Origin of the sequence: Streptomyces geranii (assembly GCF_002954775.1) — a bacterium.
In the GTDB taxonomy this organism is placed as follows: domain Bacteria; phylum Actinomycetota; class Actinomycetes; order Streptomycetales; family Streptomycetaceae; genus Streptomyces; species Streptomyces geranii.
This window is the reverse complement of record NZ_PJME01000026.1, coordinates 56,449-139,089: the sequence shown is the minus strand read 5'-3', so window position 1 is coordinate 139,089 and position 82,641 is coordinate 56,449. Positions and strand designations below refer to the sequence as shown.

75 protein-coding genes (1 of these 75 only partly in view) are annotated in these 82,641 nt (G+C 71.5%); 44 read left to right on the top strand and 31 right to left on the bottom strand.

Features of this window, described 5'->3' with window-relative positions; all coding sequences use genetic code 11:
• Positions 1-184 (top strand): hypothetical protein (locus CW359_RS46725; RefSeq protein ID WP_232838634.1); only part of this gene is annotated, 184 nt, incomplete at its 5' end.
• A 375-nt stretch (positions 185-559) separates the two neighbouring features.
• Here CW359_RS46725 and CW359_RS28210 read toward each other — a convergent pair.
• The 3 genes from CW359_RS28210 to CW359_RS28200 form a co-directional block, all read right to left on the bottom strand.
• Positions 560-1,552 carry an aldo/keto reductase gene (locus tag CW359_RS28210; RefSeq protein WP_105972965.1) on the bottom strand — a complete coding sequence of 331 codons (993 nt, stop codon included), beginning with the start codon at positions 1,550-1,552 and terminating at the stop codon, positions 560-562.
• A gap of 104 nt (positions 1,553-1,656) precedes the next feature.
• Positions 1,657-2,316, bottom strand: coding sequence for a Uma2 family endonuclease (locus tag CW359_RS28205; protein ID WP_408647526.1), 660 nt, complete (start codon positions 2,314-2,316; stop codon positions 1,657-1,659).
• A gap of 88 nt (positions 2,317-2,404) precedes the next feature.
• Complete coding sequence (locus tag CW359_RS28200; RefSeq protein ID WP_105972963.1) at positions 2,405-3,088, bottom strand: GDSL-type esterase/lipase family protein; 684 nt, start codon at positions 3,086-3,088, stop codon at positions 2,405-2,407.
• Between the two features lie 181 nt (positions 3,089-3,269).
• On the opposite strand from CW359_RS28200, the gene CW359_RS28195 reads away from it, so the two are divergent.
• The 7 genes from CW359_RS28195 to CW359_RS28165 all read left to right on the top strand — a co-directional run bounded on the left by CW359_RS28195 (position 3,270) and on the right by CW359_RS28165 (position 10,416).
• Complete coding sequence (locus CW359_RS28195) at positions 3,270-4,250, top strand: WD40 repeat domain-containing protein (RefSeq protein ID WP_105972962.1); 981 nt, start codon at positions 3,270-3,272, stop codon at positions 4,248-4,250.
• A 112-nt stretch (positions 4,251-4,362) separates the two neighbouring features.
• A complete protein-coding gene (locus tag CW359_RS28190) occupies positions 4,363-5,058 on the top strand; it encodes a response regulator transcription factor (RefSeq protein WP_105972961.1) in 696 nt (231 codons plus the stop codon).
• A gap of 35 nt (positions 5,059-5,093) precedes the next feature.
• On the top strand, positions 5,094-6,623 hold the full coding sequence (locus tag CW359_RS28185) for a sensor histidine kinase (protein WP_105972960.1): 1,530 nt from the start codon (positions 5,094-5,096) through the stop codon (positions 6,621-6,623).
• 85 nt (positions 6,624-6,708) lie between these two features.
• A complete protein-coding gene (locus CW359_RS28180) occupies positions 6,709-7,260 on the top strand; it encodes a hypothetical protein (RefSeq protein WP_105972959.1) in 552 nt (183 codons plus the stop codon).
• Positions 7,260-8,489 carry a peptidoglycan-binding protein gene (locus tag CW359_RS28175; RefSeq protein ID WP_232838633.1) on the top strand — a complete coding sequence of 410 codons (1,230 nt, stop codon included), beginning with the start codon at positions 7,260-7,262 and terminating at the stop codon, positions 8,487-8,489. The genes CW359_RS28180 and CW359_RS28175 overlap by 1 nt, the downstream gene beginning before the upstream one ends.
• Positions 8,486-9,187 (top strand): ABC transporter ATP-binding protein, encoded by a 702-nt coding sequence (locus CW359_RS28170; RefSeq protein WP_105972958.1) that lies wholly within the window; start codon positions 8,486-8,488, stop codon positions 9,185-9,187. The genes CW359_RS28175 and CW359_RS28170 overlap by 4 nt, the downstream gene beginning before the upstream one ends.
• Positions 9,184-10,416, top strand: a complete 1,233-nt coding sequence (locus CW359_RS28165) for an ABC transporter permease (protein ID WP_105972957.1) — start codon at positions 9,184-9,186, stop codon at positions 10,414-10,416. Before CW359_RS28170 ends, CW359_RS28165 begins: the two co-directional genes overlap by 4 nt.
• Before the next feature lie 51 nt (positions 10,417-10,467).
• On the opposite strand, the gene CW359_RS28160 is transcribed toward CW359_RS28165, so the two are convergent.
• Positions 10,468-10,899, bottom strand: a complete 432-nt coding sequence (locus CW359_RS28160) for a PPOX class F420-dependent oxidoreductase (protein WP_105972956.1) — start codon at positions 10,897-10,899, stop codon at positions 10,468-10,470.
• Positions 10,900-10,957: 58 nt separating this feature from the next.
• Positions 10,958-11,737, bottom strand: coding sequence for a TetR/AcrR family transcriptional regulator (locus CW359_RS28155; protein ID WP_105972955.1), 780 nt, complete (start codon positions 11,735-11,737; stop codon positions 10,958-10,960).
• Positions 11,738-11,870: 133 nt separating this feature from the next.
• Between CW359_RS28155 and CW359_RS28150 the strand changes: the two genes are divergently transcribed.
• From CW359_RS28150 to CW359_RS28135, 4 genes are all read left to right on the top strand, one after another.
• Positions 11,871-12,842 (top strand): ATP-binding cassette domain-containing protein, encoded by a 972-nt coding sequence (locus CW359_RS28150; protein ID WP_105972954.1) that lies wholly within the window; start codon positions 11,871-11,873, stop codon positions 12,840-12,842.
• A complete protein-coding gene (locus CW359_RS28145) occupies positions 12,839-13,660 on the top strand; it encodes an ABC transporter permease (RefSeq protein WP_105972953.1) in 822 nt (273 codons plus the stop codon). Before CW359_RS28150 ends, CW359_RS28145 begins: the two co-directional genes overlap by 4 nt.
• Before the next feature lie 207 nt (positions 13,661-13,867).
• On the top strand, positions 13,868-15,394 hold the full coding sequence (locus tag CW359_RS28140; protein ID WP_105972952.1) for a cellulase family glycosylhydrolase: 1,527 nt from the start codon (positions 13,868-13,870) through the stop codon (positions 15,392-15,394).
• Positions 15,395-15,558: 164 nt separating this feature from the next.
• Complete coding sequence (locus CW359_RS28135; protein WP_105972951.1) at positions 15,559-17,013, top strand: glycosyltransferase family 39 protein; 1,455 nt, start codon at positions 15,559-15,561, stop codon at positions 17,011-17,013.
• An 85-nt stretch (positions 17,014-17,098) separates the two neighbouring features.
• On the opposite strand, the gene serC is transcribed toward CW359_RS28135, so the two are convergent.
• From serC to CW359_RS28105, 6 genes are all read right to left on the bottom strand, one after another.
• The gene (gene serC / locus CW359_RS28130; RefSeq protein WP_105972950.1) at positions 17,099-18,217 is read right to left on the bottom strand and encodes a phosphoserine transaminase; all 1,119 of its coding nucleotides are present in this window, start codon (positions 18,215-18,217) and stop codon (positions 17,099-17,101) included.
• A gap of 284 nt (positions 18,218-18,501) precedes the next feature.
• Positions 18,502-19,722: a cytochrome P450 gene (locus tag CW359_RS28125; protein ID WP_105972949.1), complete on the bottom strand. Its 1,221-nt coding sequence runs from the start codon at positions 19,720-19,722 to the stop codon at positions 18,502-18,504.
• Positions 19,719-20,402, bottom strand: coding sequence for a GTP-binding protein (locus CW359_RS28120; RefSeq protein WP_198655413.1), 684 nt, complete (start codon positions 20,400-20,402; stop codon positions 19,719-19,721). The genes CW359_RS28125 and CW359_RS28120 overlap by 4 nt, the downstream gene beginning before the upstream one ends.
• Entirely contained in the window at positions 20,383-20,730 is a 348-nt protein-coding gene (locus CW359_RS28115) for a DUF742 domain-containing protein (RefSeq protein WP_105972948.1), read from the bottom strand. Before CW359_RS28115 ends, CW359_RS28120 begins: the two co-directional genes overlap by 20 nt.
• A gap of 185 nt (positions 20,731-20,915) precedes the next feature.
• Positions 20,916-21,362, bottom strand: a complete 447-nt coding sequence (locus CW359_RS28110) for a roadblock/LC7 domain-containing protein (protein ID WP_105972947.1) — start codon at positions 21,360-21,362, stop codon at positions 20,916-20,918.
• Positions 21,362-23,686 (bottom strand): ATP-binding protein, encoded by a 2,325-nt coding sequence (locus CW359_RS28105; protein ID WP_105972946.1) that lies wholly within the window; start codon positions 23,684-23,686, stop codon positions 21,362-21,364. Before CW359_RS28105 ends, CW359_RS28110 begins: the two co-directional genes overlap by 1 nt.
• Before the next feature lie 224 nt (positions 23,687-23,910).
• On the opposite strand from CW359_RS28105, the gene CW359_RS28100 reads away from it, so the two are divergent.
• Entirely contained in the window at positions 23,911-26,760 is a 2,850-nt protein-coding gene (locus CW359_RS28100; RefSeq protein WP_105972945.1) for an FAD-binding and (Fe-S)-binding domain-containing protein, read from the top strand.
• A 242-nt stretch (positions 26,761-27,002) separates the two neighbouring features.
• Positions 27,003-28,070, top strand: a complete 1,068-nt coding sequence (locus tag CW359_RS28095; RefSeq protein ID WP_105972981.1) for an EamA family transporter — start codon at positions 27,003-27,005, stop codon at positions 28,068-28,070.
• An 11-nt stretch (positions 28,071-28,081) separates the two neighbouring features.
• Here CW359_RS28095 and CW359_RS28090 read toward each other — a convergent pair whose 3' ends face one another.
• The 3 genes from CW359_RS28090 to CW359_RS28080 are packed head-to-tail and all read right to left on the bottom strand — an operon-like array spanning position 28,082 to position 30,534.
• Positions 28,082-28,540, bottom strand: coding sequence for a pyridoxamine 5'-phosphate oxidase family protein (locus CW359_RS28090; RefSeq protein WP_105972944.1), 459 nt, complete (start codon positions 28,538-28,540; stop codon positions 28,082-28,084).
• A gap of 48 nt (positions 28,541-28,588) precedes the next feature.
• Positions 28,589-29,203: a carboxymuconolactone decarboxylase family protein gene (locus CW359_RS28085; protein ID WP_105972943.1), complete on the bottom strand. Its 615-nt coding sequence runs from the start codon at positions 29,201-29,203 to the stop codon at positions 28,589-28,591.
• Positions 29,200-30,534, bottom strand: a complete 1,335-nt coding sequence (locus CW359_RS28080) for a hypothetical protein (protein WP_105972942.1) — start codon at positions 30,532-30,534, stop codon at positions 29,200-29,202. The genes CW359_RS28085 and CW359_RS28080 overlap by 4 nt, the downstream gene beginning before the upstream one ends.
• A 175-nt stretch (positions 30,535-30,709) precedes the next feature.
• Between CW359_RS28080 and CW359_RS28075 the strand changes: the two genes are divergently transcribed.
• The 7 genes from CW359_RS28075 (at position 30,710) to CW359_RS28045 (ending at position 38,213) form a co-directional block, all read left to right on the top strand.
• Positions 30,710-31,558: an SDR family NAD(P)-dependent oxidoreductase gene (locus CW359_RS28075; RefSeq protein WP_232838632.1), complete on the top strand. Its 849-nt coding sequence runs from the start codon at positions 30,710-30,712 to the stop codon at positions 31,556-31,558.
• Entirely contained in the window at positions 31,551-32,591 is a 1,041-nt protein-coding gene (locus tag CW359_RS28070; RefSeq protein ID WP_232838631.1) for an amidohydrolase family protein, read from the top strand. Before CW359_RS28075 ends, CW359_RS28070 begins: the two co-directional genes overlap by 8 nt.
• 101 nt (positions 32,592-32,692) lie before the next feature.
• Complete coding sequence (locus tag CW359_RS28065; RefSeq protein ID WP_157968648.1) at positions 32,693-33,694, top strand: ABC transporter substrate-binding protein; 1,002 nt, start codon at positions 32,693-32,695, stop codon at positions 33,692-33,694.
• Positions 33,687-34,466: an ABC transporter permease gene (locus tag CW359_RS28060; protein WP_105972939.1), complete on the top strand. Its 780-nt coding sequence runs from the start codon at positions 33,687-33,689 to the stop codon at positions 34,464-34,466. The genes CW359_RS28065 and CW359_RS28060 overlap by 8 nt, the downstream gene beginning before the upstream one ends.
• 4 nt (positions 34,467-34,470) lie before the next feature.
• Positions 34,471-35,328, top strand: a complete 858-nt coding sequence (locus CW359_RS28055; RefSeq protein ID WP_105972938.1) for an ABC transporter permease — start codon at positions 34,471-34,473, stop codon at positions 35,326-35,328.
• Complete coding sequence (locus CW359_RS28050; RefSeq protein WP_105972937.1) at positions 35,325-36,140, top strand: ABC transporter ATP-binding protein; 816 nt, start codon at positions 35,325-35,327, stop codon at positions 36,138-36,140. The genes CW359_RS28055 and CW359_RS28050 overlap by 4 nt, the downstream gene beginning before the upstream one ends.
• A 117-nt stretch (positions 36,141-36,257) precedes the next feature.
• Positions 36,258-38,213: a hypothetical protein gene (locus tag CW359_RS28045; RefSeq protein ID WP_232838630.1), complete on the top strand. Its 1,956-nt coding sequence runs from the start codon at positions 36,258-36,260 to the stop codon at positions 38,211-38,213.
• 179 nt (positions 38,214-38,392) lie between these two features.
• On the opposite strand, the gene CW359_RS28040 is transcribed toward CW359_RS28045, so the two are convergent.
• Both CW359_RS28040 and CW359_RS28035 read right to left on the bottom strand, forming a co-directional pair.
• Complete coding sequence (locus CW359_RS28040; RefSeq protein WP_105972936.1) at positions 38,393-39,175, bottom strand: SDR family NAD(P)-dependent oxidoreductase; 783 nt, start codon at positions 39,173-39,175, stop codon at positions 38,393-38,395.
• Between the two features lie 35 nt (positions 39,176-39,210).
• Positions 39,211-39,960 carry an SDR family NAD(P)-dependent oxidoreductase gene (locus CW359_RS28035; protein WP_105972935.1) on the bottom strand — a complete coding sequence of 250 codons (750 nt, stop codon included), beginning with the start codon at positions 39,958-39,960 and terminating at the stop codon, positions 39,211-39,213.
• Between the two features lie 150 nt (positions 39,961-40,110).
• Between CW359_RS28035 and CW359_RS28030 the strand changes: the two genes are divergently transcribed.
• From CW359_RS28030 to CW359_RS28010, 5 genes are all read left to right on the top strand, one after another.
• On the top strand, positions 40,111-40,986 hold the full coding sequence (locus CW359_RS28030; RefSeq protein WP_105972934.1) for a fumarylacetoacetate hydrolase family protein: 876 nt from the start codon (positions 40,111-40,113) through the stop codon (positions 40,984-40,986).
• A 4-nt stretch (positions 40,987-40,990) separates the two neighbouring features.
• A complete protein-coding gene (locus tag CW359_RS28025) occupies positions 40,991-41,827 on the top strand; it encodes a fumarylacetoacetate hydrolase family protein (RefSeq protein ID WP_105972933.1) in 837 nt (278 codons plus the stop codon).
• Positions 41,824-43,050: an amidohydrolase family protein gene (locus CW359_RS28020; protein ID WP_105972932.1), complete on the top strand. Its 1,227-nt coding sequence runs from the start codon at positions 41,824-41,826 to the stop codon at positions 43,048-43,050. Before CW359_RS28025 ends, CW359_RS28020 begins: the two co-directional genes overlap by 4 nt.
• On the top strand, positions 43,047-44,579 hold the full coding sequence (locus CW359_RS28015; protein WP_105972931.1) for a carboxylesterase/lipase family protein: 1,533 nt from the start codon (positions 43,047-43,049) through the stop codon (positions 44,577-44,579). Before CW359_RS28020 ends, CW359_RS28015 begins: the two co-directional genes overlap by 4 nt.
• 111 nt (positions 44,580-44,690) lie before the next feature.
• Complete coding sequence (locus CW359_RS28010; protein ID WP_198655412.1) at positions 44,691-45,227, top strand: carboxymuconolactone decarboxylase family protein; 537 nt, start codon at positions 44,691-44,693, stop codon at positions 45,225-45,227.
• On the opposite strand, the gene CW359_RS28005 is transcribed toward CW359_RS28010, so the two are convergent.
• Positions 45,199-46,131 (bottom strand): alpha/beta fold hydrolase, encoded by a 933-nt coding sequence (locus CW359_RS28005; protein WP_157968647.1) that lies wholly within the window; start codon positions 46,129-46,131, stop codon positions 45,199-45,201. The two genes, CW359_RS28010 and CW359_RS28005, sit on opposite strands and share 29 nt — an antisense overlap.
• A 139-nt stretch (positions 46,132-46,270) precedes the next feature.
• Here CW359_RS28005 and CW359_RS28000 point away from each other — a divergent pair, with 139 nt between their 5' ends.
• The gene (locus CW359_RS28000; protein ID WP_105972977.1) at positions 46,271-47,029 is read left to right on the top strand and encodes a GntR family transcriptional regulator; all 759 of its coding nucleotides are present in this window, start codon (positions 46,271-46,273) and stop codon (positions 47,027-47,029) included.
• A gap of 56 nt (positions 47,030-47,085) precedes the next feature.
• Here CW359_RS28000 and CW359_RS27995 read toward each other — a convergent pair whose 3' ends face one another.
• The 4 genes from CW359_RS27995 to CW359_RS27980 all read right to left on the bottom strand — a co-directional run bounded on the left by CW359_RS27995 (position 47,086) and on the right by CW359_RS27980 (position 51,310).
• Complete coding sequence (locus CW359_RS27995; protein WP_105972976.1) at positions 47,086-47,868, bottom strand: SDR family NAD(P)-dependent oxidoreductase; 783 nt, start codon at positions 47,866-47,868, stop codon at positions 47,086-47,088.
• 256 nt (positions 47,869-48,124) lie between these two features.
• Entirely contained in the window at positions 48,125-49,309 is a 1,185-nt protein-coding gene (locus tag CW359_RS27990) for an FG-GAP repeat domain-containing protein (protein WP_157968646.1), read from the bottom strand.
• Positions 49,310-49,423: 114 nt separating this feature from the next.
• Entirely contained in the window at positions 49,424-50,170 is a 747-nt protein-coding gene (locus CW359_RS27985) for a class I SAM-dependent DNA methyltransferase (RefSeq protein ID WP_105972975.1), read from the bottom strand.
• Between the two features lie 48 nt (positions 50,171-50,218).
• The gene (locus CW359_RS27980) at positions 50,219-51,310 is read right to left on the bottom strand and encodes a DUF4037 domain-containing protein (protein ID WP_105972928.1); all 1,092 of its coding nucleotides are present in this window, start codon (positions 51,308-51,310) and stop codon (positions 50,219-50,221) included.
• A gap of 171 nt (positions 51,311-51,481) precedes the next feature.
• Between CW359_RS27980 and CW359_RS27975 the strand changes: the two genes are divergently transcribed.
• The 8 genes from CW359_RS27975 to CW359_RS27940 all read left to right on the top strand — a co-directional run bounded on the left by CW359_RS27975 (position 51,482) and on the right by CW359_RS27940 (position 61,676).
• Positions 51,482-52,288, top strand: coding sequence for a TIGR03084 family metal-binding protein (locus tag CW359_RS27975; RefSeq protein ID WP_105972927.1), 807 nt, complete (start codon positions 51,482-51,484; stop codon positions 52,286-52,288).
• Positions 52,289-52,344: 56 nt separating this feature from the next.
• A complete protein-coding gene (locus CW359_RS27970) occupies positions 52,345-53,976 on the top strand; it encodes an acyclic terpene utilization AtuA family protein (protein ID WP_232838638.1) in 1,632 nt (543 codons plus the stop codon).
• Positions 53,973-55,577: an acyl-CoA carboxylase subunit beta gene (locus tag CW359_RS27965; protein WP_105972925.1), complete on the top strand. Its 1,605-nt coding sequence runs from the start codon at positions 53,973-53,975 to the stop codon at positions 55,575-55,577. Before CW359_RS27970 ends, CW359_RS27965 begins: the two co-directional genes overlap by 4 nt.
• 5 nt (positions 55,578-55,582) lie before the next feature.
• Positions 55,583-57,442: an ATP-binding protein gene (locus tag CW359_RS27960; RefSeq protein WP_105972924.1), complete on the top strand. Its 1,860-nt coding sequence runs from the start codon at positions 55,583-55,585 to the stop codon at positions 57,440-57,442.
• 106 nt (positions 57,443-57,548) lie between these two features.
• On the top strand, positions 57,549-58,718 hold the full coding sequence (locus CW359_RS27955; protein WP_105972923.1) for an acyl-CoA dehydrogenase family protein: 1,170 nt from the start codon (positions 57,549-57,551) through the stop codon (positions 58,716-58,718).
• 38 nt (positions 58,719-58,756) lie between these two features.
• Positions 58,757-60,334 carry a 4-coumarate--CoA ligase family protein gene (locus CW359_RS27950; RefSeq protein ID WP_105972922.1) on the top strand — a complete coding sequence of 526 codons (1,578 nt, stop codon included), beginning with the start codon at positions 58,757-58,759 and terminating at the stop codon, positions 60,332-60,334.
• Complete coding sequence (locus tag CW359_RS27945) at positions 60,331-61,068, top strand: enoyl-CoA hydratase family protein (RefSeq protein ID WP_105972921.1); 738 nt, start codon at positions 60,331-60,333, stop codon at positions 61,066-61,068. The genes CW359_RS27950 and CW359_RS27945 overlap by 4 nt, the downstream gene beginning before the upstream one ends.
• Entirely contained in the window at positions 61,056-61,676 is a 621-nt protein-coding gene (locus CW359_RS27940) for a TetR/AcrR family transcriptional regulator (RefSeq protein WP_105972920.1), read from the top strand. Before CW359_RS27945 ends, CW359_RS27940 begins: the two co-directional genes overlap by 13 nt.
• A gap of 57 nt (positions 61,677-61,733) precedes the next feature.
• On the opposite strand, the gene pdxH is transcribed toward CW359_RS27940, so the two are convergent.
• Positions 61,734-62,363, bottom strand: coding sequence for a pyridoxamine 5'-phosphate oxidase (gene pdxH, locus CW359_RS27935; RefSeq protein ID WP_105972974.1), 630 nt, complete (start codon positions 62,361-62,363; stop codon positions 61,734-61,736).
• A gap of 306 nt (positions 62,364-62,669) precedes the next feature.
• Between pdxH and CW359_RS27930 the strand changes: the two genes are divergently transcribed.
• From CW359_RS27930 to CW359_RS27915, 4 genes are all read left to right on the top strand, one after another.
• Entirely contained in the window at positions 62,670-63,770 is a 1,101-nt protein-coding gene (locus tag CW359_RS27930; protein ID WP_105972919.1) for a citrate synthase 2, read from the top strand.
• 87 nt (positions 63,771-63,857) lie between these two features.
• Positions 63,858-64,337, top strand: a complete 480-nt coding sequence (locus CW359_RS27925; protein WP_105972918.1) for a hypothetical protein — start codon at positions 63,858-63,860, stop codon at positions 64,335-64,337.
• A 140-nt stretch (positions 64,338-64,477) separates the two neighbouring features.
• Complete coding sequence (locus tag CW359_RS47415) at positions 64,478-64,714, top strand: hypothetical protein (RefSeq protein ID WP_332874998.1); 237 nt, start codon at positions 64,478-64,480, stop codon at positions 64,712-64,714.
• 88 nt (positions 64,715-64,802) lie between these two features.
• Positions 64,803-65,411: a lipoprotein gene (locus CW359_RS27915; RefSeq protein WP_105972917.1), complete on the top strand. Its 609-nt coding sequence runs from the start codon at positions 64,803-64,805 to the stop codon at positions 65,409-65,411.
• Positions 65,412-65,880: 469 nt separating this feature from the next.
• Here the strand turns inward: CW359_RS27915 and CW359_RS27910 are convergent, their stop codons facing one another.
• Entirely contained in the window at positions 65,881-66,321 is a 441-nt protein-coding gene (locus CW359_RS27910; protein WP_105972916.1) for a GNAT family N-acetyltransferase, read from the bottom strand.
• A gap of 88 nt (positions 66,322-66,409) precedes the next feature.
• On the opposite strand from CW359_RS27910, the gene CW359_RS27905 reads away from it, so the two are divergent.
• A complete protein-coding gene (locus tag CW359_RS27905; RefSeq protein ID WP_232838629.1) occupies positions 66,410-66,865 on the top strand; it encodes a GNAT family N-acetyltransferase in 456 nt (151 codons plus the stop codon).
• Positions 66,866-67,073: 208 nt separating this feature from the next.
• The gene (locus CW359_RS27900; RefSeq protein WP_105972972.1) at positions 67,074-68,519 is read left to right on the top strand and encodes a PAS domain-containing protein; all 1,446 of its coding nucleotides are present in this window, start codon (positions 67,074-67,076) and stop codon (positions 68,517-68,519) included.
• Positions 68,520-68,548: 29 nt separating this feature from the next.
• Here CW359_RS27900 and CW359_RS27895 read toward each other — a convergent pair whose 3' ends face one another.
• Positions 68,549-69,304 carry an SIS domain-containing protein gene (locus tag CW359_RS27895; RefSeq protein ID WP_105972915.1) on the bottom strand — a complete coding sequence of 252 codons (756 nt, stop codon included), beginning with the start codon at positions 69,302-69,304 and terminating at the stop codon, positions 68,549-68,551.
• Positions 69,305-69,566: 262 nt separating this feature from the next.
• Between CW359_RS27895 and CW359_RS27890 the strand changes: the two genes are divergently transcribed.
• Positions 69,567-70,259: an iron-dependent transcriptional repressor DtxR gene (locus CW359_RS27890; protein ID WP_105972914.1), complete on the top strand. Its 693-nt coding sequence runs from the start codon at positions 69,567-69,569 to the stop codon at positions 70,257-70,259.
• A gap of 565 nt (positions 70,260-70,824) precedes the next feature.
• Entirely contained in the window at positions 70,825-71,685 is an 861-nt protein-coding gene (locus CW359_RS27885; RefSeq protein ID WP_105972913.1) for an alpha/beta fold hydrolase, read from the top strand.
• 73 nt (positions 71,686-71,758) lie between these two features.
• On the opposite strand, the gene CW359_RS27880 is transcribed toward CW359_RS27885, so the two are convergent.
• From CW359_RS27880 to CW359_RS27855, 7 genes are all read right to left on the bottom strand, one after another.
• The gene (locus CW359_RS27880) at positions 71,759-72,424 is read right to left on the bottom strand and encodes a hypothetical protein (RefSeq protein WP_105972912.1); all 666 of its coding nucleotides are present in this window, start codon (positions 72,422-72,424) and stop codon (positions 71,759-71,761) included.
• A complete protein-coding gene (locus CW359_RS45455) occupies positions 72,421-72,585 on the bottom strand; it encodes a hypothetical protein (protein WP_157968645.1) in 165 nt (54 codons plus the stop codon). Before CW359_RS45455 ends, CW359_RS27880 begins: the two co-directional genes overlap by 4 nt.
• Before the next feature lie 27 nt (positions 72,586-72,612).
• Positions 72,613-76,893 carry a CHAT domain-containing protein gene (locus CW359_RS47170; protein ID WP_105972911.1) on the bottom strand — a complete coding sequence of 1,427 codons (4,281 nt, stop codon included), beginning with the start codon at positions 76,891-76,893 and terminating at the stop codon, positions 72,613-72,615.
• Positions 76,894-76,895: 2 nt separating this feature from the next.
• A complete protein-coding gene (locus CW359_RS45970) occupies positions 76,896-77,702 on the bottom strand; it encodes a tetratricopeptide repeat protein (RefSeq protein WP_105972910.1) in 807 nt (268 codons plus the stop codon).
• 169 nt (positions 77,703-77,871) lie between these two features.
• Entirely contained in the window at positions 77,872-79,470 is a 1,599-nt protein-coding gene (locus CW359_RS27865) for a transporter (protein WP_105972909.1), read from the bottom strand.
• The gene (locus CW359_RS27860; RefSeq protein ID WP_105972908.1) at positions 79,467-80,243 is read right to left on the bottom strand and encodes an ABC transporter ATP-binding protein; all 777 of its coding nucleotides are present in this window, start codon (positions 80,241-80,243) and stop codon (positions 79,467-79,469) included. Before CW359_RS27860 ends, CW359_RS27865 begins: the two co-directional genes overlap by 4 nt.
• Positions 80,244-80,364: 121 nt before the next feature.
• Entirely contained in the window at positions 80,365-81,027 is a 663-nt protein-coding gene (locus CW359_RS27855; RefSeq protein WP_105972907.1) for a bifunctional DNA primase/polymerase, read from the bottom strand.
• A gap of 306 nt (positions 81,028-81,333) precedes the next feature.
• Here CW359_RS27855 and CW359_RS27850 point away from each other — a divergent pair, with 306 nt between their 5' ends.
• Positions 81,334-82,641 carry the 5' portion of an NsdA family TPR-like regulatory protein gene (locus tag CW359_RS27850; protein ID WP_105972906.1) on the top strand. It continues 78 nt past the right edge of the window, so 1,308 of the gene's 1,386 nt are visible here — the first part of the coding sequence; its start codon is at positions 81,334-81,336; its stop codon lies off the right edge, out of view.

Below are 82,641 nucleotides of genomic sequence, written 5' to 3'. Positions count from 1 at the left end.
TCGCCCCCGCCGCCCCTACCCGTCCCATCCCGTTCCTGGGGGCTGCGCCCCCAGACCCCCGCTAGTCGCGCTGAACGCGCTCGTCCTCAAACGCCGGACGGGCTGGGTGGGTGGTGGCGGCCAGGTGGGTGGGCGGGAAAGGCTCGGCCTGAACGGCCTCGCCCTCAAGCGCCGGAGGGGCTGAGGTGCCCCGACCTGGGCTGGGTGAGAGGCAGTAAACGGGTGGGTGGGTGGGAAAACTCCGCCTGAACGGCCTCGCCCCCAAGCGCCGGTCGGGCTGAGGTGCCCCGACCTGGGCTGGGTAAGAGGCAGTAAACGGGTGGGTGGGTGGGAAAAACTCCCCCAAGCGTCGCCCGCCCCGGGGCGCCGGACACCCCCCGGCGGGAGACAGCTAGGCTCGGTGGTGTGAATCCGAAGATCCGGAACCGGGTGATGGCCGGTGCACTCGTGCTGATGTTCGTCGTCGTGGCTGTGGCGGCGGCGGTCGGGAAGTGACCTAGGCGCGGTTCCGCGCAAGTTGTCCACCGGCCGCCGCTCGCCCTTTGCAGCTGCCGCCCGGCTACCAGGCGAACGCCTCCGGTGACGGGCCGGGGCCCGGGAAGATCTCGTCCAGCGCGGTCAGCAGTTCCTCGCTCAGCTCCAGCTCGGACGCCCGTACCGCCGACTCCAACTGCTCGGCCGTGCGCGGGCCGACGATCGGGCCGGTCACGCCGGGGCGGGTGAGCAGCCAGGCCAGGGCCGCCTCGCCGGGCTCGATGCCGTGCTTGTCCAGCAGGTCCTCGTACGACTGGACCTGCGCGCGTGCGGTGGGGTCGGCGAGGGTGTCCGCCGCGCGGCCACTCGCGCGTCGGCCGCCCTGGACCTCCTTCTTGATGACGCCGCCGAGCAGGCCGCCGTGCAGCGGTGACCAGGGGATGACCCCTAGGCCGTACTCCTGCGCGGCCGGGATGACCTCCATCTCGGCGCGGCGTTCGGCGAGGTTGTAGAGGCACTGCTCGCTGACGAGGCCGATGGTGCCGCCGCGCCGGGCGGCGGTCTCGTTGGCCTGGGCGATCTTGTAGCCGGGGAAGTTGGACGATCCCGCGTAGAGGATCTTGCCCTGCTGGACCAGGACGTCGACGGCCTGCCAGATCTCGTCGAAGGGGGTCGAGCGGTCGATGTGGTGGAACTGGTAGACGTCGATGTAGTCGGTGCGGAGGCGCTTGAGCGACGCGTCCACCGCGCGGCGGATGTTCAGCGCCGACAACTTGTCGTGGTTGGGCCAGGCGTCGCCTTCGGCGGCCATGTTGCCGTACACCTTGGTGGCGAGGACCACCCGGTCACGGCGGTCGTCGCCCTTGGCGAACCAGTTGCCGATGATCTCTTCCGTACGGCCCTTGTTCTCGCCCCAGCCATAGACGTTGGCGGTGTCGAAGAAGTTGATCCCCGTGTCCAGGGCCGCGTCCATGATCGCGTGGCTGTCGGCCTCGTCGGTCTGGGGGCCGAAGTTCATGGTCCCGAGGACGAGTCGGCTGACCTTGAGTCCTGTGCGTCCGAGCTGCGTGTACTTCATGACTGTTCAGCCAACGTCGTGGAGTGCGCTCTAAGCAAGGGTGGGTTGTGCGGGCGGGGGACTCCGCTCAGGATCCGTGGTCCGTGGGCCGCTTTGTGGCGGTCCTAGTCGCGGGGGAACTCGTCGGTCTTGAGGGTGAGGTCGACGACGGTGTCGCCGAGGTCCACGTCGTCCCCGAAAGCGAGCTTCGTCTCGGTCGCGTACTCGCCGTTCTTCGGGTGGGTGTAGAGGAAGCACCTGCCCTGGTAGGGGTCGGCGATGAGATAGACGGGGACTTCGGCCTCGGCGTACGCGGCCTTCTTGGGGCCGTAGTCGTTCACGGCCGTCTTCTTCGAGATCACCTCGGCGACGAACGCGACGTCCGCGTGGCGCCACAGGCCGTTGTCGCCCTTCTCGGCGCCTTCGGCCATGAGCGTCACGTCGGAGGAGAAGCCGTTGAGGTGGCCCGGGTAGTCGATGCGGACGTCGGACTTCACGCGCTTGCGCGGGTACTTGGTGCGCAGCTGGTCGTAGATGGCTGCGATGATCTCCCAGTGGGTGTCCCGCTGCGGCGACATGAAGATGTTCCCTCCGACGATCTCGACCCTGTATCCGTCGGGGATGGGGCTCTTCTCAAGCCACTCGTACATCATGTCGAGCGTCAGCTTGTCGCTGTTGTCGCTGTTGTCGCTGTTGTCGCTGTTGTCGCTGTTGTCGGCGCTGTCGGCGCTGTCGGCGCTGTCGGCGATGTCGGCCATCTCGATCCTTTCTTCAAGGACGGTCACCGTGGCACTCCTCCCCGGCCGCGCCCCGGACGAACGCAGCCGTGCAGTACAACGATACGCACGGTGACCATGGCATGCCCGGATTCGGTCAGTCCGTTCCGGCCAGGTACGGCTGACCCACATCCCATGCCTGGTACATCGCCCCCGCGAACGCCCCCGCGATCTTGTGCTCGCCGCTCGCGTTCGGGTGTGTCCCGTCGTACGTGTCCTGGTGGATGTCGTACGTGGGCGGGGGTGACGTCAGGAGCAGTGGGGAGCGGGGTTCGTCCAGGTCGGCCGCCGTTTTCGCGAGGAGTTCGTTGAAGCGGACGACCTGGGCGGCGAAGGGCGGGTCCGTCTCCGCGCGGACGTTGGGGATCACCGGGAGGAGGGCGATGGCGATGCGCGGGTTGGAGCTGCGGGCCTCGGCCACGAAGAGGCGGGCGTTCTCCGCCGTCTGGTCGGCGTCCGTGTAGAAGCCCAGGTCGATCAGGCCCAGGGAGACCAGCAGGACGTCCGGCTTGTGGACGCGTACCGCGTCCGCGATCAGTGGGGTCATGTGCTGCCAGCCCTCGCCCCAGCCGGCCAGATGGGCGCGGGGGAACTCCGGGTCGGCGTACTCGTACGAGTCGGAGGCGTTCGTCGCCTTGTCGTACAGCGTCTCGCGCGGGCCCACGATCCGGAACGGGCCGCCGTACGTCTCCCGCAGGTGCTGCCACAGGCGGTAGCGCCAGGTGTGTTCGCCGGCGCTGCCGATGGTCATGGAGTCGCCTACGGGCATCAACCTGAGCATCCGCTCATGATGCGGGATCGCGGGGGATCGGGGGAGGCGTGTGGGGCGGGTGGGGAGTGTGAGCCCGGCCACCCGGGTGTCAGGTGTACGTCAGGTTTGTGGGCATCGGCCCCGCCCGGTGCTTCGTCGTATGCCCCGTCAACCACCGCGTATCGACCGCCGGGATGGCACGCTTGAGGGCATGCGCCGATCGCTCGCCCTCCTTGCCGGGGGCCTACTCGTCGGGGTGCTCGCCGCGCCCGCCTCCGCTGCCGATGGTGACGAGGGTTTCACCATCAAGGACCCGCGGATCACCGAGTCCAGCGGTCTCGCCGCCTCCCGGCTGCACCCGGGCGTCTACTGGACCCACAACGACAGCGACGACGGCGCCTATCTGTACGCCGTCGACAGCGCGACGGGGCGGACCGTCGCCACGATCACCATGAGCGGCGTCGGCACGCCCCGGGACATCGAGGCCATCTCCATCGGGCCCGACAACCAGATCTACGTCGGCGACATCGGCGACAACGACGGTGTGACCTGGGATTATGTCTGGATCTATCGGCTGGCCGAGCCCAAGGTGCTCAAGGACCAGACGATCCGCGCCACGCAGTACGTCGTGAAGTACTCGGACGGCTCGCGCGACGCCGAGTCCCTCGTCGTCCATCCGAAGACCGGGCGCGTCTACATCATCGACAAGCAGGAGGACGGCGGGCATCTGTACGCGGGCCCGGCCCAGCTCTCCTCCTCCGGCACCAACGTCTTCCGGCCCGTCGCCGCCGTCGACATGTGGGCCACCGACGCCGCGTTCTCCCCCGACGGACGGCAGTTGGCCGTACGCGGCTACTTCGGCGGCGTCGCCTACGCCTGGAACGACGGCAAGCTCAAGCGGGAGGGACAGCTCGACGTGCCCCTCCAGGGACAGGGCGAGTCGCTCACCTACAGCCGTGACGGGTCGAAGATCCTGTACGGCAGCGAGGGCGCCGAGAGCGGGGTCGAGGCCGAGGACGCTCCTTCGTACGATGCCTCCGGTAACCCCAAGTCGCCCTCTGGGAGCGGGAGTTCCGCGTCGGACGGGGGTGGTGGGTCCGAGGGGAAGGTCAAGAACGGGGCCATCGCTGTCGCCGTGCTCTTCCTCGGCTACTTCGGGCTCAAGCGGCTTCGGCGGAAGCCGCCGGCTTAGCACGCGGGTTGGGGCGTGGGCCCGCGGGTCGTTTCAGTGGCCCACAGGGAGTTCAAGGGATTCCACAGGGAGTTCTCAGGTTCCTTTGAGGTGGCCCCGGTAGGTCTGGGGGGTGACCAGCCCACCCCGGCTCCTCGTCGTCGACGACGAGCAGAACATCCGCGATCTGCTGTCCGAGACCTTCCGCCTCGTCGGCTTCGACGTCACCGTCGCCGCCGGCGGGGTCGAGGCGCTCAACGCCGTGCTCTCGGCGCCGCCCGACCTCGTCGTCCTCGACGTGATGCTGCCCGACATGGACGGCTACGAGGTCGCCCGTATGCTGCGGCACGACGGGCGGGAGGTGCCCGTACTGTTCCTCACCGCCCGCGACACCGTGCGCGACCGCGTCGAGGGGCTGTCGGCCGGGGGCGACGACTACGTCACCAAGCCGTTCAGCCTCGAAGAGGTCGTGCTGCGCGTGCGGGCCATCCTCCGGCGCACCCGGCGCGGTGAGCCCGCGTCCGATCCCGTACTGCGTTGCGCGGGAGTCGAACTCGACGCCGCCGCCCACGCCGTTCGGCGCGACGGGCGTGAACTGGAGCTGTCGGCAACCGAGTTCCGTATGCTCCGCTATCTGCTGGAGAACGCGGGCCGGGTCGTCAGCAAGGCGCAGATCCTGGAGCGGGTCTGGGGCTACGACTTCGGCGGCGACACCCGGATCGTCGAGAGCTACGTCTACTACCTCCGCAAGAAGATCGACTCGGCCGGGGCCGCGCCCCTCATCCACACCCTGCGCGGGGTCGGTTACGTGCTCCGGGCGCCCAAGTGACCAGGCCCGGGCCCCGGTTGAGGCGCTCGCATCACTTGCGTCAGTGGCGTCAGCTCAGGCACTGGTCCCTGCGCGCTCGGCTCGCCTTCGCCGCCACCGCCCTCGCCGCGCTCGCACTGGTCGCCGCGAACGCCGTCGGACTGGTGCTGCTGCAGAACTACCTCATCGACCGGGTCGACACCAACATCGACGTGGGTGGCGGCGGCCCCGTCGGCGACGGCGCGGCCGAGCAACTGGTCACCGGGCGCGTGGACTTCGCCCGCAGCGAGGAGACCGTCGTCGCCTTCCTCGCGGAACGCTTCGGCGGTGACTTCCGGTTGTACGTCTACGAGGCCGGCGGCGGTCGTACCGGCGTCCCCAGCGACCCCGAGGGCCCGGGCCCGGTGCTGCCGGACCGGGAGGGGCTCGCCGCCCGTACCGACGAGGTGTTCACCGTGCCAGGGGAGTCGGGCGCCGACTGGCGGGTCGCCGTGCGCACGGTGGGCGGCGGCACCCTGCTGGTCACCGCCGTCTCCCTCGCCGACGTGGCCGAGACCACCGAACGCCTGCTGCTCATCGACCTGTTGGTGACCTTCGTCGTCCTCGCCGGGCTCGCGGGCGTCGCCGCGCTCGTCGTACGGGCCGGGCTGCGGCCCCTGACCCGGATGGAGGCCACCGCCGACGCCATCGCCGCTGGGGACTTCAGGCGCCGGGTCGACGGCACCGACCCGCACACCGAACCCGGGCGGCTCGGCGGCGCCATGAACGCCATGCTCGCCCGCCTGGAGCACGAGATCGCCGCCCGCACCGCCTCCGAGAGACGCCTGCGCCGCTTCCTCGCCGACGCCTCCCACGAACTGCGCACCCCGCTCACCTCCATCCGCGGCTTCGCCGAACTCAGCCGGCGCGGCGGCGACCGTACGGACGCGCTGCGCCGGATCGAGGCGGAGGCGGCCCGGATGGGCGTCCTGGTCGAGGACCTGCTGCTGCTCGCCCGGCTCGACGAGCGGCGCGAGCTGGAGCGGCGGCCGGTGGATCTGCTGGAGCTGGCCGCAGACGTCGTACGGGATCTGCACGCCCGTTCGCCGGGGCGTGACGTACGGCTGGTGGGGGCCATGCGGCCCGTGGTGGTGCCCGGGGACACGCTGCGGCTGCGGCAGGTGCTCGGGAACCTGCTCTCCAACGCCGACCGGCACACCCCGCCGGACGCGCGGATCAGCGTGCGGGTCGATGTCGTACGGCCCCTCGACCTCGGGCCGGTCGCGGCTGCCGCCGGGGAGGCGTTGCCGCCTGGGGTGCCCGTCGGGCTCGTCGAGGTGGCCGACAGCGGGGACGGAGTGCCGGCCGCGCATGCCCCGTACGTCTTCGAACGGCTCTACCGGGTCGACGGTGCGCGGGCCCGGGGCAGTGCCGAGACCGCGGGGAGCGGGCTCGGGCTGTCGATCGTGGCGGCGCTCGCGGGGGCGCACGGGGGGCGGGTCGATCTTGCCGCCGGGGAGGGGACGGCGGGGGCCGTGTTTCGGGTGCTGCTGCCGTTGGAGGGGGCCGATGTGCCGGTCCCGGCGCGGATTACCAGCTTGCTTTGAGGTTCGGCGCAGGGTCCCCTGACGCTGCCCGGCCAGCCTTCTCCTCGTCATGGAACAACCCGTGACGTGATGAGAAGAGGCGAGGATGCGCAGGAGGCTGACGCGCCGGATACCGGCCGCGACCGCCGCCGTACTGCTCGCGGCCGGGCTGCTGGCCGGTTGTGGCGGGGGCGGGGACGACGACGGGCCCGGGATCGCTTCGGTGGCCGAGAGCGCGGGCGGTGGTGGCTCGGGCGGGGAGACGGCCGCCGCCTCCGACAAGGACGAGGTCGAGCAGGCGCAGGAGTTCGTGGACTGTCTGCGGGGGGAGGGGCTTGAGGTCGAGGACCCCGATCCGGTGACCGGTGAGCTGAACCTCCGGGCGCTCGCCACCGCCGACACCGACCGGGACAAGCTCATGAGCGCCTTCCAGGCCTGCCAGGACAAGGCGCCGCAGTCCTTGCAGGACCAGGCGTCGCAGGCGCCGGACACCGAGCAGCAGCAGAAGTTCGCGCAGTGCATGCGGGACAACGGCGTCGACATGGCCGACCCCGGACCGGACGGCTTCACCCCGGAGTCGGTGCCCACGGGCGACCCCGACTTCGACACCGCGCTGGACGCCTGCCGCGACCGACTCGGCTTCGGCGGGGGTTCGTAGTGAGTGACCTGATCGAGAACGTCGAGAACGTCGAGAACGTCGAGAACGTCGAGGACATCGAGGACGTCGAGAACACGGTCGCGGTGGCTTCCGACGGGGTGAGCGAGGTAGGTGCCGCCCGAACGGGCGGGCGCCGACGACCCCTTCGGATCGCCCTCACCCTGCTCGCCTCCCTCGGCGTCACCGCCGTCGCCGTGGCCGCCGCGACCGGGGCCTTCGGCGGCGGAGACCCGGACGGTACGTCGTCGGGCGCGGCCTCCGGGCCCGTGAGGACCGCGACCGTCCAGCGCACCGACCTCACCCGCAGCGAGACCCTGGACGGCACCCTCGGCTACGGCGACAGCACCCCCGTACAGGCCGTAGGGCAGGGCGTGTTGACCTGGCTGCCCAGTGCCGGGGACACCGTGAAGCGCGGGCAGACCGTGTACCGGCTGAACGAGCAGGCGGTGCCCCTCCTGTACGGCGCCACCCCGCTCTACCGGACCCTCGACGTCGGCGCCGAGGGCCGGGACGTCCAGGTGCTGGAGAAGAACCTCGCCGCGCTCGGCTACACCGGGTTCACCGTGGACGACACCTACACCGAGGGCACCGCCGACGCCGTACGGGACTGGCAGACGGACCTCGGCCGGGCCGGGACCGGCAGGGTCGGCGCCGGGGACGCGGTCGTCGCACCCGGCGCGCGGCGGGTCGCCGAGGTGCAGGGCACCCTGGGCGGGGTGGTCGGCGGTACGGTCCTCAGCTGGACCGGGACCGTGCGGACGGTGACCGTCGAACTCGACGTCAAGGACGAGGACCTGGTCTCCGGTGACGGTACGAGGGCGACGGTGAAGCTGCCCGACGGACGTACCGTCGAGGCCGAGGTCAGCGAGGTGGGCACGGCCGTCACCTCGGCGGCCACCGGCACCGCCACCGGCGGCCAGTCCTCCGGTACGGCCGCCGCCTCCGACCCCACCCTCCCGGTCACGCTCACTGTCGACGACCAGCAGAAGCTGGGGCGTTACCAGGCCGCCCCCGTCGACGTCGACTTCCGGGCGGAGACCCGCAAGAACGTCCTCGCGGTGCCGGTCGAGGCGCTGGTCGCGCTGCGCGAGGGCGGGTACGCGGTGGAGCGGGTCACGGCCGCCGGGAGCGAGTATCTCGCCGTGGACACCGGGATGTTCGCCGGTGGCATGGTCGAGGTCTCGGGCGCCGGAGTCTCGGCGGGCCTGAAGGTCGGGGTGCCCAAGTGACCTACCCCATCGTGGAGTTGGCGGGCGTGACCAAGTCGTACGGCGAGGTGGCCGCCCTGCGCGGTGCCGGGCTGGTGGTCGAGCGGGGTGAACTCCTCGCCGTCGTCGGCCCGTCGGGCTCCGGCAAGTCGACTCTCCTGAACATCATGGGGACTCTGGACCGGCCGACCGCCGGGACCGTGCGCGTCGACGGCCACGAGGTCGCCCGGCTCAGCGACCGCGAGCTGTCCGCGCTGCGCGCCCGGACCATCGGGTTCGTCTTCCAGCAGTTCCATCTGGCGCCCGGCGTAACGGCGTTGGACTGCGTCGCCGAGGGCCTGCTGTACGGCGGCCGGTCGCGCGCCGAGCGCAGACTGCTCGCCCGGCGGGCGCTGGTCCGGGTCGGCCTCGGGCACCGGCTCGACCACGAGCCGCACCAGCTCTCCGGCGGCGAGAAACAGCGCGTCGCCATCGCCCGCGCGGTCGCCGGAGACCCGCCCCTGCTCCTCGCCGACGAGCCGACCGGCGCCCTCGACTCCCGCTCCGGCGCGGTCGTCATGCGACTGCTGCGGGATCTGCACGAGGCGGGCACGACGGTCGTCGTCATCACCCACGACCGGGACATCGCGGCCTCGCTCCCGCGCGAGGTCCGGGTCAGGGACGGCCACATCGAGTACGACACCCACCAGCGCCCCGAGCTTGAGGGAGTACGGGCATGACCGCCACGGCCCTGGACCCCGTGCGGGTGCCCGCACGGGCACCCCGGCCCGCCCGTCTCCGGCCCGTCGACGTGTTCCGGGTCGCCGGTTCGGGGCTGCACTCGCGCCCGATGCGGGTGTTCCTCTCCGCGCTCGGCATCGCCATCGGCATCGCGGCGATGATCGGCGTCGTCGGCATCTCGACGTCCAGCCAGGAGGAGCTGAACCGCAAGCTCGACGCGCTCGGCACCAACCTGCTGACCGTGCGGCCGGGGCAGTCCTTCGGCGGGGGCGAGGCCCATCTCCCGGACGCCGCCGAGGACATGGTCGGCCGGATCGGGCCCGTCGAGTCCGTCTCGGCGGTCGGGCTGACCGACGCCAAGGTGTACCGCAACGACCGGGTGCCCAGCGAGCGCAGCGGCGGCATCGGCGTCTACGCGGCCCGTACGGCACTGCCCGCGACCGTCGGGGCCGAGGTCGCCGAGGGCCGGTGGCTGAACGCGGCCAACGCCGACTACCCGGCGGTGGTGCTGGGTTCGGCCGCCGCCGACCAACTCGGCGTGCACGACACGGGTGCCGAGGTCCAAGTCTGGCTCGGTGGACGCTGGTTCACGGTCGTGGGAATCCTCGCCTCCAACGAGTTGGTGCCCGCGATGGACTCGGCGGCCCTGGTCGGCTGGCCCGTCGCCGAGGAGCTGCTCGGCTTCGACGGCTACGCGACCACCGTGTACACGCGGGCCGCCGAAACCTCCGTAGCGGATGTCCAGTCGGTGCTGGGTGCCACCGCGAATCCGGAGGACCCGTCGGCGGTCCAGGTCTCCCGGCCCTCCGACGCCATCGCCGCCAAGGAGGCCACCGACGAGACCCTCGCCGGGCTGCTCCTCGGGCTCGGCGCGGTCGCGCTGCTGGTCGGCGGGGTCGGGGTCGCCAACACCATGGTCATCTCGGTCCTGGAGCGCCGCTCCGAGATCGGACTGCGCCGCTCGATGGGCGCGACCAAGGGGCAGATCCGTACGCAGTTCCTGTGCGAGTCGCTGCTGCTGTCGGCGCTGGGCGGGCTCGGCGGGCTGCTGCTCGGCATCGGGGTGACCGGCGGCTACGCCTCCTACCAGGGCTGGCCCGCCGTCGTACCGGCCTGGGCGATGGCCGGCGGGATCGCCGCGACGCTCGTCATCGGCGGCCTCGCGGGCTTCTACCCGGCGGTCCGGGCGGCCCGGCTGCCACCGACGGAGGCGCTGGCGTCGGCGTGACGGCGGTCAGGAGGGTTCCCCGGGCGGACGGCGCCGGGGACCCTCGGCGCGTCAGTCCTCCCGTACCTCTCGTTCGGCCTGTTCCTCCCGTACCCGCAGCTCGTAGTGGAGCGTCGGGGTGCCCATCACGCGGTGGGCCAGGGGGGCCAGGACGCCGTGCGTGACCGGGTACTTGCGGCGCAGCAGGCTCGCCGCGTGCCGGTCCTCGGGGCCGCCGTGGTCCAGCAGGCGGGCGTGGGCGTGGACCTCGGGGCCGGTGGGGGCGCCGCGCGCGGTGCACGGGGCGATCTCCACCGTCGGGTCGTCGCGCAGGCGCCCGGTCTTCCAGGCGTTGGCGGGGGTGCGGAAGTACGCGTGGTCACCCTCGACGACGATGTTCACGGGGGTGCCGACGCCGCTGCCGTCCTTGCGGTGGCTGGTGAGCAGGACGGCCCACTGCTTGACGAAGGGCGCGAGTCCGGGGCTCGGGGGCGTGGTCCTCATGCCTCCATGGAGGCACCGGAAGCACGGTTTGTCACCCTCACCGCTGCTACTGCTACTGCTACTGCTTCCGCGCCTGTCGGTCGACCCAGACCTCCAGGCCGTCCAGGATGCGCTGCAGCCCGAACTCGAAGTGGTCGAAGGCGGGGCCCCACGCGTCGGGGCTCAGGGCGGCGAGGACCGGGTAGCGGCCGGTGGCCATGATCTCCGTGAGGACCGGCAGGTGGGCCTGCCAGAACTCGGCGTCCGTGAGGCCCGTACGGCGCTCGGCCTCCCGCTGGTAGACCTGGGTGCGCGCGGCGCCGACGACGTAACCGTCGATCATGATGACCGCCGACACCAGCTCGGGGTCGGACAGGCCCATCGGCTTGATGCGCGACAGGATCGCCTCCATCCCGTCGAGCGCGCTGGGGCCCAGGATCGGGCGGGACTGGTTGACCTGGAGCAGCCAGGGGTGGCGGCGGTAGAGGTCGAGGGTGGCGTGGGCCATCGCCTCCAGGGTCGCGCGCCAGCCGCCGTCACCGAGGGTGGCCGGGTTGTGGTCGGGGCGCTGGACGCGGTCGAGCATCAGGTCGAGCAGCTCGCCCTTGCCGGGGACGTAGCGGTACAGCGCCATGGTCGCGGTGCCGAGGGCGGTGGCGACGCGGCGCATCGAGACCGCGTCCAGCCCCTCCTCGTCCGCGATCCGGACGGCCGCTTCCACGATCCGGTCGATCGAGAGGCCCGGCTTGGGACCCCGGCTGGGGCGCCGGCCCGTGTCCCACAGCAGCTGGAGGGTGCGGGTGACATCACCGCTGCCACTGGTCTGCGTACCGTCACCGCTGCCGCCGCCGCTCTTCATGCGGTTCAGCTTAATTCCAGGGCCGGGCGCCGAGAATAAAACCGTGTACGCCGTACGCTTAACCGAGTACGGTGTACACAGTTGCCGTCGGCGGTGGTGCCGACGGCCGTTGTCGGTGACGGGCGGAGGGGCTATGACCGGCGGATTCGCGGTACGGGCCGAGGCGTTGGAGAAGCGGTACGGCGAGAAGCGCGCCCTGGACGGGTTCGACCTGGCCGTGCGCGAGGGGACCGTGCACGGGCTGCTCGGGCCGAACGGCGCGGGCAAGACCACGGCGGTGCGCATCCTGTCCACGCTCGTCCGGCTGGACGGCGGGCAGGCGACCGTGGCGGGCCTGGACGTGGCCCGCCAGCCGCGCGAGGTGCGGGCGCGGATCGGCCTGACCGGCCAGTACGCGGCTGTGGACGAGGTGTTGACGGGACGCCAGAACCTGGAGATGTTCGGGCGGTTGTTCCATCTGGGCGGACGGCGGGCCCGGCAGCGGGCCACCGAGTTGCTGGAGCAGTTCGATCTGACCGACGCGGCGGACAAGGGCGTCGACAAGTACAGCGGGGGCATGCGGCGTCGGCTCGACCTGGCCGCCTCGATGATCCTGGCTCCTTCCGTGCTGTTCCTCGACGAGCCGACGACCGGGCTCGATCCGCGCAGCCGGGGTGAGGTCTGGGACTCCGTAAGGGAGTTGGTGGCCGGTGGGACGACGGTGCTGCTGACCACGCAGTATCTGGAGGAGGCCGACAAGCTGGCCTCCCGGATCACCGTGATCGACCAGGGGCGGGCCATCGCGGACGACACCCCGGACGGGCTGAAGAACACGATCGGCGGCGACCGGATCGAGGTCGTCGTGACCGAGCGGGCCGACATCCCGAGGGTGGTGAAGGTGGTCGCCCGGGTCTCGGACGGCGAACCCGAGTCCGACGAGACCGAGTTGAGGGTGCACGCCCCGGTGACCGACCGGGTCTCGGCGCTCACCGAGGTCGCCCGCACCCTCCAGGACGAGGGCATTCCGGTCGAGGACATCGGGCTGCGCAGGCCGAGCCTCGACGACGTGTTCCTGCGGCTGACGGGACACCGTACGGAGAACGAGGAGAAGGGGGCAGCGGCATGAGTGCTGTGGACGTCAGCGGGGTGGAGGGGCGCGGCCGTACCTACTGGCTGCTCTCCGACTGCTGGAACGTGGTCCGGCGCGGCCTGACCCACTACCGGCGCCAACCCATCAGCATCGCCTGGCAGTTGGGCTTCCCGATCCTCTCCGTGCTGCTGTACGGATATGTCTTCGGCAGCGCGATGACGGTCCCGGGCGGCGGGGACTACAAGGACTTCCTGATGCCGGGGATGTTCGCGATGACGATGGCCTTCGGGTTCATCAACACGGCGACCATCGTGGTGTACGACGTGACGAAGGGGGTCATCGACCGCTTCCGCTCGATGCCGATGGCGCCCTCGGCGGTGGTCGCCGGGCGCGGGGTCACCGATCTGGTCGTCGCCTGCGCGGAGTTGGGCATCATGATGCTCACCGCGTTCGCGATGGGCTGGCGCCCGGAGGGCGGGCTCGGCTTCGTGGCCGCGTTCGGGCTGCTGCTGTGGCTGCGGTTCTCGCTGATCTGGATCGGCGTGTGGCTGGGCCTGATCGTGCCCAACCCGGAGGCGGCGGGCGGCCTGTTCGCCGTCGCCTTCCCGCTGACGATGATCTCCAGCATCTTCGTCGCCCCCCAACTCATGCCGGACTGGCTGGGGTTCGTGGCCGCGTGGAACCCGATCTCGTCCACGGCGGCTGCGGCACGCGAACTGTTCGGGACGCCGGTGGGCAGCGGTGACTCGTGGGTGGAGGGGCACGCGCTGCTGATGGCGGGCGTGTGGCCTGCCGTACTGACGCTTGTCTTCCTGCCGTTGGCGGTGCGGCGATTCAAGAAGCTCAGCCGCTGACTTTCGGCTGGGGGTCTGGGGGTTATCCCCCAGGAGGCACAACTTGCCGTTGGCGGTACGGAGGTTCCAGAAGCTGAGTCGGTGAGGCACCGCGTACCGCCGCGCATCTTGACGTGAGCATGGTGTGCCAGTTCTCTGGGAGGTGCGCGGTGCGTGGGAGCGCTCCCAACGAGTCCGGGGCCGCGCCTCCCGAGAGGAACGAGCGACATGTTCCGCTTCCGTACCTTACGAAGAGTGCTGGTGGCCGGCGTCGCCGCGCTGCTGCTGCCGCTGGGGGCCGGGGTCCAGGCCGCCGGTGCGGCGGATGTCCGTGCGGCGGACGCCGGTGCCGGTTACTGGCACACCAGTGGGCGGCAGATCCTGGACGCGGCCGGGCAGCCGGTCCGGATCGCCGGGATCAACTGGTTCGGCTTCGAGACCGGCAACTACGTGGTGCACGGCCTCTGGTCGCGCGACTACAAGAGCATGATCGACCAGATGAAGTCGCTCGGCTACAACACCATCCGGCTGCCGTACAGCGACGACATCTTCAAGTCCTCCACCGTCCCCAACAGCATCGACTTCAGCAGCGGCAAGAACGCCGACCTGCAAGGGCTGAACTCCCTCCAGATCATGGACAAGCTGGTCGCGTACGCCGGTCAGAGCGGCCTCAAGGTCATCCTGGACCGGCACCGGCCTGACGCGGGCGGGCAGTCGGCGCTCTGGTACACGGCGGCGGTGCCCGAGTCGACGTGGATCGCCAACCTCCGGGCGCTGGCGACGCGTTACTCCGGTCAGGACGCGGTCGTAGGCATCGATCTGCACAACGAGCCGCATGATCCGGCCTGTTGGGGCTGCGGCGACACGACGCGGGACTGGCGGCTGGCGGCTCAACGGGCGGGCAACGCTGTCCTCGCCGTGAATCCGCAGCTGCTCGTCTTCGTGGAGGGCGTGCAGACCTTCAACGGGGTCTCCGGCTGGTGGGGCGGCAACCTCATGGGGGTCGCGCAGTACCCGGTCCAACTGGACGTGGCCAACCGGGTGGTGTACTCGGCCCACGACTACGCGACGAGCGTGGCCCAGCAGAGCTGGTTCAGCGACCCGGCCTTCCCCGCGAACATGCCGGGGATCTGGGACAAGTACTGGGGCTACATCTTCAAGCAGAACATCGCGCCGGTGTGGGTCGGGGAGTTCGGTACGACCCTGGCGTCGACGGTGGACCAGCGCTGGCTGGCGGCGCTGGTGGAGTACCTGCGGCCGACGGCGACGTACGGCGCGGACTCCTTCCACTGGACCTTCTGGTCCTGGAACCCCAACTCCGGTGACACGGGCGGGATTCTGAAGGACGACTGGGTGACGGTGGACACCGTGAAGAACGGCTACCTGGCGAGCGTGAAGGCGCCGGGCTTTCCCGGGAGCGGCGGCGGAGGGGGTGGTGGCGGTGGCGGTGGTACGGCGACCTGCGCTGCCACCTATGCCGTGAGCAGTGACTGGGGTGGCGGGTTCAACGCCGAGGTGAAGGTGACCAATTCGGGGACGGTGGCGCTCAAGTCCTGGCAGGTGAAGTGGACCTGGCCCGGTTCACAGACGGTCACGAGCATGTGGAACGCGACGTACACACAGACCGGCGCGACGGTGACGGCTGTGAACGCGGCTCACAACGGGAGTGTGGCGGTGGGTGGTTCGGCGAGTCTCGGGTTCGGGGGAGCGCCGGGGGGTGGGGGTGTGCCGGCGGTGACGTGCACGGCGACATGAGGCGTTGAGGCGCGGGAGTGAGAGGGCCCGAAAAGGGTCGGTTGCCCCGGTTCCGGAACCACCCGGAATCGGGGCACAACCATGTCCGCCGATCCGCCGTCTTCCAGGGCCCCGCACCACCGTCGGGCCCGTCACAACACTCCTCACCCCATGGTCATCACAACATGACATCTCTGTACAACGTCTGGCGCCGCCCTCCTCACCTGTGGGCGGTTCCGGTGCTGTGGACCATCGCCCTTGGCCTCTGGGGGCTCTCCCGGGAGGAGAGTGTGTGGCGGGACGAGGCCGCGACCTGGCAGGTGGCCCAGCGGTCCACCGGGGACATTCTGCGCATGCTGGAGCACGTCGACGTCGTACACGGGCTCTACTACCTGTTCATGCACGGCCTGTTCGAGTGCTTCGGGGCGTCCACGACGACCCTGCGGCTGCCCTCCGTGCTGGCCATGGCGGTGGCCGCCGGGTGTGTCGCGGTCGTCGGGTGCCGACTGGGCGGGCCCTGGACGGGGTTGGGGGGCGGGCTGGCGTTCGGGCTGCTGCCCGCCGTGCAGTTCTACCTCCAGGAGGGCAGGCCGTTCGCGTTCGTCGCCGCCGGGGCCGGCATCGCGACCCTGCTGCTCGTGACCGTGCTCCGGGGGCGCGGCACGCTGCGCCACTGGGTGGCGTACGGCGGTGTGGTTCTCGTGTGCGGGCTGCTCAACTGGCTCTCCCTGCTGATCCTTCCGGCGCATCTGGTGACCCTGTTGTGGGCGCGAGCCGGTCGCGAGGTCCGGATCCGCTGGACGGTGGCCGCGTCGGCGGCGCTGGCCGGCGTGCTGCCGCTGATCCTCTTCAGCCGCCGCCAGTCCGTACAGGTGTCCTGGATACCGCCGTTGACCTGGCACATGCTGATCGGGCCGGCCGTCCTGCTGGCGATCGGCGGGATCGGCGCCCGGCTGGACCGGCGTAGGGCGGGGCGGTTGTCGGTGGCGGCCGTCGGGCTGCCGCTGCTGGCCGTACCGCAGGTCGGTCTGGTCGGACTCTCCCTGGCGCAGCCGCTGTTCGTGGACCGGTACGTCCTGTTCAGCCTGCTCGGGCTCGCGCTGCTGATCGGGGTGATCGTCGATGCGGCGGTACGGGCGACCGCGCGGCGTTCGCCGAGAGCCGCGCCCTGGGTCCTCCCCGCGCTGCTCGCCGTCGCGACGGCGGCGCTGCTGCCGCAGCTGCTGGCCAAGCGGGCGCCGGAGAGCCGGGTGGACGACGTCCTGGCGGCAGCCGCCGAGATACGGGACGTGAAGCGGCCCGGGGACGCCGTCGTCTACATACCGGCGGCACGGCGGGACACCCGGCTGGTCTCCCCCGACGCCTTCACCGGCCTGCGCGACATCGCCCTCGCCCGGAGCCCGGAGGAGTCCGGGACGCTGAAGGGGGTGGAGGCGGGAGCCGCCCGGATCCGGGCCGCGATGCTCGCACAGCGGCGGATCGTGCTGGTCACGGACGCGGCGGGGGTGGCGAGGCCGGTGTCGGCGGAGCGGGACCGGGTGAAGGCGGCGGTGCTGGAGGAGTACTTCACGCCGGTGTCGGACGGGGAGGTCCGCGGGCGGCGGGTGACCGTGTACGAGAGGCTCGCACCGACTCCGTGACCGCTCTGGAGCCCGGCTCCCGTATGCACGACGAGGGGGCACCCGGTGCTGGTCACTGGGTGCCCCCTCGGCCGTACGGGAAAGGTCAGAGCTTCTCGATCACGTAGTCGATGGACTTCGTCAGCGCCTCGATGTCCGCCGGGTCGACCGCCGGGAACATCGCCACGCGGAGCTGGTTGCGGCCGAGCTTGCGGTAGGGCTCGGTGTCGACGATGCCGTTGGCGCGCAGGACCTTGGCGACCGCGGCGGCGTCGACGTCGTCCGTGAAGTCGATCGTGCCGATGACCTGCGAGCGCTTGGCCGGGTCGGTGACGAACGGGTTCGCGTACTTGACGTCCTCCGCCCAGCCGTACAGCGTACGGGCCGAGGTGGCGGTGCGGCGCACGGCCCAGTCCAGGCCGCCCTGGCCGTTGATCCACTCCAGCTGCTCGTTGAGGAGGAACAGGGTGGCGAGGGCCGGGGTGTTGTACGTCTGGTTCTTGCGCGAGTTGTCGATCGCGGTGGGCAGGCTGAAGAACTCCGGGATGTGGCGTCCGCTCGCGTGGATCCGCTCGGCGCGCTCGATCGCGGCCGGGGAGAACGCGGCGAGCCAGAGGCCGCCGTCCGCCGCGAAGGACTTCTGCGGGGCGAAGTAGTAGACGTCCGTCTCGGAGATGTCGACGGGCAGGCCGCCGGCGCCGGACGTGGCGTCCACGAGGACGAGGGAGCCGTCGTCGGCGCCCGGTACGCGCTTGAGGGGGGCGGCGACGCCGGTGGACGTCTCGTTGTGCGTGAAGGCGTAGACGTCGACGCCCGCCTCGGCCGCCGGGTCCGGGTGGGTGCCCGGGTCGGAGGAGATGACCGTCGGGTCGGCGAGCCAGGGAGCGAGCCCCGCGGCCTTCGCGAACTTCGAGCTGAACTCACCGAAGGTGAGGTGCTGCGACTTGTTCTCGATCAGGCCGTGCGTCGCGACGTCCCAGAACGCGGTCGAGCCGCCGTTGCCGAGGATCACCTCGTAGCCGTCGGGGAGCCCGAACAGCGCGGAGATGCCCTCGCGCACCTTGCCGACCAGGTTCTTGACCGGGGCCTGGCGGTGGGAGGTACCGAGGAGGGAGCTACCGGTGGCGGCCAGCGCGTCCAGCGCTTCCGTCCGCACCTTGGAGGGGCCCGCGCCGAAACGTCCGTCGGCGGGCTTGATGTCAGCGGGAATCTGGATCTCAGCCACGGGGGGAGCGTAGCCGTTTCTCGAAACGTGGAGGAAACGTGGTCCGTCCGGTGAGACGCGCTCCGCGGGTTGGGCGGGGTCGGGGGGTGGGCGTCGTGCTGGGGGCTGCCGCCCCCAGACCCCCGTTTCGGCCTGGACGGCCTCGTCCTCGAACGCCGGACGGGCTGAAACCTGCGTCGTCGACAAGCCGGGAGCCCGCCCCGGAACCCTAATCCCGAGCGGTAGCACCCCAGTGCTACGCCGCTCGTACAACCCCGGTGCGACTCGGTCCGGTCCGGCCTGGTCTACCTCGGTACGGTGCCCAGCGGCGGCGTCGGGGTGAAGCGCACCGGCAGTTCCGTGAGCGTCCGCAGCCACGGGGACGGGCGGCGGCTCAACGTCCCGGCCGGGACCGCCAGATCGATGTCGGGGAGGCGGTCCAGCACGACCTCGATGCCGGTGCGGGCGATGACCTCCGCGACCTCCTGCGCCGGGAACGGACACCGGTGCTCCCCGTGCCCGAAGGAGAAGTGGGCGTTGTTGCCGCCGGTGAGAGGGGAGCCCGCGGTGCGGACCTGGGGGTCGGAGTTGGCGCCCTGGAGGCCCAGGAGGAGCAGATCACCCGTACGGATGTGCCGGCCGCCCAGCCGGGTGTCGCGGGACGCCCAGCGGCCCGGCATGGTCTGCACGGGCGCGTCCTCCCACAGCACCTCGTTCATGGCGTCGGCGACGCTGCTGCGCCCGCCGAACAGGGAGGCCGCGAACCGTTCGTCCGTGAGCATCAGGCGCAACGAGTTGCCGATCCAGCCGGCGGTCGGCTCGTTCCCCGCCGCGACCATGATCATCAGGTCGTGCGCGATCTCCTCGTCCGTGAAGCCGTACGGGTTCGCGAGCAGGCGCGAGACCACGTCGTCGGCGGGGCGCATCCTGCGGTCCGTCACCAACTGCCCCATCGACGCGACCAGATGACGCTGTCCTGTCGCTCCGGCCTCCCGCCCGTCGACCATGTCGGTCGCGGCGGCGACCAGGCCGGGCGCCTCCTCGTCGGTGAAGCCGAAGAGCCGGGCCATGACCCGCACCGGCAGCCGCGTCGCGTACTCCTTGACCAGGTCCGCCTCGCCCCGGGCGCAGACGGCGTCGATCAGCTCGTCCGCGAACTGCTCGGTGTACGCCCGCAGTTCGACCGGATCGGCCTCCTCCAGCGCGCTGCCGATCATCGCCGCCCGCTCCCGGTGGCGTTCGCCGACGGTGTAGAGGATCGAGGGCTGGCCACGGCCGATCATCGGCAGGTGCGGCCAGTCCGGCGGAATCCTCTCCCACTGGTTCCACAGCTCCGAGTCCCGGCTGAACAGCACGGGATCACCGGTGACTTGGTGCAGCTCGCGGTAGCCGAGCACCAGCCACGCCGGTACGTCCCCGTCGAGCAGCACCGGTGCCACCGGACCGTGCTCGCCGCGCATCTCCCGGTACAGCCTGTCGGGTTCGGTCCTGAACCGGGGGCCGCTGAGCGGGACATGGGCGCTCACAGGGGCAACTCCTCGTGATGGGCGGGCACTTGACCGTCGTACGGCGGTGATTGTGCGTGTCGGTGGCGGAGTCGCGCGTGTTCCACGAGCGCGATCAGCACCCGCTTGCTCGAACCGCGGGCGCGCGCGTCGCAGTGTACGAGGGGTACGTCGGGATCGAGGTCGAGGGCGTCGCGGATGTCCCGCCCGGCGAAGTCCCGGCCGCCCGGGTCCCGGTCGCCGAAGTCGTTGCGGGCCACGACGAACGGGGTGCCGTTGCGTTCGAGGCGGTCGATGGCGTACCAGGAGTCGTCCAGGCGGCGGGTGTCGACCAGGACGACCGCGCCGAGCGCGCCGGTGAACAGCCGCTCCCAGAGGAACCAGAAGCGTTCCTGGCCCGGTGCGCCGAACAGGTACAGCACATTGCGGGCGTCGAGCGTGATGCGGCCGAAGTCGAAGGCGACGGTCGTCGCGTCCTTGTCGCGCACCGCGCTGACGTCGTCGACGGCCTCGCCGGCCATCGTCATCGTCTCCTCGGTGCTGAGCGGACGTATCTCGCTCACCGACCGCACGAGCGTCGTCTTGCCGACGCCGAAGCCGCCGACGACCACGATCTTCAGCCCGTTGTCGGCGGACGCGCGCAGCGGCGGCCGTGGGGCGGGGTCGCCCGGCGCCGCGGGGTCAGAGGTTGCGGAGTCCAACGAGCACCTGCTCCAGGATGTCGGGGTCGGTGATGGCGGTCCGGCGCGGGTGGCGGGCGCTGACGCGGCCCGCCGCGAGGAGGTCGGCGAGCAGCACCCGGGTGATGCCCACCGGCAGCCGCAGCGTCGCGGCGACCTCCACCACCGCCGTCGGACGCTCGGCCAGCCGCAGGATCGCCGCGTGCTCGGACTGCATCCCCGGCCCCGGAGCGCACTCGGCGACCACCAGCGTCACCAGGTCGAACGGATTGTCGGACGCGGTGCGGCTGCGCCCGCCGGTGAGGGTGTAGAGCCGGTCAGGAGAATCGTCCCTTCCCGGACGGTTCACCGACCTCCCGTTCACCGACCTCCCGTTCACCGACCTCCCGTTCACCGGCCTTCCGTTCACCGGCCTTCCGTTCCCTGGCCACGCGTTCCTCGGCACCCCGTTCCTCGGCTCCCCGTTCACCGCCCTCCCGTTTCCGGTCCCCCCGTTTCCCGGCCCTCTGCCGTCCGGCTGCCCCACCGGTCCGCTCATGCGGTACGGGACCGGGCTGTCCGGGGTTGCGCGCGTAGATGGTCCCCGAGCTGCTCGACGAGTTCGCTCATGTTGTGGCCGACGAGCCCGGCGTCCGCGTCCTCGGCGGTGACGACCGCGAGGTGCGCCCCCTGTCCCGCCTCGACGATGAACAGCACCCCGCCGTAGAACTCCGTCATCGCGGAACGCACCCCTCCGCTGCCGTCCCCGAACTCCATGGACGCGCCGTGCGACAGCGACTGGATCCCGGCGGCGATCGCGGCGAGCTGGTCCGCCTGGTCGACGGTCAGCTCCGGCGTACGGCACAGCTTCAGGCCGTCCCGGGACAGCACGAGCGCGTGCCGGGCACCCGGGGTGCGCTCCAGCAGGCCCTCGATTAGCCAGGCCAGCTTCTCGTCGGCGGTCGTCGGGCCGGGGCCGAGGCCAGTGTCGGTGCCGGTCATCAGGTGAGGTCGCCTTCCGGGTGGGAGGTGGGTGGTGCGGGCTCGGCTTCCGCCGGGGACGGGGCGGCGGGTGCCCCTTCCGGGTACGCGCTGCCCTGGAGGGCCGCCTGGTCCGGCACGACACCCCGCACTGCCTGCCGGAACGTCCCGAAACGCGCCACACGCGCGCGCGTGTCGTCGGGTTCGGGGTCGGGCGGCGCGAGCGGAATGGAGAACCGCGACTCGTCGGCCCGCATCGCCACCCGGGCCCGCTCGGCCTCGGCGAGCGTCTGCCCCCGGCGCCGCTTCGGCAGCACGAGCGAAGGCACGTCCGCGGTGGTGCCCTCCGAGGGCTCGGGCGCGCGGGCGGGGGACTCGTGGGTGGGTACGGGGTCGGGGTCCAGGTCACTGACGGAGGCACGGGAGGCGGCGTAGGACTGCTCGGCGTAGGCCGGGTCCAGGTCCAGGTCTGAGTCCGAGCCCGAGCCCGAGCCCGGGTCTTGGTCCGCGACCGGGTACGTCCGGTCCGGGTAGGCCTGATCCGGATAAGCCCGGCCTTGGTCCTGGTCCTGGTCCGCGTACGCCCGTTCCTCGTACCGCTGGTCCCGGTACGTCTCCGGAGCGGAGGGCACATCCGCGTAGGAGGTCTCCGTGTACGGGCGTTCCGTGTACGTGTCCTGTGCGGAGGCCGTCTCCGCGTAGGAGGTCTCCGGGTACGGCTGCTCCGCGTACGTGTCCCGCGCGGAGGGTGTGTCCGCGTACGACGTCCCCGTGTACGTGTCCCGCGCGGAAGCCGTGTCCACGGCGGAGGCCGCGTCCGCGTACGACGCCTCCCCGTAGGGCCCCTCCGCGTAGGACGTCTCCCCGTAAGACGCCTCCGCGTACGGCCCCTCCGGATACGGCCACTCCGCGTGGGTCTCCTCCGCGTACGACACCCGCGGACGCTGCTCCTCTTCCTCCTGCTGCTGCTCCCTGGAACGCGTCTCCCAGGGCTCACCGGGAGTGGGCACGGGAGCCGGCGGGGCGGAGGGGGCCTCCGATGTCGACGGCGTCGGCGGTGCCGTGCGCACCGGCGGTGTCGGCAGGGGCTCCGCGGGCAGCACGTCCCCGGCCAGGATGTCCTGCGGGATGAGCATCAGGACGCCGGTGCCGCCGCGTGCCGAGGGGCGGAAGGAGACCTTGAGGCCGTACTTGCGGGACAGTCGGCCGACGACCAGCAGCCCGAGACGGGTGCCGGTCAGGCCGCCGAGCCCGAGCCCGAGGGTGTCGGCGCCCCGGCCACCGCCCTTGTCGGCCCTGCCGCCACGTTCACCGCGCTCTCCCCGCTCGCCGTCCTCCCCGGAGACGGCCCGCTCCGCGCGCCGCAACTGCACCTCGCTCATGACGAGGCCGCTGTCCTCGACGGAGACGATGACCCCGGCGGGGACCTCCTCGACGTACACGTGGACCTCGGCGGTCGGCGGCGAGAAGCTCGCGGCGTTGTCGAGGAGTTCGGCGAGCGCGTGCATGACGCCCTCGGCGGCGTGTCCGGCGACGGCGGCGTCGCTGGCGGAGTGCACGCGCACGCGCTGGTACCCGCAGATGCGGCCCATGGCGCCGCGCAGAATCGATTCCATGACGATCGGGCGGGCCCAGCGGCGGCCGGAGCGGGCGCCCGAGAGGACGGCGATCGAGTCGGCGAGACGGCCCGCCTGGGCGGTGCGGTGGTCGAGGTGGAGGAGGTCGGCGACGACGTCGTCGTCCGTGTACCGGTCCTCCATGGCGCGCAGGTCGGCGAGCGTGCTCGTGGCCAGCGCCTGCATACGTCCGGCCGCGTTGGCGGTGGCCGCGAGAGCCGCCGCCCGCTCCTGGCCGGCCCGGCGCAGCTCCTCGGTGAGCCGGGCGTTCTCCTCGGTGAGGAAGGTGATCTCGTACGCCTTGTCCTGCTGGAGCCGGGTGAACTCCTGGGCGGAGGCCTCGGTGAGGCGGGCGCGTTCGCGGGCGAGGTCGTCGGCCACGTGCGCGTGCTCGCGTTCCAGGTCGGCGGCCATCCCGGCGCGTACCTGGTTCAGCTCCTCGGTGAGGCGGGCCCGGTCGTGCAGCAGGCGGCCGGCGTCGTCGGTGACGGTCGTGAGGCGTTCGCGCAGGAGGCGGGAGGTGCCGATGCCGCGCGCCGCCAGGGCGACGGCCGTGCACAGTAGCAGCGTGGCTCCGGCCCCGCCCAGGGCGAGCGGGACGCGCGCCTCGTCCGGGGCCCGGGCCACCGCGCCGGCCACCGCGAGCGCGGCGAGTACGGCGGTGAGCAGCGTGGCGGGCAGGACGGCGCGGCGGGCGGAGCGTTCGCCGGGTTGGCGGGGCGCGGTCATCAAGCGGTCCTCGGTCGGTTCCCGTGCGGTCGGTGTGATCGATCCGCAGGTGATCGATCAGTGAGCGAGAAGTGACTGATGGTGTTCAATTCGCCGTCACTATAGGGGAATTGGTGATCGAAATTGCGGTGTTCGGGTTCGGTCGGCACAAACTGTCCATGCTTCCCGGGTCGCCCTGACCGCATCGGGCGGTCACTGTCAGTGGTGGGATGCATGCTGGGGGCATGACGGATCTTCGGCCGCTGGAGGCGGAACTGCGCGGGACCGTCCGGGGCGAGGTCGATTTCGACGCCACGTCCCGGGCGCTGACCACCATGGACGCGTCGAACTACCGGCGCGTGCCGCTTGGCGTGGTCGCCCCGCGCGACGCGGACGACGTGGCCGCGGTGCTCGCCGTCTGCCGGGCGCACGGCGTGCCGGTGGTCGCGCGCGGCGGAGGCACGTCGATCGCGGGCCAGGCGACGGGAACAGGCGTCGTTCTGGACTTCACCCGGCACATGAACCAACTCCTCTCCCTCAATCACGAGGACCGCACGGCGCTGGTTCAGCCGGGCCTGGTCCTTGATCGCCTCCAGGAGGCCGCCGCCCCGCACGGACTGCGCTTCGGCCCCGACCCGTCGACGCACGGCCGCTGCACGCTCGGCGGCATGATCGGCAACAACTCCTGCGGCCCGCACTCGGTCGCCTGGGGCACGACCGCGGACAGTGTGCGCGAGCTGACGGTGCTCCGCGCGCGCGGCGACCGGCTCCGCCTCGGCCGCGACTGGGCGGGCGCCCCGGAGGGCCTGCGACAGCTGGCGGAGGGCGAGTTGGCCCGGCTGCGCACGGGCTTCCCGCACCTCCCGCGCCGTATCTCGGGGTACGCGCTGGACGCGCTGCTCCCCGAGAAGGGCGCCGACGTCGCCCGCTCCTTCTGCGGCTCCGAGGGCACCCTGGGGATCGTCACGGAGGCGGTCGTCAGCCTGGTCGAGGCCCCCCGCGCGCGTGCGCTGGCCGTGCTGGCGTACGCCGACGAGAGCGCGGCGGCGGAAGCGGCGGCGGGCCTGCTGCCGTACGGCCCGCTGACGGTCGAGGGCATGGCCGCCGACCTGGTCCGCACCGCCACCGACCTGCCCCGGGGCGGGGCCTGGCTGTTCGTGGAGACGGGCGGCGCGGCCGAGGGAGAGGCACGCGCGCGTGCGGAGGCGATCGTGCGCGCGGCGGACGTCATGGACGCCCTCGTGATGTCCGACCCGGCCGGTCAACGCGCCCTGTGGCGCATCCGCGAGGACGCGAGCGGCACAGCGACGCGGATGCCGGACGGCACGGAGGCCTGGCCCGGCTGGGAGGACTGCGCGGTCCCGCCGCCCCGACTGGGCGCGTACCTGCGGGAGTTCAGGGCACTGCTGCGGGCGCACGGCCTCCGGGGCACCCCGTACGGCCATTTCGGCGACGGCTGCATCCATGTACGCATCGACTTCGACCTGCTGACGACCCCCGGGGTGGCCCGCTTCCGCCGCTTCTCGGAGGAGCTGGCGGAGCTGGTGGTGGCGCACGGCGGCTCGCTGTCGGGCGAACACGGCGACGGCCAGGCCCGCGCGGAACTCCTGCCGAAGATGTACGCCCCCGAGGTGATCGCCCTCTTCGAGCGCACGAAGGCCCTCTGGGACCCGGACGACCTCCTGAACCCCGGCATGCTGGTCCGCCCGGCCCGCCTCGACGAGAACCTCCGCTTCGCGGTCCTCCCCCGGCAGCCGGTGGACGTGGCGTTCGGCTACCCGGCGGACGGCGGGAACTTCGCGGCGGCGGTGAGCAGGTGCGTGGGGGTGGCCAAGTGCCGTACGCCCGCGGCGGGTTCGGGAGACTCGGGGGGTACGGACGTGATGTGCCCGTCGTTCCGGGTGACGGGCGAGGAGGAGCACTCCACGCGCGGACGGGCCCGGCTGCTGCACGAGATGCTCGCGGGCGAGGTGATCACGGACGGCTGGCGCTCACAGGAGGTCCACGACGCCCTCGACCTGTGCCTCTCCTGCAAGGGCTGCCGCTCGGACTGCCCGGTCGAGGTCGACATGGCCACGTACAAGGCGGAGTTCCTCCACCACCACTGGGCGGGCCGCCTGCGCCCGGCGGCGCACTACGCGATGGGCTGGCTGCCGGTGTGGCTGGGCGCGGTCGCACGCACGCGTACGGCGCGGCTGGTCAACTCCCTGGCGTCGGTACGGGTGTTGGCGGCACTGGGGAAACGGCTGGGCGGAATCGCGCCGGAGCGGGGGATTCCGGTGCTGGCGGGGGAGACGTTCAGCGGCTGGTGGAGGAAGCGGCTCCGGGCTCGGGGGAAGGCCGGCGGCGACCGGAGGGTGGTGCTGTGGCCGGACACCTTCACGGAACACTTGACGCCGTCGGTGGGGCAGGCGGCGGTACGTGTCCTGGAGGCGGCGGGCCTGGAGGTGGAGCTGCCCCCGACGGGCGGCCGTTCCCGCACCCGGGTCTGCTGCGGCCTGACGTACGTCTCGACGGGCCAACTGGACCGGGCCCGGGCGGTGTTGCGCCGCACGCTGGACACGATGGAACCGGTGCTGGAAGCGGGTACGCCGGTGGTGGTGCTGGAACCGAGCTGCGCGGCGGCCCTGCGCACGGACCTGCCGGAACTGCTGCCCGGGGACCCACGCGCCCGACGGCTGGCGGACGCGGTCCGCACCTTCGCGGAGACCCTGGAACAGCAGGCCCCCGACTGGACCCCGCCCCGCCTGAACCGCCCGACGACCGGCCAGACCCACTGCCACCAGCACGCGGTACTGGGCGACGACCCGGACCGCCGCCTGCGCGAGGCAGCGGGCCTGATGGGCGAACTGACGGGCGGCTGCTGCGGGTTGGCGGGCAACTTCGGCTTCGAGAAGGGCCACTACGAGGTCTCGACGGCCTGCGCGGAGGAACGCCTGCTGCCTGCGGTGCGGGATGCGGGGGAGGGTGCGGTGGTACTGGCGGACGGCTTCTCCTGCCGGACGCAGCTTGAGCAGTTGGCGGGGGTGCGGGGGCGGCATCTGGCGGAGGTGCTGGCGGAGGGATTGAGGGAGGAGGCCGGGGGAGAGGACTGAAGAGGGGACTGAGGAGAGGGCTGCGGAGAGGACTGAGGAGGGGAGTCGGAGCCGGGAGAACCACCCCCGCGCCCGCCGGTCCCGAGGCGGCGGGGTAGCCCGGCCGCCTCCCCTTCCCGCCGATCGTTCGGTGACGTCGGTGTACGTGGGTTCGCATGCGCTTTCTAGTCCACTACTCTGGACGGGAAGGTGCATCGCATTGTACGAAGATCGCGCATAAATCCTGGGAAGGCCGTGTGAAGATGCCCAGCGCTGAGCGTCTGCCCTCGTGGGCTGCCGTCGTCGGACCGGTGGTGTCCGGTTCGGCTCGGCCTGCCGGCGGTCTGCCCGCTGTCGTCGAGCCCGCCCCCGGGGGCTCTCGGGGGCGGCACCGGGGGGCGCGCAAGGGGTGGGGGACCCTCGGGGCCGTCGGGCTCGTGCTGTCCGGCGGGATATCCGTGCAGTTCGGCGGCGCGCTCGCCGTGACCCTGCTGCCCAGGGCCGGCGCCTTCGGGATCGTGACGCTGCGACTCGTGGCCGCCGCCGTGATCATGATGCTCGTCTGCCGCCCCAAGGTGCGCGGATACTCGCGCGGCGACTGGGGAGTGGTCCTCCTCTTCGGCCTCACCATGGCCGCCATGAACGGCCTCTTCTACCAGGCCATCGGCCGCATCCCCCTCGGACCCGCCGTCACCCTGGAGGTGCTCGGCCCCCTCGTCCTGTCCGTCATCGCCTCCCGACGCGCCCTCAACCTCGCCTGGGCCGGGCTCGCCCTCGCCGGTGTCTTCCTGCTCGGTGGGGGCGGCTTCAACACCCTCGATCCCGTAGGGGCCGCCTTCGCGCTCAGCGCCGGTGCCATGTGGGCGGCGTACATCGTCCTGAGTTCCCGTACGGGACGACGGTTCCCCCAGGCCGACGGGCTGGCGCTCGCCATGGTCGTCGCCGCGCTCGCGTTCCTGCCCCTGGGCGTCGTCGAGTCCGGCGGCAGACTGCTCGACCCGACCACCGCGGCACTCGGCGCGGCGGTCGGCGTCCTGTCCTCCGTGCTGCCGTACACCCTCGAACTCCTCGCCCTGCGCCGCCTGCCCGCCTCCACCTTCGCGGTCCTGATGAGCCTCGAACCGGCCGTCGCGGCCGTCGCCGGCTTCCTGATCCTGAACCAGGCACTCTCGGTCCCCGAGTCCCTCGCGATCTCCCTGGTCATCGTGGCGAGCATGGGCGCGGTGCGGACCCAGGTACGCCGGAAGAGGGACCCGGCCGGTACCGACGACGGGTCGGCCGGACCGCCCTCGTTGCCCGCGCCGCGCAGACCACTTGAGCTGGAGGCCTAGGAGCGGCTGCCCTACTCCTCGATGTCCAGCGCCGTCCCGTACAGCAGGCCTACCTTCAGACGGATCACCAGTCTCCGCTCGGCCACCTGCCGCTCCAGGAACGCCTGTTCGTCGTCCAGTCCGGCCGCCGCCGGGACGATCCCCAGCAACTCCCGGCCCACCGCGTCCCCCGGCACCGTCGTGATCCCCGACGCCTCCGCCTCGCCCTCCGCGACGGCGAACGACCAGACATCGCCGCCCGGCACATGCAGCGCCGCACGCGGGTCGCGGCGCAGGTGCCTGACCTTGACCCGGTCCGCCGTGGTGGAGAAGCGGAGGGTTCGGGTGTCCGGGTCCCAGCTGTAGGCCATGGTGGTCAAGTGGGGGTGGCCGCTGCGCTTGTTGGTGGCCAGCGTGCCGAACTGGTGCTTGGCCAGGAGGTCGGAGAGCGCTTCGTCGGACAGGACGCGGGGTGCGGGGCCTTGGGTCATGGATGGGGTAACTGCCCGTCCTGGGCCCCGCATTCCACGGGGACGGCTTCAATCGGCCGGTGCCGGGCTCGGGCTCGGATTCGGTGGCCCTGGCGGTGCCGGTACCGCGAACAGGCGGAGTTGCAGCGCCAGCGTGCCGTAGTAGCCGACGAGCGTGGACAGTTCGAAGAGGGTACGTTCGTCCAGGGCGCCCCGAGCCCGCTCGTACTCCTCGTCGGTCAGCGTGCCGCCCGCGTCGACCAGCGTGCGGGTGAGTTCCCAGGCCGCGTGTTCCAGGGGGTCCGTGAAGCCGGGGTCGGCTCCCTCGCGCAGGGCCAGCAGTTCGGGTTCCGTCAGGCCGACCGCCGCGCCGACCCGTTCGTGGGCGTGACGCTCGAAGGCGCTGTCCCAGGACGCGGCCACCACCAGGATCGCCATCTCCCTTGTGCGGGCCGGTAGTTGTGAGGCGTATCTGATCGCCGCCCCCAGCTCCTGGAGAGCCCTCCCCAGCTCGGGGCTCAGCAGCATCGCGTTGAACGGGCCGTGCAGCCGCCCCTCGGCGTCGGTCAGCGCGAAACTCTGCGGGCCTCTCGCCCGGGGGCCGCCGGTGATCGTCGCGTGCAACTTCCTTTGGGTGTCGGTCAGTTCCACAGGCGCAAGGCGACGAAGGCGGGGGGTGCTCATCGGGAGCCGATCTCCTCGGCCAGGGACGCCAAGTCCTCGTCCGTGGCCAGACGGCCCTCCGCTCTCATCAACTCACGTGCCCTTGCCAGGAGTTCATCGACCTGCGTGGGCGTGAGGTCGTTGGTGCCCAGCTCCGCCATCCGGTCGGCCAGGGTGTAGGGGCCGCTGTCCGGTGTGAAGGGGATCCTGCGTTCGTTGCCCACCAGAGCGGGCTCCAGGCAGTTGTGCAGCAGGGAGTCGATCTCCGTCTCCTGGGTGATGAGGTCCATGCCGCCCCAGCAGAAGGCGTGCGTGCCCGTCACCGGGTGGTTCCAGGCCGTCTCGTATCCCGTCAACCGCTCCGCCGTGCGCGCCAGTTGTGTCAGGGACTCCGTCCGGATCCCCGTGCGTACGCCGTACAGCGCCTCGAAGGCCAGCGCGGTGGCCGCCAGGTCGGCGTTGCCGGGGCCGCCGCAGTAGCCGTTGACCGACAGTTCCACGGCGCCGGCGCCTGCCTGGACCGCGGTCACCGCGCAACCGACCGCCAGGCCGAAGGTGTTGTGCGGATGCAGGCCAACCTCGACCCCGGGGGCCAGTTCACGCGTGCGGCGGACCAGGTGGCCGTACGCCTCCGGGGTCAGTGCGCCCGGGCCGTCGAACAGGGTCAGTTCGGTGGCCCCCGCCCCGGCGAGCACGTTGACCGACTCCGCGTGGCTCTCCTCCGTGGCGTACGACACCATCAGCAGCGGGACGATCACGTCCAGGCCGACCGACCTGGCGTGGGTGACCAGGGCAACCGCCCTCTCCAGTACGGCACTTCGGTCGCGCGGGGTCTCCGGGCGCCGCCACTCCTCGCCCCGCCACGCGGCGGCGTACACCGCGGGCTGGTAGATCAGCGACGTCTCGCCGAAGCCCTGCACCCACACCTGCACGGCGTCGTAACCGGCCGCCGCCGCACGGTCGATGTCCGCCGGGGAGCGCATCAGCGGGCAGACCAGCCGGCAGTCCTCGTTCTCGCCCTTGGCCAGGGCGATCTCGGCCTTCAGGGCGTCGTCGTCGCGTCCGGCCAGTCCGGCGGTGACGACCTCCGGTACGCCCGTTCCTACCAACTGCCTGAGAAACTCCGCCTTTTGCGGCGCCGAGGCCGTGACTCCCGGCAGGGTCTCCATCGAGCGCAGGGTCGCGTCCCGCAGCCGTACCGACTCCGGCGGTGAACCGACCACGTCCGTAAGGCGGTTGAGCGGGCTCACCGACCAGCGGCCGGGCTCGTACGCGCCCGGCGCCCGGCGTGCGGCGAGTTCGGCGCGGAAGCGGGCGACCTCCTCGGGGGTGAACACGGGCGGCTTCTGCATCGGCGTCCCTCCGGGCGCGGGGCTGGTGTGCGCACTCCCTATCCAAGCTCTCTGTCGACACCAATGGCAATACTCCCGCCTGTTCTCGCTCACAGCTCCCTCGATGTTTACTTTCTGTCGACACTTGGCTAAGACTGTCGGCAGGTTCCGAGGCCGACAGACCAGGGAGACTCCTGTGATCCAAGACGCGCCAGACGCCCACCCCGACAGGCCGCGCGGTGCGCCGCCGGGGCGGCTCGCTGGGAAGGTCGCCGTCGTCAGTGGCGCCGGCAGTGTCGGGCCCGGGTGGGGCAACGGCCGGGCCACCGCCGTGATCTTCGCCCGGGAAGGCGCGGCCGTTCACCTGACCGACCGGGACAAGGACGCGCTGGAGGAAACCGCGCGGCAGATCCGCGACGAGGGCGGCAGCGTCCGTACCCAACTGCTCGACGTCACCGAACCCGCAGCCGTCCAGGCCTACTTCGAGGAGTGCGAACGCCTCGCCGGCCGGATCGACATCCTCGTCAACAACGTCGGCGGCTCGCTGCCCGGCGGCGCGGTCGAGCTGAGCCTGGCGGACTGGGACAGCCAGCTGCGCACCAACCTCACCAGCGCGTTCCTCGCCTGCAAGTACGTCATCCCGGCGATGCGGCGCGGCGGCGGAGGGGCCATCGTCAACACCGCGTCCTGCTCCGGGCTGCGCTGGACCGGCGCGGGGCAGGTCGGGTACGCGTCGGCGAAGGCGGCGGTCATCCAGCTGTCCCGGGTCACCGCCGTGCAGTACGGGCCCGAGGGCATCCGCGTGAACACCGTCGTCCCGGGGCAGTTGCACACCCCGATGGTCGAGGCCCGCCTCGCCGGGCAGCGCGCGGGCGGGGACGTGGCGAAGCTGCTCGCCCAGCGGCAGGCCCGTATCCCGCTCGGCTTCATGGGCGACGGCCGCGACACGGCGTACGCGGCACTGTTCCTGGCGTCCGACGAGGCGCGGTTCGTCACCGGTACGGAGATCGTGGTCGACGGCGGAATGACGGCACGCTGTGACTGAGCCGACCGTCCAGCCGCTGTCGGCACTTCAGCACGTGCCCGCCGCCCAGGCCACCGCAAAGCCCGCTGCTCAAGCGGCTGTTCACCCCGCAGCCCAGACCGCAGCCCAGACCGTCGCCGTACAGCCCCAGGTCGCCGTACAGTCCGTCGCCCCGGCCCCCTCGCCCGGCTGCCCGCCCCCGCACCCCTCCCCGCGCACGCCCAAGCTCCGGCTCCCGCCCGGCAGTTGCGACGCCCACTGTCACATCTTCGGTCCGGCCGACGTCTTCCCGTACGCGCCCGACCGCACCTTCACGCCGTACGACGCCCCCAAGGAGCAACTGCACTCCCTGCACAGGCACTTGGGCGTCACCCGGGCAGTCGTCGTGCAGTCCTCCTGTCACGGGTACGACCATCGCGTGCTGCTGGACGCCCTGGCGGGCGGGGGCGGGCGGCTGCGCGGGGTCGCCCTGGTCGGTGAGCGGACCGGCCGCGCCCAGGTCGAGGAGCTGCACCGGGCCGGCGTACGGGCCTTCCGGCTCAACTTCCTTCCCCACCTGCGGACTCCGCCGACCCGAGCCGAGATCGACACCGTCCTCGAACGCGTCGACGGCCTCGGCTGGGCGGCCCAACTCCATGTGCGGGGCGAGGAGATCGCCGTACTGGAGAGCCTCGTACGAGCCCTGCCGGGACGTGTGGTCGTCGATCACATCGGGCGGGTCGATCTCGCCGCCGGTCGCGACGGACCGGCGCTGCGCACTCTGCGCGCGCTGCTCGACACCGGGCAGGTGTGGGTCAAGGTCAGTGGTGTGGACCGGATTTCGCGGCAGGGGCCGCCCTATGCCGACGCCGTCGGACTCGCCGCCTCGCTGGTCGCCCACGCGCCCGAGCGGGTGGTGTGGGGGACCGACTATCCGCACGTCAACATCGTCGGCGACGCGCCCGACGACGGGCTGCTCGTCGACCTCGTTGAGCGGATCGCCCCGGACCCGGCGCACCTCAGACGGCTGCTGATCGACAACCCGGCGGAGCTGTACGACTTTCCAGCTCATTAGTGTCGGCAGATACACAGAATCTTTGAATGTCGGACCCCTTGAACGCAAAAAGTGTCGACAGTACTGTCCCGATTCCTACCTTCGTGAGGAAGAGCCGTTCCATGAAGAGAAACGCAGGGCGTCCCGCCCTCCTCGCCGCCACCGCCACCGCCGTCGTCCTGTCCATGGCCACCGCGTGCGGCGGGGAGGCCGCGACCGCGACCACCGCCGACGGCAAGCCGAAGATCACCGTGCTGCGGTCCAACGGCGCGATCTTCGAACCGCTCTACATCGCCGAGCAGCAGGGGTACTTCGAGGACGCGGGGCTCGACGTCACCATCAAGGCCGGTGCGCAGGACACCTCGCAGAACGCGCCCTCCGTCCTCAACGGCGAGGCCCAGTTCGCGATGACCGACAGCTCCGGCTTCCTCAAGGGCGCCGCCCAGGACATGCCGATCCGCATCGTGACCGGTCTGCAGTCCGCGACGACGAAGACCGACCCCACCGACGGTCTGCTGGTGAAGAAGGACAGCGCGATCACGTCGTTCGCCGATCTCGAAGGCAGGACGGTCGGCATCTCGGCGCTCGGCGGGACCATCCAGTTCATCTGCGAGTACCTCGTGCAGAAGGACGGCGGCGACCCGTCGAAGGTCAAGTTCGTCGCCCTGCCCACGACTTCGCTCACCGACGCGGCCACCTCCGGCAAGACGGACGCGATCTTCTCCTTCGGCCCGTTCTACTTCGCCGCAAAGGACAGCGGCCTGCGCTCGGTCGGCAACGGCATGAACGACCTGCCCGGCATGGTCCAGGGCGTCCTCTTCTCCAGCGAGGAGTACCTGTCCGCGAACGCCGGCACCGCGAAGAAGTTCATCGACGCCGTCGCCAAGGCGATCACCTACGCCAACGCCAACCCCGAGGCGGTCAAGGCGATCGACAAGAAGTACACCCAGGTACCGGCCGAGTTCATCGACGCGCACGACATCAACTTCTACGACAAGAGCCTCGACACGACGGTGATGCGCACGGTGATCACCAAGATGCACGAGTTCGATCTGCTCGACAAGGAGCCGGCGGACGACGCCGTGTACTGGGACCAGGCGCCGACCGTCACCGGCGATGAGTAACCCGATGGGGAGGGTACGGCTCCTGCAACTCGGCGCCCTGGCAGCCGTACTGGCGCTGTGGGCGCTCATCGCGGCGCTGGGCGTGGTGAGTTCGACCGCGCTGCCCGGACCGGCCTCCGTCGCCGCCGAGTTCACCGACCTGGTCGGCGGCGGGACCTTCTGGCAGGCCGTCGGCGACACCCTGCGCGGCGCGGTGACCGGACTGGTCGTCGCCGTCGCCGTCGGCATCCCGGTGGGCCTGGTGACCGGGGTGTACGCGGCGGCCGAGGAGTCCTCACGGCTGCTGACGGAGATCCTGCGGTCCTTCCCGGTGATCGCCCTGCTGCCGGTGTTCCTGCTGGTCCTGGGCTCAACTCCGGGCATGAAGGCGACAGTTGTCTTCATCGCCTGCGTGTTCCCGGTCCTGCTGCAAGCCCAGTACGGCGCCCGCAGCGTGACTCCGGCGGTCCACGAGACCGTACGGTCCTACCGCGTCCCCCGCCTGCTCCGCTTCCGCCGGGTGATCCTGCCCGGCGCGGTCCCGTCGATCATGACGGGACTGCGGCTGGCCGCGACCACCTCCGTGCTGGTGGCGATCGGCGTCGAGGTCCTCACGACCCTGCCGGGCATCGGCCACATGATCATGGAGTCCCAGCAGGCGGGCGTATCGGCACGGGCGTACGCCTACATCCTCACCGCCGGTGCCATCGGCTACGCGATCACCATGCTGGCGCAGCTCGCCGAACACCGGCTGCTGCGCTGGCGACCGCCCACGCACCCCGGAGGGGAGTAGCCGGATGAACCCCACGACCTGGACCTTCTGGCAGCCGCTCCTGCGCCGACTCTGGCTCCCCGCCCTGGTGTTCGCGGTCCTGCTGGTCGCCACGGCGGGCAGCACCAGCTTCTACTTCCCGCCCCTGACCGAGGTCCTCGGCGTGCTGTGGACCGAACTGCTGCACGGCGGACTGGTCGGCGACCTGTGGTTCAGCCTCCGCAACATCGTCCTCGGCCTGGCCCTCGCCACGGTCGTCGGCGTCGGCGCGGGCCTCGTCATCGGCGAGATCCGCACCCTGCGCCTGGCCACCGGCCCCCTGCTCGACTTCGCCCGCGCCACCCCGACCGTCGGCTTCGTGCCCGTCATCATCCTCACCCTGGGCATCGGCTCCGGCCCCAAGGTCTTCCTGATCTTCCTGGGTTCGGTGTGGCCGATCCTCCTCAACACCGTCAGCGGAGTACAGGCGATCGGCCCGGCGGTCCACGAGACCGCACGCGGCTACCGCATCCCCTGGCAACTGCGGCTGCGCCGGGTCACCTTGCCCGGCGCGCTGCCGCAGATCCTGGCCGGCATCCGGGTCGCGCTGTCGATCGCCGTCGTCCTGATGGTGGTCAGCGAGATCTACGGATCACCGGTCGGGCTCGGCAACTTCATCCTGCAGAGCGGGTCCAGCTTCCATGTCGCCGAGACCTGGGCGGGCACGATCCTGATCGGCGTCCTCGGCTACCTGCTGAGCGTGCTGCTCCTGCTCGTCGAACACGCCCTGCTGGGCTGGTACCACCAACGGGCACCACGCGCACGACGAGCGGTGCGCCCGCCAACTCCCCCCGCGCACAAGCCCGCCACGGAACGCGCCACGAGCAACGGAGTCGTCGTATGACACGCGGATCCAGCCTGCACGTCGAGAACGTAGGCATGAGCTTCGGGCGGGGCACACAGGAACACCGGGTGCTGGGCGGACTGTCGCTGCGGGTGGACCCGGGGGAAGTGGTGTGCGTCGTCGGCCCCTCGGGCGCGGGCAAGACGACACTGCTGCGCTGCCTGGCCGGCCTCACCCCGCCCTCCGAAGGGACCGTGCGCTACGGGGAGTTGCCGCTGACGGCCCCGCACGCCGACATCGCGGTCGTCTCGCAGGACTACCGCGGCTCCCTGCTCCCCTGGATGCGGGTGTGGGACAACGTCGCCTTCCCGCTCCAGGGCCGGGGCGTGAAGAAGGCGGTACGGCGGCAGCGGGCGGCCGAGTGCCTGGAGGCGGTCGGGCTGTCGAATGTCGGGGAGAAGTACCCCTGGCAGCTGTCCGGCGGCATGCAGCAGCGGGTCGCCATCGCACGCGGACTGGCCTACGACGCCCCGGTGTTGCTGATGGACGAGCCGTTCGGCTCGGTCGACGCCCAGTCCCGCTTCGACCTGGAGGATCTCACCCTGGAGCTGCGCGGTCGCCTGGGCATCACGGTGGTCGTGGTCACGCACGACATCGACGAGGCCGTCTACCTCGGCGACCGGGTCGTCGTCCTGGGCGGCAGACCCACGGCGGTCCTGGAGACCCTGACGATCCCCCTGGGCACCGACCGCGACCAGCTCACCACCCGCGCGGACCCCCGGTTCACCGAACTGCGTACCCGAGTGCTGTCCCGCATCAGAGGCGAACGCACCCCGGACCAGCCGGACTTGACGGAGTCGGTCGCCCACTAGGCCCACCCCCACCACTAGACCCACCCCCCCCACCTTCCCCCTTCACGCCTTTCTCCCGGCTGACGCCAAGCGTCGCTTCCCCCTGCCCAAAAACCCATCCAATCCTGGGAGTTCACAGTGCTGCGCACCAACATCAGCTACCGGTCCCGCAATCGCGCCCTCCTCGTGGCGGTCGCCGGACTGCTGGCGCCGCCGGTCCTCGCACCGGCCACCGCCCGTGCCGCCGCCGCCGACACGATCACCGTCGCGGCGGGGGAGACCCTGACGCTCACCGAGACCACCACGGCGGGTGCGCTCGTCATCGAGGAGGGCGGTGCCATCGCCGTCCCGGACGGCCACAGCCTCAGCCTCACCGTCAACGGGGTGGAGACCGGCAGCGAGCTGGCCGAACTCACCGACGGCTACGGCGGGGTGGCGACCGCCATCGCGGCAGGCACCTACTCCGGAACGGTCGTCCTGACCGTCGCCGAGGCCACCGACGTCGCCTACGACGACCTCACCTTCCCCTTCCGCCAGGCCCTGTACGTGGACGCCGACGGCGTGGACGAGGCCAAGTCGGTCCCGTCGGCGGTCCTCGGCGGCACCGTCACCGACACGGGCGCGAGCGACATCCGGCTGCTGTCGGACGGCGAGGCGTTCAACGGCGTGTACGTCGCGGGCGGCGGCACCTACACGCTCACGAACCCGCAGGTGGCGTACGTCGGCAACGGCCGCTGCGACTTCGCAGGTTACGGCGCCGCCATCGTCGGCACGGGGGCGGGTACGACCCTCGTCGTGGACGGCGCGACCGTCAGCAACGAGGGCGTGGTCCGTACCGCCGTCATCGCCGACGCCACCGCCAACGTCGTCGTCAAGAACTCCACGCTGCACTGCGCCGACGGCACCGTCCCGGCCGAGTACCCGTCCGCCGGCACCGGTGACACCCGGTACATGATCACCGTCCCGTGGATGCTGGGCCTGTCCGGCAACGTCCGTACGACCAACCTGCTCGGCGCGAGCACCAAGCTGTCCTTCGTCAACTCCTCGATCTCCTCGGAGAAATGGGGTGCCCTCTCGGTCGACGGCGGCAGCTACTGCACGCTCACCGCGATCAACAGCAGCATCGCCAACACGGGCGGCCAGGGCTACGGCTCGTACGCCATCGGCAACGTCACCGAACACTTCCTCGGCTGCGCCTTCGACGTAGGCGACTACGCCCTCATCCACTGGGGCGCCTCGGCCCACTACGGCGACAGCACCGCGGACGCGGTGGCCGACCTGAACGACTCGCTAGAACTCGGCCTCACCAGCGCCGAGTTGAGCGCCCTCCCCGAACGCTCGACGGTCATCAACTCCGGCCGCTTCATGGTCCTCTGGTACGCGGCCGGGTCGGTCACCATCGACGGCGGCACCCAGGTCAACACCGGCGAGACGGCGTTCATGTGCAAGGCGGTCGCGGGCACCGTCACGGCCGACGGCTCCGACGGCGCGACCATCAACCCCGGCAACGGAGTCGTCTTCCAGCTGATGGACTCCGACCGGCCGAGCAGCGTCACGGTCTCCGGCAAGGCATGGAAGACGGAGACGATAGGCACGTACACCGAACCGACCGGCACCCCCACCAAGTCCTCGTCCTGGACGACGACTTCGTCCCAGTCCACCGACGCGAAGGGCACCTTCACGGACATCGCCCTGACCGGCGACTTCTACAACTCGGTCCGGGGTGGCGGCAACGCGAGCATCCAGGGCCAGAACCTGTCCCTGTCCTTCACCCGCTCGACGGTCGAGGGCATCATCTCCGCGTCCACCGCCAAGCACACCGTCTCGACGATCACCTCCACGGAGTACCGCGAGATCAGCGAGGTCACCAACACCCCCGGCGCGGTGGTGAACAACGGCGTCCTGGTCACCCTGGGCTCCGGCACGACCTGGACGGTGACCGGCACGTCGTACCTGAGCGCCCTCACCCTGGCGAGCGGGGCCACCATCCAGGCCCCCACCGGCAAGACGGCAACCCTGACGGTCAACGGCACGACCACCGCCATCACGGCGGGCACCTCCTACACGGGCGCGATCACCCTGACGGTCGCCTGACACCCCAACACAAGGACCGGCCCCCGGAATTGGATGCGAACCGATTCCCGGGGGCCGGAGTTCTTGGGTTTGGAGGAAGGGAGCAACTTCTCAACAGGGCGCAGGGGTACGTACCTAGGGGCGCGGGGAACTGCGCGACCAGCCCCCACCGACCCGCATCCGACCAACTACCCCCACCATCACGCCCCCACCATGTTGTAACCCCCATCAGCAATCAGGAACCCACCCGTAATATGCCGCGCGTCCTCCGTAGCCAAGAACAACGCGGTCCCCGCCAACTCCTCAGGCCCCGGAATCCGCCCCATAGGAGTGGCCGCCCGCAACACCTCCCCCCGCCCACCCTTCCAGTCGTCCCGCCCCAGCGTCGCCGCCGTCTCGATGAACCCCGGCGCGAAGACATTCACCCGCACCCGAGGCGCGAACGCTTGCGCATACGACTTGGTCAGCCCGATGATCCCGTACTTCGCGGCGGCGTACTGCGGCGCACGCGCACTCCCCCGTACGACCACGGTGGAGCCGACGTTCACGATCGAACCGCCCCCCTCCTGCTCCAGCATCCGCGCCCCGAACTCGTGCGTGCACAGCAGCGTGCCCTTGATGTCGACGGCGAGGACGTGGTCGATGGACTCCTCGGTGATGTCCCGCCAGGACATCTGCTCGCGGGCCACGTCACCGACGTTGTTCACGGCCACGTCGAGGCGACCGAAGTGCGCCCAGACCTCGTCGGCGAGGCGCTTGATCTGCTCGTGCTCGGCGATGTCCGCCTGCACGACGAAGGCCTTGCGGCCAAGTTCCGTCACCCGCTGCGCAGTTGCTTCGGCGCCCGCCCGGGAGCTGCGGTAGTGGACCGCGACATCCGCACCCTCCTGCGCGGCCCGGACGGCGATCTCGGCACCGAACCCGGTACCGGCACCGGTGACGAGGACGGTCTGGCCGGCGAAGCGTTCGAGTACGGGGTTCATGCGGGCTCCGTTCACAGAGTTCGGGGGGTTGGCTGTCATACGAGGGTCCGCCCGCCGTCGGCGTACAGCACCTGTCCGGTGACGAACGCCGACTCGTCGGAGGAGAGGAAGAGGACGGGGCCGGTGAGGTCGGCGGGCCGCCCGAGGCGTCCGGCGGGGACGAGGGACTCCAGGGAGGCGCGTACGCCGGGCCGGGCGAGGTAGGCGCGGGTCAGCTCGGTCTCGGTGTAGCCGGGGGCAACCGCGTTGACGGTGACTCCGGTTGGCGCCCACTCGCGTGCCATCACCCGCATCAGCTGGTTGACGCCGCCCTTGGTCGCCGCGTACGGGGAGTGGTCCGCGTGCGCGAGCAGCCCCGAGACGGAGGACAGGTACACGATCCGCCCGTACCCGGCGGGCACCATCACCGCGCCGACGGCCCGGCCCAGCCAGAAGGCGCTGTCGAGGTTGATCGCGGTGATCCGCTCCCACACCTCGTCGGGTGTCTCCAGCACCGGACGCCGGTCGTTGACGCCCACGGCGTGTACGAACACGTCTATCCCGCCGAGGAGTTCGACCGTACGGCCGACAGCGGTCCGGCAGGCGTCCGCCGAGGTGAGGTCGACGGCCAGCCCACTGACGAAACCGGAGGTCTCCTGCTGGAGCCGGTCGAGTTTCGCCTTGTCGATGTCGAGGACGAGCACCGCCGCCCCCGCCGAGGCCAGCGCCCCGGCCACCGCCGCGCCGATACCACCCGCACCGGCGACCAGCGCCCGCGTTCCCGTGAAGTCCCAAGTAGCGCGCATGGTCCGGACGGTAAGCCACGACCCGGATTTGTGTCCACACTTGACGCATCTATTGACGCCAAACAGCGCCATAGGCAGGCTGTCTGTCGACAGTTAAGGCTTGTGATGGTTAACCGTGGTTGACCGTGGTTGAGCGAGGTCGGAGATTCGATGAAGCTGGTGACGTTCGACGAGGGACTGGTGGGACGGCTCGACGGGGAGACGGTCGTGGAGCTGGCGGTGCCCTCGACGCGTGCGTTCTTCGCGCACGAGGGCCAAGTCCGCGAAACCGGGCGGACGTTCGCGCTCGCGGACGTACGGCTGCGGGCCCCGATCGTGCCGAAGAAGTTCTTCCACACGGCCGGCAACTTCCGTGAGCACCACGAGGATCTGGTCCGGGTCGACTGGTCCCACCCGGTCAACAAGGGCATCGTCTTCTTCCAGAACGTCGACGCGGTCATCGGCCCGGAGGACCCGATCGTCTACCCGGCGAACCTCACCCGGGAACTGGACTACGAACTCGAACTCGCCGTCGTCATAGGCAAACCCGGCAAGTTCTTCTCCGCCGAGCAGGCCGCCGAACACATCGCGGGCTACCTGGTGTTCAACGACATCACCGCGCGTGACATCCAGCGCCGGGAGATGGAGTCCGGGGTCTTCTCCTTCTCCAAGGCCATCGACACGTTCTGCCCGATCGGCCCGTACATCGTCACGGCGGACGAGATCGACGACCCGCACGACCTCGACATGGAGCTACGGGTCAACGGCGACGTACGCCAGAAGTCGAACACCTCGCGGATGTCGGTCTCGATCCCGCAACTGGTCGCCTACCACTCGCCGCAGATCTACAGCGCGGGCGACATCATCACCACGGGCACGATCGCCGGCGTCGCCGCGAGCACCCCGGACCCCTTCGCGAACTACCTCAAGCCCGGTGACGTCGTCGAGGCCGAGATCGAGGGCTTGGGCGTGCTGCGCAACCCGGTGCTGTCCTGGAAGGACGCTTACGGCACTGAAGAGCCGCCCGCCGGGCAATGGGAAGCCTGAGCCGATGCGCATCGCACAACTAGCGGGCCATCCGGTCCTGTTGACGGAAGAGGGCGCGATTGCGGTCCCGGCCGAGTTCGCGACCGACCTCTTCACGCACTGGAACGACCTGCTCGACTGGTCGTCGAGGTCCGCCACGGGCGCCCGCCCCTACGACCCGGCCGACCTCCAGGCACCCGGCCTTATCCCCGCCCCCCGCCAGATCTTCGCCGTGGCCCTCAACTACCGCCCCCACACAGCGGAAGCGGGCTACGAGGAACCCTCGGCCCCCCTCGTCTTCACCAAGTTCCCCACCTGTCTCACCGGCCCGTACACCACGATCGACCTGCCGCCGGGCAACGTCGACTGGGAGCTGGAACTGGTCGCGGTCATCGGCCGCGAGGCGCACAAGGTGCCCGTGGAGAAGGGCTGGGACCCGGTCGTCGCCCTCACGGTCGGCCAGGACCTGTCCGAGCGGACAGCTCAACTGGCAGGTCATCCGGCCCAGTTCTCGCTCGGCAAGTCGCACCCCGGATTCGGCCCCATCGGCCCCGCCCTCGTCAGCCTCGACGAGATCGACGCCGCCGGCCACCGGGACGACCTGGAACTGACCTGCGAACTGAACGGCGAGGTCGTCCAGTACGACCGCACCGGCAGCATGATCTTCCCGATCCCCCAACTCGTCTCGTACCTGAGCGAGTTCTGCACCCTGCTCCCCGGCGACCTCATCTTCACGGGCACCCCGGCGGGCGTCGGCAACCGCCGCACACCGCAGCGGTTTCTCACCCCCGACGACGAACTGGTCAGCCGCATCGGGGGAGTCGGCGAGATGCGGCACCGCTTCCGGAGGGCGACCCCATGACCCGCACCCTCTTCACCGACATCCGGGTCTTCGACGGCACCGGACACGACCCCTTCCCCGCCGAGGTGCTCGTCGAGGGCAACCGCATCACCGAGGTGTCCGACCGGATCCCGCGCGACCTGAGCACCGGCGCCCGAGTGATCGACGGCGGCGGAGGCACCCTCCTCCCCGGCCTGGTCGACGCCCACGCCCACCTCGGCTTCGGCTCCACCGTCGAGCACCTCTCCCGGCGCCGCGACGAACCCCCTGAGGAGAAGGCCCTGTTGGTGGCCCACGCGGGCCGGGTCCTGCTCGACCACGGGATCACCAGCGCGTACTCCGGCGGCAACCGGCTGCCCGGCACGGAGATCGCGGCCCGCAAGGCGTTCGCCGAGGGCTGGATGCCCGGGCCACGGCTGAAGGCCGCCTCCTGGGAGGGCAGCGCGGGCATGGTCGAGCCCGGTGTCTACGACTTCCCCGGCATCGACGGCCGTGCGTCCGACCCCGAGTCGGTGTCCCGCTTCGTGACCGGCATGGCCGAACTCGGCGTCGACATCGTCAAGTTGTCCCTCTCCGGGGAGAGTGCCGTCGTGCAAGGCACCTCGCGGATCGTCCAGTTCACGGACGAGGAGGTCGCCGCCGCCTCCCGCACGGCGGAGAAACACGGCGTCTGGCTCACCGCGCACGCACACGCCGCCGAGTCGATCAAGATGGCCGTACGGCACGGCATCCGTGCCGTCTACCACTGCACGTTCGCCGACGAGGAGGCCCTCGACCTCCTCGAAGCCGCCCGCGACCGGATCTTCGTCGCGCCGACCCCCGGCATCATCCACGCCAACCTCCACGAAGCGGGCAGCGAACCCGAGCCCGGCATGGAGGTGCGGGCCACCCACGACGCCGTACGCCAGGTCGTGCCCGAGCTGGTCAGGCGCGGCGTCCGGGTCGTCCCCGGCGGCGACTACGGCTTCGCCTGGAACCCGGTGGGCCGTAACCTCCGCGACCTCGAACTCTTCGTCGACTGGTTCGGCTTCACCCCGGCCGAGGCCCTGCGCGCGGCCACCGGGTACGGCGGCGAGGTGATGGGCCTCGGCGGCCAACTCGGCCTGGTCCGGGCGGGGTTCCTCGCCGACCTCGTGCTCGTCGACGGTGACCCGTTGGCCGACATCCGCGTCCTCCAGGACCGCGACCGACTCGCGGTGATCATGAAGGACGGACGGCTGCACAAGGACCGGGCGGCCAGGTGACCGGACGGGCGAACGGCCGGGCGACCGCCTCGGACACGGCGATCCGGGCCCGCACGAACGCCGGTCGGCTGAGCGGGCGTTGGGAGGGCGAGGTGGCCGTCTTCCGGGGTATCCCCTTCGCGGCGCCGCCCGTCGGCGCCCTGCGCTGGCGGCCACCGGCGGCGCCCGCCAGGTGGGACGGCGAGCGTCCCGCGTACGACTTCGGCCCCGCGCCCCTGCAACCGCAGCCGCCCCGCGACTCGATCATGTACCACGCCAACTTCGCCGACCGCCGGGCCCTGGTGATGAGCGAGGACTGCCTCTACCTCAACGTCTGGACCCCGGAACCGGGCGGCGGCGGTCTGCCGGTGATGGTCTGGATCCACGGCGGCGGCAACCGCTACGGCCACGGCGGCCAGGAGATCCACGACGGCCGCTCACTGGCCCGCCGGGGCGTGGTCGTCGTGACCCTCAACCACCGCCTGGGCGCCCTCGGTTTCCTCGCCCACCCGGCCCTGGCCGCCGAGGACGACCTCGGCGCGTCCGGCAACTACGGCCTCCTGGACATCGTCGCGGCCCTGACCTGGGTCCAGGAGAACATCGCCCACTTCGGCGGCGACCCCGCCCGCGTCACCCTCGCGGGCAACTCGGCCGGAGCGGCCCACATCTGCCACCTCATGGCCTCGACAATGGCCCGCCCCCTCTTCCGGGCCGCGATCGGCCAGAGCGCCTCCGGCATCGGACGGGCGGAGGGCCCGCTCCCGGACCAGGCCGCCGCCCAGCGACAAGGGCTGAGCTGGGCAAGGGAGTTCGGGGCAGCGGGAGGGTTCGGGGACCCGGACATCGCCGGGTTGCGCCGTACCGACGGCGTCGAGCTGGTCCTGAAGGGCCACTTCGGCCCGGTCGTCGACGGCAGGGCCCTCACCGCCCCGAGCGACGACGTCTTCGCCGCCGGACACCAGCACCCCGTACCCCTGCTCGTCGGCACCAACTCCGACGAGGGATCGGTCTACGCGACCCTGGACGCCGTACGCCGCCTGCCCGTCGAGCCGGGCACCGACGAGCTGTACCCCCTGCGCGACGGCGACCAAGTCCGCCGTACGGCACGCCGGTTCACCGGCGAGAGCCGGTTCACGTACCCCGTGTGGCACTGGGCGCGGGCCCACAGCGCCGTCGCGCCCACCTGGCTGTACCGGTTCACCCGTACGCCCCCACTGCCACCCGACCTCGAAGTGGCCCCGCCCCGTGACGGTCTGCCGGGATACGGCGTCTTCCACACCGCCGAACTCCCGTACGCGCTGGACAACTTGGCCGCCAGACCCTGGCCCTGGAGCGAGGCCGACCGCTCGCTGGCCCGCACCATGGCGGACACCTGGGTGCGCTTCATCGAGACGGGGGACCCCAACGGGGTCGGAGCCGCGCCAAGTTGGCCCCGGTTCACCGGCGCCGAGGCGATGGTCTTCGGCGGTGAGGCGGCCCCCGTGGAGCTGGGGCACGTCGAACGACTCGACGCGATGCGGCTGCTGGCGAGCCTGCCCCGCCCCCTCTGATCCCCGCCCCTTCTGATCCCCGCCCCTTCTGATCCCCGCCCCTTCTGATCCCCGCCTCCTCTGATCTCCCCTCCGATCCCCTTCTGCTCCCCCCGCTAGGAGAGACCTCCCGTGGCACGACTCCCCGGCACCGAAGGGTCCGGCGAGATCGCCGACCGTATCCGCGCCCGGCGCGGCGGCGCCCTCCGCCCCTTGGACCACATGCTGCTGCACAGCCCCCAGTTGGCCGACGGCTGGAACAGTCTTCTCGGTGCGATACGGCAGCGGATCGCGCTGCCCGCCGACATCAGGGAACTGGTCGTCATGCGGATCGCCGTCCTCAACCGGGCCCCGTACGAATGGGCCGCCCACGAGGGCCCGGCGCGTGAAGCGGGCATGGGGGACGCCGAGTTGGCCGCTCTGCGGGAGGAGAAGCCCGCGCTGGGCGACGTACGCCGGGCGCGGGTCATCGCGTACACCGATGCGATGACCCGCGACGTGCATGTCCCGGACGAGCTGTTCGACGCCCTGCGTGCCGACTTCGGCGACGCGGAACTCGTCGAGCTGACCGCCACCGTGGCCGCGTACAACATGGTGTCCCGCTTCCTGGTGGCCCTGGACGTGCGGGCGTCCGACGGGACTAACGCCCCGAGCGGCGGAGGAAGTTGACCAGCAGGCGGTTCCACTGCACGGACTGCTCCCAGTGCGGGTTGTGGCCCGACTCGCGGATGACATGGAACTGCACGTCCTGGATGTGCTGGGCGTTGAGGCGCATCAGCGACGGCGGGCTGTAGAGGTCGCCGTCCCCGACGAGGAGCTGGACCGGCATGGTGAGGGTCTCCAGGGAGGCCCAGGTGACCGTGTTGGCGAGCGACTGGGGGAAGGAATCGGCCGTCCTGGCGCGGGAGTTGATGTCCAGCCAGGCCGCCACGCCCACGCGGTCGCCGCCCCGGTAGGAGGGGCCCAGCTCCTTGAAGTCGGCGGGCAGGTCGCCGAACGGGTCGGGCTGCAGCAGCTGTTCCAGCTCCGCGTACTCCGCGTCCGTGACGCCCATCTTGCTGCTGGACACGGTGAGTCCGTACAGGCGGTCGCCGTACGACAGGGCGTAGTCGACGGCGACGTAGCCGCCCGCCGCCGAGCCGGAGAGGTGGAAGCGGTCCAGGCCGAGGTGGTCGGCGAGGGTGTTGAGGTCCCCGGAGGCGGTGTCGGAGTCGGCGCGGGTGCCGGCCACCGAGCCGTACGCGCCGCGCCGCGAGTAGCCGATGACGCGGAAGCCCGCGGCGGCGAACACCGGCTGCTGGTAGGGCCAGCTCTCGCCGCTGCCGGAGCCGGGGTGGAGCAGGATCACCGGCTGCCCTTCGCCGCCGGTGTCCCAGGCCCACAGGCTGCCGCCCCCGGCGACGGGCACCTGGTACTCGGTGACGGCGACCTGCTCGGGCAGGGGTACGGGGGTCCAGGGCGCGGCCGGTCCGGACGCGGCTGTCGCCGCGTGTGCGGTGCCCGTACTCATGGCGGTGAGGCCCGCGAGCGCGGCGCCGCCGACGACGGCACGTCGGCTGGGATCTCTCTGCATCGTTCCTCCTGGGGTAATGGTTGACTGGGGTGTCTGTCGACAGAAGCTCGAACGGTGGGGTATATGTCGGCTGGAGAGTGGGATAGTGTCGACACCGTGTGTTTGCTGTGTGTCGCTCTGAGTCAGGGAGAATCGCCGGATGGCTGCCGAAGAGGATGAGGACACGCACGTCGTGGTGCTCGCGCGCCTGCTGCGCCTGCGGGACAGGCGTGAGCCGTTGGTCGCGCAGATCGCCGAGTGGGTGGGGTCGGGCATCATCGAGGGTCGGCTGGAGCCGGGCCAGGACCTCAACAGCGTCGATCTGTCACGCCGGTTCGACACCAGCCGTACGCCCGTGCGCGAGGCGCTGATGGTGCTCGAACAGGAGGGCCTGGTCGAGATGAAGGCGCGTCGCCGCCCCCGGGTCGCCGCGCCCTCCCTCCAGGACATCCGCGACATCTACCAGGTGCGCCGCCAACTCCTCTCGATGCTGGCCGGGTTGCTCGTCGAGCGCGCCTCCGACGAGGAGCTGGCCGAACTGCGGCTGCGGGTCGGGCGGATGCGGAAACTGGCCGACGACGGTGACGTGGACGCGTACTTCTGGAGCCATGTCCAGCTCCAGGAGCGGATGACGGAGATCGTCGGCAACAGCACCCTGAAGCAGATCCTCGACTCCCTCGCGCTGCGCACGCTGATGCTGCGCCACCTGAGCCTGACCCGCGCCGGGCGCCTCGCCTACAGCGTCGACGACCAGGAGCGCCTGCTCCAGGCCTGCGAGGAGCGCGACGGGGAGCTGGCGTCGGCGCTGATCGCCGGTGCGACGGTCCGGGCGCTGCGGGCGGTGGAGGAGCAGTTGGAGCAGGACGCCGCCGGACGCGGCCGGAAGCCGACGCGCCGGCGCCGAACGGCGGCCTCCTGACCGGCGGTCTGCTGAACGGCGGCTTCCTGGAAGGCGGTTGAGATCCGGCGCCCGTCTCACTTCGCCAATACCCCGCCGTCCACGGGGAAGTTGCCGCCTGTCACCCACGCCGACTCGTCCGACGCCAGATAGACGGCACACCAGGCGATGTCCTCGGGGGTGCCGACCCGGCCCAGCGGAATACGCGCGAGCAGGGCTTCACGGGCGGCTCCCTCGTGGGCGCCCGCCGACTCCGTGGCCGGGGTGCGGACCATGCCGGGGGAGATGGTGTTGGCCCGGATGCCCGCCGGACCGCCCTCGACGGCGAGCTGGCGGGTCATCCCGAGTACCGCAGACTTGCCCGCGCAGTGCGCGACCATCCCGAAGGTGCCGCTGCCCCGAAAGGCGTTCACCGAGGCGAAGTTGACGATGGACCCGCCGCCGGACGCCACCAGGTGCGGCCACGCGGCCCGCACCGGCAGGAAGACGACATCGACCTCGCCGCGCATCGTCGGCGTCCACTGCTCCTCGAAGTCCATCTCGGCGGCCGGCGCCATACGAGGGGCGATCGCACCGGCGGTGACCAGCACATCCACCCGCCCGTACCGCTCGTACGCCTCGTCCGCGAACCGCCGGGCGTCGTCGGGGACCGTCATGTCGAGCGGAGCGTGCACATCGAGGGCCAACCCCCGTTCCGCGGCCAGCTTCTGGGTCCGCCCGGCCGCCGCCGGATCGAGATCGCAGCCGACGACGGTCGCGCCCTGCGCGGCGAAGAGCAGCGCACACCCCTGGCCGATCCCGGCACCCGCGCCGGTGACGAGAGCGACCTTGCCGGAGAGTCGGCAAGCGGAATCGGTCATGTGGTCCTCCTCGTAGACGTACACCTTCCTAGTGTCGACACTAGGGCCCAGTCAAGGGGTGAACCTTTGAATTAAGGCTCAACTGTCGACAGTGTGTGGGTCTGGAGGCAAACTGCGGGCCGGGGCAGCGGCGCGATCACGCTGACGGTCGGCCAACCGGCCCTGGCGGGACGGTTCGAGGTGAACGAGCGGCGCCCAGCCCCCAAGCCGGGCACCACTCGTTCACCTGGGAATACGTAAGAATGGCCCGGAATTGTCAGTCGCAGGACCCGGTGAATACGTCCACTTCGTCACCGCTGCTGCTCGCCACGACGAGATCCTGCGTCCCGTCGGAGGTCAGATCGGCGGCTGCCGCCTCGTACGCGCCGGGCGCGGCAAGCTCCGTCAGCTCGTCGAGGGCGCCGCCCGAGGTGCCCTGGAAGGCGGTCACGGAGTTGCCGTTGAGGGAGGAGACGAGGAGATCGGTGACGCCGTCGCCGTCCAGATCCGCGGAGTTGACGGCGACCGGGAGCGCGGGCGTCGTGTAGGCGACGGAGTCCTGAAAGGTGCCGTCGCCGTTCCCGGCGTAGACCTCCAGGGTGTTGGAGCCGTTGCTGATGGTGGCCAGATCGACGGTCCCGTCCCCGTCGAAGTCGCCCTGGGTGATGGAGTAGAGGCGCTTGACGCTGCCGTACTCCGTGACCGCGCCGAAGGTCCCGTCGCCGTTGCCGAGGGCCACGCTGACCCCGCCGGCGGTGGCGACGCTCGCGGTGGCGATGTCCAGGTCGCCGTCGCTGTCGAAGTCGGTGAGGACGAGACCGTGCGGCCGGGTGACGGTCACCGCCTCGATGTCGGCGGTGAACGCCCCGGCGCCGTCGCCGAACAGCAGACTCACCCCGCCGCCCGACTCCTCGGCCACCGCCAGATCCAGCTTGCCGTCGTCGTCGAGGTCACCGGCGACGAGCGAGCGGGCGCCCGAGCCGACGGTGTACTGCGTGGCCGTCCCGAACACGCCCTCGCCGGACCCCAACAGCACGCTTACGGTGCCGCCGTTGAAGTCGGCGGTGGCGATGTCCGGGTTGCCGTCGGCGTCGAAGTCGGCGATCACGGACTGGTACGGGTGCGCGCCCACGGCGTACTCGGTGGCCGCGCCGAAGGTGCCGTCCCCGTTGCCCAGCAGCACGGACAGCGAGTTGCCGTCGTTGTTGGCGGCGACGACGTCCGCGTTCCCGTCACCGTCGAGATCCCCGGTCACCACGTGCCGGGGGTTGTCGCCGGTCGCGGCGGAGGTGTCGAACTGGGTGAAGGAGAGGGCGCCCGAGCATTCGGCGGCGGCTGCGGTGAACGTCCCGGTGGCCGAGGCCATGGCGACGACGGTCGACCCGAGCGCCAAGGCGCCGAGAGTGCCGACGGCCAGCACCCGACGGGCCCGGTATTTCTTGTACCTGCGGTTCTCTGTCATGGGCACGGGAACCTAGGAGCCGCAGCTGTGATTGACGTGTCACGGGACAGTGGTTTTGCCGTCGGATCGACGGCACCACTCCCCAACTGCCTTTTCTCGCACGCGACTTCGGCGTCAGACGGGCTTCTCCCACACCGACACATGCTTCGTGCTCTCGCCGGTGAACGGCTCCCGCGCCCACCCCTCCCACCGCTCGCGCAGCCGCATTCCGGCCAACTGCGCCATCAGATCCAGCTCGGACGGCCACACGTACCGGAAGGGGATCGACCGGTACGACCCCCGTCCGTCCACCACCTCGACATAGTTCGAGCTGGTGTTCTGGGTGGCGCAGTCGTAGATGTCGAAGGCCCAGCGCGTCGGACTCGTGTGGAACGGTACGACGTTCCGTCCGGGCGGCAGATTCCGCAGCTTGGGCACCCCGACCTCGATGACGAACGTCCCGCCGGGCGCCAGGTGTGCCGCGACATTGCGGAAGCACGCCACCTGGGCCTCCTGCGAGGTCAGGTTCATGATCGTGTTGTAGACGAGGTACGCCAGGGAGAACTCCCCGTCGGTCGTCGCGGCCCGCGCCGCCGAGAAGTCCCCGATCGTCACCCCGATCGCGTCCCCGCCCGGCTTGGCCCGCAACCGCGCCACCATCGCCCGGGACATGTCGATCCCGTGCACCTCGACTCCGCGCCGCGCCAGGGGGACGGCGATACGTCCGGTCCCGATCCCGAGTTCGAGAGCCCGGCCCTCGCCTGCCAGTCCGGCCAGGAGATCGACCGTCGACTCGACGGTGGCCGTGGCGAACATGTCGGAGGCGGGATCGTCGTACTTCGCGGCCACGGGTTCCCCGAAGTAGCCGTCCTCGTCGTTCACGTCAGGTGCGGTGTCGGCGTTGTCCACCGGCGGACCGTACTGCCGGGGTCAGCGCCGCCGCACCTCAATTTCCTGGTGCCGGACCAGGAAATCGGTGCTGTCCGCCCACTGGTCCACACTTCCGGTCAGGGGCAGGTCCCGCAGCCCGGGATCGGTGACCGTCCGGACGAGCGCCCGCGCGAACCGCTCCGCGTGCAGCACCTGGAACGGCCGGCTGTGGTACGCCCGCCGCGTCGGATCCACCGGCTCCGCGAGGCCCGTACGGTTCTGCAGCGCCGCCACGATCTCGTACGCGTCGCACAGATGCCGCTCCCGCGCCGGGTACTCCGACGCCGTCACCGCCCCCTGGAGCGAGGGCAACAGGGCGTCCGCCACCGGCAGTTGGCGGAAGGCGCTGCCGAGCCACTTCCCGTACGGCGCGTACGTCCGCCCCAGCAGCAGGCACAGCCGCATCAGGTCCCGCACGAGCCGGGCGGCCACCACGGCCGAGCCGAGTTCGTCACCGGCCTCCGCGCAGCGCCCGACGAACGCCTCCTCCTGGGAGATCCGTTGCCACTGGCAGGCCAGCAGATACCGCCACACCTGCTCCGGGTACCAGGCCAGCCGCGCCCGCGCGGCCGTGAGCGTACCGGGCCCGTCGTGGAAGACGGCACCGCCGGTCACCTCGGCGAGCCTCTGCTGGGGCAGGGCGAGCCAGTCGGCCGCCGTGAGGCCCGAGGCGCCCGCGCCGACGCCGAGTTGGGCGCCGAGCCAGCCGTCGACCTCGTTCACGGAGACCCGGTGGTTCACCGGCCCGTCGGTCAACTCCATGACGCCCACCGGGTCTTCGGGGGTGCCCGGCCGGAAGTGCGTCGGCCAGCCCCTTACCTGCTTGGGCAGTTGCTCGCTCAGGAGCCGCCGCAGTCCGGCTTCGTGCGTGGCGACATCGTCCGCCGAGAGGAACAGATCCAGCCGCGGACCCCACTCGTGGTCCGCCGACCTCGGGCTGTCGAACCCCAGCACCTCGGACCCCGTACCGACCCGGGCGGCGGCGTGCACGAGCCCCGGATGCTCCCGATCGAGAATCGGCCGGACGGCCTCCGTATAGAAGATCCGTGACAACTCGAGTCCGGGCAGGAACTCAGGATCAGGTGCGGTCATGCGATCACTGTGCCCCACGCGGCAGCGCTCCACGTGGCGCTGCTCCGCTCGGCACCACCCGATTCACATACAAGCACGCTTGCTTGTTTCTGGTGTCGGTGCCATGCTGCGAGCACGGACCGCACCACACCGCAACGCCCGGCACCCCGTCCTGCCCGAAGGGAAGCGCCCGTGTCCGACCCGTCGGCCGTGATCGACGATCTGTGTGAGGAGGGCGACCGACTCGACGAGCTGGTCGCCGAGTTGAGCGGCGAGCAGTGGGCCCTCGACAGCCCCGCCCCCTCCTGGACCGTCGCCCACCAGATCGCCCACCTCGCCTGGACCGACCGTTCGTCCGTGCTGGCCCTGACCGACCGGGCCGCCTTCGACCGGGAGGTGGAGAAGGCGCTGCTCGCGCCCGGCGACTTCGTCGACAACGGCGCCGAGGAGGGCGCCGGGAAGCCGCCCGAGCGGCTGCTCGCGGACTGGCGGGCCGGGCGTACGGCCCTGGTGGACGCCCTGCGCGCGGCACCGGACGGGGCGCGGTTCCCCTGGTACGGGCCGCCGATGTCCACCGCGTCCATGGCGACCGCCCGGCTGATGGAGACCTGGGCCCACGGCCTGGACGTCGCCGACGCGCTGGGCGTACCCCGGATCGCCCCCACCGCCCGCCTCCGGCACATCGCCCGACTCGGCGTCCGCACCCGCGACTTCGCGTTCGGCATGCACGGGCTGAACCCGCCGTTCGACGAGTTCAGCGTGGAACTGGTCGGCCCGGACGGGGAGTTGTGGACCTACGGCCCGGAGGACCCGAAGCACGCGGTCGGCCGGGTCACCGGTTCCGCCGTCGACTTCTGCCTCCTGGTCACCCAGCGCGCCCACCGCGCCGACCTCGACCTCCACGCCGAGGGCGAGGACGCGGACCGCTGGCTCGACATCGCCCAGGCCTTCGCGGGCCCACCGGGCAACGGCCGCGCACCGAAGGGGAGTACGCGGTGACAGCCCCGCTCCGCATAGGCAACGCCTCCGGCTTCTACGGCGACCGCTTCGACGCCATGCGCGAGATGCTCACCGGCGGCGAACTCGACGTCCTCACCGGCGACTACCTCGCCGAGCTGACGATGCTCATCCTCGGCCGCGACCGCCTCAAGGACCCGTCCGCCGGGTACGCCCGTACCTTCCTGCGGCAGTTGGAGGAGTGCCTCGGGCTCGCCCATGAGTGCGGGGTACGGATCGTCGCCAACGCGGGCGGCCTCAACCCCGCCGGACTCGCCGACGCGGTGAGGCAGTTGGCCGACCGGCTCGGCATCCCGGTCCGGGTCGCCCACGTCGAGGGCGACGACCTCACCGACCGGCACCCCGACAGCCTCGCCGCACACGCCTACTTGGGCGCCTTCGGCATAGCCGCCTGTCTGCGCGAGGGCGCGGACGTCGTCGTCACCGGCCGGGTCACCGACGCGGCCCTGGTCGCCGGTCCTGCCGCCGCCCACTTCGGCTGGAGCCCGGGCGACCACGACAGGCTCGCGGGCGCGGTGGTCGCCGGACATGTGCTGGAGTGCGGCGCGCAGGCGACCGGCGGCAACTACGCGTTCTTCGCCGAGGGCGCCCGGGACGTCCGGCGCCCCGGTTTCCCGCTCGCCGAACTCCACGAGGACGGCACCGCCGTCATCACCAAACACCCCGGCACGGGCGGCTTCGTCGACGTCGGCACGGTGACCGCGCAGCTCCTGTACGAGACCCAGGGCGCCCGGTACGCGGGCCCGGACGTCACCGCCCGGCTCGACACCGTCCGGCTCGTCCAGGAGGGCCCCGACCGGGTGCGCATCCACGGCGTACGCGGCGAAGCGCCCCCGCCCACGCTCAAGTTGGGTGTCAACCGGCTCGGCGGGTTCCGCAACGAGGTCACGTTCGTCCTGACCGGGCTCGACATCGAGGCCAAGGCCGCCCTGGTCCGCGACCAGCTGGAAGCCGCCCTCGACGCCGTCAAGTCCCGCCCCGCCGAGGTCGGTTGGACCCTGGTGCGCACCGACCGCCCCGACGCCGACACCGAGGAGACCGCGAGCGCCCTGCTCCGGCTCGTCGTACGCGACCCCGAACAGGCCCCCGTCGGCCGGGCGTTGAGCGGAGCCGCCGTCGAACTCGCCCTCGCCAGCTACCCCGGGTTCCACGTCCTGGCACCCCCCGGGAAAGGCGCCCCCTACGGCGTGTTCGAGGCGCGGTACATCCCCCAGGACGCGGTGGACCACGTGGCCGTCCTCCACGACGGACGCCGGATCCCGGTACCCCCGCCGCACGACACCCTCGTACTGGAACCGCCACCAGAGGCACCCCTGCCCGCACCCTTGCCTCCCGGCCCGACCCGCCGCGCCCCCCTCGGCCTCCTCGCCGGCGCCCGCAGCGGTGACAAGGGCGGTGACGCCAACGTCGGTGTCTGGGCCCGCACGGACGAGGCCTGGGCCTGGCTCGCCCACACCCTCACGACCACCCTCTTCCGCGAACTGCTCCCGGAGACCGCCGACTTGACCGTCGTACGACACCCCCTCCCGCACCTGCGCGCCCTCAACTTCACCGTCGAGGGCGTCCTCGGTGAGGGCGTGGCCGCGCAGCACCGTTTCGATCCGCAGGCCAAGGCGCTCGGCGAGTGGCTGCGCTCCCGGCACGTAGACATACCGGAGGCCCTCCTGTGACGGTCCTGACCTCGGCCCTGGACACGACCGGCGCCGACCACACCGCCCACCGCGAGTCCATGCTCGCCAAACTCGCCGCCCTCGACACCGAACACGCCAAAGCCCTTGCCGGCGGCGGCGAGAAGTACATCGCCCGGCATCACGCGCGCGGCAAACTGCTCGCCCGCGAGCGCATCGAGCTGCTCCTCGACCCCGACACCCCCTTCCTGGAGCTGTCGCCGCTCGCGGCCTGGGGGAGCGAGTACGCGGTCGGGGCCTCGCTCGTCACCGGAATCGGCGTCGTCGAGGGCGTGGAGTGCCTGATCACGGCCAACGACCCGACCGTGCGCGGCGGCGCCAGCAACCCCTGGAGCCTGAAGAAGGCGCTGCGCGCCAACGACATCGCGCTCGCCAACCGGCTGCCCTGCATCAGCCTCGTCGAGTCCGGCGGCGCCGATCTGCCGTCCCAGAAGGAGATCTTCATCCCCGGCGGGGCCGTCTTCCGCGACCTCACCCGGCTCTCCGCCGCCGGAATCCCCACGGTGGCAGTGGTGTTCGGGAATTCGACGGCCGGTGGGGCGTACATCCCCGGTATGTCCGACCACGTCATCATGGTCAAGGAGCGCGCCAAGGTGTTCCTCGGCGGGCCGCCCCTCGTCAAGATGGCCACCGGCGAGGATAGCGACGACGAGTCGCTCGGCGGCGCCGAGATGCACGCGCGCGTGTCGGGCCTCGCGGACTACTTCGCCCTCGACGAGCACGACGCCCTCCGCCAGGCCCGCCGGGTCGTCGCCCGCCTCAACCACCGCAAGGCGTACGCCGATCCGAGCCCCGCCGATGTGCAGCCCCCCAAGTACGACCCCGAGGAACTCCTCGGCATCGTCCCGGGCGACCTCCGGACCCCCTTCGACCCCCGCGAGGTCATCGCCCGTGTCGTCGACGCCTCCGACTTCGACGAGTTCAAGCCCCTCTACGGCACCAGCCTCGTCACCGGCTGGGCCGCCCTGCACGGCTACCCGGTCGGCATCCTCGCCAACGCGCAAGGGGTGTTGTTCAGCGAGGAGTCCCAAAAGGCGGCCCAGTTCATCCAGTTGGCCAACCAGCGCGACATCCCCCTCCTCTTCCTCCACAACACCACCGGCTACATGGTCGGCAAGGAGTACGAACAGGGCGGCATCATCAAGCACGGCGCGATGATGATCAACGCGGTCTCCAACTCCCGTGTCCCGCACCTCTCGTTGCTCATGGGTGCCTCGTACGGCGCCGGCCACTACGGCATGTGCGGGCGGGCCTACGACCCGCGCTTCCTCTTCGCCTGGCCCAGCGCCAAGTCGGCGGTGATGGGCCCGCAGCAACTCGCGGGCGTCCTCTCGATCGTGGCCCGGCAGTCGGCGACGGCGAAGGGCCAGCCGTACGACGAGGACGCGGACGCCGCCCTGCGCGCGATGGTCGAGCAGCAGATCGAGTCCGAGTCGCTGCCCATGTTCCTCTCCGGGCGGCTGTACGACGACGGCGTCATCGACCCGCGCGACACCCGAACCGTCCTCGGCCTGTGCCTGTCGGCCATCCACACCGCGCCCTACGAGGGTGCGCGTGGTGGCTTCGGCGTCTTCCGGATGTGAGACTCATGATTACTTCCGTACTGGTGGCGAACCGCGGCGAGATCGCCTGCCGTATCTTCCGCACCTGCCGTGAACTGGGCATCCGCACGGTCGCCGTGCACTCCGACGCCGACGAGAACGCCCTCCACACGCGCGTGGCCGACGCGGCGGTACGACTGCCGGGGGCGGCCTCCGCGGACACGTATCTGCGCGGCGACCTGATCGTCGCGGCGGCGCTGGCGGCGGGCGCGGACGCCGTGCACCCCGGATACGGCTTCCTGTCCGAGAACGCCGACTTCGCGCAGGCCGTACTCGACGCGGGACTGGTCTGGATCGGCCCGCCCCCGGCCGCGATCGAGGCGATGGCGTCCAAGACGCGCGCGAAGCAGCTCATGGGCCTGAAACCGCTCACGGACATCGCGGACGTCACGGAGTCCGACCTCCCGGTGTTGGTGAAGGCGGCGGCGGGCGGCGGCGGCCGAGGCATGCGCGTCGTACGCGAACTCGCCGACCTGCCCGCCGAGTCGGCGGCGGCCCGGGCCGAGGCCCAGAGCGCCTTCGGCGACGGCGAGGTGTTCGTCGAGCCGTACGTCGAGGGCGGCCGACATGTCGAGGTCCAGATCCTGGCCGACACCCACGGCACGGTATGGGCCCTCGGCACCCGGGACTGCTCCCTCCAGCGCCGCCACCAGAAGGTCGTCGAGGAGTCCCCGGCACCGAACCTCCCCGAGCAACTCACGCACGAACTGCACGAGTTGGCGATACGGGCGACCCGCGCCGTCGACTACACGGGCGCGGGCACGGTCGAGTTCCTGGTCGGGGATGACGGCAAGGCGCACTTCCTGGAGATGAACACCCGCCTCCAGGTCGAACACCCGGTCACGGAGGCGGTGTTCGGCATCGACCTGGTGGCCCTCCAACTCCGTGTGGCGGAAGGCCAGGCCCTCACCGCCGACCCCCCACCCGCACGCGGCCACGCGATCGAGGCCCGCCTGTACGCCGAGAACCCCGCCCAGGACTGGACCCCCCAGACCGGCACCCTGCACCGCCTGGCCGTACCCGCGGAGGGCGTACGCCTCGACACCGGCTACGCCGACGGAGACCCGATCCCCGTCCACTACGACCCGATGCTCGCCAAGGTCGTCGTACACGCCCCCACGCGCGCGGAGGCGGCCCGCAAGCTGGCGGGCGCCCTCGAACGGGCGACGATCCACGGCCCGACCACGAACCGCGACCTCCTCGTCCGCTCCCTGCGCCACGAGGAGTTCACGACGGCACGCATGACCACGTCCTTCTACGACCGCCACCTCCCCGCCCTGACGACACCGGCCCCCGACCCGCACGCCCCCCTGGCGGCAGCCCTCGCCGACGCCCACGGCCGCTCCCGCTTCGGCGGCTGGCGCAACGTCCACGGCCGGCCCCAGCTGAAGCGGTACGCGACGACAGCGGGCGAGGAGCATGAGGTTGCGTACCGCCACACCCGAGAGGGCCTGACAGCGGACGGCGTGCGGGTCGTGTACGCCGACGCGAGTCTCGTCGTACTCGAAGTGGCGGGCGTAAGAAGGAAGTTCGAGGTCACGAGCTACCCGGACCAGATCAACGTCAACAACACGACCCTCACCCCGCTGCCCCGCTTCCCCGACCCGAAGCCCCAACACGCCCCAGGCTCCCTCCTGGCCCCCATGCCCGGCACGGTGGTGAGGCTGGCGGAGGGCCTGGCGGCAGGGTCCCCTGTACAGGCCGGAGAGCCCCTCCTGTGGCTGGAGGCGATGAAGATGGAACACAAGATCACGGCCCCAACGACAGGCACGCTCACAGCACTTCACGCCATCCCTGGACAACAGGTGGAGCCCGGCATGTTGCTGGCAGTAGTGGAGCAGACCTAGGGGCGCGGGGCTGTATCTAATCTGCGGCTCCGCCGCGGGGCGCGACCAGCCACGACGCACCGGCACGCACCGCACAACAGAACCCCCTTCCCCCTTAGGACTCTTCATGACCACAGCAGCAATCGAATCCGACGAACACAAAGCACTACGCACCGCAGTAGCCGCCCTCGGCAACCGCTACGGCCGCGAATACGTCACCAGGGTCGTAGCCGCCGGAGGCCACACGGACGAACTCTGGTCCGAGGCAGCGAAACTCGGCTACCTGGGCGCCAACCTCCCCGAGGCCTACGGAGGCGGCGGCGGAGGCATCACCGAACTCTCCATCATCCTGGAGGAGTTGGGCGCCGCAGGCTGCCCGCTCCTCATGCTCATCGTCTCCCCGGCGATCTGCGGCACAGTGATCGCCCGCTTCGGCACGGAAGCCCAGAAACAGGCCTGGCTCCCCGGAATCGCCGAAGGCACCCGCACGATGGCCTTCGGTATCACCGAACCCGACGCCGGCTCCAACAGCCACCGCATCACCACCACCGCCCGCCGCGACCCGGACACCGGCGACTGGCTCCTGACCGGCCGCAAGGTGTTCATCTCGGGCGTGGACATCGCGGACGCGGTGCTGATAGTCGGCCGTACCGAGGACTCCCGTACCGGCCGCCTCAAGCCCTGCCTCTTCATCGTCCCGCGCGACGCCGAAGGCTTCACCCGGCGCCAGATCGACATGGACCTCGAATCCCCGGAGAAACAGTTCGAGTTGACCCTCGACGACGTACGGCTGCCCGCCGACGCGCTCGTCGGCGACGAGGACGCGGGCCTGCTGCAGCTCTTCGCCGGGCTCAACCCGGAGCGCATCATGACGGCCGCGTTCGCCATCGGCATCGGCCGGTACGCGCTCGGCGAGGCCGTCCGCTACGCCACCGAACGCACCGTCTGGAATGCGCCGATCGGCGCCCACCAGGCCGTCGCGCACCCCCTCGCCCAGGCGCACATCGAACTCGAACTGGCCCGCCTGATGATGCAGAAGGCGGCGGCCCTCTACGACGCCGGTGACGACGTCGGCGCGGGCGAGGCGGCCAACATGGCCAAGTACGCGGCGGGGGAGGCCTGTGTGAAGGCGGTCGACCAGGCCGTGCACACCCTCGGCGGCAACGGCCTCACCCGGGAATTCGGGCTCGCCTCGTTGATAACGGTCGCCCGCGTGGCTCGTATTGCTCCGGTGAGCCGGGAGATGATTCTCAACTACGTCTCCCACCAGACCCTGGGCCTGCCCAAGTCGTACTGAGAGCCGTGCAGCCTTGCACAGGCGAGGAGGAACCAAGGATGTTCCGCAGCGAGTACGCAGACACAGAGCCCGTCGAACTCCCCATCCACGAGGCGGTGTTGGGCAGGGCCGCCGAGTTCGGCGAGGCGCCCGCCCTCATCGACGGAGTCGACGGTACGACCCTCACGTACGACCAACTCGACCGGTTCCACCGGCGGATAGCCGCCGGACTCGCCGAGGCGGGGGTCCGCAAGGGTGATGTCCTCGCCCTGCACAGCCCGAACACGATCGCCTTCCCGACCGCCTTCTACGCCGCCACGCGCGCGGGTGCCGCCGTCACGACCGTGCATCCGCTGGCCACCGCCGAGGAGTTCGCGGGGCAGCTGCGCGACTCGGCCGCCGACTGGATCGTCACCGTCTCCCCGCTCCTGGAGACGGCCCGCGCCGCGGCCGAACGGGCGGGCGGCGTACGGGAGATCTTCGTCTGCGACACCGCGCCCGGACACCGCTCCCTCATCGACATGCTGGCCTCGACGGCCCCCGAACCGGAGATCGACATCGACCCGGCGGAGGACATCGCCGCCCTCCCGTACTCGTCCGGCACGACCGGCGTCCCCAAGGGCGTCATGCTCACCCACCGCTCCATCGCCACGAACCTCGCCCAACTCGCGCCGGCCATCCGCATGGGCCCAGGTGACCGCATCCTCGCAGTACTCCCCTTCTTTCACATCTACGGTTTGACCGCTCTCATGAACATGCCCCTGAAACGGGGCGCCACCGTAGTCGTCCTGCCGCGCTTCGACCTCGACACCTTCCTCGCCGCCATCGAGAAGCACCGCATCACCGGCCTGTTCGTCGCCCCGCCGATCGTCCTGGCCCTCGCCAAGCACCCGGCCGTTGAGCGGTACGACCTGTCGTCCCTGGAGTACGTCCTCAGCTCCGCCGCTCCCCTGGACGCGGCCCTCGCCGCCGCCTGCTCCGCCCGGCTCGGGCTGCCGCCGGTCGGCCAGGCGTACGGCATGACGGAACTCTCCCCGGGCACCCACATAGTCCCCCTCGACGACATGAGCACCGCTCCGCCCGGCACGGTCGGCAGGCTCCTCCCCAGCACCGAGATGCGCGTCCTGTCCCTGGACGACCCCGACGAGGACGCCGCCGCCGGTGAGGCGGGCGAGATCGCCATCCGCGGCCCCCAGGTGATGAAGGGCTACCTCGGCAACCCCGAGGCGACGGCCGCGATGATCGACGAGGACGGCTGGCTGCACACCGGGGACGTGGGCCGCGTCGACGCCGACGGCTGGCTGTTCGTGGTCGACCGGGTCAAGGAACTGATCAAGTACAAGGGCTTCCAGGTGGCCCCCGCCGAACTCGAAGCCCTCCTCCTCACCCACCCCGGCATCGCCGACGCGGCCGTCATCGGCGTCTACAACGCCGACAAGAACGAGGTGCCGCACGCGTACGTGGTCCGCCAGCCGTCCGCCACCGACCTCTCCGAAGGAGAGGTGATGATGTACGTCGCCGAGCGCGTCGCCCCGTACAAACGCGTCCGCCAGGTGACCTTCATCGACGGCGTGCCGAGGGCGGCCTCGGGCAAGATCCTGCGCCGCCGGTTGAGGGAGACGAGGGACAAGACGTGACACCGGTAGTGGCCGCCACGCGCGCGCGTGGCATCGCCACCCTCACCCTGGACGCCCCCGCGACCCGCAACGCCCTCTCCGCGGACCTCGTACGGGACCTGGCGGCGGCGCTGACGGACTGCGGCAAGGATTCGAACGTACGCGCGGTCGTGCTCACCCACACCGGGAACACGTTCTGCGCGGGCGCCGACCTGAAGCAGCCCCCCGACCCGGCGGCCTTCGTCGGCCTCCTCCGGCAGCTGCTGGAGCTGCCGAAACCGGTGATCGCCCGGGTGACGGGCCACGTACGGGCGGGCGGCCTCGGCCTCCTGGGCGCGTGCGACCTCGCGATCGCGGGGCCCGGGTCCTCCTTCGCCTTCACGGAGGTACGGATCGGAGTCGCGCCCGCCGTCATATCGATGCCGCTCCTGCCCCGCCTCGACCCGCGCGCCGCCGCCCGCCACTACCTCACCGGCGACCGTTTCGACGCCGTGGAGGCCGCCCGCTGCGGCCTGCTCACGGAGGCCGCCGAGGACGTGGACGCGGCCCTGGAGCCGGTCCTCGACGGGCTGCGCCGGGCGGCACCGGGTGCCCTGGCGGAGACCAAGCGGCTGCTCACGGCTAAGGTGCTGGAGATCTTCGACCGGGACACCGCCGAGCTGACCGCCCTGTCGGCACGGCTGTTCGCCTCCGCCGAGGCCCGCGAGGGGATGACGGCCTTCCTCGAACGACGGGACCCGGCATGGAAGTTGTAGCCACCGAGAGCGCCCCCCGGACGCAGCGCGCGCCGAAGCAGGACCGCAGCCGGGCCACCCGCCAGCGCCTCCTGGAGGCGGCCGTGTCCTGCCTCGCCGAACACGGCTGGGCGGGCTCCACGGTCTCCGTCGTCGCCGAACGCGCGGGCGTCTCCCGGGGCGCCGCCCAGCACCACTTCCGTACCCGCGAGGACCTCTTCACGGCCGCCGTCGAGTACGTCGCCGAGGAACGCTCCACCGCCCTGCGCGCCCTCTTCCCCGACGGCGCCGCCGACCGCCGCGCGGTGGTCGCCGCCCTGGTCGACCTCTACACCGGCCCGCTCTTCCGTGCCGCCCTGCACCTCTGGGTGGCCGCCTCGAACGAGGAGCAACTGCGCTCGCGCGTCACGGAGTTGGAGGCCCACGTGGGCCGCGAGACCCACCGGATCGCGGTGGAACTGCTGGGCGCGGACGAGTCCCGGCCGGGCGTACGGGAGACGGTCCAGGGCCTGTTGGACATGTCCCGCGGCCTGGGCCTGGCGAACCTGCTCACGGACGACGGGGGGCGACGGGACCGGGTGGTGGCGCAGTGGGCGAAGCTGCTGGACGAGTCCCTGGACCGACCCTGATCGTTCTCGCGCTCGCTGTGGCCGATCAGGGGCCAGGGCGCTGTTCGTTGTGGCTGATCAGGGACTGAGGCGCTCGACGCGCCAGCCCCCGTCCGCCTCGGCGACGTACCGCAGCCGGTCGTGCAGGCGGTTCTCGCGCCCCTGCCAGAACTCCACGGTCTCCGGGGCGACCCGGAAGCCGCCCCAGTTCGGCGGTACGGGGACCTGCTCGCCCTCCGGATACCGGGCGGCCAACTCGGCGTACGAGGCGTCGAGTTCGTCCCGGGAGCGGATCACCGAGGACTGCTCGCTCGCCCAGGCGCCGAGCTGGGAGCCGTGCGGCCGGGTACGGAAGTAGGCGGCGGTCTCGTCCCGTCCGGTACGGCGGGCGACGCCGGTGACGACGACCTGGCGGGCCAGCGGGAGCCAGGGGAAGAGCAGCGAGACGTACGGACTGACGGCGAGGTCGCGGCCCTTGCGGGAGCCGTAGTTGGTGAAGAAGACGAAGCCCTGGTCGTCGTACCGCTTGAGCAGGACGGTACGGGAGGAGGGGCGGCCCTCGGCGTCGACCGTGGAGACGACCATGGCGTTGGGTTCGAGGAGCCCGGCGTCCTCGGCGGCCTGCCGGAACCAGCGCGCGAACTGCTCCATGGGCCCGTCGGCCAGCTCGGTCTCGGCGAGGCCGTCGGCGCGGTACTGCTTGCGCATGGCGGCGGGGTCGAGCGGGGCGGCGGCGTCGCGGGGATCATGGCGATCGGTCACATGGTCATCCTGCCGTATCGGCGACGTCACCGAGCGGCATCGAGCGACCGCACATGGCACTGAGTGCCGCAGGGGCTCCCCAAAGGTGGCACTCGGGGATATCGTGCTGTTGACCGTTTCGGACCGCGAGCAACGCGGAATGGGCCGTGGAGCCGAGCCGGACAGAAGAATTTCGCGCACCCAGGCCGCAGGACCGTACATCTGTCACACACCCGTCGCACACCTGTCGTACACATCAAGAGGAGCCGCCTGATGTCCGACTTCGTACCCGGACTTGAGGGAGTAGTCGCGTTCGAGACGGAGATCGCCGAACCGGACAAGGAGGGCGGCGCACTCCGGTACCGGGGCGTCGACATCGAGGACCTGGTCGGCCATGTCTCCTTCGGCAACGTCTGGGGCCTGCTGGTCGACGGCGCCTTCAACCCCGGCCTGCCGCCGGCCGAGCCGTTCCCGATCCCGGTGCACTCGGGCGACATCCGGGTGGACGTCCAGTCGGCGCTGGCGATGCTGGCGCCGGTCTGGGGCCTGCGCCCGCTCCTGGACATCGACGAGCGGACGGCCCGCGACGACCTGGCCCGCGCGGCCGTGATGGCGCTGTCGTACGTCGCCCAGTCGGCGCGCGGCCAGGGCAACGCGATGGTGCCGCAGCGGGAGATCGACAAGGCCCAGTCGGTCGTGGAGCGCTTCATGATCCGCTGGCGCGGCGAGCCGGACCCGAAGCACGTGGCCGCGGTGGACGCGTACTGGACGAGCGCGGCCGAGCACGGCATGAACGCGTCGACGTTCACGGCGAGGGTGATCGCGTCGACGGGCGCGGACGTGGCGGCGGCACTGTCGGGAGCGGTGGGCGCGATGAGCGGCCCGCTGCACGGCGGCGCCCCGTCCCGGGTCCTGGGCATGATCGAGGAGATCGAACGAACGGGCGACGCGGACGCGTACGTCAAGCAGGCCCTGGACAAGGGCGAACGCCTGATGGGCTTCGGCCACCGCGTCTACCGGGCCGAGGACCCACGCGCGCGCGTGCTGCGCCGTACGGCCCGCGATCTGGGCGCCCCGCGCTTCGAGGTGGCGGAGGCCCTGGAGAAGGCGGCCCTGGCGGAGCTGCACGCCCGCCGCCCGGACCGGGTCCTGGCGACGAACGTCGAGTTCTGGGCGGCGATCGTGCTGGACTTCGCGGAGGTCCCGGCCCACATGTTCACGTCCATGTTCACGTGCGCCCGTACGGCGGGCTGGTCGGCCCACATCCTGGAGCAGAAGCGCACGGGCAGGCTCGTACGCCCGTCGGCCCGCTACATCGGACCGGGGACGCGGGAGCCGCAGGCGATCGAGGGGTACGGGGACATCGCGAGCTGAGCCCCCTTCGTCCGGTCCACCCGGAAGAGGGCAGGTCCCCCTTCCGGGTGATGGCGGCGCCATGGGTTTCGAAGTACTTTCAAAGTCATGGCGACCGACAACGCGGCAGTGAACTTCTCCGAGCTGGTGAACAAGAACAAGCAGACGCTCGCCCGCCTCAAGGAATCGTCACGGCTGCTGCTGCACCGCAGGGACGGCGAGGACCTGGTCCTCACCACAGCGGCACGCGCCGAGCAGGACCGGACCGTGGTGTCGGCCGCCACCCGGATACTGGCCGCGATGGCACGCCGGGAGCCCGGCAGCACCGAGCTGCTCCTGGACATACTGCCGGACGCGTTTCCGTGGGTACGCTTCCTGCCCGAGCCTGACGTGCACGCCTTCGCCGTAGAACTGGTCGACACCATGCGGGCCGCCGACTCCGTCGGCAACAGCGCGTCCGTCGCACAGCTGCTCGTCGCCTGGCAACACACGGCCGAGGTCTACTCGGACCCGGACCTCCTGGCCGTACTGACCGGGGACCACGGCGACGACTACGGTCCTGTCCCGGACCCGCGGGACGTCGTGTGAGCGCGGGGCGCGGAGACCGGGCCGCGCCGCCTGCGCCGGAGGGGCACTGGTAGGTCCGCTTCGCGGACGCCGCCTCGGCCAAGGGCTGGGAGAACCTTGCCCGGCAGGCACAGGAGAACACCTACAGCGCCTGGCTCGTCATGCGCACAGACCCCAGACCCCAGACCCCAGACCCCAGACCGTCCACCGAGACACCACGCCACCACCGCCTCAAGGGCAGCCTGGCCCACGGCACCCACCGCGGACAGACCTGCGAGCAGTGGCAGATCGAGGTGACCAGTGGCGGACGCGTCTGGTATCTCCTGGACATCTCCCGCGAGACCTGCTGGATCACCTTCGCGGGGACGGGTCACCCACGTGCCACCGACCGCCGCTGACGCAGGCGATGCGCGAACCCGGTCCCTCTGGAGGAGGGAGGCCACGGCTCCGATAGCGTGACCGCCCGAACGAGGGGAGACACGGCACATGCTGGTCGGAGCGGGGAACGCGGGGCGCGGGCTGGTCCTGGCGGCACTGTTGACGGCAGCCCTGACGGGCTGCACGGAGGCGCCGGACAAGGAAGCGAAGCCGACGTCATCGGCGACGAAGGACGACGCGAGCGCGGAGAGCGGCAGCACGATCGGAGCCGCGGGCTCGGCCTGCGAACTCCCGGTCACCTTCGACACGGCCGAGAAGTGGACGGCGGAAGCGGTGGACGGCTCCCTGAGCCAGGGTCCGGTGTCCCTGGCCTGCGAGGTGGACGCGAAGCCCGCCGGCCACATCGGCTTCCTGCGCGCCTGGACGGCGGACCCGGGCGCCGCCGCCGACGCACGCACGCTGCTGCAGGCCTTCGTGACGGCCGACAAGGGCGCGAGCAAGGCGAAGTACACCGAGTTCACGACGAACGGCCTCACCGGCGCCGAGGTGCAGTACGTCTACTCGGACGAGTTCCAGGAGACCCCGAAGAAGGAGCGCGCCCTGGCGGTGACGACCCCGCGGGGCTCGATCGTCGTACACCTCGGCGGCCTGGACACCGAGGAACACGAGGCGATGCTGCCGGCGTACGAGCTGGCGAAGAGCACCCTGAAGCCCTAGGCCGGAGCCCTGAACGCAGGCGACCCGCGAGCTCGGTCCCTCTGGAGGAGGGGCCGGCCGGACTCACCGGCGAGCTCGCGGGTCGGGTGACTGCGTTGGTTTCGGCCGGCTGCGTGTTACTCACCCACGCCGGTCCGGCACCGCACTGAATGTGGTGGCGAGCCGCTAGCCCGCAGCCACCTCACGCGTCCGGATAACACTCATGTACCCGATCACCTCCTTTCAGCGTTGGCCACAGTCTAGGAAGCGACCCGCCGCCCATCAACTGATTTTCCGAGAGCTTGGCGGGACCCGTCACACATCGAACCGCCGCCGAGCCCCCTCGACGCGCCCCAGATGCTTCAGCAGCGCCCACATGCCGGCCGGATCTGCGTTCACCGGATCTGCGTTCACCGGATCTGCGTTGGCCGGCTCTTCGTTCAGCAGCCCGTTTCGCGCCCGATCCCGCCCGAGCCGTCCCCGTCGGCCGTCATGGCCGCTCGCGGACCATGAACACGTCCACCTCGTCCGCGCTCTCCCTCACGAACCCGTGCCGCTCGTACAGCCGTCTCGCCGGGCTGCCCCGGAGGACGTCCAGGCGGATCCGGGCGCCCTTCTCGTCGCAGCGCCGCAGGAGTTCGCGCAGTACGGCCGAGCCGATGCCGGCTCCCTGGGAGCCGGGGGTCAGATAGAAGTGCTCCAGCCAGTGCGCGTCCTCCGCCGGGCGCAGTGCCACGCAGCCCGCCAGTTCGCCGTTCACCTCGATCACCCAGGTGTGGGCCGCGTCGAAGCCGTCCCGGAAGCGTTGCCGGACGCGGTGTTCGTCGTAGCGGCCGAGTCGTTCCAGGTCCGGGCGCATCACCGTGGCGCGTAGTTCCGCCAGCGGTTCGATGTCCGGTGCCGTCGCCCGTCGTATGTCCCAGTCCGCCATGATCGGCACGTTAGCGGGTTCGAATTCCGTTGACCTTCGTCAGAGTGTGCGATTTTCTGGCGTCGTGTCTGATCTTCGTATCGTCTCTGTGGATGCCGGCACTGGCGCCGGTGCCGGTGACGTTCTTCTTCGTGACTGGCAGCGCGTCCATAATCTGATCGTTCCGCCCGCCGCCCTGTCCCTCGACGACGTACGCGCGCGCAGTGCCCGGAATCGGCTGGACGTCGCCTATCTCGGGGACGCCCTTGTGGGGTGTTCCACCGTCCGGCCGCCCGGTGGGGACGGCGGGTCGGCCGTCGGTACCGTCATCGCGCGCGTGCTGCCCGGTTTTCGGCGGCGTGGGTTCGGGGGCGAGCTGTACGCGCGCGGGCTCGCGCTCGCCCGTGAGCTGGGGGCCGAACGGATCGAGACCGTCGTACTGGCCGCCAATCATGACGGGCTCGCCTTCGCGGTCAGGCACGGGTTCGTGGAGGTCGAGCGTTATGTGCTCGACGGGGCGAGTGATGTCTGGGTCGATCTGCGGCTTGCCCAGGACGGCGGCTGAGGCTGTGGACATTCCGGACGGTCGGTTTGGTCCGGGGGTGGGAGGGGCAAGAGGGGCTTGTTCCCGGACTACGGCGAATTTCCGCCGTACAACGATTTCCATCAATCTTGGGGGAACTCGATGTGTGCTGCGTCACGTTCGAGTTGAATGATGGTGAGTGAGCGAACCGTCGCGCGGTACGTGCGGACGCAGCCGGCAGGGGGTCCAGGTGAGTGCTTCCCGGCGTAGTGGGACCACCGACGAGCTGGGGCCGGACGAGCCCGAGAGGGACGGTACGGACGGTCCGGTCGGTTCGGACGGTGGTGGCTCCGACCTGCTCGCGGCCCTGCTCGACGGCATGGACGCCGCCCTGTGCGCCTTCGACGCCGACGGCGTCGTCACGCACTGGAACCGGGAGGCCGAGCGGATTCTCGGCTGGAGCGCGGAGGAAGCCGTCGGACGGCACGGCTTCGCCGGCTGGGCCGTGCGCAGCGCCGACGCCGAGGAGATCGAGGGGCGGCTGCTGTCCGCGATGCACGCCCCGGGGCGCCAGGTCCACGAGTTCGCCCTCTTGACGAAGGACGGCGGGCGCGTTCTCGTACGCACCCAGTCCGCCGCCGTGCGCGGGCCCGACGGCAAGCCCGCCGGGCTGTACTGCGCCTTCAGCGAGGTGCACGCGCAGATCGACCTGGAGCGGTCCATCGCCCTGAGCGAGGCCCTCTTCGAGGACGCCAGCTGGGGCGTCGTGCTCGTCGACGCGGACCTCAGGCCCGCCGTCGTCAACTCGCACGCCGCCCGCGCGCTCGGCATCGGCCGTACCGCCGTCCTCGGGCGGCCCCTCGGCGAGCTGCTCGCGCAGGGCGTCGAGGAGCTGGAGAGCGCGCTGACGCACGTCCTTGCCGAGGGTGCGCCGCCCGCGCCCGCCGAGATGTGGGTGAGCGTCCGGACGCCCGACGGCGAGAAGCGGCGCTGCTGGCGCAGCGGGTTCCTGCGGCTGGCCTCGCCGCTCACCGAGGAACCGGTTCCGCTCGGCGTGGGCTGGCTGTTCCAGGACATCACCGAGGCCAAGCAGACCGAGCAGGACTCCGCCCAGCTGCGGTTCCGTACCAACCAGCTGCACCGCGCGGCGCGGGCCGCCGCCGAGTGCGAGGACCCCGCAGAGGCCGCGACCGTCCACCTCGACTTCGCCCTCGCTGGCTTCGCCGACCACGCGCTCATCGACCGGATCGCCGTCATCGGCGGCACGGCGGCCGACGGTTCGCCCGGAGGTTCGACCAGCGGTGACGGGCGCGGGCCGGTCCGCCTGGTCCGTGCCGCGGCCACGCCCTCCGGGGCCCCCGGGCCCAGCGTCCTCGCCGGGCACGCCGGACTGCCGGTGCGCTACGGCGACGGACACCCGGCCGTGCAGTGCGTGGAGCGGTCCGGGTCGGTGCGGGCGAGCGTCGGGTCGTACGGCGTCGAGCAGGCCCGCGCGTGGGCCGTGCAGCGCCAGTGGCCGCCGGACACGGTCCACGCGCTGTGCGCGGTGCTGCGCAGCCGGGGGCGCACCCTGGGCGTGGTGACGTTCCTGCGGGGCGCCGGGCGGAGCCAGTTCGAGCGGGCGGACGCGATGTACGCGGAGGACGTGGCCGTACGGATCGCCGCCGCCCTGGACCTGGCCGCCCTCGGGAAGTGAGCGACGGCGACCTGTCCCCTCAGCCCGCCTCAGCGCTCGTAGAAGATCCGGTCGCCGTACTGCTTCAGGATGCGGGCGTTCCAGTCGTGGCCGCCGTCCACGTTGCCGGAGCGCAGCAGCGGGGGCTCGATGCCCCGGTCCGCCAGGATGCCCGCCGCCGTCGCCATGACCGACTGGAGCACGGCCGACGTGACGACCGTCGAGGCGGGGGCGAAGGGCGCGGGGACGGACTCCAGGGTGAGTACGGCGTCCCCGGGGGCGATCTTCGAGTCCAGTACGACGTCGCAGTGGTCCTTGAGGAAGGTGCCCGAGGCGTTCCTGGGCGTCGTCTCCGTCGCGTACGCCACCGAGGTCACGCCGATGACCCGTACCCCGAGGGCACGCGCGTGCAGCGCCATCTCCACCGGGAGGGCGTTGCGGCCGGAGAGGGAGATGATCACGAGTACGTCGCCCGCGCGCAGCGGGGAGGTGTCCAGGACGGCCGTCGCCAGGCCCTCGACGCGCTCCAGGGCGGAGCCCAGGGTGGCCGGTACGACGTCCACGCCGACGACGCCGGGGACGGCCAGCAGGTTCATCAGGGCGAGGCCGCCCGCGCGGTAGACGATGTCCTGCGCGGCGAGCGAGGAGTGTCCGGCGCCGAAGGCGAACAGCCGGCCGCCGGCGGCCACGGTGTCGGCGACGAGCGTGCCGGCGGCCGTCACGGCCTCCGTCTCCTCGTCGCGCACCCGCCGCAGCAGCCCGATCGCGGCGTCGAGGAACTGCCCGGCCAACTCGCTGTCGCTCATGGGTGAAGCCCCTTCGGTCCAGGTCGGTCCGTGTCGGTCGCCGATCACGGTGAGGTCTGGACCACTTCCCTGTCAAACGCCGCTTGCCCGGTCCGCCACGTACCCTCGGTGAAACGCACTGTCTACCCGGCCACGGGGATCCGTAACCGCCTGGTTTCAACGCGGCGGCACGGTTGTCAGTGGTATGCGTCAGAATTGAAGCCAGGGCCAGCGCACGCGCCGGAGCCGTCGAGCCTCCGGCACATCTCATCAAGGGGCACGAATGTCCGGACTGATCGATACGACGGAGATGTATCTCCGCACCATCCTCGAGCTGGAGGAGGAAGGTGTGGTCCCCATGCGCGCCCGGATCGCCGAGCGGCTGGACCAGAGCGGCCCGACGGTCAGCCAGACCGTGGCCCGGATGGAGCGCGACGGTCTGGTGTCGGTCGCCAGCGACCGGCATCTGGAGCTGACGGACGAGGGCCGCCGCCTCGCCACCCGCGTCATGCGCAAGCACCGCCTCGCGGAGTGCCTGCTCGTCGATGTGATCGGCCTGGAGTGGGAGCAGGTCCACGCGGAGGCGTGCCGCTGGGAGCACGTGATGAGCGAGGCCGTGGAGCGCCGCGTGCTCGAACTGCTGCGCCACCCCACCGAGTCGCCGTACGGCAACCCGATCCCGGGCCTGGAGGAGCTGGGCGAGAAGGACGGCGCGGACCCGTTCCTGGACGAGGGCATGGTCTCCCTGGCCGACCTCGACCCGGGCGTGGAGGGCAAGACGGTCGTCGTACGCCGCATCGGCGAGCCCATCCAGACGGACGCGCAGCTGATGTACACGCTGCGTCGCGCGGGTGTGCAGCCCGGTTCGGTGGTGAGCGTGACGGAGGCGGCCGGCGGGGTGCTGGTCGGCAGCGGCGGCGAGGCCGCCGAGCTGGAGGCGGACGTCGCCTCGCACGTGTTCGTGGCGAAGCGCTGACCGAGGGCGCCCGCGCTTGCTGAACCGGTGGCACCCGCATCCGCCGACTGGGAGCGCCCGTACCTGCTGTGACCGCAACTTCTGTTACCGAGGGGGAACTTGCGGCGTCCCGGGGCCCGTGCCGCGCCGGGGCGTCAATCCAAGATTGAGTGTGCGGAATCGCAGCGCTCGGACGTTTCGCGTGCCACGCTGTCGCGAGAGGCATATGACTTGGGGGCTCTTGGCCGGGTACGGCGGTGGTGCCGCCCGGCGGGGGAGGGGGAGCGTGAGGATGTGCCGCGGACGTGAAGAGGGCCCCGGCGCCAAGCGGCGCCGGGGCCTGTCCTCCCCTGTGCTGACCCGGAGCCCCGAGCTCCCAGGGTCATCCCCTTCGGACCGCTTTCCCCGGGCGGTCCGCCTCCCGCAGAAGGTCTCCCCTCGGCCACGCGGATCATTCCTGGAGCGTGGTCACTCGAACGAGGGGTGTTAGCGCCGGAGACCGTGTTTTCGAATAGCCATTCGATATTCTAGCCAGTCTGGGCAATCGACCAGAGGAACTTCGATAGCTAGGGGGGTGCCAGGACCTATGGCGCGGCGTATCGACGTGACCGGAGCGGGCGGTGTGCGCCTTGCCGCCTGGGAGTTCGCCGACCCTCCCAAGACCGGGGAGCCCGACCGGGCCCCCGGAGTGCTGTTACTGCACGGGCTCATGGGCCGCGGCTCGCACTGGGCGTCCGCCGCCCGCTGGCTCGGCGAGCGGCACCGGGCCGTCGCCCTCGACCAGCGCGGTCACGGCCAGAGCGACCGTCCGCCCGGTGACATCTACACCCGCGAGGCGTACGTCGCGGACGCCGAGGCGGCGATAGAGCAGCTCGGCCTCGGCCCGGTCGTCCTCATCGGCCACGCCATGGGCGCCCTGACCGCCTGGCAGCTCGCCGCGAAACGCCCCGACCTGGTGCGCGCCCTGGTCGTCTGCGACATGCGGGCCTCCGCGCTCGGCGCGGCCTCCCAGCGGGAGTGGGAGGACTGGTTCAAGGCCTGGCCGGTGCCCTTCGCGACCCTCGCCGACGTCCGCAAGTGGTTCGGCGAGGACGATCCGTGGGTGGAGCGGCCGACTCCGTCGCGCGGTGAGTTCTACGCCGAGGTGATGCAGGAGTCCGCCGACGGCTGGCGTCCCGTCTTCGAGCCGGAGCAGATGCTGAAGTCGCGGGAGACGTGGGTGTTGGACGCGCACTGGGAGGAGTTGACGCAGGTTCAGTGTCCCGCGTTGGTGGTGCGGGGGCTGGACGGGGAGTTGGGGCGGGCGGAGGCGCAGGAGATGGTCCGGGTGCTGCCTCGGGGGGAGTACGCGGAGGTGGCTGACGCCGGGCACATCGTGCACTACGACCAGCCGGAGGCTTGGCGGGCGGCGATCGAGCCGTTCCTGGAGGGGGTGCTGGCGCGGTAGTGGTTTGGCGCGGCGCCGTCGTGGCTTGTCGCGCCCACGCGGCGGAGCCGCATATGGATACAGCCCCACGCCCCTAAGGGGCGCCTCCTGTCGCCGTCAGGAATGCCACTGCGCCAGTTGCCACCAGCGCCACCGCCAACAGGCACCAGCGGCGGGCCTCGTGGAAGGTGGTGCGGATCTGCCAGACGTGGGTCATGGCCAGCAGCCAGCGTACGAAGGGGTCCGTGCGGGCGATGTTGGTCCGGGCCCGGGCCAGGTGCCGGTGGAGCAGGTCCCGGCGGGCGGGGTCCGTCTCGGTCGCCAGGGCGCGGTGGATGTTCACGGCGACCGTGCGGTGGCGCAGGAGGTCGTCCACGCCGGTCGCGGCCGAGCCGAAGAAGTCGGCAGGGGAGGCGTCGATCAGCTCGCGCAGACCGCGTGCCGCCGGGGTGCTCAGCGTGGCGGCGGTGGTGATCGGCGGTACGAGCACCCTGCTGACCTGCCAGATCGCCAGGCACACCCCGCCGAGCGCGACGAGCAGCGCACCGCCCGCGACCAGCGCCTCGCCCAGCCCGTGCACCTTCCCCACGGCCACCAGCGGCCCACCGCCCACCAGCGCGACCCCGACGGCACCGAACGCGGCGATCATCCACCGCGCGGCGGCCCGCAGTTCGGGTACGGCGTCGAGGGGGGAGGGAAGGGCGTCGAAGGGGGTGACCGTGACCATGGTGGGGTTGGGCGGGGGTGGCTCGGTGGTCACCGGGGCGGGTCCTCGTCCAGAGGGGAGCCCTTGGTCAGCGCCTGGGGCAGACCGTCGTCATCGGGCACGTCCGGATACAGCACCCACGCGGTGCCGTCGTAGAACTCCAGCACGCCGTTGTCACCCAGCCGTACGTCGTTGATCTTCGGGGCGTCCGCCATGCAGACATTGTCCCAGCCGCCGAGCGCTCAACCACCCTCCCCTTCCGCGTCGTTGATGAAGTGCAGCACCGCCGCGACCACCGCCCGCTGGGTCGGCTGCGGAAGCCCCGAGGCCAGCGCGGGGTCGCGTTCGCCGGAGAGGACGCGGTCCAGGACCGAGGACAGCTGCGCCAGGAAGGGGTCCGAGGCGAACCCGTCCAGGTTCTCGCGGGTCACCTCACCGGTCCCGTCCTCGCCGAGGGCCGCGCCGACGAAGCTGCCCAGGGCGATGCCGAGATGCATCACCGTCCACAGTTCGACGGGTACGGTCACCCGGCCGGCCAGCGCGTCCAGCGCGCGTTCCGCCACCCGGGCGTCCAGGGTCCCGAGCCCGGCGAGCACACCGGGCCCGCGCTCGCCGCCCTGGATCCGGGCCAGTACGACGGTCAGCGGGACGAACATCCCGTCCAGCCCGGCGAGTCGGTCGAGGTGCTGGCGCAGCTTCACCTGCGCCGCCGTGTTGCGCCGCTCGGCGGCCACCAGCGCCGCCAACACCGGCTCCCAGACCATGCCCCAGGCCGCAGCCTGCACGACGCCGAGCCAGTACGCCCCCGCTCCCGCTCCCGCCCCCGTCCCCTGTTCCGCCGCCGATCCCCCCTCTGCCGCCACCCGTTCACGCGCCTCCCGCACCAGCGCGGTGAGCGTCTCCCGGGCGCGGGCGAGATCGGGGTCGAGGCCGGTCAGCAGCCGGTCCAGGGCCACGCCGGGTACCTCGGCGACCCGGGCGCACAACTCCTCCACGTCCGTAGGCAGTTGGGCCTCGGCCTCCGTCCCGAACACCCCGAGGTCGCCCGCGAGGGACAGCGCCGCGTTCATCGTCCGGCCGCCCCCGCTGAGCGTGGCCAGCAGCGCCGCCGCGAGGTGGTGGGCGACCGCGCCCGCCGCGTCCCGCGCGTGGCCGTGCAGATACGTGCCCAGGTTGGCGTGCCCGACCGCGACGACCGCGGGAACGCCCGCCCGGTAGGCGTACCGCAGGCTGTCCCGCTCCCGCGCGATCGCCACCTCGCCGTGCCCGCGCGCGTCCGCCACGTTGGCGAGCGCCCCGAACACCTCACCCAGGTACAGGAAGTCCCCGGCGTCCTCGAAGACTTGTCGGCACTCTTCCAGCAGCCGCAGCGCGTCCTGGGTACGGCCGAGCCGCAGCAGCGGCATGTACGCGGGCAGCCGGGCCGCCGCGAAGTCGGTCGGCGGTGCGCCGCGCGCCCGTTTGGAGGCGCACACGTCGTCGCCGTACTCCAGCGCCCGTCGCCACTGTTCGGCCTCGATCGCCGCGCGCTGCCCGGTGTCGCACAGCTCCTCCCAGACCTCCCACCAGTCAACTCCCTCACGGGGGCCGCGCTTTCGGGGCACGTCTCGCATCCGCCGGTGCAGGGCGTCGGCCTCGGCCAGGGTCGCGCCGGCCCGGTCGGTCTGCGACAGGACGTGCAGCCGCTGGACCTCGTACAGGAGCGTCGTCCAGGTGCCGAGGCCGGCCAACCTGGCGTGCTCGGCGCCCTGTTCGGCAAGGGCGAGGGCCTCGGTGAGGCGGCCGGTGCGGACGCAGAGGTCGACCAGGCCGCTGGTCGCCGTGGCGGCGGCGGAGTGGTCGCCGCTTGCCAACGCCGAGGCCAGGGCGGCCCGTTCGTGGCGTTCGGCGGCGGCCGGGTCGATCTCGCTCAGCACCCGCGCGAGCGCCTCCGTCGGCGGTACGACTCCGGTGCCCGGCGCGGACGCGGCGCGGGCGGCGATCCGGCGCAGCAGGGGCAGTACGCGCGCCCGCGTCGGCGCCGAGACGTCCCGGCGCAGTACCGCTTCCAGCAGTGTCGCGGCGGACAACTCCTGCCGCAGCCGCAGCAGATAGGGCACGGCGGCCAGCGCGGCGTGCGTGAGCAGCGGTCCGGCCAGTCGGGCGCCCTCGGCGTCGGTGCCCTCGCGGGTCCACGCCATCTCGAACACCCGCAGCCAGTACCCCGCCAGCCGCGTGTCGACCACCTCCCGGACCCGCGCACCGCCCCGCGCCCGCCCCTCGGCGGCCACGGCGGCCTGGATCTCGTACGCCTGCCCCGGGCGCGGGGTGAGCAGCCCGTGGGCCACCAGGGTCCGCAGGGCCGCCTCGATCGACGTGTCCGGGTGCCCCAGTTGGGTGCGTAGGTCGGGCCAGTTGTGGTCCACGGTCGCCCGGCTGCGGTCGGTCTCCTCCAGGCAGCACAGGACGTGGAACAAGTCACGGTCGGCGGAGGTGAGTTCGGCGGCGACGCCGTCGGACCAGGCGCGCAGCACGCGCAGATACTGGTCACCCTCGGCCTCGCCCTCGGCCTGGTCCTCGCCCTCGCCCGTGGTGGGCGCCGATGCCCGGCTCCCGGCGGTCAGCAGTCGGGTCAGGCGGTCCGGGTCGGTGGCCTGGGTGTCGGCCAGTTCCAGCAACCTCGGGTGGCCCTGGGCCAGTTCGAGGAGCCCGGTGGCCAGTCGGCGGGCCGCCGCCGGTGTCGTGCCGGGGAGTCGGCCGTCCAGCAGCCGGGCCAGGTGGGGGAGTTCGCGGGCGAGCAGCAGGGTCTCGTCCGGGGTCAGCAGGTCGACCGGTTCGGTCCGCAGGCGCGGTCCCAGTCCGGGCGGCCGTACCCGCCCGCACAGAATCAGCCGCCCCGCGCCGGAGTGCCCGGACAGCGTGCCGACGAGTTCTCCCCAACGCCGGTCCCGCCAGGCCCGTTCGGGGGTCAGCAGGGCGTCGATGCCGTCGATGACGAGGAGTGCGCGCTCCCGCACCAGCCAGGCGGTCACGGCGGCCGTGAACTCCGCCGCCGCCGACCCGTCGGCCTCGGCCGCGTCCAAGAGGTGCAGACAGCGGAGCCCCGGCACCGCCTCCTCCAGGGCCAGCGCGAAGGAGGCGAGGGCTCCCTCCTGATGCCGCCGCCCCTCCTGCTCCTGGGGCGTGGTGAACCAGACGGCCCGCTCGAAGGCGTGCGCGTGCGTCGCCACCAACTCCCTTGCGCACGCGGTCTTCCCGGCCCCGGGCATGCCCTGCAGCAGTACCCCGGCGAGCCCGCTGCGGGGGGCCAGTACGGCGCCGAGGCGGGCGAGGAGGGCGACCCGGCCGACGAAGTGCTCGGGCACGGGCGGCAGTTGCCCGGAGACGTCGGCCTCTCTCCGTACGGCCCCCTCGGGCGCCCTCAGTCTCAACCCCACCGCCCGCGCCCCGAACAGCGCCGGAGTCGCCGCCCGCAGTGCGGAACCGGACGTCTCCGCCCCCTCGGTGCCCTCCGCCGACAGCTCACCCAGCGCCGCTGCCAGCGCCCGGGGCAACACCCGCCCCCCGACAACCAGTTGACGGTAGAGCCGCTCGGCGAGGGCGGTGGCGAACGCGTCCTCCACCGGGTACCGCATGGCCAGCACCGCGCACCCGAGGCGCTCGACGAGGTCCCCGGCGACGGCCCCGACGACCGGTTCCCCGGTGTCCTCGCCCACCGGTTCCGGGGCCGCCGCCGACCAACAGGCCGACAGGGTCACGAGGGAGACGTCCCGTGCGGTGGTGAGGAGGTCGACGAGTTCGGGTGCGCGGACGCGGTCGGGGTGCCCGGCGTCGGTCTCCAGGAGGAGTTCGCCGGGGGCGCCGTGGCCGGAGACATGGACGAGGTCCCAGCCGGCCGGCCGCGCCAGTACCTCACGCAGCCGCTCGCGCGTCACCCCGTACTGCAGCGTGCGCACCTCCACCGCGCGCCCGGCGTCCGCCGCCTCGGTGAACAGCCGGGTCAGCGCGAGCCGTTCGCGCCGCAGGTTCAGCGCCCGGCTGCCCTCGGGCAGACTGAACAGCGCCAGCACACGCACCGGACCGTCCGCCCGGTCCCCGTCCTCGCGCCGTGCGCCGAACTGCGTCACGAGCGTCACGTCCTGGACGGCCAACGGCCGCCCCGCCGCATGGGCCAGTTCCAGGGGTACGGACATCAGGCGCCGCGCGCCCGGTACGTCCGCCGGCACGACGACCCGTACGACCGCAGGGGCCGCCGCCAGCAGCGCGGGCGCGACCGGACCCAGGACCTCCGCGCCGACCCACGTACCCACCTCCCGGACGATCTCCCGCTCCCGCGCGGCCCGTACGTCCGGGGCCGCGTGCCGGCGCAGATATCCGGGCAGGTCGAGGAAGGCCTCGTACTGCGGGCCGGTCGGGTCCAGGCGGACCTCGTGCCGGGCCAGGACCGTGCCGTCGGGTGCCGTCAGGACCCAGCGCCAGTGGTCGGGGCCGGTGAAGTCCTCGACGAGCAGGGTCAGTTCGGCGGCCGGGCGGGGGTCCCGCACGGTCAGATCCCGAACTGTGCGCGCAGGCCCTTGATCATGGCGAGCGTCTGCTCGACCCCGGCGCGCGAGGGGTGTCCCGCCGGGAGTTCCCGCAGTCCGCGCGCGTACATGTCCTCGGCCGCGCCGAGGTGTTCGGGACGGCCGGTCTGGACGAGCCCGAGGAGCACACCGCCGAGGTTGACGAGGCGTATCGCGTGCATCGGATGGTCCTCGGGGGTGTCGCGCAGGGCCGCGCGGGCGTGCTCGGCGGCCTCGTCGAGGGTGGCGGCGTCGCGGCTCTTGCGCCCTTTGCGGAGCAGGGAGTTGGCGAGGTTGGACTCCTGGCCGACGCGCTGTTCGCCGAGCGTGCTGGTGCCCTTGGGCAGCAGGTCGAGGCAGCCTCGGTAGAGAGCGATGGCCTCGTCGATGGACTCCTCGTCCTCCGTGCTGTCGTAGACCTCCTGGAGGGCGGTGGCCAGGGAGGACATGTGCCGGGGGAGTTCCGGGTCGCCGGGCGGGGACTTGTCGACGGCCCGCCTGCCGTAGTCGACGGCCTTGATCAGGTCGGGGGCGCCACGGTCGCGTTCCCAGCTCAGCCGGTGCAGCATGCACAGGGAGGAGAGGGCGGCGGCGTGCCGGAGGTCGTCTACCGGGTAGACCTCCACGGCGAGTTCGGCTGCCTGCATCGAGCCGCGCAGCAGCTTGGGGTCGCCGGTGCGGCCGTATGCCAGCCGTAGGTCGTCGGAGACGCCGAGGGGTTCGAGGTGCTCGGCCTCGGCCTCGGCCTTGTCGTCGGCCCTGGACTTGGATCTGCCGAACCATTTGGCCATGCGCAGGCTCCCCCTGCTTTTGCGCTCCGCTGGTTGGGCGGGCTGTGTCGGTTGTTGTTCGTCTGCGGCACCTTCGTGGCTGGTCGCGCAGTTCCTCGCGCCCCTTTGGGGCGCTCTCCCTGTCCCTCCCCGCGAACGGCGTGCCAAACCCCTTATGCCGTGGGCAAGTTCAGGCCCTGCTGACCGCTGCCAGGATCTCCGGGAGTCGGGCCGCTGTGCGGGGGGCGGCCAGGCGTAGGCCGAGGAGGGTGAGGAGGGTGCCGTAGGACGCGCCGATCGGCAGCAGGAGCCAGGTCCAGCGGTCGCCGCCGGAGTCGACGTTCAGCCAGATGGTGAGGGCGATGACGGGGGCGCAGAGCAGGGCGGCGCCGATCATGCCGCCGAAGATGGAGAAGGTGGCGAGCCCCGCCTGCCCGTGGGCGACGTTCTTGTAGCCCTCCTGCGGGATGGAGTAGGGGAACCGGGCGGAGGACCAGGCCCCGGCCGCGAGCATCGCCCCGAGCAGGGCGAGGGACAGCCCGAGCGCCTCCGGGAAGGTGGCCCAGTCGTCGAGCAGCGCGGTGGTGAGGACGACGACGAGGGTGGCGTACGGCAGGCTGATCAGCAGCAACGCCAGGGCCCGGCCGCGCAGTTCGACGTAGGCGTCGCGGGTGGACGAGATGGTCATCGCGACCATCCAGAAGGCGGAGGTGTCCTGGCCGAACTGGTTGTACATCTGGATGCCGAGCATCCCGGCGGCGAAGCAGGCGAAGTAGATCGAGCCGGTGCCCTGAAGGGCGTTGAACACGGGCACGATGAGCCCGATCGCCAGCGAAGTCACCCACGCCGCCTTGGTCTTGGGGTCGCGCCACGCGTACCGCAGACTCCGTTCCATGACGGTCCCGGTCCGCCCGCCGGGCAGCAGCCGGCCCAGCCCGCCGGAGCCGTGCTCCCGGGTTCCGGACGGCTCGGCGGCCTGGAGGGTGGACCCGTCGGGGGAGGTCATCAGCTGAGTGAGGGTGCGCGACCAGGCCCCCAGCAGCAGCGCCAACGCGCCCGCGCTGACCGCGAGTCGGGCGACGGCGACCCCGTACGACCCTTCGCTCGCCGCGTCCACCGCCCCGATCACCGAGGAGGGCGGCACCCACGCCAACACCTCGGCGGCCGGGTCGAGTTGCCCGAGCCCGGCCGAACCGAGCTGCTGGGCGCCGAAGTTGACGACCTGCGCGCCGATCGCGATGACCAGCCCGCTCAGCACGGCGAGATCGCGGCCCTTGCGGCTGCTGAGCAGCCGGATGTTGGCGGCGGCGACGGCCCGTGCGAGCGCCACGCAGACGAGCAGCGCGAGCGGTACGGCGACGAGCGACACGACCGCCGCCACCGCACCGCGCGCCACGGCGATCACCGACCCGACGAGCAGCGACAGCGTGAACAGCGGCCCTATCCCGACGAGCGAGGCCACGAGCAGCGCCCGGACCAGTGGCCGGGGCCGCAGCGGGAGCATCACCAGGCGGGTCGGGTCGAGGGTCTCGTCGCCGCTGGGGAAGAACAGCGGCATGACGGCCCAGCCCAGCGCCATCACCGCGAGCAGGATGACGGTCACGGACGCGGCGTGCTCGCTGCCGTGCAGAGCGACCAGACCGAGGAACTGGAGTGCGGCGAGCAGCAGTACGACGACCACGGAGGAGATGTAGGCGGCCCGCCGCCCCGCCGACTGCCGCAGCCCGTTGCGCAGCAGGGACAGCTTGAGCCGTACGACGACCGGGGTGAGCGACTCCGCCGTGCTCATCGGGCGCCGCCGCCCAGCCAGTCGAGGTGGGAGCCGTGGTCGCGCCCGCCCGCGCCGACGAGTTCGAGGAACGCGTGCTGGAGGGAGGGCGAGTCGCCCCGCACCTCGGCGAGCGGACCGTGCGCCCGGATGCGCCCGGCCGCCATCACCGCGACCCAGTCGCACAGCGACTCGACCAGCTCCATGACATGCGAGGAGAAGACGACGGTGGCGCCGGAGGCGGTGTACCGCTCCAGCACGCCCCTGATGATCTGCGCCGACACCGGGTCCACGCCCTCGAACGGCTCGTCGAGGAACAGGACTTCGGGATTGTGGAGGAGAGCGGCGGCGAGACCGATCTTCTTGCGCATGCCGGTGGAGTAGTCGACGACGAGCTTGTGCTGGGCCCCGGCCAGGTCGAGGACGTCGAGCAGCTGAGCGGCCCGTTTGTCGACCTCGGCACCGGGCAGCCCGCGCAACCGCCCCGAGTACCCGAGGAGTTCACGCCCGGACAGCCGCTCGAAGAGCCGAAGCCCTTCGGGCAGCACCCCGATCCGCGCCTTGACCTCGACGGGGTCGCGCCACACGTCGTGCCCCACGACCTCCACGGTGCCCTGATCGGGCCGCAGCAGCCCGGTCACCATGGACAGGGTCGTGGTCTTCCCGGCCCCGTTCGGCCCGACAAGCCCCACGAACTTCCCCGCGGGCAACTCCAGATCGACCCCGGCAACAGCAACCTGCTGCCCAAACCGCTTCCAGAGCCCCTGCACGCGCACGGCAGCACCATTGACCATGCGGTCACCATATGGTTTTTAGGGTGCGCGGGAGGCCTTTAGGGGCGCGGGGAACTGCGCGACCAGCCACAACGCACCCGCACCCGCCCTGTGACCGAAACCAGGCAACCCAATAGGCGACTTACCGATCCCGCCCGCACGCATAAGCGAGCGGCGAGATCAACTCCTCCGCATCCGGCAGCCACCGGTTCGCGGGCGTAGGCCGGCAGGCCCACTGCACAGCCCCCTTGGACCCGTACCGAGTAGGCGGCGCGGCCACATAGCCCCCCTCCCCCAGCGCGACCAGGTCGAGAGAAGCAGGCGCCCACCCCAACTTGCGCACCAGATCAGGCACCTTCACAGACGCCCCCGGAAGAACGAAGAACCGCATCCGCCGATCCGGCGTCAACATCACCGGCCCCAGCGTCAGTTCCATCCGCTCCATGCGCGCCAGCGCGAGGAACCCGGCCGTCTCGGGCACGTCAATCGCATCGAACGTATGCCCGGTAGGCAGCAGGATCGACGCCGTCGGCTGTTCGGTCCACAGCCGGCGCGCGACGGTCGCACTGCCCGTGGCCTGCGTGATCCAGTCGGGCCGGGTCGGATGTGCGCCGGGCAGGGCGCACGCGGCGTCGCCGCAGGAGCAGCGCTGCACCCCGTCGACTGCTTCCAGCCACGTACCGGGAAACACGTCCCAGTGGCGCTCTTCGGCGTACCGGACGGCGGTTTCCAAGAGGGATTCGCCGCGTTGCTTGGGGATTTGGGCAGCATCAGGGCCCGCGATGGTCTCTTCCACGATGAACACAACTCTAGTGGGAATCATGAGTTACGCATGTCACATGCGCGGGGGAGGTGCATCGATTCCGCATCTGGGGCGCATGGATGCACGTGCGGGGGCGCGCAGGAGGATCCGGGGCGGGGCTGGGTAGGCAGGGGAGGGGCCGGGCATCCGCCTTTACCCCGGCAATCCTCGTAAGCCTCGTATGCCTCGCATTTTCGGCATGCGTGCGGGGCACTGATCTTCAAGGCCGGATCCGTTCACCGGAACCGGGCACGGAAGACACGTCAACTCGGTGCGTGGGCAGGGCACCGCAGCCACAGGGGGTACGCCATGGCCGCAAGGCCTCTCGTCGCGCGGCAGCCGAACGAACGGTTGCAGGCGCTCATCCAGGAAGCGGGCTGCTCGAACGCCGGGCTGGCCCGCCGGGTCAACATGTGCGGCGCCGAGCACGGCCACGATCTGCGGTACGACAAGACGTCCGTGGCGCGTTGGCTGCGCGGACAGCAGCCGAGGGGCCGGGCGCCCGCCATCATCGCCGAGGCCCTCGGCCGCAAGCTGGGCCGTACGGTCACGATCGACGAGATCGGCATGGCCAACGGCAAGAACCTCGCCTCGGGCGTCGGGCTCCAGTTCTCGCCGACCGTCCTCGGCGCCATCGAGCAGGTGTGTGAGCTGTGGCGCAGCGACGTGGGCCGGCGGGACTTCCTCTCCGGTTCGTCCGTCGCCGCGTCCGCGCTCGTCGAGCCCAGCCGCGACTGGCTGATCTCGTCCCCGGACTCCCAGGTCGCCCGCCAGGCGGGGCCGCGCGTGGGGCCGTCGGACGTGGCCGCGGTGCGCGCGATGACGCAGGCGCTCACCGACCTCGACCACCAGTACGGCAGCGGGCACGTTCGTCCGGTCGTCGTGCACTACCTCAACAGCGTCGTCTCCGGGCTGCTCGCGGGCTCGTACCGGGAGGCGGTCGGCCGTGAACTCTTCGCCGCCGTCGCACGGTTGACCGAACTCGCCGGGTACATGGCCGTCGACACCGGCCAACCGGGCCTCGCCCAGCGCTACTACATCCAGGCGCTCCGCCTCGCCCAGGCGGCCGGGGACAGAGGGTACGGCGGGTACGTACTCGCCGCGTCCATGAGCCACCTCGCCGCGCAGCTCGGAAACCCGCGCGAGATCGCCCAGTTGGCGCGGGCGGCGCAGGAGGGGGCGCGTGGCCGGGTCACCCCGCGCGCGGAGGCCATGTTCTACGCGGCGGAGGCCCGCGGGCACGCGTTGATGGGCGACGCGCGGGCGGCCCAGCTGGCGTCGGGGCGCGCGGTGAACGCGCTGGACGCGGCCGATCCGGAGTCCGGGGACGACCCGGCGTGGATCGCGCACTTCGACGCGGCCTATCTGGCCGACGAGTTGGCGCACTGCCACCGAGACCTCGGCCAGGCCGAGGCGGCGGCCCGCTGCGCCCAGGAGTCGCTGGACGGCCACCCCGAGACCCGGGCCAGGCGCCGGGCGATCGGCCTCGTCCTCCTGGCCTCGGCACAGGTCCAGCAGCGCGAGGTCGAGGAGGCCTGCCACACGGGTATGCGCGCGGTGGAACTCCTGGGCACCCTGCGCTCCAACCGGGGCGCCGAGTACCTGGAGGACCTGCAG

Bases quoted from the DNA above. Each gene is read 5' to 3' on its own strand.
- CW359_RS28005 (WP_157968647.1), bottom strand. From the start codon at position 46,131: ATGCAGAGAGATCCCAGCCGACGTGCCGTCGTCGGCGGCGCCGCGCTC.
- CW359_RS27865 (WP_105972909.1), bottom strand. From the start codon at position 79,470: ATGAGCACGGCGGAGTCGCTCACCCCGGTCGTCGTACGGCTCAAGCTG.
- CW359_RS27890 (WP_105972914.1), top strand. From the start codon at position 69,567: ATGTCCGGACTGATCGATACGACGGAGATGTATCTCCGCACCATCCTC.
- pdxH (WP_105972974.1), bottom strand. From the start codon at position 62,363: ATGCGCAAGCAGTACCGCGCCGACGGCCTCGCCGAGACCGAGCTGGCC.
- CW359_RS27930 (WP_105972919.1), top strand. From the start codon at position 62,670: ATGTCCGACTTCGTACCCGGACTTGAGGGAGTAGTCGCGTTCGAGACG.
- CW359_RS28140 (WP_105972952.1), top strand. From the start codon at position 13,868: ATGTTCCGCTTCCGTACCTTACGAAGAGTGCTGGTGGCCGGCGTCGCC.
- CW359_RS28155 (WP_105972955.1), bottom strand. From the start codon at position 11,737: ATGAAGAGCGGCGGCGGCAGCGGTGACGGTACGCAGACCAGTGGCAGC.
- CW359_RS28210 (WP_105972965.1), bottom strand. From the start codon at position 1,552: ATGAAGTACACGCAGCTCGGACGCACAGGACTCAAGGTCAGCCGACTC.
- CW359_RS27860 (WP_105972908.1), bottom strand. From the start codon at position 80,243: ATGGTCAATGGTGCTGCCGTGCGCGTGCAGGGGCTCTGGAAGCGGTTT.
- CW359_RS27895 (WP_105972915.1), bottom strand. From the start codon at position 69,304: ATGAGCGACAGCGAGTTGGCCGGGCAGTTCCTCGACGCCGCGATCGGG.
- CW359_RS28040 (WP_105972936.1), bottom strand. From the start codon at position 39,175: ATGAACCCCGTACTCGAACGCTTCGCCGGCCAGACCGTCCTCGTCACC.
- CW359_RS28060 (WP_105972939.1), top strand. From the start codon at position 33,687: ATGAGTAACCCGATGGGGAGGGTACGGCTCCTGCAACTCGGCGCCCTG.
- CW359_RS28020 (WP_105972932.1), top strand. From the start codon at position 41,824: ATGACCCGCACCCTCTTCACCGACATCCGGGTCTTCGACGGCACCGGA.
- CW359_RS28080 (WP_105972942.1), bottom strand. From the start codon at position 30,534: ATGCAGAAGCCGCCCGTGTTCACCCCCGAGGAGGTCGCCCGCTTCCGC.
- CW359_RS27950 (WP_105972922.1), top strand. From the start codon at position 58,757: ATGTTCCGCAGCGAGTACGCAGACACAGAGCCCGTCGAACTCCCCATC.
- CW359_RS28065 (WP_157968648.1), top strand. From the start codon at position 32,693: ATGAAGAGAAACGCAGGGCGTCCCGCCCTCCTCGCCGCCACCGCCACC.
- CW359_RS28030 (WP_105972934.1), top strand. From the start codon at position 40,111: ATGAAGCTGGTGACGTTCGACGAGGGACTGGTGGGACGGCTCGACGGG.
- CW359_RS28085 (WP_105972943.1), bottom strand. From the start codon at position 29,203: ATGAGCACCCCCCGCCTTCGTCGCCTTGCGCCTGTGGAACTGACCGAC.
- CW359_RS28055 (WP_105972938.1), top strand. From the start codon at position 34,471: ATGAACCCCACGACCTGGACCTTCTGGCAGCCGCTCCTGCGCCGACTC.
- CW359_RS28025 (WP_105972933.1), top strand. From the start codon at position 40,991: ATGCGCATCGCACAACTAGCGGGCCATCCGGTCCTGTTGACGGAAGAG.
- CW359_RS45970 (WP_105972910.1), bottom strand. From the start codon at position 77,702: ATGGCCAAATGGTTCGGCAGATCCAAGTCCAGGGCCGACGACAAGGCC.
- CW359_RS28200 (WP_105972963.1), bottom strand. From the start codon at position 3,088: ATGCTCAGGTTGATGCCCGTAGGCGACTCCATGACCATCGGCAGCGCC.
- CW359_RS28000 (WP_105972977.1), top strand. From the start codon at position 46,271: ATGGCTGCCGAAGAGGATGAGGACACGCACGTCGTGGTGCTCGCGCGC.
- CW359_RS27925 (WP_105972918.1), top strand. From the start codon at position 63,858: ATGGCGACCGACAACGCGGCAGTGAACTTCTCCGAGCTGGTGAACAAG.
- CW359_RS27955 (WP_105972923.1), top strand. From the start codon at position 57,549: ATGACCACAGCAGCAATCGAATCCGACGAACACAAAGCACTACGCACC.
- CW359_RS28100 (WP_105972945.1), top strand. From the start codon at position 23,911: ATGACGGATCTTCGGCCGCTGGAGGCGGAACTGCGCGGGACCGTCCGG.
- CW359_RS28195 (WP_105972962.1), top strand. From the start codon at position 3,270: ATGCGCCGATCGCTCGCCCTCCTTGCCGGGGGCCTACTCGTCGGGGTG.
- CW359_RS28110 (WP_105972947.1), bottom strand. From the start codon at position 21,362: ATGACCGGCACCGACACTGGCCTCGGCCCCGGCCCGACGACCGCCGAC.
- CW359_RS27980 (WP_105972928.1), bottom strand. From the start codon at position 51,310: ATGACCGCACCTGATCCTGAGTTCCTGCCCGGACTCGAGTTGTCACGG.
- CW359_RS27910 (WP_105972916.1), bottom strand. From the start codon at position 66,321: ATGGCGGACTGGGACATACGACGGGCGACGGCACCGGACATCGAACCG.
- CW359_RS27885 (WP_105972913.1), top strand. From the start codon at position 70,825: ATGGCGCGGCGTATCGACGTGACCGGAGCGGGCGGTGTGCGCCTTGCC.
- CW359_RS28090 (WP_105972944.1), bottom strand. From the start codon at position 28,540: ATGACCCAAGGCCCCGCACCCCGCGTCCTGTCCGACGAAGCGCTCTCC.
- CW359_RS28180 (WP_105972959.1), top strand. From the start codon at position 6,709: ATGCGCAGGAGGCTGACGCGCCGGATACCGGCCGCGACCGCCGCCGTA.
- CW359_RS28050 (WP_105972937.1), top strand. From the start codon at position 35,325: ATGACACGCGGATCCAGCCTGCACGTCGAGAACGTAGGCATGAGCTTC.
- CW359_RS45455 (WP_157968645.1), bottom strand. From the start codon at position 72,585: ATGGCGGACGCCCCGAAGATCAACGACGTACGGCTGGGTGACAACGGC.
- CW359_RS27990 (WP_157968646.1), bottom strand. From the start codon at position 49,309: ATGACAGAGAACCGCAGGTACAAGAAATACCGGGCCCGTCGGGTGCTG.
- CW359_RS27995 (WP_105972976.1), bottom strand. From the start codon at position 47,868: ATGACCGATTCCGCTTGCCGACTCTCCGGCAAGGTCGCTCTCGTCACC.
- CW359_RS28095 (WP_105972981.1), top strand. From the start codon at position 27,003: ATGCCCAGCGCTGAGCGTCTGCCCTCGTGGGCTGCCGTCGTCGGACCG.
- CW359_RS28035 (WP_105972935.1), bottom strand. From the start codon at position 39,960: ATGCGCGCTACTTGGGACTTCACGGGAACGCGGGCGCTGGTCGCCGGT.
- CW359_RS28160 (WP_105972956.1), bottom strand. From the start codon at position 10,899: ATGAGGACCACGCCCCCGAGCCCCGGACTCGCGCCCTTCGTCAAGCAG.
- CW359_RS27970 (WP_232838638.1), top strand. From the start codon at position 52,345: ATGCGCGAGATGCTCACCGGCGGCGAACTCGACGTCCTCACCGGCGAC.
- CW359_RS27940 (WP_105972920.1), top strand. From the start codon at position 61,056: ATGGAAGTTGTAGCCACCGAGAGCGCCCCCCGGACGCAGCGCGCGCCG.
- CW359_RS28145 (WP_105972953.1), top strand. From the start codon at position 12,839: ATGAGTGCTGTGGACGTCAGCGGGGTGGAGGGGCGCGGCCGTACCTAC.
- CW359_RS28150 (WP_105972954.1), top strand. From the start codon at position 11,871: ATGACCGGCGGATTCGCGGTACGGGCCGAGGCGTTGGAGAAGCGGTAC.
- CW359_RS27960 (WP_105972924.1), top strand. From the start codon at position 55,583: ATGATTACTTCCGTACTGGTGGCGAACCGCGGCGAGATCGCCTGCCGT.
- CW359_RS28135 (WP_105972951.1), top strand. From the start codon at position 15,559: ATGACATCTCTGTACAACGTCTGGCGCCGCCCTCCTCACCTGTGGGCG.
- CW359_RS47415 (WP_332874998.1), top strand. From the start codon at position 64,478: ATGCGCACAGACCCCAGACCCCAGACCCCAGACCCCAGACCGTCCACC.
- CW359_RS28165 (WP_105972957.1), top strand. From the start codon at position 9,184: ATGACCGCCACGGCCCTGGACCCCGTGCGGGTGCCCGCACGGGCACCC.
- CW359_RS27915 (WP_105972917.1), top strand. From the start codon at position 64,803: ATGCTGGTCGGAGCGGGGAACGCGGGGCGCGGGCTGGTCCTGGCGGCA.
- CW359_RS28105 (WP_105972946.1), bottom strand. From the start codon at position 23,686: ATGACCGCGCCCCGCCAACCCGGCGAACGCTCCGCCCGCCGCGCCGTC.